Consider the following 89,241-nt stretch of genomic DNA (forward strand, 5'->3'; position numbering starts at 1 on the left):
TACCCTGACCTATGAAGCGGTTAAGCAAACCACCGACTACGGCTTTGGCCAGTCCACCTGTGTGGGCATCGGTGGTGACCCCATTCCGGGTTCCAACTTCATCGATATCCTGGAAATGTTCCAGAACGATCCGCAGACCGAAGCAATCGTTATGATCGGTGAGATCGGTGGCACTGCTGAAGAAGAAGCAGCTGCTTACATCAAGGAAAATGTTACCAAGCCTGTAGTTTCCTACATCGCTGGTGTAACTGCACCTCCCGGCAAGCGTATGGGTCACGCGGGCGCGATTATCTCCGGTGGTAAAGGCACCGCAGACGAGAAATTCGCTGCTCTGGAAGACGCTGGTGTTAAAACCGTACGCTCCCTGGCTCAGATCGGCGACGCTCTGAAGGAAATTACTGGCTGGTAAGTAATTGCCAACTTTTAGTTTTCAAAAAAGCCACCCATTGGGTGGCTTTTTTTATGGCTGTATAAAGTCGGGTCGGATTAGGCAGAGTTGCGCTGGGCTCCCCCAGTAAATAGTTTTACCTATCTTTACATTTTCATGGTGTTTACAGTTTTATCTGTTGTTAAGTTTTCTTTTTTTCGCTGAAAGTTGATTTTCATTCTCTCTTCATTTTTGTACTTCTATCTATAGGTCACGTAAGTCTGCGTTTTGTAAGGCTTTTCTTGTGGTTCCTAGCTCTTTTGGTTGCTTGCTGAAAATATTTAAATATTTTTTATTACAGGAGTCGATTTTGGTTTTGGTGTTTGGAAAAGGTTTTTTGTGATCTCTTCCTTCTTTTTGTTTTCTATTTCTGTCGGGTGAATTTTGACTTGCCGAATTTGGTGCGGCAGTGTTGGTTCTCGTTATGGCAGCGAAAATAACTTTTCAGGAGGTGCGTCAGCATGGGGCTAGCTATAGATAAAAATATTCGAAAAATATCCTATAAGATAGACTTTGGTGGATTTTCTTTGGATAGGAATGAAGAGGTAGGTGGGGTTTGGCCGAATGGTGTGGTGAAATATTATGTGCCCTCCAATTTAGATTCCGGTTATGTTAATTCGGTAAAAAAGGCTATGTCTCATTGGGAAATTTGCATTTATCGAAAGTTCAGATTTGCAGCGATTAAGTTCCTGCAGGTTGGAGCGGCAGGCCGTGGAGTGGTTACAATTAAGGACGACCGCAGTAGTGCGACGGTAGGGTTTACCAATAAAACCGATCAATATTGTGGTGTAGATTGGAAAACTAATAGAGCAGCGATTGCCTCCCTTCCCCATGAAATCGGTCATACACTGGGTTTGGCCCACGAACACATGCGTGCCGACGCCCCTCTGTCAGTGAAGAACACACTGGACTCCCTGCAGCAGCAAACTCGGGTGCAAACCCTCACCAGGTTTTTAACACACAATTCTGCTTTTGATGGAAACTCCATCATGATGTATGACGACCAGGCAAGGGCACTGGGGATTGTAAAAAACACTCGTGAGGGAGGCTGTAAAATATCGGCCAATCAGGTGAATAGTTCTACCTGGAATCCCAGTGCTGGGGATCTTGATATGCTTTCATATCTCTATGATGGCAATCGTCAGACCTTGCCTCATTCTTTTGCTGGCCCCTTGGGATAAGGGGCGGGAGGGGTAACTTTAAAAGGGAGTCAAAGACTCCCTTCAATTTATAAATCTTAAGTGAATTTTTAAGCGAGGTAATCAGCAGCCACGAATTTCGGCAAAGAATTTACTTAAGCAGATACCCGGGAAGTGTATAAACCATATTTATTCCCCTGGTTGCGATTACGGTGGTAAAGTACAAAAGCTGTTAAAACAAGCAGCATCAGTTCTGCAACTGGTCCTGCATACCAGATCCCCACTTCACCAAATATCAACGGTAAAATCAAAATTAATGGCATTACAAAAATATAGGTTTTTGTCACCCCGAGAATAGCTGCACGTTTGGCGTCACCAATGGCCTGGAAAAATGTGCTGATCATCATCAATGGTCCCGCCAAAAAGTAGACAAGCGTCATCATCGGCAGGATACGTGCAACCTCTGCAATAATTTGCGGGTCGCTGACGAACAGGGCTCCCAAAGTGTCTTTTAGTAATAGCACGCCAAGCTGTAATACCAGGCAATAAGAAAAGGCTATTGTCAAAGCTAGATTGATACTGCTGTCGGCACGGGACCAGCTTTTAGCACCGAAGTTACTGCCTACGAGGGTTTGAAATGCCTGGCTTAATCCGAGAAGAGGCAGGAAAATAAAGGTCATGATTCGGGTAGTAATGCCATAGGCCCCCACCGTTGTATCATAGTTGGTACTGCTCCAGGCCTGGATACTGAAAATTACAGCGATAGATGTGAGTGATACACCGATGTAGCTCAAGCTGGATGGTAGGCCTAAAGACAGGTACTCAGGCCAGAAATTCCGTTTAATCGAGAGTCGGATAATTTGCATATCAATCACTGGTTGGCCGTAATGACGGTAGCCTGCAATTATCAGAAGGGCAATTGCCTGTGCCAGGGCGGTGCCATAGGCAGAGCCAGCCACACCCATTTCCAGGTGGGCGATAAAAATATAATTGAAAATAATGTTGAGCATAACCGATGATAGGGAAACCACGGCCATTAGAGATAATCGCCCTTCGCATCGTAAAGTGTCGGAATTCACTGAGCAGATAAATAGCGTCGGTGAAAGAAATATCAATATTGTTAAATAGGTGTACCCCATCTCCGCAAGGTCTACCGAGCCATTGGCAATCAATAATGTTAATTGTTTGCCTCCAGCTAAAAAAAGCAATATTAATAAAATGCAAACAATTAGTGCTAGTGTAATGGCTTGAGAGAAGGCCTTCTTCGCTTTATCTATATCCCTTGCACCAAGTAATCTGGCCTGGACACTCGAATATCCACTGGAAATCAATGAAGAAAGTGCTATCAGAAACATAAACACTGGAAAGGTCAAAGTCACTGCAGCTAGTGCCTCGGCTCCTACATACTCCCCGAGGAAGTAGGCATCCAATAAAGTAAAAGAACCGTTTACCAGCATTATTAGAATAATAGGCGCAGCCGTTTTAAAGAAAACCGGCAGCAAGTCCCCACTAACAAATATATTGTCTTGTTGTTCACTCATAGTAAGTCCGTTTTAAAGTTTGCCGCTGTGCATCTCTGCAATCTCTTCAAATTTACTGAATACTAGCTTTTTGAGGTCACACGGCCATGAGTGGATGGCTTTTTTAAAGCTGATCCTACTGTTCCTATACAGAGCACGACTGGCTTCCTCGAAGCCTGGAGTATCCCCTGCAACTAACAACATGAACTTATCCAGTTCCTGTTGTTTGCGGGTGATCCGCTCTTCAGGAGAAACCTGTTTTTGCGCCTGCTCAACCAGCTTACGAAGTGTGACGGAGGCACCGCCGGGCTGCTGACTCAGCCACTCCCAGTGGCGGGGAAGCAGGGTAATCTCCCTGGGAATAACTCCTAATTTCGGACGTCCGCGCTTGGCCTTGTGAGTTGCGGTATCTACAGCTGATACTGCCAACACCTCCTCCGTGTCCCCATGCCAATCCACTTCAACCCGTTTACAGCTTTGGGCCTCGAAAACAATGGGTTCATGGTTTGCACCCATATTTTTCACTTGGCGAATAACGACCTCCAGTGTCCCTCGGGCGATGATCTGTTGCTGATCGATAGCGATATAGTCGGTGCTCAAAGTTTTGTTCCTTATTTACCCGGATTAAATATTTTTATCCGGGTAAATATAGTTCGTCGGTTAGTTAACCTGCAAGTGTAATTTTCTGCCGAATGGCGATACTCGAAGCGGCATTAGTAAAGGACGAGTTTTTCTGGCTGTGCTTGCCTGCTTTTCCTGCTGGCGCTCGGCGGTTAATAGCTGCTCATTTATGAGTGATATACACGGTCAGCGAGCACTCCTATACTGCCGAAAACCAATTGTTTAGGAGCGAATATGACCAGGGCATTGATTGGGGTGATTGGAGGAAGTGGCCTTTACGATATGCCGGGGCTGACTGAGGTGGAGGAGGTCCATATCGACACTCCCTTTGGCAGGACTTCGGACGCCATTGTCTGCGGTAAGCTCGCAGGTGTGCCAGTAGCTTTCCTAGCCCGTCATGGTCGCAATCATCACCTGATCCCCTCCCAAGTGCCTTATCGGGCAAATATCCATGCCCTGCGCCAGCTCGGCGTGCGCTACATCCTGTCTCTCTCGGCTGTGGGCTCCCTACAGGAAGAGGTACGGCCACTGGATATGTTAATCCCCGATCAGTTCATTGATATGACTCGCCGGCGGCAGAGTACCTTTTTTGGCGATGGTGCGGTTGCCCATGTGTCCATGGCCGATCCAGTATGCTCTGCTGTCGCTGATAGTTTGGCGCGTGCTTTCACGCTGACCCAGGCAGAGCAGCCAATTGAGTTACACCGAGGCGGCAGTTATATCTGTATCGAGGGCCCACAGTTTTCCACCCGTGCCGAGTCCCACTGGTATCGCAGTATGGGGGCGTCGGTTATCGGCATGACCAATATGCCTGAGGCCAAGTTGGCCCGGGAGGCACAAATTGCCTACGCCACGCTGGCTATGGCTACTGACTATGATTGTTGGCACCCTCGTGAGGAGGCGGTAACCGCAGAGGTAGCGATTGCGAATCTTCAGCAAAATGCCACGCGCGCGCAGCAAATTGCGATGGAAACCATACGTATTTTAGGGGCTGAGCAACCGGAGTCCTCCGCTCATACAGCACTGTTGAGCGGTCTGGTGACTCCCCTCGAAGCTATGCCTGAGGAAACACAAGCTGTAATAAAACCACTGCTTGCTCCGACAGAACCAGAGCTTGAAGAAATGGAGCAGTGATATCGATGCGTGAGACCTTACCCCTGCTGGAGCTATCGGATTTCCCCTCCCTGCACCGAGGGGCCATTGAGACCTTGCAGGTCAATATTGGCTACCGTTGTAATCAGCGCTGTTTACACTGCCACGTCAATGCTGGGCCTAATCGAACCGAGATGATGTCAGACGACAATTTGGCGCTGTTATTGGAAGTTCTCACGGTCCGTAAACCCCGTGTGCTGGATGTGACTGGTGGGGCCCCGGAATTGCACTGGGGTTTTCGATCCCTTGTAAGAGGGGCGCGAGAGCGTGGAGTACATGTAATAGATCGCTGTAACCTGACAGTTCTTTTTGAGCCGGGCCAGGAAGATACTGCTGAATTCCTCGCTGAAAACCAGGTTGAGGTCGTTGCCTCCCTGCCGTGTTACTCAATCGATAATGTCGATAAGCAACGAGGTAAAGGGGTATTCGATAAGAGCATTGCGGCGCTACAAAAATTAAATGCATTGGGCTATGGCAAGCCCGGCAGTGGCTTAGAGCTCAACTTGGTCTATAACCCCCAGGGACCCTTTTTACCCCCGGAGCAAAGTGCTTTGGAGGCGGACTACCGAAGAGAGTTGGCGAACCACTTCTCCATTAAATTTAATCATTTGTTCGCTCTCGCCAATATGCCAATCAAGCGTTTTGGTTCCATGTTAGTTTCCAAGGGGCAGTTTCACGATTATATGGCGCTACTTAAAGGCAGTTACAGTGCGGATAATCTCGCTGATGTTATGTGTCGTAGCTTGGTTAGTGTCGATTGGCAGGGAAACCTATTTGATTGCGATTTTAACCAACAACTCAACATGCCTATTCCCGGCCGATTACATTTGCAAGATTTAATCGAGATAGATCTAAAGGGATCGGCAATTTGCGTTGCAGATCACTGTTACGGTTGTACAGCCGGGCAGGGAAGTAGTTGTGGTGGGGCTCTCTAGCTTTCTGTTATGGCGGATGGAACCTGAAAACGATGAGTAAAAAAATCCTGCTGGTAGCCGCCATTGTTGTATTGGTGGTGGCTTTCTACTTGCTTGATCTACACCATTGGTTGAGCCTGGAAAAGTTAAAGGATGGAGCGGAGGACTTTAAACGTTGGCAGATGTCGTCGCCGCTTTTAGTCGGGTTTTTGTTTCTGGTCTTCTATATTTTGGTGACTGGCTTATCACTTCCCGGGGCTGCAATTCTAACTATTGCGGCCGGTGCATTGTTCGGTCTTTTCTGGGGTACTGTAATCGTTTCTTTTGCTTCCAGTATCGGTGCTACCCTGGCCTTTTTAATGGCTCGATATTTATTCCGGGACTATATTCAGGGGCGTTTCTCCGAGCGGCTTCAAGTTGTCAATAAGGGAATTGAGCGGGAGGGGGCATTTTATCTTTTTGCGCTGCGATTGGTGCCGGCTTTCCCCTTTTTCCTAATTAATATCCTGATGGGACTCACCCATATTAAAGCCTGGACTTTCTACTGGGTTAGTCAGCTCGGAATGCTGGCGGGTACGATAGTTTATGTAAATGCCGGCACCCAGTTGATGAGAGTGGAAAATCTCAAGGATATTTTATCTTTGCCACTGTTATTGTCTTTTGTTCTATTGGGTGTGTTTCCCTTAATTGCAAAATATGCGCTCAACTGGCTTAAGCGCAGGCGTCAGGCCGGGTGATCGATTTATGCAGAAACCTAAGAAATTTGATCGTAACTTAATTGTTATTGGTGGTGGTGCGGCGGGCTTGGTCACGGCTTATATCTCTGCAGCGGTTAAAGCAAAAGTTACTCTGATCGAAGCGGGTAAAATGGGTGGTGATTGTCTCAATACCGGCTGTGTACCCAGCAAAGCATTGATTATGTGCGCGCGGCAGGCCCATAGGGCGCGATGTGCAAGTGAGTTTGGCGTTATTCTTCAAGAGCCCGTAATTGATTTTCCCCGGGTTATACAGCATGTCAGAGAATCTATTCAAGCAATCGAACCCAACGACAGTGTTGAGCGCTATACCGAGCTTGGGGTTGAAGTACTACAGGGAACCGCAGAGTTGGTAGACCCCTGGACGGTGAAGACCTGTCTAAACGATGGGGGAGAGCAAATACTGACGGCGAGAGCTATTGTATTGGCTACCGGCGCTGAGCCGAGTGCCCCGCCGTTTCCCGGACTCGATCAAGTGAATTACCTCACAAGCGATACCTTGTGGGATCGCTTTACCCAGCTACAAGCTCCGCCCCGCCGACTGGTGTTATTAGGTGGCGGGGCAATAGGTTGTGAGCTGGCACAAGCATTGGTCCGGCTCGGTTCGCAAGTCGTCTTGGTGGAGAGATCCAACACTATATTACCGGAGCTTGATACGGAAGTATCCGCAGCCGTAACTGAGGCGCTCACCCGCGATGGTGTAGAAATATTAACAGATCATGAAGCCGTTGAATTTGAGGGTAGTCCTGAACGAAACGGTGGAACCTTAATTGTTCAGAATAAGGGCAATAAGGTTAGGTTGGAGTTTGATGAAGTAATTCTGGCGCTGGGTAGACAATCGAAATTGGCAGGTCTTGGGCTTGAAAACTTGGGCTTGCAGGAAAGTGGCAGGCTTCAATTGGATGGATACCTGCGTACAACCTATCCCCATATTCTTGCTGCAGGAGATGTTGCTGGACCTTATCAATTTACCCATATGGCCTCCCTCCAGGCCTGGTATGCGGCGGTGAATGCACTTTTTGGTGATCTCAAAAAATTTGCCGTAGATTATTCATTAGTTCCCAGTGCTGTATTTGTTGATCCTGAGGTGGCGAGTGTTGGCCTTTCTGAGGAGGCCGCTCGTAAACAGAATGTTAATTACGAGATAACCCGCTACGATCTCGAACATTTAGATCGAGCGATTGTCGATGGTGCGCGCCGAGGTTTTGTGAAAGTACTCACGGTGCCGGGGAAAGATAAAATACTCGGTGTTTCCATTGTCGGAGAAAATGCAGCGGAATTAATTGCGGAGTTTATATTGGCGATGAAATATGGGTTGGGATTGAATAAGATTCTCTCAACGATTCATATCTATCCCACTATGAGTGAAGCCAATAAATTTGTCGCGGGCAATTGGAAACGTGCTCACGCACCAGCAGCTATTTTACGTTTCTTAGAGGTTTTTAACCGCTGGAGGCGCAACTAATGCAGTTCAGTGTGATAGTCCCTCTATTAAATGAAAAGGAACAAATAGCCTCTTTACTGGATCACTTGCAGCAATTGAACGTGCAGGAAGATTGTGAGGTTATTGTCGTAGACGGCGGCAGTACCGATGGTAGTGTTGAGATTCTAGAGCAGTCTGATTTGCAGCTGGTCCACGCCACTCGGGGTAGGGCGGTTCAGATGAATGCTGGTGCGTTAATGGCTAAAGGTCAGTGGTTAGTGTTTTTGCATGCCGATAGCCGTCTACCCGCAGATGCCCTCAAGTCCATCACAAACCTCGAAAAGGAGAATGCCCACTGGGGGCGTTTTAATATTCAAATTGTCGGACACAGTTTTTGGTTTCCCTTGATTGCGACTTTGGTTAATTTACGCTCTCGTTTTAGTGGTATTGCTACAGGGGATCAGGCCATTTTTGTGCGCCGTGGTTTGTTCGAAGCTATCGGTGGATTCCCTGCGCAGCCGTTGATGGAAGATATTGAGCTGAGTCGTCGTTTGCGTAGTTATTACTGGCCCTATTGTTCTCGGGAAAAAGTAGAAACCTCAGGGCGTCGCTGGGAAAAGTACGGCGTATTGAGAACTATTTTATTGATGTGGCGATTGCGTTTTGATTACTGGCGGGGCGTATCAGCAGAGAGTTTGGCAAAGCGCTATGAGTAGTTTTCTATTGCCGCCCATGCGTCTTGTAGTGATGGCTAAGGCTCCGTTGCCAGGGTATGCAAAAACTCGGCTAATTCCTACTTTGGGAGAGAAGGGCGCAGCCGCTCTCGCATTACAGTTATTGCAGGATACATTGGCAGAAGCGGTGAAGGCGGATCTAGGTCCTGTCGAGCTGCATGCTGCGCCCAACTCCCGGCATCCTTTCTGGCAGGAGTTCAAATTGCCTCAGGGAGTAAAGCTTTACAGCCAGTCAGAAGGTGATCTCGGTCAGCGCTTGTGGCGGGCTGCGAAAAGTTCTTACGCCGCTGGCCAGGGGTTCTTTTTGATGGGGACAGATTGCCCGGCATTAAATGCAGAAAGACTCCGAGCCGCAGCTGTGGCGCTAGTGCATACAGACTCCGTTATGTACTCCGCAAATGATGGTGGCTACACCCTGTTGGGATTGAAGTATCTGCATTCTCGCTTGTTTGAAGATATATGTTGGAGTACTGAAGTCGTTGCCCAGCAAACCCTGGAGCGATTACAGGAATGTGATATGCAGTGTCAGCAATTGGATGTGCTTGCGGATATTGATGATCCTGAGGATTTGCAGTTTTTACCTGGAGTTCTTTCGAGGCGTCTGGCAGGTTTTCGGGAAGCAGATTAAAAGTAATCGAGAGTAAGGAGTATTTCTAGCTTGAACCAGGAAGTGCTGGCTCTAGGAATATAACTTCCCGCGTGACCTGCCAACGCCCATCTTCATGAACCAAATCGATCGCCAGTTTTAACAGTTGCTCCTGGCCAGCCAAATTGTTTTTTCGCGAGAAGATTACTAAAGCACTGTTTTCATTTGCCACTATGTGGTGAATTTTTTTCCAGTCGTTGAGAGGTAGTTCACCCGCGTCACGCTTGGCTTTAAACATATTGATGAAGGCCGTTTTGTCTGCCACTGTGACCCGGTCCGAAGGGTCTAGTATGAAGACCTGCATTTCCCGGTGGTAGACACTTTCCAGTTCATCTTCTCTGCAGTACACCCCGGCCTGCACGAGGTAGTCAATAAACTGCTCGATCTCTCTTACCGTATCTGGATTATCCATCGCTCAGGCACTCCAACCGGGACCAGATGAATATAGATTAAGGTGGAGATATTTGGGGCTTTCTTCGGCCAGGCTAAGCTGGCCTAGAGGGGGATTAGAGAGCGGGGGCGGCGCTGGCTTCGGAATTCACTGCGCTGTTCTCAGCAAGGATCCCGCCGTTTTCATCATTGGCTGCGGCCAGTCGTTGTTCCTCAATGCGGCTACTCCAGCTCAGAAGGGCTTGATAGTGGCGGATATTCTGTACATAAGTCACCGGTTCCCAGCCTCGGGCATAGCCGTGTTTGGTGGTCTTGTAATACTGACGCTTGGCCAGAAGGGGCAGGTGTTCGCGCACATCGGGCCAAAGATCTGGATTGCCGCCCATTCGTTCTGTCAGTACCCGGGCATCCTCAAGGTGGCCATAGCCTACGTTGTAGGCAGCCAGTGCCATCCAGGTTCTGTCGGGTTCGCGAATGCGATCCGGCAGTTTGTTGCGGATTTGTACGATATAGCGGGCACCACCCTCAATGCTCTCTTCGGGGTTTAGGCGGTTTACACCGAGATCTTTTGCGGTATTCAGGGTGAGCATCATCAGGCCGCGTACACCGGTGCGAGAGCGGGCACGCGGATTCCAATAGGATTCCTGGTAGCTGAGGGCCGCGAGTAAGTGCCAGTCGAGGTCATATTGGTCGGCAACCTTTTGCATGGTGCCGCGCCACTGGGGCAGGCGCTCGCGGCTGCGCTTGGCAAAGGCCTTGGCGCCGCCCACATTTAGGTCGCTGACGTGGCCGAAAAATTCTTCCCGCAACTGGGCAATCATGCCATTGGTATTGGCGCGCAACATAAAGCGGCGTGCACTGCGATAGAGGCTGTCGTCATCACTTTGTGGGAAGGCCCAGGAAACCGGCTGGAACTGGGTGAGGTTGAACGCAACCGCAGTGTTTGGGTAAAGGCCGCGGTGAACTGCATAGGCGTTGGAATCGACAATTGCATAATTGTATTTTCCTTCCTGCACCATCTCTACCAATTCCATGGCGTCCACGTCGGAAACTTCCTCCCAATCCAACTCGGTATAGCGGGCGGAGAGTTTCTTCATTTCTTCTGCGTGAGCGCTGCCCGCGATGACGGCGACCTTTTTTCCTTCGAGATCGCTAGTTTTGCGCGGCCGCTTTTCGCCAACTCGGTAGATAACCTGTTGGCGAATCTCAAAATAGGATGGGGTAAAGCGGACTTGTTCGCGACGCTCTGGAGTTACCGTGAGGCCGGCAGCTGCGAAGTGCGCACCACCCTCCGGGTCGCGCAGCTGATTGAACATTTCGTCCAAATCGTGCACGTCGCGAATTACCAATTTCACCCCCAGCTCCTCAGCAAATGCACGCAGCATGCCGTATTCAAAGCCTGTCGGGTTGCCGGAGGCGTCTTCGTAATAAGTGGTGGGGCCGTTTTGTGACAGGACAACCAATTCACCGGTGGCTTTAACACGCTCGAGTGTATTCGGTGCTTTACTGGCAACCAGCAGGGAGGCGCAGCAGGACAAGGCGATCCCTTTGAACACACGGCGGACGTAGCGCAGCATACGGCTTTTCATCATCATAGGCTGTCCTCTCTAGCTAGTCCGTTGGTTTATTTGCTGTTGTGCCTAAGGCCCTGTATGTCGATTTCGCTCTCAAATACGAGGGCAAAATTTGACGCAGTCCGCCAATTTTACATTATTTGACGACAATCTGCCCAGTTTGTCTTTTGAACACTGTGATCTGCGCGCTTGCAAAGCATTACAGACTTAGGTAGGCGAACCTGACTTTGATACAAAGTTGGTTTATTTACAGTCAAGCTTGCTGGTCTTTTGAACATTCAGGTTACTAATTAGTTCATGTGTACCCAAGTGTTGGGCGGGTGTGTTGGAGTGGCGATGCTTCAGGTACAATTGCGCCTCTCAAATTTCCGGGGCCTTGTGCGAAATCCCATTCGCGCAATCTTTCTCATTTAGACAAGAGGCTATCTCCCGCAATGTTAGTTCTGCGTGGTGCTCCTGCACTGTCGAAATTCCGCCATAAAAACCTGCTCAATCAACTGCGCGCGCTGCAACCGACCATCGACGATCTCTACGCTGAGTTCGTTCACTTTGCAGACAGCGACTCACTGGATAACCAGGAGATGGCCCTGCTGGAGCGATTGCTCCAATACGGCCCAACCGAGGAAAAGCACGAGCCGAAAGGCGAGTTGATCCTGGTAGTGCCGCGTCCGGGCACAATTTCTCCCTGGTCTTCCAAGGCTACTGACATTGCTCATAACACTGGCCTGAACAAAGTTCATCGCCTGGAGCGTGGCATCGCCTACTACGTTACCGGTGTCGAGTTAACCGAAGCTGAACACCTTGTGCTGGCCTCCCGCTTACACGACCGTATGGTTGAAGCGGTATTCACCGATTTTGCTCAAGCTGAGCAATTATTTGTGGAAGAAGCGCCGCGCCCGTTGCGCGGTGTGGATATTCTCGAGGGCGGTCGCGAAGCTCTGGAAGATGCCAATGTCACATTGGGCTTGGCCTTGGCCGAAGATGAGATTGATTACCTGCTCACCAGTTTCCAAGAGCTGGAGCGCAATCCCACAGATGTAGAGCTAATGATGTTTGCCCAGGCAAACTCCGAGCACTGCCGCCACAAGATCTTCAATGCCTCCTGGACCATCGACGGCGAAGAAATGCCGCACTCCCTGTTCGGCATGATTAAGAATACGTACCAGAAGGGTGGTGACAATGTGTTGTCCGCCTATGCGGATAATGCAGCCGTCGTTACTGGTAGCGAAGCGGGGCGTTTCTACCCGGATCCTGACAGCAAGGAATACGGTTTCAGCACTGAAGCCATTCATCTGCTGATGAAAGTGGAAACCCACAATCACCCTACCGCGATTGCTCCTTTCTCCGGTGCTGGTACCGGGGCCGGTGGTGAAATTCGTGATGAAGGTGCAGTTGGCCGTGGCTCCAAACCAAAAGTGGGCCTGACCGGTTTTACGGTTTCCAACTTGCGCATTCCCGGCTGGGAGCAGCCTTGGGAAGCCAACTATGGCAAGCCTGAGCGTATTGTTACCGCTCTGGATATTATGATCGAAGGCCCGATCGGTGGTGCAGCATTTAACAATGAGTTTGGCCGCCCGAATATCTGCGGTTACTTCCGTACCTTTGAAGAAAATTTCGATGGCGAGCGTCGCGGCTATCACAAGCCGATCATGTTGGCTGGTGGTTACGGCAATATCCGCGAAGAGCATGTAGAGAAGCCCGAGTTTTCCCCTGGCGCCAAACTGGTAGTGCTGGGTGGCCCGGCCATGTTGATTGGCCTCGGTGGCGGTGCAGCCTCCAGTATGGCCAGCGGCTCCAGTTCTGAAGATCTGGATTTCGCTTCAGTACAGCGCCAAAACCCGGAAATCGAGCGTCGCTGCCAAGAGGTGATCGACCAGTGCTGGCAGCTGGGTGAGAGCAATCCTATTGCCTTTATCCACGATGTGGGTGCGGGCGGTTTGTCCAATGCTTTCCCCGAGTTGGTGAAAGATGGCGGTACCGGCGGTAATTTTGAACTGCGCAATGTGCCCTGTGATGAGCCGGGTATGAGCCCGCTGGAAATCTGGTGTAACGAATCCCAGGAACGCTATGTATTGGCGGTTATGCCGGAAGACCTGGAGCGCTTCGAGCAAATCTGTGCGCGTGAGCGCGCGCCTTACGCCGTTGTCGGTGAAGCTACCGAAGACAAGCACCTGCTGTTAAATGACAAGCAATTCGAATCCAAGCCAGTAGACCTGCCGATGTCGGTGTTGTTCGGCAAGCCGCCGCGCATGCACCGTGAAGCAGAAACTCGCCAGGTGGAAAGTAAGGCATTTTCCACAGTAGATATCGACCTGAATGAAGCGGCTGAGCGGGTGCTGCGCCTGCCCACAGTTGCTAGCAAGAGCTTCCTGATCACTATCGGTGACCGCACTGTAACCGGTCAGGTTTCCCGCGATCAGATGGTCGGTCCCTGGCAGGTGCCGGTGGCCGATTGCGCGGTAACTACCGTTGCCTATGACAGCTACGCCGGCGAAGCCATGTCTATGGGTGAGCGCACCCCGGTGGCATTGCTGGATGCACCGGCCTCGGGCCGCCTGGCAGTGGGTGAGGCAATTACCAATATCGCCTGTACCCCAGTGAAGCAACTGTCCGATATCAAACTCTCCGCCAACTGGATGTGTGCAGCGGGCCATCCGGGTGAAGAGGAAAAACTTTATCGAACCGTAGAAGCGGTGGGTATGGAGTTGTGTCCTGAATTGGGCATTACCATCCCTGTGGGCAAAGACTCCATGTCTATGCGCACTGCCTGGGAGGAAGAGGGCGAGCAGAAATCGGTTACTGCACCGCTGTCTCTGGTAATTTCTGCCTTTACTCCGGTAACTGATGTCCGCAAGACAGTGACACCGCAGCTGCGCACCGATAAAGGTGAGAGTGAGTTACTGTTTATCGATCTGGGTGCCGGCAAAAATCGCTTGGGCGGCTCCTGTCTGGCGCAGGTCTACAACGAGCTGGGTGACAAGCCCGCAGACCTGGACGATGCCAAGAAGCTGAAAGGTTTCTTCGAGGTGGTACAGCAGGCTCTGAATGAAGACCTGATCATGGCCTACCACGACCGCGCTGACGGCGGTCTGTTTACAACCCTGGCGGAAATGGGCTTTGCCGGCCGCGTGGGTATGGATGTGGAAATCTACGAATTGGGTGAAGACCCGATTGCGGCGCTGTTCAGTGAAGAGCTGGGTGCGGTATTGCAGGTTCCCGCCTGTGAAGCGGATATGCTGGTACAGCGCTTTGCCGCTGTGGGTGTACCCACCCACAAGATCGGTTACCTGAACAATAACGAACATCTGTGCATCACTAATAACGGTGTTGAAATCTTCAAGCGCTCCCGTGCTGAATTGCAGCAGATCTGGTCGGAAACCAGCTACCGTATCCAGTCCCTGCGCGATAACGCCGAGTGTGCCGAGCAGGAATTCGCTGCAATTGCCAAAGAAGATCCGGGCCTGACAGTAAACCTCACTTTCGATATCAACGACGATATCAGCGCACCTTATATCGCTAAAGGTGTTCGCCCGAAAGTTGCTGTACTGCGAGAGCAGGGCGTGAATAGCCAAGTGGAAATGGCGCACTCTTTCCACCGCGCTGGCTTTAACGCTGTCGACGTACATATGAGTGACATCCTGTCTGGCCGTGTAGCCTTGGATGAGTTCAAAGGTTTGGTGGGCTGTGGTGGCTTCTCTTACGGCGATGTACTGGGTGCTGGTGAGGGGTGGGCTAAAACCATCCTGTTTAACGATCGTGCCCGCGATCAGTTTGAGGGCTTCTTCAATCGCAACGATACCTTCGGCTTGGGGGTGTGTAACGGTTGCCAGATGTTCTCAGTGATCAAAGAGCTGATTCCAGGTGCTGATCACTGGCCGCGCTTTGTGCGCAACCTCTCTGAGCAGTATGAAGCGCGCTTCGCCCTGGTAGGCATTGAAGACTCACCTTCCGTGCTGTTTAAAGGTATGGCGGGTACTTATATGCCGGTTGCCGTTGCTCACGGTGAGGGGCGGGTAGAGTTTGCTGACCAGCAGGCGCTGGAGAAGTGTGAAGCTTCCGGCACTATTGCGATGCGCTACCTGAATAACAAAGGGGAAATCACCCAAACTTATCCAGCCAACCCCAACGGCTCGGTAAATGGTATTACCTCCCTGAGTTCTGAGGATGGCCGCGTGACTATTATGATGCCGCATCCTGAGCGTGTTGCTCGGGCTGTTAGCAATAGCTGGCATCCAGATGAGTGGAAAGAAGATTCCGGCTGGATGCGCTTGTTCCGTAACGCGCGGGTGTTTGTCGACTAAGACAAGTCATTCCCTCGGTTTTTGCCTGTCGAGGTACGCGTAAAGATTGTGGTGGCCGTTTCAGGTCACCACAATCTTTAGTAAAAATAGAAATATTTCTGTAATATTTTTCAGCCCTTTCATTTCCTGACGTATTTTTTCCCTTCCTTAAAGTAGAAACTTCAGCTACTGCTATACTTAAACGATTATTCGAAATAACGTTTTTGCTATGGTGCAGTTATCTGTTGTATTTGCAGTTTACTTGCTCATTGCTCCATCCAATGTCTTGCTGGGATTAGAGTTCACATTTAATTCCGCTCGATTCTTTTCAAATTTCATCGTTTTTAACCTTTTCAGAAAAAAGCAGTTTCTGAGGGGGTATTCCTGCCTGGTAAAAGTGATTAAGGAGAAAACTATGGCGTACAGCGAAACTCTGGCTGAAAAAGTGCGCAAATTACTTCAGGGAAATGAAGGCCTCAGTGAAAAGCAGATGTTTGGAGGTCTCGCTTTTATGTTGAATGGCAATATGGCCTGTGGGGTTGTTGGAGAGGAGTTGATGGTCCGGGTTGGGCCTGATGAGTATCAAACTGCGTTGGCCGAACGCTATACCCGGCCTATGGATTACACCGGGCGCCCCTTAAAAGGCATGGTGTATGTGGAAGAAGATGCTGTCGCAGAGGATTTGGATAACTGGGTCAGTCGTGGAGCGGTATTTGCGGGCTCACTTCCTCCAAAATAATCGCTTATATTCACTGAACTTAGCAAATTAGTTTCTTTTTATTGCATGGTGAGTGATTAGCAGTCAGGAGTTGGCGTGAGTTCGCTGTTTTCTACGCGTTGACTTCTGTACGGCCTACACTCAGCGAAATAAATGTGACCCCGGTTCTATTCCCTCTTGGTCCTTGCTGATTTACCGTTCAGTAGTCTGAAAGGATATTGATTATGTATTTTCTCGAATTGAATAACGGTGTAGAGATACCTCAGCTCGGCATGGGAATGGCTGCGATTGGCAGCTGGCAGCAGGATGATGAGTATGTAACAGAAGTTATTTTGAAAGCCATGTCTGTGGGATATCGTCATTTTGACACAGGATCGGTCTATGGAAATGAGCGAGCTCTGGGAAGAGCGATCAAAGAATCCGGCCTAGCGAGGGAAGAGCTTTTTATTACCAGTAAAGTTTGGGATACGGAGCAGGGAACCAATAAAACTCACGATGCATTTGCCCGTAGCCTGGAGCGCTTGCAGCTGGAATACCTAGACCTATATCTGATCCATTGGCCTATGCCGGCCTATACCCGGGAGACCTGGGGTGCAATGGAGGCGCTTTACCAGCAGAAAAAAGTGCGGGCCCTGGGAGTGTCAAATTTTCGTAAATCTGATATTGAACAACTGACGACTTTCTCGGAAGTGCGCCCAGTTTGTAATCAAATTGAACTGCATCCCTACTTCACTCAGCAGCCTTTAGTAGATTATTGCCAGTTCCATAAAATTGCGATTTGCAGCTGGTCTCCTTTGGGGTCGGGATCTACATGGAGCGGTGTCGAGGCTCATGAAAAACCTCTCATAGATCCAGTAATTGTAGATATTGCGAAAAATCACGGGGTGACTTCGGGGCAGGTTATCCTTAAGTGGAATATCCAGCAGCATCGCATAGTTATTCCCAAGGCGGAAAGCCTGGATCACATACGCAATAACTTCTTATTATCTGATTTTAATTTGAGCAATGCGGAGATCCAGGCAATTAATGGATTGAACTGCAATAAAAGGTTGGGCGGTGATCCCGATTATGTTAATCAGAAAAATATAATGGTCAAAGTGCCCGATTAAATTTTTTCCAACAAAGCATAGGTCGCTATAGCGCAGGCGGAAGTAACATTCATTGAGGAATTGATACCCTGCATAGGTATGTGTACCACAGCATCTGCCAGTTCCAGAAGTTCAGGGTTGACCCCATCTTTTTCAGAACCCAATACCAAACATATTTTATTCCCCTTGGAAACGGGGGTATCTTTGAGTTCGACGCTATTTGAGGCAATCTCCAGGCAAATTAATCGATAGCCCTTATTTTTTAAGGTTTGCGCGATATTAACTGCAGATGAGTGATATTCGTAGGGAACGTACTTTTCTGTAGACCGGGAAACTTTCCGAATTTTGGAATTAGGTGGAACCAGGCTTTCACCAGTTAAATAAATTTTCTCTACGCCGAGTGCATCTGCGATACGAAATAGGCCGCCGACATTGCTCGGTGTACCGATATCGGTGGCTAAATAGCATAATGGGTAAGTGTCTGTGCTGGGTTGATGACTACTGTGATCTGTCTGCATTTTTCGGTTTGTTACTATAGGAAGTGGGGGAAGTTACCACTTCCCCAGGAAAGTACTGCGGTATTGATGGGGGAGTTAGTGGCTGCTCTCTGCGATTTCGAGAGCCTCCTCGGCGACTCTTTGCGCAGCGGCCTGGCGATTACGCATCTGCTCTACCAGAGAGGGCTCCCGGTTGGCCTTTTGATTCTGGATATGCACCGCTTGCCTGTATACCTTATCTGACACAATAAACTCTTCCGCTCGCTGGTTGATTTCGCTGTAGCGTGTATTCAGTTCTGAGATCTTCTTGGATAGATGTTCAAGATCCAGGATATCGTCGAAGTAAAGGGCGATCAGCCGCTCGCACTCCCTGGCGATTGCCAGGTATTCGTTGCCTACCTGCCGGTGTCCCTCATAGTTCTTTTTAAAATTGAAGAAAGTTTGCACACCGCCCAATAGCGCGGCCAGCAGGGCCAGCGCCGCACCGCTCCACTTGGTCCAATCAGGCAGCTCTGCATTGATCAGGGAGAAGAAAAGCGAACCGAGGAATAAGTTGACGACGACGATGGGCACCCCGCAAAGCACATGCAAATTGCGCCCCTTCATAGAGGCTCGAAAGTGGCTGTGTTTGCACAGGTGAGCATTCCAGCGGAGCTTCTCCAGGACTTCCACGGTATTGGGTATAGTGCTCATGATTCCTTTCCGCCCTCATTCTACTTCTAGCTATTGTGGGCGATAGTTTGACGGATGCCAGCGAGATGTACAGGGGAGATGACCAGATTCGAAAGTTTGGACTACGGGGGTGGTTCTAGATGTTCCGTTTTAAACCCAAGGAGAAGGTAAGTGTGCACTTACTTTCTCCCGGGGGGGGAATTGCTCTACAGGAATTAGAAGCTGTAAATGATTCCCAGCGCAGTGAAGTTAGCTTTTTCGTCTTCTATTTCAAAGATGGTGTGCTCAAGGCCAATATCCCAAGTGCCAGTAGACCAGGATATCTCTGCACCATAGTAGGGATTACTGCTGCTCTCTTTCTCAGCATCCCAATCTCCAGACCAAGAGACGCTTTCTGACTCCAGGAGTTCTCCACTTGGGGAGTACCAGCTGCCGGAATAGGCGTAACTAGCTGTGCCACCAGAGGTTTTGCGCCATTGGTGGACTCCAAATCTGGCGCTTGCGCTTAGGTGTCTGTGCAATTGTGCCGTAAATACAGTGCCGAGGCTGTACGATTTATACTCGGTTTTAGCGTGGCTAGTAGAAGAAACATCTACGATATATTTATAGCCATCAATGTCATAATCACCCTCATCGTGCAGTTCATATCTAGATTGCTGCTCTGTGCTACCCAGATCAGTCATTCCTGCTTCAATAGCAATATACTTATTGATGCGATAACCAAGAGTAAATCCATAACCAGTAGAGTCTAAGTCTTCCTTGGTCACATAGGCGTTATCGGAGGAGTCGAACTGTGTGAAACCCAGAGAAGCCTTCAGATAGAAAGGCTGTTCTTCGGCGTAAATACTGGAACTGAATAACGCGATAACAGCGGCGATAGCGGTGCGTTTCAAGGGGTACCTCATATACTAACTGGTCGTTTTTTATACTAGCCCTCACTTTAGGATGGCTGAGCATCTATTTAGTGCGGACTAAAAAGCTAAAAATAATGGAATGTCATTATTGTATATTTTTACCTATTTTTCTAAAAGTGTCCGCTGATAGATTTTCTTATTTGATGGGCTCTACTCAATAAGTGGTTACTTGCTTACACTACAACGCGAAGGTTAATACTGCGAGTGAAAATCAAGCAGTTGTGTTTACTCCATGTTGCTCCTAGACGCTTGTAGAATTTCTTCCTCTGAAGTACTGCGCAGACCGTCTACTTTCTTGTATTTTGTATGCCTGCCTGAGATGCGTTAACAGCTGCCTTTACTGGCCTGAATCCAGAATCTCAGGAAATATAAACTTATAAAAATCAACCCTTGAGTAGTTGGGGGCAGGTATGTCAATCGCGCGGCAGCGCTTTATAGTTTTGGGGCCTCTTTTTGCTGTGGCCTTCTATTTCTTTTTATCAGCGTTGGGGATGCAGTATCTACCGGCAGTAACTGCTGCAATTACCTTGTTAACTGTGATCTGGTGGATAACGGAAGCACTTCCAATCCCCGCAACGTCACTGGTGCCTTTTGTCCTCTTGCCTCTATTTGGAGTAGCGGATCATCGGGAGGTGGCAGCTTCCTTGGGAAGTCATGTCATTCTGTTGCTGATGGGGGCCTTTATTTTGTCCAAGGCCCTGGAGAAAAGTGGGGCCCACGAGCGCCTTGCCCTGTATATGTTGCGTATTGTGGGCGTCTCCAGCGGCCGCAGGCTGGTGCTCGGATTTATGCTGGCAGCAGGCTTCCTGAGCATGTGGATTTCCAACACTGCTACCACATTGATGATGCTGCCTATAGCCCTGGCAATTCTCAGTAAGATCGACAACGAGCGCTTAAGTATTGCCCTGATCCTGGGTATTGCCTATGCCGCAAGTCTGGGTGGGGTAGGTACTCCTCTGGGCACGCCGCCCAATGTTATTTTTATGGGAATATACGAGGAAGTAACCGGACGAGAGTTTAGCTTCCTGGGCTGGATGAAAATAGGAGTCCCAGTTGCTTTGGTGACGCTGCCTATAATGGCCCTCTGGCTGACCCGTCATGTGCATCTGAAAAATGATATTGAGCCCCCTCAAGTGGGAGAGTGGAGGCAAGAGGAAAAGCGAACCTTAATGGTTTTCGGTGTGGCAATTCTCCTATGGGTTACTCGCAATGCACCGTTTGGTGGTTGGAGCGAATTGATAGGTATTGATGCTGCCGGTGATGGAACCGTGGCTCTAGCAGCCGTTGTCGCTATGTTTCTAGTGCCCAACGGTAAGGGAGGGCGCTTGCTGGATTGGCAGACGGCAGAGACGATCCCCTGGGGAATGCTATTACTGTTTGCTGGTGGTATAGCGCTAGCAAAAGGTTTCTCCAGTTCCGGACTGAGCGATATGCTCGGCAACGGTCTTTCTTTCCTGACGGCGATGCCACTGTGGTTGTTGTTGGTCATTCTATGCCTTAGTGTGACCTTCTTGACAGAGATAACCAGCAATACAGCTACGGCAACCCTACTTATGCCAATTTTAGCTGTAGCCGCCACTTCAGCGGGTTTTGAGCCCATGGTGCTGATGATACCTGCGGCGATGAGTGCCAGTTGTGCATTTATGTTGCCTGTAGCTACAGCGCCTAATGCGATTGCGTATGGAACCGGTAAAGTACGTATACAGGATATGGTTCGAGAGGGCGCGATACTCAGTGTGACGGCATCGCTGATAATAGCGGGGATGAGTTGGTTGATCCTGGCTGGATAGTGTTTGTCTCCATCATAGCCAGTGTGAGATGTGCATAAGCAGGCGAATGGATAAAAGAAAAATAGATAGGAGAGATAGAGTTCGATGAATAAAACCACAGCAACACTGTTGCTCACCCTTGGTTTAACAGGGTGTGGCGAAGAGAAGAGCAACCAAGCTGTAGAGGAAAAAGCCTTGTTTAGTGAACAAACCTCTGCTCCTGTAGCGAAGAAAGTACCACACAAAATGGTTATGCATGGCCATGAGCGCATCGATAATTACTACTGGATGCGTGACGATGAACGTAAGGCGCCAGATGTTATTGCTCATCTGGAAGCAGAAAATGCTTATACCGATTTGGTAATGCACCACACCGAAGAGTTACAGGAATTACTCTTTGAAGAAATGACTGGCCGTCTGGAGAAAGATAAATCAACGGTCCCCGTTTATTATAATGGTTATTGGTATTACAGCCGCTATCTTCCCGAGAAAGAATACGCGATCCACGCGCGACGTAAAGGCACCCAGGAAGCACCTGAAGAGGTTATGCTGGATGTGAATGTGCTGGCCGAAGGCCACGGCTACTTTAGTGTAGGGCGCCTGGCCGTTTCTCCCAGTAATCAATTGGTAGCATATCCTGAAGATAGCGTTGGGCGCCGTGTTTACACGATTCGCTTCAAGGACTTAAAGACTGGTGAGATGCTGCCAGATAAATTGGAGAATGCTTCACCAGTTGCGGTTTGGGCAAACGATAACCAGACTGTCTTCTATATCAATAAAGACCATCAAACTCTGCTCGGCTATCAAGTGATGCGCCATAAATTGGGCACACCGCAGAGTGAAGATGTTGTTGTTTATGAAGAAATGGATAAGGCTTTCTATACGTGGATTTCCAAATCCCGGGATGGAGAACTGATACGCATTCACCACAGTTCTACAACTAGCAGTGGCCAGTCAATCCTGGACGCAAACACCCCTCTTGCCGATTTTGCTCCCTTATATCCCCGGGAAGAGGATCACGAGTATTCAGCGCTAAAGTTAGGGAATGATTTTTATATCATGACCAACTGGCAAGCTGAAAACTTCCGCCTTATGAAGGTTGCCATGGACGACGCAACAGATAAGTCTAATTGGCAGGAAGTCATACCTCATAGTAGTAAAGTTTTGTTGGAAGATTTCACTTTATTTGATCATCATCTGGCAGTAATAGAACGAAAAGCGGGGCAAACGGGTCTCCGAATTATTAATTTAGAGAATAATAAGGACCTTCAAGTCGGGTTTAATGATCCAGTATACAGGCTGGGCTTGAGTTCAAACCCAAACTTGGACTCAGAGAGTGTTCGAGTATCTTATTCGAGTTTAACGACACCAAATAGTGTTTATGAAGCCAAGTTGGATAGTGGCGATTTGGAATTGCTTAAGCAAGACAAAGTTCTGGGTGGTTTTGACCCAGAGCACTATCAGAGCGAGGGTATCCTGGTAGCGGCACGAGATGGCGTTAAGGTGCCGGTATCTTTGGTTTATCGTAAAGATAAATTTAAGAAAGATGGCTCTAATCCATTACTGCAATATGCCTATGGCTCATACGGTAGTACCGTAGACCCCTGGTTCCGCTCTTCAGTGGTGTCCTTGCTTGACCGAGGTTTTGTATTTGCTATTGCCCATATTCGTGGCGGCCAAAAACTGGGACGTGCCTGGTACGAAGATGGAAAGATGTTCAATAAAAAGAATACTTTCACTGATTTTATCGACGTTACCAAGGCGTTGGGGAAATTAAAATATGGGGCCCCTGATAAGATCTTTGCTTCAGGTGGTAGTGCTGGGGGGCTGTTGATGGGCGCGGTAGTCAATATGGAACCGGGTTTGTACCGGGGTGTTACTGCGGCGGTGCCATTTGTTGATGTGGTAACTACCATGCTGGATGAGTCAATTCCCCTGACTGTTAATGAGTATGACGAGTGGGGCAATCCTAATAATAAGGATAGTTATGAATATATGCTTTCCTATTCTCCCTATGACCAGGTGAAAGCTCAGGATTACCCCAATATGTTGGTAACCACTGGGCTACATGATTCCCAGGTGCAATACTTTGAGCCAATGAAATGGGTGGCAAAGTTACGCGAATTGAAGACCGATGAAAATCAGTTGTTATTCAATACCAATATGGAAGCAGGTCACGGTGGCTCTTCGGGTCGTTTCCGTCGCTATAAGGAGACCGCTTTACAGTATGCATTTTACCTCGATTTACTTGGGTATAAAAATGGAGAGACTGATAAGAAGGTTAAGTAATAAATATGTTATGCTTATTTTAGAGATATAGGTCTGATTATGGGTAGCTAATTATTCTTTATATCTCTACTTAAGTATCATGTAAATAAAGGGGAGCTAGCTCCCCTTTATTTGTTGGGGAAGTTGAAATGTCCTTTTCTTTTTCAGCTTTCTGAAATATTAACTTCTAGAGTCAATTGGCTTTTCGTGTTGTTTGGGCAGGATAAACACGCACCACCTTTTTAGTATTCCGCTAAAACTCCAAATGCTTTGAATTTCTATTTATAGGCGTAGAATGGAGATAGATTTACTGGAAGGTCTGAATTATGCGTGAGTTCGCCGCCATTGAGGCACCTGTGATTGATCGATTTGGAGGGTTAGACGGACTTCAGTCGAAGCTGGTGAAGCCAAAGCCTGCGCAGCTCTTGAGAGAGATACATGACAGTCAGTGGTTGTCATCGGCATCCCGGGCTGTTTTTCAAGCCGGTTTTAGTTGGAAGGTTGTTGAAAAAAAGTGGCCGGATATAGAGAAGATCTTTTATGGCTTTGATGTTTCGTTCTGTCGTTACTTACCGGAGGAGGCATTAGATGACCTAATGCGGCAGGAAGGAATGATCAAGCACTGGACTAAAACTCGCTCCATTCAGAGAAATGCAGACTTCTTTTGGCATTTATCTAATGAGCATGGAAGTTTGGGAGCGTATTTCTCTAGCTGGAATACAGACAACTATATTGAGAATCTTTTGTACTTGCGTAAAGGTGGTGATCGACTCGGCGGTAAGACTGCCCAGGTATTTCTAAGACGAATGGGAGTTGATACTTTGGTTTTTGCAAGTGATACCATTCGAGCCTTAATCCGAGAAGGGGTTGTCGACAAGTCTCCCTCCTCCAAGAAAGACTGGGCTGCACTAAAAGCAGCCATCGAAACTTGGCAGTCTCAGTCAAATCGTAGTTTGAATGAGATTAGCCAGATATTATCACTTTCGGTAGGTTAAACAACTGGGGTATTTAGTTGGTAGAAGTATCTATTTCACTCCTACCAACCTGAATGCTTAATCAAAAGTTAATCGGTTGTAGCTGACGGCACAACCTGAAAATCCACGGACAATGAAGCCTCATACTGAACTTCGTCGAAGGAACTAACCTCTGTTTCTATATATGCTTCTGAAAAGCTATCTTCAAATTTGCTTTTTCGAGTTCTGGAAGCAGTAACGATAACCTCTTCTATTGCTCCAGCTCCCGCTGTCCCATGATAGCCGATATTATTTGTACGGACATTAACTGGTGTTAACTGAATGCTCAGGGTTCTCTCATAGTCAGCTTTTTGTTCCATGATTTTGGCTAGTGCCTTAGATCGGACCTTTTTTGTATATTCAGATACTTCTGAATGCTCAAAAGAAGTACTCACTATTTCTATTTCTTTATTTTCATCGGTTAGCCTTGCGATAGACTGTAAATGTCCCTCTTTGTTAATAGTTATTGCGACCCTATTAATAACTTTATAGCTGGAAGGATTTTTGCCTAGCCAACCAAATTGTGGGGAAGATGAAAATTTTGAATTTTTAATCTTAGCTCGGTCTATGCCAGCCTTTATTAAGCTCTCGGTTAATTGTTCACGCAAAGAACTATTGTTAGCAATGGCGTCTGATAGGAGGGGCTCTTCAGTGGTGACAATAATATTGACTATAGCCTGGTCTGAATAAGCCGTTTCTTTTGCACTGCCGTGGAGAGTCACAACTCTTGATATTGGGTAAATTAGGTCGCGTAAGTCCTGGGGGGAGCCTTTAATCTCTGGGGTTGCCATTGAAAGGCTGGGAATGAGTAGCGAAGCTAAAAGAGCAAGTCTTTTCATATTGACACTTCCAAACTGTGAATAAATGACAATCTATCAGGAAACTAGCTTATTGCCGATCAATAGCACTATATCGGCTTTCCTAGTTTCTATCCAATTGTTGCAGCTGAAACCGTTCGTTGTAGTTGTATATTCGCAAAGTATCGCCCAATTACCATTCATGATGCGACTATTTCTGCTTTGGTATTTTAGTACCGTTTATCGCTGCAAAATTACCACTTATCGGTCTCAGCCAGGTTCTAAAACCAGTTCACAGACAATCGATTGCATCACTTTAAAGTGCGCACTTGGTCATCAATTGAGGATAAAAATTCAATGGATGACGGCAAGCAATAACAAATTATCTTAGTGACATACGAGTTGGCCAGAGCTGATGGGTTTACTGATAAATAAGAAGTTAATAGCGCTTTCTTTGACGGCATTGCTGGCCGCGTGTGGAGGTGGTGGAGGGAGCTCCTCTTCGGATTCGGACAACCCCTCTTCAGATAGTAGCGGTAGTGGTAATAATAGTGGCAGTAGCGGTAGCGGTAGTGGTAGCGATCAGGGTTCGTCCGGCAGCGATGATAATCCGATCTCGGATAATGTGGGCACTACAGTTGTGGTGGGAGACGTAGAGCATACAGATTTAGGCTTCGCCTCATTGACTGCCATTGACGTAACTTTGCCAGAAGGTATGAACAATGCCCGTGAGGTTTACCAGATGGCACACTATATAGCACGAACTGACGGGGAGCAGGATGAAGAGGATATTGATATCCCGATTCGTAGTTATACTGCGACCTGTGCAACAGATACCGATACTCCGAGAATGTTTGTTTCCACTACTTTGTCAGAGGGGGACACTGCTGCGGATACAACTCACGGTTCTATTTATGAGCTACAGTATGATCCGGATACTTCCAGTTTTGAGCCAACAGGTAATGCAACGTTGTTAAATCAGTGTTATGAATCCCACGGTGTGGCTGTAAGCTCTGATTGCTCCACAGTAGCAGTTCTATGCAATACAGATTATCAAGCCAATGAGCGTTATGAGGTTGAAGCTGACCTTGTTGAGCAATACGGTTCAACGTGGATGAAAATGGAAGATAACATTGACACCATTGAATCCCGTATTGCGAATGAAATTGGTCTTCTGGTTGCGACCAATCACGGTAAATATATCGACTTTTTTACTGAACACCCTACGCTGACGTTTGACGATTTCCTTGCCGGTTTGGAGGCAAACTTCCCGGATACTGATTTTGGGGATTCGCCATCCTTTACCACTATTAAAGGGTCCGATATGCAAGAGGAGATGGAGTATATTATTTCCAGTCTTTCCTCTGGCGACTATGACGATTTACTGCAGCACATTCGAGATGCCAGTTACAGCTATAACGAGCAAATTTGGCTGCTAGAGTGGGAAAATCAGCCTTTAAGTGAAGTTCCTGATGCTTACGTAGTAAATAAAATGCACGGTGGAACTCATCTTGGCGCACAAGAGCTGATTTATGTTGAGGATGACAGCCAGGGTCGTAGTAGCTATGGTTTCTCAGTTTCTGCACGGGTATTTGATGGAAATGGGAGTTCTCACTATTCGGCAGGCTTAACGGTTATTGACCGTAATAATTGGTCCCTGGATATGAGCAGCTCAGATAATCGCGGTTGGTATTGGGCCTGCGGCGATGGTCACGTAGTAAACATTCGCTCATTCTATAATCCAAACAATGAGATGTTTGGTGCAATTTGCACCAGTGATTGGAACGACTGGATAGGTAGCACTCATGGGCAACTGGGTACCATTGCAGTGAAAATGGAAACTTCCAGTTCGTCTACAGAAGGGCGCTTTAATCACTTCGTACCATCAACGTCTGCGATGGTATCTAATGGTGGCGGTCATACTGTTGTACCAGTGGATGCCAATACGAACCTTTCTTTGATCGTCTCGCCTAAATATATTGAAGATGCGGATATGGATCGCTTTCTCCAGGATGAAGTCGGTATTGATCCGTCTGGGGAAGGTCCGTTTGATGAAGATTGTGCAGATTACGACACCACAAACTGTTTCCTGTCCTACATGAGTTATAACTATTGGGAAGATGATGATAGTTTCGCCACAATAACAAGACAGGGACTTTATTCTGGTGATGCATTAGACTCCAGCTCTTTAACCCGTATTGGCATCGCCAAGGTCAGCTCTACCGGTAGTATGGAAGGCCAGGGTTTTAATTGGTTGGTTGAGGATGATGATTGCCAAATTAGTGATCCACAACTTATTGATTTAAAAAATGGACGCTACTTGTTTGGGTATGCAAAATTCCAGTGTATTTCTGATAACTTGTCCTATAACCGTATTTATGCCGACAGCGGCTCTAAACGGTTATTAGTACCAAAAGCTTATTATGTAATGGAAGTCGATGCAGATCTAAACGTACTTGAAGGGCCAATCGAGTTACCTAATTATGGATGGGGTGGTTTGGATGAGCCTATGTACTTAGGTGATGGAAAAGTAGCTTGGACTTATATTAAAAACCCCACCTACGATAACTATGTGAGTGGTCAGAAAAATATTTGGCAGGCGATGATTTACCACTCAAATAGCGTTAATTAATTTTTTCTCCTGAACTGTTGTAATGATACTGGGAGATAAATTTGGTAAGGGGGCTCCCCCTTACCGCTCTCCTGCTTTTTTACTGGAATTCATCCTGATTTCTGAAATGTGGCCGCGTATATGGGGAATGAAGAACTTACTTTTTTGCTATCAAAAAAATTGATTCCTTACTAGGCTGCCACTCCTGATCAATAAGAAAACCAACTCGTGTAAGCTTGTCTAAAAGCTCCTGTCTGTCAATTTTGTGGACATAAGGGGCCAGATTTATGCGTTGCATCACTGGGATCAGGAATCGCCAATTGCTTTTCTTAATTAATGCAGTACTTGATACAAATATGCCCCCCGGTTTTAATAAATTGTAAACCCGCGCGATAGCACTATCTATATCCTCCAAAAGATGTAATATATTTAGCCCTAAGATGGCGTTAAAACTATCTGGCTCGAATTTTAGTGAACCTAAGGTGCCTTGTTGAAAACTTATATTTTTAATAGCGGCACTTTTTACTTTTTGCTTGGCAATATCCAGCATCTTCTCGGAAATATCAGTGGCAGTTATACTGTTTACATAGGATGAGTGATGAATGGCGGTGCTACCGGTGCCGCATCCGAATTCCAATACAGACCAGTCTGCCTGAAAATATTCTTGTGTTATAGCCAGTTTTCTCTTGTAACTTTTTAAATCTTTTATAGGGCTTTTGGCATAGCGCGCTGCAGTTTTATCCCAAAACTTTTTTGGCTCTATCATTTTTCCCTTCCCTCCGTAGATGTTCAATGAGTATGCATTCGATCGGCGGATAACCTACTACTAGATGATTATCTTTTGATTTGAAGTGTATGTAGTATATTTCCCGAGTAGTTAGCCTCTAAAAATTATCTCCGTAGAGATGCTCATATATTTATACCTTGTAATTCTTGCTGCATGTTTTAATTTAGTGCCACAATTTTTTATGGGGAGGGTGCGTAACGTGTCACAGGTATATCGATAGAAAAAAGGCTGCGATACTCGTGTGCTACGATAGAGGGTGGTTGAAATTTAAACGATCCAGCCTTTTCTTTACATAAATCATTTCTTCGAAAAGATAGCTTGCTCCAAAATTTTTTTGGAAGTGCTCACTCACCTTTAGTTTCATCAATACTGTGACCTAGAGCGAAGTCGCGGTTCTTAGTTTTTGCGAACTTTGTCACATTCAGCTAAGCCTCCTTCTCTTTATGACTGTGAGGTCATATTGCTTGTCGCCCTAAGATTCTATTTGGCGCTATTAGTCATATTCTTGGCACTTATTAACCGGATACCTTTCGCAAGCCATAAAACAGTCTCGGCAACATAAAAAGACAATTTAAAAAATTGGGACCAAGCCCGAGCAAAAATAAAAGGACATCACAATGACACTTTATCAACGATTGGGTGCGAGCTTCTCTTTACTATTAGCGGGGCTTTTGGGATCAGCCTCTGCAAGTGCGGATAACTGCTACATCCTGGTTCATGGCCATGGTACTGAGGGCCATATCAAGCAGCGTACTAACTCCCAGGGTAATCTTGAGCAGCCGGCTTTAGATTATTGGAGTGAGGCCTACTTCGATGAATACGCGGGTAGTGACTTTATTAAACAATTACGTGTAAATGGTGGCAATTACGGTGTGGTTGGTTACAACTCAACCGATGAGGGCGAGATGCCCTACTGGCATGACGGCACAGCGGGTGAAATCGCCCGGCAGATAATCGCTATTCGCAATGGCGAAGGCGATGATTATGAGCATGAAAACCAGTGTGCTGCCGATGACACTTTCTATGTGATTGCCCACAGTCAGGGCGCCACCCAGATGATGTACCTCGCAGGCAATGCCGTACCGGGGTCCCCTTACTATAACCGTGCTTACAACCAGCTGGATTCCAATACTGTGACCGAAACCTCGAAGGTTTGTACTGGCTCCTGGTTCTGGAAAAGCTGTAAGACGAAAACCGAAACCGTTAATGTCGCAGGCCTGAATGATAGTTACGCGGTTGAAGTGGACTTTGACACTGCTATTAGCGGTATCGCGGCAATCTTTACTACTGGTGGTGCAATCACCGGTACTGAGGGGGTTGATCGACTGTGTAACGGTAGCTGGATCGAAGATTTGATCAACGATTGGTTTATCGGTCGCGAGTGCGCAGCAGTACGTTACCTGCAGACTAATGATGTCTATGCTGTGCGCAACTATGTCGGCACCAACCTGGCTGCACCGGTTTATACCATTGGAGGCTACGCCGGTTTCCCTGGTATTGAGAGTGCTAGCTCTTTGCTGTTGGGCGGTGAAGACGATGGTTACATCAATCTGGCTTCCCAGATGAACTGCTCTGGTTCTGCTAAGCGCAACTTGTGGTCAAACCTGAAGGAATACAAGACCTTTCTGGGTATTGCTTACGGAAGCGCTATCTTCTCCTGCGATAATGACAATAAGGGGACAGCGCGTTCCTATAACCTGGCGAGTATTTATACCGATCATGACGCTCAGCGTAACGGCGGTATTATGGCCCCAGACTACACGGGTATCCCCGATGGCCTGAACTGTGGTGCCGGTAAAAATACGGCTGGTCGTATTGCTGCCTGTACAGAGTAATTGGCTCATCGTTTTAAAAAAGCCCGCTTAAAAGCGGGCTTTTTAGTTTGCGGGAATCACATATTTACTTCTATTAGTTTTTAGCTCTAGTGATCCTCTACCACTTGCAAATTGTTCTCTGCTTTCATACGAGATATTTCGATCTCTTCTGCAAAAATCTCGTGGATGCCGAAACGGTAACTGTCAGTACTATTTGCCGCATGGGTACCGCCTGGAATCGTTGTAAATGCAATGCGCCAGGGAGTGGTCTCTTGTTCTTTCCAGTGCTTATGCCAGGAGAGTGCATCTTTGCGCAGGTTTGGCATGTCTTTGGAGCCACTTGTTACTACCAGAGTCAGATCCTCTCTTGTCGCTTGTACAGGTTCCCTGTAGAAAAATTCCTGTTGTGGTAGGAAGGTGGCATTGCTGGCTATCAATCCTTTAAACAAGTCGGGCTTAGAAAATGCTGTGTAAAGCACAAAATATCCCCCTCGACTTTGACCGAAGAGAACTCGTTGATGAGGGTCTACCGAGTAGCGGCTTTCAACTGTTGGCAAGAGCTCCCGCTCTAGAAAGTTGAGAAACTGTGCTGCACCGCCATACGTAAGTGTGTCACTGTCATCGGGTAGTGAAAAGTCAAAACTGCGATGATTGATCTCGGGTTTAAATGAGCCGTAAGCAATACCTACGATAATCGCCTCGGGGGCGTAATCATCGTAATGCATAAACAGGTGATTAGTAGCCAAAATTGGGAACAGTGAATCCCCATCGAGGAGATAAATGACCGGGTAGGTTGTATCCTCGTTTGGATTATAGCCCTCAGGCAGGCGAGTATAGATATGGTAGGGGCGCCCAATAATCGCTGAATCCAGCTTAAAGTAGTCCCCTTTCAGGGCAGGTAAGAACTCAAGAGGCTGGGAATGACTTTCAGGAGAAGAGTTACTTTGGTGGTTAGCAGGGCAGCCACCTAGCAGTCCGGCTGCTAATAGCGTTGATAGAAAACGAATAAGGGGCTTTTTCATCGAGTCTCCTATACTAACGGTGGGATTCATTGGTTGACTAAGTCTCTTCTTATATTCTCAAGTGGGGTGCTAATGAGCAATATAAAGCTTGCTGCTGGTATCGATTTTCCTGCAATAGAAGTAAAGCGACTTGGTGGAGGTGAGTTGGTACTGGGGAAGCTTGAAGGTAGTTTCCCTTGGCAAATGGTAGTCGTTTACCGAGGTAAGCACTGCCCACTATGTACCAAGTATTTGCGTGTCTTGAGTGTACTACTACCCCGCTATCATGCGGAGGGTATTGACGTGGCTGTTGTCTCTGCCGATACGGAGGAAAAAGCTTCTCAGCATATGGAAGCAATTCAGCCGGGATTTACTGTCGGTTACGGTTTATCAATACCCCAAATGCAGCAGCTTGGGCTCTATATTTCAAAACCCCGCTCCCCTGAAGAAACAGACAGGCCCTTTGCTGAACCGGGTGTTTTTGTCATCAACGAATCTGGAAGGCTGCAAATAGTCGACATTTCCAATGCACCTTTTGCGAGGCCTGACTTGCAAACGCTATTGGTGGGTATCGAGTTTATCCGAAATCCTGATAACCATTACCCAATTAGGGGAACATATTAAGATTTTTTAAATACCCTGCTAATTCAGGGAGCTATATTTTGGATTAAAAGTTTGTAGTAAAGTTAGAGGTCTGGAATTTAAGGGGGTAGGGTAGTGACGAACGCTTTTCTCTCTGAGGTGAATCACTTCAAGCTTAATCCAATTGATAATAGTAAAGTCGTATTAATTGATGGCCCCAACCAAAGAGCTATACCCGTTTATGGTAGAGAGATTGTTGCTCAATACCAATTTCTCGATAAAGTGTTAGTTATCCTACATGATTGGTGGTCTCTGGATCAGGGAGTTAATATCTACCTACTCTCTAGAGGAAGAGTTTTGGATTTTGCTTTGAGTTCGGATATCGACTTATGGGGAGATTTAGATGACGTGAAAGTTATCCAACCGGATACTATTTGCTTTTCTTTTCCGAATGCTTTGCACTGGCGACTGCGCTGCTATAAGCGGGCAAGGCCGGCTTTATATCTTTCTCTTCCTTATAGTTTTTGGTGGCGTCGAAACTTATTTTATTCCTGGTTTTCATTGCAGCGCCTCAAGTGAATAGTATATATAAATATCAGGCGGCGAATCTGTAATTGTATATTACCCAAGTAAGATAACAGGTGTTTACCCTGTTATCTTACTTTTATTCAATAGAGCTGAACTTTCTTTGTCGGATTTTTGAAGCGATAGCTTCAACGTGAATAGCCTATTTAGAAGTTGTTCAGCTCTTCCCGTAGATCGATCTCTAGTTCCTCTGAGCTAGTAATCCATACGCTTTTATCCGGCGCAGGAAACACACCTATTTCAATGTCGTCACCTTTTAAGCCAGAAAGCCACTTCTTTAAAAACTGTGGTAAGGGAATGCTTTTAGGGGTGAGGCCCGTTTCATTCTCAGCATAGGCTTGGGCAAATTCAGCGCTTGGCCATACTGGCAGATATTCAAAGCCACCATCTTCATCGGTGTGTATTTTAAGAAAGCAATTTTGGCTATCGATCAGTATCCAGATCTCCCGCTCTTCTCCGGCTATGCTCAGAAAATACTCGTAGCGATCTTCACAGCTGAGATTAGTTATTTCACTTAAATCTGGGGTGCTCATATATCAATTCATTGTAGCTAGGTAATAGGCGAGTAGGGATAACTGAAGGCCTGCTCATCTAGAGGCATAGCTGTTATACCAATTAATGCGGGGCATTATGCGCGAATACAAGCCGCTATCCAAATGCTTTGCCGAGATGGTCAGCGGCAGGGGGAGAGAAAGAGTTTCTATAGAACTTAAGTCTATGGTTAGAGTGAAGAGGAAACTGGAATGCTCAAAATAAAAAAAACGGGCATTAAGCCCGTTTTCAATACTTCTCTTCCTGTGAGCGACTACTTTCTCCTTTTTAGTAATTCGCTAACCAGGAAGCGCTTACCACTGCAGTGCGCCGCCGGTTTGGTATTCGATAACGCGGGTTTCAAAGAAGTTTTTCTCTTTGCGCAGGTCCATAATTTCAGACATCCACGGGAATGGGTTCTGAGCGCCAGGGAACTGCTCTTTCAGGCCCAGCTGGCTAAGGCGGCGGTTGGCGATAAACTGGAGGTACTCCTCCATCATATTCGCATTCATGCCGAGTACGCCGCGGGGCATAGTGTCGCGGGCATAGGCTACTTCAAGCTCCATACCCTCGAGAATCATCTGGGTGACTTCCTGCTGGAATTCCGCTGTCCACAAGTGTGGGTTTTCCAGCTTAATCTGGTTGATGACGTCGATGCCGAAGTTCAGGTGCATAGACTCGTCGCGCAGGATGTACTGGAACTGCTCGGCAACACCGGTCATTTTGTTGCGGCGACCCATGGACAGAATCTGGCTGAAGCCACAATAGAAGAAGATACCTTCAGTGACAGCGTAGAAGGCGATCAGGTTGCGCAGCAGCTCCTGGTCGGATTCAACGGTGCCGGTTTTGAAGTTGGGATCACCGATGGCCTGGGTGTGGGACAGGCTCCAGGCCGCTTTTTTGGCAACCGCTGGCACTTCGCGGTACATATTGAAGACTTCACCTTCGTCCATACCTAGGGACTCTACACAGTACTGGTAGGCGTGGGTGTGAATGGCTTCTTCAAAAGACTGACGCAGCAGGTACTGGCGGCACTCAGGGTTGGTGATATGGCGGTAGATCGCCAATACCAGGTTGTTAGCAACCAGGGAGTCTGCGGTGGAGAAATAGCCCAGGGAGTACTCCACGATGCGACGCTCGTCCTCGGTCAGACCGTTGGGGTCTTTCCACATGGATACGTCTTTGTTCATGTTGATTTCCTGGGGCATCCAGTGGTTGGCGCAGCCGTCCAGGTATTTTTGCCAGGCCCAGTCGTATTTAAAGGGAACCAACTGATTGAGGTCAGCGCGGCAATTAATAATGCGCTTTTCATCCACCTGAATGCGGGCCGCACCCATTTCCAGTTCTTCCAGGCCGGGAGCCGGGTCCATATTAGCAACTGCGGCACGTGCGGCATCAACGGCAGTGGAGCCGCTTTGGGCCGCAGGCGACGCCGGAGCGGCTGTGTAGGAAGCGCTGGGCTCCTGCACGGATTTTGCCTGGGCCTCCGGCGTCGGTCGCGGTTCGGTTGCTTTTTCAGGTTGTTGGGGCTTGGTGTCGATGTCGTCCCAGCTCAGCATAGTTGGCCCTTTTGATCGGTCTCACTATCGAAAGTTCGATAAAAAAATTCTTAAATCTTCCTGGTGTATTACCCACTAATTGTGTGCAACCAGGGATGACATACCGGTGATATTTTTTACCGGTAATAATTCATTACAGGCTCGTATTTTTAACTCGCCTGGGCACAGAAAATCCTGTGCCAGATCAATTTTTGCTGCGCTTTTGTGCATTTATTTGCACTGAATTTTCGCTGGCAATTGCACTGGGTTTTCTCGGGAAAATAAGCCGCAGCCGATCCCCGGTCCCTATGGTATTACCCACTATTAAAATAATGGGTGGACCGGGGTCGCTGCGCATGGTCATGCCCGCACTTGCGGTTACGACGCTCTCCCCCGAGAGTCAGTGCAGCCCCTATAAAAAGGGGCTTAAATTTTACTGGCAGGCCTCGCAATCCGGGTCGTCCAGTGAGCAGGCCTGAGGCACTGCGGCCGGTGCGGGTGCAGCTTGCTCGGCAGGTGCTGCCGCAGCCATTCCGTTGCTACCGCCGTGTGCACTTACCGCGTTCAGGGTGCCGCTATTTACCGTAGATTTCTCTGTGGTAGTGGCAGCCAGTGCGCGCAGGTAGTAAGTGGTTTTCAGGCCGCGGAACCAAGCCATGCGATAGGTCAGGTCCAGCTTCTTGCCGTCGGCGCCGGCAATATACAGGTTCAGGGACTGGGCCTGGTCGATCCACTTCTGGCGACGGCTGGCAGCGTCCACGATCCAGCGCGGCTCCACTTCAAACGCGGTGCGGTATTTTGCTTTCAGGTCTTCCGGTACGCGATCGATTTTCTGTACAGAACCTTCATAGTATTTCAGGTCGTTAACCATGACCTGATCCCACAGGCCGCGATCTTTCAGATCGTGTACCAGGTAGGGGTTTACTACGGTGAATTCGCCGGACAGGTTCGATTTCACATACAGGTTTTGGTAGGTCGGTTCGATCGACTGGGAAACTCCGGTGATATTGGCAATGGTCGCAGTAGGAGCGATCGCCATCACGTTGGAGTTGCGCATACCTTGGGCTTTTACTTTCTCGCGCAGGCCGTCCCAGTCCAGAGTGGAGCTGGTGTCCTGTTCGATAAACTGCTGGCCGCGCTGCTCGGCCAGGATCTGGATGGAATCCAGTGGCAGAACACCTTTGCTCCACAGGGAGCCTTCGTAGGTCTGGTACTTGCCGCGCTCGGCAGCCAGGTCGCTGGAAGCGGAGATGGCTTCGAAGCTGATCGCTTCCATGGTGTTGTCGGCAAAGGCGACGGCTTCGTCGCTGGCGTAGGCGATGCCGGCCTTGTACAGCGCGTCCTGGAAGCCCATCAGGCCCATGCCCACAGGGCGGTGACGCATGTTGGACTGACGTGCACTTTCAACTGCGTAGTAGTTGATGTCGATAACATTATCGAGCATACGCACCGCAGTTTTTACGGTATTGGCCAGCTTGGTGCGGTCGAGTTCACCGTTCTCACCAATGTGTTGAGCCAGGTTGACGGAGCCCAGGTTACACACGGCGATTTCGTCGTCGGCCTTGGTGTTGAGAGTGATCTCGGTGCACAGGTTGGAGCTGTGAACCACACCGGCGTGTTGCTGAGGGCTGCGCAGGTTGCAGCTGTCTTTAAAGGTGATCCAGGGGTGGCCAGTTTCGAACAGCATGCCCAGCATCTTGCGCCACAGGTCTAGTGCGCGGATCTTCTTGAACAGACGCAGCTTGCCTTCGGCAGCCAGTTGCTCGTAGTGGTTGTAGCGCTCTTCGAATGCGGTGCCGAACAGGTCGTGCAGGTCCGGGCAATCGGCGGGGGAGAACAGGGTCCACTCTTTGTCTTCGAACACGCGCTTCATAAACAGGTCGGGGACCCAATTGGCGGTGTTCATATCGTGGGTGCGTCGGCGGTCGTCACCAGTATTTTTGCGCAGCTCGAGGAATTCCTCGATATCTAGGTGCCAGGTTTCCAGGTAGGCACAGACAGCGCCTTTGCGCTTACCGCCCTGGTTGACGGCCACTGCGGTGTCATTGGCCACTTTCAGGAAGGGCACAACACCTTGGGACTTGCCGTTGGTGCCTTTGATATAGGAACCCAGGGAGCGCACCGGTGTCCAGTCATTGCCGAGACCGCCTGCCCACTTGGACAGCATGGCGTTATCGCGGATCGCGCCGTAAATGCCGTGCAGGTCGTCTGGTACCGTGGTCAGGTAGCAGGAGGACAGCTGCGGGCGCAGGGTGCCGGCGTTGAACAGGGTCGGGGTGGAACTCATGTAGTCGAAAGAGCTCAACAGGTTGTAGAACTCTACCGCGCGCTCGTTTTTGTTCTCTTCATTAATGCTGAGGCCCATGGCGACACGCATAAAGAAGATCTGCGGCAGCTCGAAACGAATATCGTCGCTGTGCAGGAAGTAGCGGTCGTACAGAGTTTGCAGGCCCAGATAAGTGAACTGGTGATCGCGCTCGCCTTTTAGAGCTTCGCCGAGTTTTTCCAGGTCGAAGGTGGCCAGCGCAGGGTCCAGCAGGTCCAGCTCGATACCCTTTTTCACGTAAGTGGGCAGGGTAGAGGCGTACAGCTTTTCCATCTCGTGCTGGGTGGCGCGCTCGGCAACACCGAGGAAGCGCAGAGCTTCGGAGCGCAGCTTGTCCAGCAGCAGGCTGGCGGTAGCGAAGGTGTAATTGGGCTCCTGCTCAACCAAGGTGCGCGCAGTGATTACCAGCGCGGTATTGATATCGTTTTCGGAAACACCGTCGTACAGGTTTTTCAGGGCTTCGTTAAGAATTGCCGCGCTGTCGACATCTTTCAGGCCTTCACAGGCTTCTTTGACAACGGTGCGCAGGCGCTCCATATCCAGAGGTGCAAGGCCGCCATCGTCCTGCTTTACACGGATGCTGGGGTGGGCATCGACGGCTTGCTCGGCAATTTGAGCGGTTTTTTCTTTCTCTGCGCGCAGGCGGGCGTGTTCTTCGCGGTAGAGTACGTAGTCGCGGGCAACCTTTTGTTCACCGGCGCGCATCAGGGCCAGTTCTACCTGGTCCTGGATCTCTTCAATGTGGATAGTGCCGCCAGAGGGCATGCGGCGTTTGAAAGTGGCACTGATCTGGCTGACCAGTTCTTCAACTTGCTCGTGGACACGGCTGGAAGCAGCGGCGGTGCCGCCTTCAACAGCGAGGAAGGCTTTAGTGACGGCGACGGCAATTTTGCTGTCGTCGTAGGGTACAACGGTGCCATTGCGCTTGATTACGCGGATCTGGCCCGGTGCAGTAGCGGCCAGAGTCGTGCCGCCAGTCGCCTGGTCGCTGGAGGTGCCTGATTTTTCCGCAGGCACGGCTTGAGAGCGCCCTGTCTCTGTGTGCATGTAAATCTCCGAAAGGTTTGTTCTGTTGTCTGTCCGCGTGCGTTCAAAAGAACGGCGGCCACATGACTGTGTGGCATGGCGGAGCGTGTCCTTCGCTTTGCCAGTGTTTATCCACAGCTGTGGACACTGGAAACAGGCGGCTTGTCACCGGCTATCTGAAAAGGTTTGCCAGCTGCTGCCTGTGGCGGAAATTCCATTCCGCCCGCTTACCTCTGATTCTGCTTTGAAAAAAGCAGCGCCTGACGCCCACCGCCAAAAAGTGTGGTGGTGCGCCGGAATTTGCCCCACATAATGGGGGTGCTCTTAAGCCTCTACCCCAATATATAGGGGGTCGGCCTCGAGTGCGCTACAAGATAATGCGGTAGGCGGGTCAGTTCAAGGCGAATAACTATGTAGTTGTTTGTGGATAAATTGTGGGTAGAGGTGCTGAGTCAGTAGCCACTTTCGCGGCAGAGCCCGCCAGCCCTGGGCTGCAAAGGAGTGGGTGCCGGGAAAGAACGCTGGGTACAGTGTCTTACAATTTTTTTTAATAGCTAGAGCGCTGTAAATTAACAACGGCAATAACCATTTGCAGATGGCTGCTCTTTGAGCAAAGTGGTACTCAATTGCTCAATTTACTGACGCTTATTTAATTCTGACATCTTGGCTGGCTGTAAATTAGTCGTTGGCGCCGATTGCTAAATTTAGCGATCTCTTGGATTTTTTGTCGCCAATCGCATCTTTTATACGTTGTCGGGAGGAGAGGCGCAGGGGAGTGAGTACTGGTAGCAGGGTACAACCGCAGGAGTGGCTGTACCCTTTTAGGGTTTATCGACTGTGGTCTTGGAGGAATTCCATCAGGGCTTTTTGCGCGTGAAGGCGGTTTTCAGCCTCATCCCATACCACCGAGATGTTGCCATCCTCTAAAAGTTCGGCGCTCACCTCCTCTCCACGGTGGGCGGGCAAGCAGTGCATAAAGATGGCATCGCTATTGGCGTGGCTCATCAGCTCGTGGTCCACGAGGAAGTTCTCAAAGGCTTTCAGGCGGATCTGTTGTTCAGTTTCCTGTCCCATGGAAGCCCACACATCGGTGGCCACCCAATCGGCCCCTTTAACAGCCTCCACCGGGTCGTGTACTACGGTGACCCGATCACTTGCCGAAGCGAGGATATTGGCGTTGGGTTCGTAGCCGGGCGGGCAGGCTATGCGAAGCTCAAAATTGCACAGGCGGGCAGCATTAATATAGGAGTGGCACATATTGTTGCCATCGCCGACCCAGGCGACCACCTTGCCCTCAGGGCTGCCGCGGTGCTCCACAAAGGTTTGGATATCTGCGAGTAGCTGGCAGGGATGGTAGCTGTCGGAGAGGGCATTAATCACCGGTACCTTTGAATATTCTGAGAAGCGCTCCAGTACCTGGTGGCCAAAGGTGCGAATCATCACCATATCCACCATGCTGGAAATTACTCGGGCGCTGTCTTCAACGGGCTCCCCGCGGCCTAACTGAGTATCGCGGGGAGATAGGAAGAGGGCGCTGCCTCCCATCTGTGCCATACCGGCCTCAAATGAAACGCGGGTACGAGTAGAGGATTTTTCAAAAATCATCCCCAGCACTTTGCCGCGAAAAAGGTCAGTATTTATTCCTTGAGTGCGCAGTGTTTTGAGTTCGATCGCGCGCTCAATAATTTGCTTGAGCTCTTCCGAAGACAAGTCTGTCAGGGTGAGAAAATGTCTGATCGCCATAAGCTGTTCTCCTTTTTTTGCATCAGACTGCTTGCAGTGCAAACTGGTGAATCAGTGAGCTGACATCGTTTGCCAATTGATGGCACTCGTCGTCGCTGAGTGTGAGTGGGGGGAGCAGGCGCACTACATTGCCGGCGGTAACATTTATCAGCAATCCGCGCTCGCGGGCTATGTCCACCAGTTTGGCACAGGGCTGCTGCAATTCTATTCCGATCATCAGCCCCAAGCCCCGCACCTCTTTGACCTGGTCGCAATCGGATAACTGCTGTTTGAGTTGGTGCTGCAGGCGTTGCCCCAATGCCTCGGCGCGCTCTAACAGCCATTCACTTTCCAGCGTATCGATCACTGCCAGTGCGGCACTGCAGGCTAGAGGGTTGCCTCCAAAAGTGGAGCCGTGGGTGCCCGCAGAAAATAATTGTGCGGCAACTCCCCTGGCCAGGCAGGCTCCGATGGGGACACCGTTACCCAGTCCTTTGGCAGTGGTCACCACGTCGGGCAATATGTCCGCATGCTGGTAGGCAAACATTTTGCCGCTGCGGCCGTTTCCGGTTTGCACTTCATCCAGCATCAGGAGCCAGTTATGTTGATCGCAGATTTCGCGCAATTGCCCCAGGTAGTTGGAAGTGGGCACGCGTACACCGCCCTCTCCCTGAACCGGCTCAACCAGCACTGCGACAATATCGTTGCGCTCACCTGCGAGCTTTTCGATGGCTGCGGTATCGTTAAACGGCACACGTAAAAAACCCTCGGGCAGAGGGCCGAAGCCCTCTTGGATTTTTTCATTGCCGGTTGCTGTCAGGGTAGCCAAGGTGCGGCCGTGGAAAGCGCTTTCCATTACCAGGATTTGAGGGGTTTCAATGTTGCGGCTATTGCCTAGCCGCCGCGCTAATTTAATCGCTGCTTCATTGGCCTCAGCTCCAGAGTTGGAGAAAAACACATTGTCCATACCGGATAGCTGTACCAGCTTGTCTGCCAGTTTCTCCTGTGCAGGGATATTGTAGAGATTGGATACGTGTAACAAGGTCCGAATCTGCTCGTGCAGGGCCAGGGTTACTTTGGGGTGGCAGTGGCCAAGGCCGCAGACGGCGATTCCAGAGATTGCATCCAGGTATCGTTGGCCCTGATCATCCCATACATAATTGCCTTCACCCCGCACCAGTGTGAGGGTTCGATCGCCATAGTTTTGCATGAGTGTCGGGGTGGCCACCGGGGCATCTCCTTAAATATTGACTATTTGGACTATCTGTTTCCCGCAGAAAATTCTGTTTAAGCTTTCTAATCTGCACTTTATATTGATTGGGGCAATGGTAACACAACCTTTATAAGCTGTGTGCTATCTGGCTGGCTGAATTTTCAACATGGTATCCGGTGTTGCAGATCTGCGGTTTTTGCTTTCATCGAGGGGATGGTGTACTTATTGCCGGCCCCACTGGGGTACAATGGATGCCGGCGCGCTATACCAGATGATGGTATGGTGCCTGTAAACTTACTTTTTGCTTCGACCACCTGAGGTTTTTCACGCTTATGGATACACTGGAGAACATCAAGCAGCAGATCGCTGATAACACCATTCTGCTTTATATGAAAGGTAGCCCTAATGCCCCCCAGTGCGGCTTTTCCATGCGGGCCTCCCAGGCGATGATGGCTTGCGGTAAGCGCTTTGCCTACGTTGATATTCTGGCTAACCCGGACATCCGCGCTGAGCTGCCTAAGTATGCGAACTGGCCGACCTTCCCCCAGCTGTGGGTTAAGGGCGAGCTGATCGGTGGCTGTGACATCATTATGGAAATGCATGAGAACGGTGAGCTGAAAACCTTGATTGATGAGGCATCAGCGGAGAGCGAAGGCGAGGATTAATTTCCGCTTTTGCTCCAATATGTCTGCTGCTATAGATGGTAGGCATACTGTAGAAACAAAAAAACCGTAGCGGAAGCTGCGGTTTTTTTATGCCTGTGAGAGGACTTAAACTACTTGCCAGAGTGGCCGGCTGCAGTTTCCATTTGAGTTTGCAGGTAGTTTTGAATGCCAACTTTGTCGATCAGCTCCAGCTGGGTTTCCAGCCAATCTACATGCTCTTCCTCAGACTCGAGGATTTTCTCCAGCAATTCACGACTGCCGTAATCCCGAACGGACTCGCAATAGGCGATGGCTTCACGCAAGTCGGGAATGGCCTTGGATTCAATTTTCAGGTCGCACTTGAGCATCTCTTCGGTATTTTCGCCGATCAGAAGTTTGCCCAGGTGCTGCAGGTTGGGAATACCTTCGAGGAAAAGAATGCGCTCGATCAGCCAATCGGCGTGCTTCATTTCATCAATGGATTCGTGATATTCCTGTTTGCCCAGCTCTTTTAAACCCCAATTGTCGTACATGCGGGCGTGTAGGAAATACTGGTTAATAGCTACCAGTTCATTACCCAGTACTTTATTTAAATGCTCAATTACCTTGGGGTCGCCTTTCATAGCCTGTGCTCCTGAAGCCCTGCCAACTCAATAAGGTTTGCAGAGAGTTCCTATTTGTTAGTCGCTAGAGATTAGTTGATATTTTTAGTTACTAAAGTTTATTAGTCACTAAAGTCTGCGGCTGCCTGATTTACCTAATTTTATTTTAGGATTTCAGCTGCAATCGGGGCCGAGTTTGCGTTGCGATTTGCGGCAAGTCAAGAAAAAGTTTTTCTTGCGGAATGCAGGAAAAACAAGGGTTTTAACGCAAATTTAGCCGAAAATAGCAACGAAAATAATTATCATTTAGGTTGTGTGAGCAATACAACAATAAGTCATTTATTTCGAATATTAACCCTTGTTATTGGTGGGTTGTGCATTTTAGTTGAGGTTAATGTTTTCATGTTTGGTATTAATAATGCTTCTTATTTATATATACGGGTGAAGCGCTTGCAGTTATAAGTTGAGCCAAAACCTTTTCTAGTATTCGAATGGCGCTTGAATAATTAATTTTTTCTAAATTAAATGATCCCACCTTTTGATAGTTTGCCATCTGACCGACTCATTGAATGGTTACCTGGAATATAAAAGCGATTGAGTTGATATTTTGTCGATGGACTAATGCCCTGAATTGATGTTGACCACTGTCGAATATCACGTGGATTACGAAGGGGTTAACAAAGCGGTGTCTGAATAAATCCGTAATATTTTCGGGCTCCTGAAGTCAGCAGATTTTAGGTGCCTCGCTGCGAGTGCCTTGTCTAACAGGGCCGACCCTACAGGCTTTCATAGCGATTTACGCTCTGTGCTGTAAAAACCAAAAATATCACGGAGTTGTTTAGAGGCTTTCTAAAACAGATTTTCTCAATATCCAACTTTTCCGATCCAAGGGGTATTGCAGTGAGGCCGGAGGGGTCAGTAAATCGGAGGGCTAGAGTTTGGCGAGCATTTAAAGCCGGGAGACGCGTTTGCAGGTTGAGATTTATAGCTGCCCAAGGTTGGCCGATATGTGTTCAGGTTGAGAGCGGAGATAAAGACAGTGGAGGCACGCTAGTTCGACTTGGATGGGAGTCTTATACAGGTTTTTAAGGTTTTACGAAGAGCTGGAGGGCTGGGTAGATAAAAGTGGTAGAGGCCACCAGAGGAGGGTGGCCATATTGGACGGTCAGCTGGAGGAGTAGAAGAGGCCGTTGTTGGCAGAGGACACCATCCCACCGCTCATGGTCTCGTCGATGATCTCCTTGGTCTGCTCGGCACAGCGTCCACATTGAGAAGAAACGCCCAGCTGGCGTCTCAACGCCTTCACCGAAGTGGAGCCATCATAGATCGCCTCTTTAATCTGGCGGTCAGTTATGCCCTTACAAATACATACATACATGGCGGTGGCTCTGTTCAACTCTTACTCAATAGTAGTCAGGTAGGAATCCTATTGCAATTGAGAATGAGTGTCAATAAGATTCCGGAATGGTCGCATTTTACCCTCTTTGTTTGCTATTTGTACATTTTTGCGGGTAGGTCATCCTATTTTGGGTGTTAGTTCACGCATAGCCGTTCTGCTATCAGCCTGATTTAAAAAATTTATGGGCCTGAAATAAGTGGGTGTGTATCATAGCGGCCCACTATTAATTCCCATTCGATTTATAGCTGTTGCTCATAAATTGAACACTCTACGTATCATCAACAACCCATCATTGGATTGAGGAGGTTTTCATGGCAGTTCTGGTAGGCAAGCCGGCTCCGGATTTCACCGCTGCAGCGGTATTGGGTAACGGCGAGATCGTCGATACTTTTAACCTGAAAGAAGCAATCAAAGGTAAGAAGGCTGTAGTTTTCTTCTACCCGCTGGACTTCACCTTCGTATGTCCTTCTGAGCTGATCGCTTTCGACCACCGTTTCGCTGAGTTTGAAAAGCGCGGTGTTGAGGTAATCGGTGTATCCATCGATTCCCAGTTCTCTCACAACGCATGGCGTAATACCTCCGTCAACGACGGTGGTATCGGCCCGGTTAAGTACACTCTGGTTGCAGACGTTAAGCACGAAATCTGCCAGGCGTACGACGTAGAAGCTGACGCTGGTGTTGCTTTCCGCGGTTCCTTCCTGATCGACGAAGAAGGCACTGTACGTCACCAAGTAGTTAACGATCTGCCGCTGGGCCGTAACGTTGACGAAATGCTGCGCATGGTTGACGCTCTGGCGTTCCACCAGGAGCACGGTGAAGTTTGCCCCGCCGGCTGGCAGGAAGGCGACAAAGGTATGAACGCTTCTCCGGAAGGCGTAGCGGCTTACCTGAGCGAGAACGCTGAGAAGCTGTAAGACGCTTTTTGCGCTGGGGTCTCCGGGCCCCAAAAGAAGAACCGCCGCAAGGCGGTTTTTTTGTTTGTACAAGCCTTGTTGCGCTGATCTGCGCTGATTGGCATGGCCGTCCCCGCGCTCGAGAAAAGTGCAGACTAGAATTCAGCGGTCAGTCCTGCGTGGCGCCTAAATAGAGTTTTTGCCCGCTGGCTGCTAGTCTTATCTGCAACTACCGGATTGCTTTGGCGGCTCGATTTGCTTATGAGACCTGCAATTCTTTCAAATATCGTCTACGTCATGCGCGCCTCTATGGCACGTTTTTTCCTCTTCCTGGTGATTCTGGGGAGTCTGTCCCTGCCTGCGCAAGCGGCTGATATAGACGACAGGGCCAAACAGTTTGGCCGATACTTCAAACAGATGATGGCGGGTAAATCTATACCCGGCGGCGCCTATGTCATCGTGGATGGCAACCGGGTGGTCGCGATGGACACCTATGGCGTCAGGGTCCGGGGTAAATCCGGCAAGGTGGATCAGGACACGGTGTTCCGTCTGGCCTCGGTATCCAAGACCTTCGCCGCCAGTATGGCCACTATGTTGGAGCATGAAGATCGCTTCAAATGGGATGACAAGGTGGTCAACTATGTGCCGGACCTGAGCTTTAAGACGCCCTCGCTGTCTCGCCAGCTTCAGGTGGAGCACTTGCTCAGCCATTCCTCGGGCCTGACCCCCAACGCCTACGACAACTACCTTGAGGACAACAAGCCTCTCAGCAAGATATTGCCTAAGTTTGCCAATATCGATCCGCGCTGCACGCCGGGAAAATGCTACGGCTACCAGAATGTGTTGTTCAGCCTGATTGAGGATGTGATTTTTGAGGCGACCGGGGTTTCCTTTGCAAGCCAGCTGAAAAAGCGAATTTTTGTCCCGCTGAAAATGCAGAACGCATCGGTCGGCTGGGAGAGCTTTATGGCCTCCGACAACCGTGCGGCACCCCATATCCAGACAGGCAGTGGCTGGCGCCCGGTAAAAGTGGAGAAGGAATACTACTTTGCTGCACCGGCGGCGGGAGTGAATGCCAGTATCTCCGATATGGCCCAGTGGCTGAAAGCCCAGATGGGCTACTACCCGAAGGTACTGTCACCGGAAGTGATCGCCGATATGACCACTGAGCGAGTCGCTACCCAGCGTCATATGCGCCATCGTATCTGGAGAGATTACCTGTCTCATGCGGGCTACGGCTTGGGCTGGCGCCTCTACACCATCGGTGATGACCGCATTATTTATCACGGCGGTTGGGTTGCGGGCTTCCGCGCGGCGGTGGCCTACTCGGAAAAGTTGAAAGTGGGTATTGCCATCCTGATGAATGCGGAGTCCCGAGTGATCTCAGATCTCACAGCCAATTTCGTGATCGATATTACTGGCAAAGGCAATCTCGCTACCGCTCAAACCAGTGGAGATCGCTGATCTCCACTGGTAAGTGATTGTCCCTCCCCCCTTGAAACCTGCTGGCTGATCCCAATATTTGCTCCCTGTTCCGATTGACGTTTACGGGGAGACCGAATAGATGACCGTTGAGGCCCAAAAAGAGAGCCATGGATTCCAGACGGAAGCCAAGCAGCTACTGCACCTGATGATCCACTCGCTCTACTCCAATAAGGAGATTTTCCTGCGCGAGCTGGTATCCAACGCTTCTGATGCCGCCGACAAGCTGCGTTTTGAATCGCTGTCCAAGCCCGAATTACTTGGCGAAGATGCAGACCTGCGTATTCGTATCGAGTTTGACAAGGAAGAGGGCACACTCACCATTACCGATAATGGTATTGGTATGAGCCGCGATGAAGTTATCGAAAACCTCGGTACTATCGCCCGCTCCGGCACCTCTGCATTTATGCAGCAGCTGACCGGAGACCAGAAAAAAGATGCGCACCTGATCGGCCAGTTCGGTGTGGGCTTTTACTCCGCCTTTATCGTCGCTGACAAAGTGGACGTATTCACTCGTCGCGCCGGTTTGAATTCCGACCAGGGTGTGCACTGGGAGTGTCACGGTGAAGCGGAATACTCCGTAGAGACCGTTGAGTGGCCTCAGCGCGGTACCCGGGTGGTTCTGCACCTGAAAGAAGAAGCGAAAGAGTTTGCCGATAACTGGCGCCTGCGTTCCATCATTAAAAAGTACTCCGATCACATCGCCATTCCGGTGGAAATGCTGAAAGAGGAAATGCCGGCGGCGGAAGAGGGCGAAGAGCCGAAAGAAGAAAAGGCGCCTGAGTTTGAAGCAGTAAACGCTGCCCAGGCCCTGTGGACTCGTCCCCGCTCCGATGTGAAATCTGAGGAGTACAAGGAGTTCTACAAGCATATCTCCCACGATTTCGACGATCCCTTAACCTGGAGCCACAACCGCGTAGAGGGTAAACAGGATTACACCAGCCTGCTTTACATCCCTGCGCGCGCACCGTTTGATCTGTACCAGCGCGATGCCGCTCGCGGCCTCAAGCTGTATGTGCAGCGCACTTTTATCATGGACGATGCGGAGCAGTTCCTGCCGCTGTACTTGCGTTTCGTGAAAGGTGTTCTGGACTCTAACGATCTGCCGCTGAACGTATCCCGTGAAATCCTGCAAAAAGATCGCAATACTGATGCGATCAAGAGCGCGCTGACCAAGCGTGTTCTGGATATGCTGGATAAATTGGCGAAGAAAGATGGCGATGAATACCAGAAGTTCTGGGATCTGTTCGGCAATGTATTGAAGGAAGGTCCGGCTGAAGATTTCTCCAACAAAGAGAAAATTGCCAAGCTGCTGCGCTTCGCCAGCACCCATACCGATACCGAGAAGCAGGATCAATCCCTGGAAGACTATGTGGGTCGCATGAAGGATGGCCAAAAGGCGATCTACTACGTGTGTGCCGACAACTTCGCTACGGCCAAGTCCAGCCCCTACCTGGAAGTATTCCGCAAGAAGGGTATCGAAGTGCTGCTGCTCACCGATCAGGTGGACGAGTGGTTCGTGGGCCATATGAACGAGTTCGACGGCAAGCAGTTCCAAGACGTGGCCAAAGGTGCGCTGGATCTGGGTGAAGCCGAGAGCGATGAGGACAAGGCTGAGCGCGAAAAAGTTGAGCAGGAGTCCGGTGCCCTGGTTGAGCGGGTACAGGAAGTTCTGGAAGGTCGCGTTGACTCCGTACGCGCAACCACTCGCCTGGTGGACTCCCCAGCGTGTCTGGTGGTGAGCGAACAGGATATGGGCCCGCAAATGCGCCGCATCCTGGAACAGGCCGGCCAGGCCCTGCCAGATGCCAAGCCGATCTTTGAAATCAATCCGTCCCACCCACTGGTAAAGCGTCTGGACCAGGAGGCGGATGAAGATCGTTTTGCGGACCTCACCAATATCCTGATGGACCAAGCTAATCTGGCTGCCGGTAACCAGTTGGCAGATCCGGCGGATTATGTGCGCCGTTTGAACACGCTGCTGCTGGAAATGCACGGCTAAGTCAGCGCTATTGATTGGTGCTAAGCGATGGCCAGCGGAGTTGTTTTAGACTTTGCTGGTCCCAGAAGCGGCCCCTGCCTGATCGAACGGTGTTTTATCGGTTGGTCAAGGCAGAGGGCCGTTTTTGCTATTTACTGTGCCGTTTCGCACAATTGGCAGAAGTTTAAAACAAATTGACCCCATTGGGCTCAGCGGGTCATGCCTCTATAATCCGCAAGTCTTATAAGAAGCTTTATCGGTGTGACAATGCAAAAAGAAACTTCCAACCCCCTCGCTATTGCCGTATTGGGCGGCGGCAGTTTCGGAACCGCGATTGCTAACATTGTGGCGGGCAACGGCCACGACACCCGCCAGTGGATGCGCAATGCGGAGACGGCGGCTGAGTGTCGCGACACTCGAGAAAACCATAAATACCTGCCCGGCGTGCCGCTGCACCCGGAATTACAACTTACCAGCGACCTGGAGCAAGCGGTCGATGGTTGCAGTATCGTTTTTGTTGCGATACCCAGTAAGTCCTTTCGCGAGGTGGTAAAAAAAGTAGCCCCGTTGTTGGCGCCGGGCACCATGCTGATCTCCACCACTAAGGGAATCGAGCATGACAACTTCCACTTAATGAGCGATATCCTGCGCGAGGAAACCACCGACATGCGTGTCGGGGTCTTGAGCGGACCAAATTTTGCAAAAGAAATTGTTGCGGGGCACTACACTGCAACGGTGGTGGCCAGTGAAGACGAGGCACTTTGTAAAGCGATTCAATCGGCACTGCACTCGGAGACTTTCCGGGTTTATTCCAGTAGCGATGTGTTTGGAGTAGAGCTTGCCGGTGCGCTAAAAAATATCTACGCGATCATCACTGGTATGGCTGCGGCGCTGGAGCGCGGGCAAAATACCATCAGTTTATTGATCACCCGCTCTCTGGCAGAAATGATGCGTTTTGCCGAAGCGATGGGTGCTGATCCCATGACGTTTATTGGTCTTGCCGGTGTTGGCGACTTGATTTTGACCTGTTCCTCAGACCTCAGCCGAAATTACCGGGTGGGGTATATGGTCGGTAAAGGCAAGCCGCTCGATCAGGCTGTCGCAGAAATCGGTCAGGTGGCCGAAGGTGTGAATACGGTTCGTCTGATTAAACAGAAAGCTGACGAAATGGGTGTCTACATGCCCTTGGTTTCCGCGATTCACGCCATATTATTTGAACAGCGGCCGATTCCTGAGGTAATTCGCAATTTGATGTCGGGCGCACAAACTTTTGATGTGGCCTACTCGGCCAAGCCTTAAATGGAAGCCTCATATGAAAAATGACGATCTAAAGCGCAATCTTACTTCCGGCAACCAGTGGGTGCGCCTTATCTATATGGTGCTGTTTGCAGTGTGCCTTCAGGTTGCCGCGTGGTTACTGATGGCGGTAGTGATACTGCAATTCCTGTTTTCGATTATCAGCGGGAAATCCAACGATAATCTGCGTCGCTTTGGCGATCAGCTCGCCTCCTATGTTTACCAGGCGATCCAGTTCCTGATCTACAACTCCGACGAAAAACCTTTCCCGTTTGCCGAGTGGCCTGAATCTGAAGTAGAGGATTTGTCCGGTTACGAGGGCGCCGAAGATGTTTCTGCAGAAGTGGTTTCTACGGAAGTAAAGCGTGAAAAGGAAAAGGCTGAAGACGAAGCCGAGGATGCCATTATCCTGGGTAGCTCCGAGCCTGAGAGCAGCGAAAAGCCCGAGCTGGTTGAGGAAAGTGCCGACGACGCCGACAAACCTGTCGACAAGAACTGATCGCTTTTCCTATCGCTAATTTATCCGGTGCCTTATCCGTGGGCACCGGATAAATATCCGCTGCCCTCCCTACGAATATTCCCGCAGATATCAACAAAGTCACAACCTACCCTTGAGGAAGCCCCATGCAGCTGTTTATTTTGCGTCACGGTAAAGCCGAGCCCATGCTCGCCAATGATGCAGAGAGAGCCCTGACAGAGCGCGGGCGCAGGCAGGTTGCACAGGTTTGTAAAAAGCGCGCCGAGGAACTGGCGGCGGTAAAGGCAATTTGGGCCAGCCCATTTGTACGCACCCAGGAAACCGCTGAGATTGCTGCTGCTCAACTGGGATTGCCCGTTATTACCGAACCGCTGCTGATCGGCAATACCCACCCACAGCAACTGCTCGACCATTTGCAAACCCAGGATACCTTTCCGCTTCTGCTGGTTAGCCACCAGCCTTTGGTGGGCAGCCTGCTCAATGGCCTCTGTGGCAGCGTTAATGAACACCCGATGGGCACTTCCAGCCTCGCCTGTGTCAGTGCGGATGTATGGGCTAATGGCTGCGCTGACCTGGAGTGGTTGCAGCACGCAGAGTAATTTTTCCGGTCGTGTCTGCCAGTAAATCCCTATTGCGCTGATCACAACTGTCATTGCGGATGTTGTTGGTGGGCCGCACCATTTCACCACCTGTTTTAGTCACTATCCGGTGGATATCACTTTGGCGATAAATCAAATCACTCCCCGTGAAATCACCCTTGAGTTTGATCACAAGTCGATTGCTGCACGTCAGTGGGGCGACCCGGAGGGAGAGCCGGTAATTGCTCTTCACGGCTGGTTGGATAACTGTGCCACCTTCAGTCGGCTGGCTCCCCTGCTGAGCGGAATTAACCTGGTAGCGATAGATATGCCGGGCCACGGACGCAGCTATCACCGCTCACTCGATGCCAACTACAACATCTGGGAAGAGGCGGAAGATATTTTGGGGGCGGTGCACGCGCTCGGCTGGCGCAAGTTCTCCATTGTGGCGCACTCCCGAGGTGCTATCGCTGGGGTGATAACCGCTGGTGCTTTTCCCGATCGGGTAAAGCGCCTGGCACTGATCGATGGCCTGGTACCTCCCTCCACCGAAGATGAAAAAGCTCCGGAGAACCTGGCCAAGGCCATTGCCCAGAGAGCCCGTTACGGCACGCGCAAGCTGCGGGTTTACGGTACCTTCGAAGAGGCGGTCGAAGCGCGCAAAAATGGCATGTTTCCGCTAACTGAGTGGGCTGCGCAGGTATTGACCGAGCGGGGCACCCGGGAAGTGGAGGGTGGCTATATGTGGAGTAATGACCCCCGGCTGATGGCGGCTTCCACGGCCAAGCTCAATGAGCCACAGATTAAAGCTTACTTATCCCGATTGAAGATGCCGGTGCAGCTGGTTCTCGCTGAAGACGGTATTGCAGATATGCTCAAGCGCCTGCGCCCTGTACTGCAAGAGTTTCCGGGTATTGAGGCGCGTGAAATTCCAGGAAGCCACCACTTACACCTGGAGGAGAGTGGTGCCCGGGCGATTGCAGAGTGGTTTGGGCCTTTCTTGCGCGGTGAAACCGCTTAGAAGGGAACCCGTTTGGAATAGCAGCTGGCATCCATCTCCCGCACCTCTACCGAGACTGCGGGAACTCCCTCGGCAAATTGGCACAGGCTGTTAAAAACAGCCGAGCTCAATGCCTCCCTTTCCCGCGTAGAGCGCCCTTCAAGCAAGCGGATCTCTGCGTGGATAAAGCTGTTGCCATTGTCCCCAGCAATAAACTGATCGTAGGACTTGGCGCGAGTCTTGATATTGTGGGAGGCGAACAAACCGGAACGGTGCATCGCCTCCTGAGCCGAGCTGACCAGTGCAGCGACAGAAATCTTCTCTTCCAGATTTTTCGCATACTCTATGATCAGGTGAGGCATAGCGGTCACTCCTCGGTCAAAGCGGCCCTGGCGGCCGCTGGGTACCTGTGGCGTTTACTGGCGCAGCAGGGAGAGGAACTCGTTGCGGGTGGCCTGGTTGCTGCGGAAAGTACCGAGCATAGCCGAAGTCTTCATCACAGAGTTCTGTTTTTCCACACCGCGCATCATCATGCACATGTGCTTGGCTTCGATGATCACGCCGACACCGGCAGCACCGGTAACGTTTTGCAGGGTCTCGGCGATCTCTACGGTCAGCTGCTCCTGGATCTGCAGGCGGCGCGCAAACATATCCACAATGCGTGCTACCTTGGACAGGCCAACGACCTTGCCATTGGGAATATAGGCTACGTGGGCGCGGCCGATAAACGGCAGCAGGTGGTGCTCACACAGGGAGTAGAGTTCGATATCCTTAACCAGCACCATTTCGCTGCAGTCGGACGGGAAGAGCGCGTCGTTGACTACATCTTCCACGGTCTGTTTATAGCCGCGTGTCAGGTATTCCATGGCTTTGGCGGCGCGCTCCGGGGTGTCTTTGAGCCCAGGGCGTTGCGGATCTTCGCCGATTGCTTCAATAATTCGCGCGTAATGTTCGTTCATGCTGCTCTTTCCAACATCTCAGCCCGAAGGGCGGGTGCGCTACCCTAAGCGTTTGTAACCCGAGAGTAAAGATCCACGCGGCCCCAGGGGCCTGTTAGCTGTTATTTGACGACCACTGACGAAGGCTATTTTGTTAGCAGGGCGGAGCGAAGTTGGGCGGAAAAATAGCTTAGGGCCTTTAGGTAGCCGCTGTAAAATGGCCACTTAACCTTACTCGTCGCTTATTTGGTGTGAGCAAACTACACTCCCCGGGCATTGATTGGCCCCTCTGCAGCAACAACAGAGGACACCCGCTAGTGACAGTGGGCCCCGACGAGATACAAAGCACTTAAGGATAGATTGATGATAGAAAGGCGTGAAACAAGCCTCCACGAACTGACCACGGTTTTGGACTATATCCGCTGGGGGACCAGCCGATTCAATGAGGCCGACCTCTACTACGGCCATGGCACCGACAACGCCTGGGACGAGGCCGTTTTACTGGTAACCCACGCCTTGCATCTCCCGCCTTACAGTAAGCCAGAGATACTCCAGGCCCGTTTGACCATGGAGGAGCGCCGCGACGTACTCACTATCCTGGAGCGGCGCTTTAGCGAGCGGGTACCGGCGGCGTACCTGACCAAGGAAGCGCACTTCTGCGATATGACATTTTATGTGGACGAGCGGGTACTGGTACCCCGTTCACCGATTGGCGAGATGATTCGCCACAACTTCCAGCCTTGGCTCAATGTTGAGCCCCTGGCGATTCTGGACCTCTGTTGTGGTAGCGGCTGTATCGGTATCGCCTGCGCCGAGGCCTTCCCGGAAGCGCGTGTCGATGTGAGCGATATTTCCGAGGACGCGATCGAAGTTGCACAGATCAATATCAATCGTCACGAGTTGAATGAACGCGTGCGCGCAGTGCAGTCGGACCTATTTTCTGGCCTGCACGGTATGAGTTACGAGTTGATCGTGTGCAACCCGCCCTATGTCGATGCCCGCGATCTGGCCGAAATGCCCAAGGAATACCACGCTGAGCCGGATATAGCCCTGGGCTCTGGCGATGACGGTCTCGATTTTACCCGTCGCTTGCTGCGCGAGGCTGCCAACCACTTACAGCCCGATGGCCTGCTGATCTGCGAAGTGGGTAATAGCTGGGAAGCCCTGGAAAAAGCCTTCCCGGAGGTGCCGTTTATGTGGCCCGAGTTTGAGGATGGTGGCCACGGTGTTTTTGCCATCAGCCGGGAAGAACTACTCGCCTATCAACCCTACTTCGAAAAGGAATAATTCCTTTTGCCTCCCCGGCAATCTCGGTTGCCGGGTTATGGGTACAAGCCCGGTTCTGCGGACACTTGTGCTTTTTGCCCCAGTCTGCGCACTGGGGCGGGCAGATCATTTATAATGCGCGCCCCTATTATGGGCCATCTTGTTTTACCACCTACTAGCTGGAAAAGTCGTCTATGTCGGGCAATACCTTTGGCAAGTTGTTTTGTGTCACCACCTTTGGCGAAAGCCACGGCCCCGCGCTCGGCTGTATCGTCGATGGATGCCCGCCGGGTCTGGAGATTAGTGAAGAAGAAATTCAGCGAGAGCTGGACCGCCGCAAGCCGGGCACTTCCCGCTATACCACCCAGCGCCGCGAACCCGACCAGGTAAAAATCCTTTCCGGTGTTTTCGAGGGAAAAACCACCGGCACGCCCATTGGGCTGTTGATTGAAAATACCGACCAGCGCTCCAAGGACTACAGCAATATCGCTGAACAGGTAAGGCCAGCCCATGCCGATTTCACCTATTGGCAAAAATACGGCATCCGCGACTACCGTGGGGGTGGCCGATCCTCCGCCCGTGAAACTGCCATGCGGGTTGCCGCCGGGGCCATCGCCAAAAAATGGCTGAAACAAAAATACGGCATTGAAGTGCGCGGTTATCTCTCGCAATTGGGCCCGATTAAAGTACAAAAACTGGATTGGGATCAGGTAGAACAAAACCCCTTCTTTTGCCCGGATGCCGATCGGGTCCCCGACATGGAGACCTATATGCAGGAGCTGATCAAAGAGGGGAACTCCATCGGTGCGCGTATCTCAGTACACGCCAGCGGCGTCCCAGCCGGACTGGGTGAACCTATTTTTGATCGCCTGGATGCAGATCTGGCCCACGGCTTAATGAGTATTAACGCGGTAAAAGGCGTGGAAATTGGAGCTGGCTTTGACAGCGTGGAGCAGAAGGGCACTGAGCACCGAGATGAAATCACTCCAGAAGAGGGGTTCCTGTCGAATAATGCTGGGGGTGTCTTGGGTGGTATTTCCAGTGGCCAGGACGTCATTGCCCATATCGCCCTGAAGCCGACTTCCAGTTTGCGCATTCCCGGCCGCAGCGTTGACCGCTCCGGCAATCCCATTGAAGTCGTTACCAAAGGCCGCCACGACCCCTGTGTTGGTATTCGAGCAACGCCTATCGCCGAAGCCATGATGGCCCTGGTTCTGATCGATCACGCACTGCGCCACCGCGCGCAAAACGGAGATGTAACACCGGGATAATTCGATCGGCTTTTTTCTATTGGATACCGGCGAAAGCCCGGTATCCAATCTCTTCGCTACTAAGATGCAGCCAATAAGCCAAGCCCCTGGGCTTCCCCCACCTTGCTCCCAACAAAATAGTTAGCTCCAGCCTCCTCAATTTTATTAATGTTGCGCAGTCGGTCTGAAGGGCTTAAAACGCCTTTATTTCCCCGATTTACGACATGGGTATAAATTTCAGTAGTACTAACATCCGAATGCCCTAGCAGTTCCTGAATCGTGCGCAGGTCATAACCCGCTTCGAGCAAGTGAGTCGCAAAGCTATGGCGAAATGCATGGCAACGAGCCGGTTTGTTGACTCCCGCTAGCTTGACAGCTATACGAACCTGGCGCGCTAAAGTTGACGCGTGCATATGGTGCCTTCTGTTTTCACCGGAGCGAGGACATTGGCCGATGGTGCTGGAAGGGAAAAGGTATTGCCAAGCCAGTTGTCGGCTTGCACTTGGATACTTTCGTTCCAAAGCGTTAGGTAAATAAACCGAACCAAAACCAGCCAAAAGATCTTGTTGGTGTAATAGGGAAACAGACTCCACCTGCCTATGTAGCTGCACAATTAACCCATTAGGTAATATCGTAGTGCGATCCTTATCCCCCTTACCACCTCGAACAAAAATATTATTGCTGTCGAAGTCTATATCCTTTATACGCAAAGAAAGCAGTTCGGCGCTGCGAAGGCCGCTACCGTACATTAGCTCAACCTGTAATCTGTAGGTGCCTTCAAGGTGATCCAAAATTGCTGATATTTCTCTACGGCTATAAACCACGGGCAAGTACTTTTGTTGTTTTGCCAGTTTAAAGTCCAGAGCCTGAATATCCCTACCTAAGAATCTCTTGTACAGATATATCAAAGCGTTCAGAGCTATTCGCTGTGTATTTGCTGAGCAAAGGCCCTGAACTGCAAGGTGAGAGAGAAACGTCTCAATCTCAACAGCTCCCATATCGTTAGGGTGCTTCTTTTTATTGAAATGAATGAAGCGTTTAATCCAATGGGTGTAAGTTTGCTCTGTTCGGTACGATAGTCCCTGCTTTCGAATATGAAATCGCAGATTGTCCATAAATCGTTCAGGCTTACCTGGGATTTTGTGGCGAATGTCGTCCATGATATTGCCCTTAGACTGTTTTTATATACAGTATTTGCTCTTTTGTCCTGCTGTCAATATCAGAATTCAAGAGAAGCTTCTCCTATTTCTGGAGGTGACGATCTATCTCTTTGATTTTTATAGGGTTGGTAATGTTATAAAGAGCAGAAAAAGCAGGTAGATATATAGCGCCTGCTATATATCTACCTGTTGAGAAATATGCCAAAGTTCTTAACTTTTTGATATTATTGGGTTTTTTAGGTTATCTTGAAAGAAGTGAGTAGAATTATATAGAAGGGTGATATAAAGACGCTTCTTTTGAATTAACTGTTATGAGTATTGAGATTTAAAGCATGGAGACAGTCACTTGCTATAGGCCAACCGGCGAAAAAGAGTTAGAACTGGTTAAGGAATCAGGCTATAAGAAATGGCCACCTCGTTTGCCAGAACAGCCAATTTTTTATCCGGTTACAAATGAAGAGTATGCCATTGCCTTAACACAGTGGAATATCACCGATTTCGGTGCAGGTTACGTAACCAAATTTGAGGTAGTTAAGTCCTTCATGGAAAAATACCCCATAAAATGCGTGGGTGCTAAGTCACATACCGAATGGTGGGTGCCGGCTGAAGATCTGGAAGATCTTAATAAAAATATTGTTGGGAAAATCGAGGTGATAGGTGAGTACCGAAGCTCATAACAAGTCAATTAACTACGCGCCTTCGGCGCCCGACAGCTTACACGCCGCTTCGCTATGTTTCAGCTGCGGGTTATTGAGGCGTTATTGGTCACTCGCTCCAGTTTTGCGGGGGTTCAATAAAGGATAGCAGGTAATTATTAGTTTGCTGTATAAAAAAACAGTATTGGCGGGAAAGCCCATAGTCAACGGTTCGACCTTCATGTAAGCTTCGAAGCTTCAGCGACGCTCGCATAACGAAGTTAATGCGGACGGCGCAGCCGCTTCGAAGCAAGGCCGCGAACCTAGTGCTGCTAGTTTCTCTCTCCGAATCGTGGTAGAAAACAAAAGAAAGATATTTGTAGTGAATTTGTACACAGTGCCACGAGCAACAAATAACAACCCGATTATGCGGAAACCTAAAAGTTGTCATTCCCTTTGCTTGCGCAAAGGCACTGCCAACTTTCTTAACGGTTCCGCATATCTATTTTCGTTAAGCACCAAGAATTTACGGATCAATAATGAAGCCTAATGAAGCCTAATGAAGCCTAATGAAAGATGGGAAAGAATTCGATCTAAAGGATCGTTTCATTTTGCTTTAACTAGAGGTGTGCTTGGGGGCGGTTGTTTTCTATTTGTTAACGGATTTCTATCGAGGCAGATAATCAATAATCAATCCATTCTCACTATGGATACATTATGGTCATTAATAGGTAGTTTGGCTTTTGGGTATCTTTTGGCTGGTGTAATCTGGTCTATTAATGAGTCAAGGTACAATGGCCCCAGAGCTTAACAAGCGGCTGCATTTCGTTCCGGCCTGCGGCCTCCACCGGACTCGCTTCGCTCGCCGATGAGCCGGGCGTTATTGGTCACTCGCTCCAGTTTTGCGGGGGTTCAATAAAGGATAGCAGGTAATTATTAGTTTGCTGTATAAAAAAACAGTATTGGCGGGAAAGCCCATAGTCAACGGTTCGACCTTCATGTAAGCTTCGAAGCTTCAGCGACGCTCGCATAACGAAGTTAATGCGGACGGCGCAGCCGCTTCGAAGCAAGGCCGCGAACCTAGTGCTGCTAGTTTCTCTCTCCGAATCGTGGTAGAAAACAAAAGAAAGATATTTGTAGTGAATTTGTACACAGTGCCACGAGCAACAAATAACAACCCGATTATGCGGAAACCTAAAAGTTGTCATTCCCTTTGCTTGCGCAAAGGCACTGCCAACTTTCTTAACGGTTCCGCATATCTATTTTCGTTATGTTCTGTTTAGTGAGTATAAAAAATGAAAAAATGGATTATATTTATGGCGTGGGCGACTCTAGCCTCTATCGCTCTCGGAATAGCGTTTTTAGGTGGTAGTTATGCATACACTCACTTTCAAGAATTTATTAGTTTATACAAGCACGCCACTGAATCTTCTCCAGGCATGAAAAGGGAATTTCCATTTTTTCTTCTTGAATACTTGGCGTATATTTTGATCTCAGCGTGGTGCGTATATATTTCAAGCCTGATAGCCAAGCTGGCCCACACCAGAGCTATTGAGTCAGTAACCAAGAAGACATGACAAGACGCTGCACCAAGAATGGCGGGCAGAGTGCAGGTAGGTAGTGCTGATCGCGCCAGCCATAACTAGGCTAGGCAGGATCGCCCATCCCCTTCGGGGCTGGGCTGGACGACCTACGCTCCGCTCCGGCCGCCCCTGCTAGCAGCGTTAAATGCTCACAAGAACTATGAAACACGAACTTTGGATAGAAGATGAAAATTCGCAGACCTTTTGCCTAGCTGGCCCCCTTGGTGACAGTGCACGCAATTTGCTAGAGCCCGGAGCAAAACTTACATGGATATGTGAGGCTTCATCATATTTCGAAGCAATGACAAAGTACTATGCGTACATGGGATGGGGAGAGTACAAAAGTGACTATCCCGAAGAAGATAAAAAAACATATTCCGAGTTAGGCTGGGAGTAATATGCATTTAACAAGCAAAGGCAGCATCGCCCTGCGGGCTGGACGCGCTAACGCGCGCCGCTGCTTTGGGCGTTCAGGCCGTAGAAAAACTCTTAGAAGGTAGCTTTTTTGTTAAAATGGAGGTCTTGATGTCGAGATTATCCATATGCCCAATTTCAAACGTTACGATTACAACCAAGATGCAATGGTCGTCATCAATTTCGAAGAACAACTACAACCTGAAACCTTTGAGTTTACACTTCATCATTTGATTGATGACCATATCGACCTCTCTGTCTTCCATAAAAAATATCAAAATGATAGCGGCGGACGAACAGCTTATGATCCAGCTATCCTCCTGAAAATCATATTGTTTGCTTACTCAAAAGGCATTACCTCAAGCCGTGAAATTCAATGGCAATGTGAGAAAAATATCCTCTTCAAAGCACTGTCATGCGATACCGTTCCGCATTTTACTAGTATTGCAAGTTTTGTAAGCAGTTATCCTGATGCGATTGAGTCGGTGTTTGAGCAAGTGTTACTGGTCTGCGATCAGCAGGGGCTGCTTGGCAACGAACTTTTTGCAATAGATGGGTGCAAGATGCCATCCAATGCCAGCAAAGAACATTCGGGGACTTTTAAAGAGCTAGAACAGAAGCAGGAAAAAATTCGCAAGAAGATCAAACATTGCCTCAAAGAGCATAAGAGGCTTGATGGCAGGAAACCTAAAGAAAAAGAACGAAAGCAAGCAGTAGCTAAAGCGGCTGATACTCTGCAGAAACACTTTGATAAAATTGATCAGTTCTTAAAGAATCACTCTCCCAGAATGGGGCAAGGTAAAAACCCTAAAGAGGTAAAAAGTAATATCACGGACAATGAATCAGCCAAGATGACTACCAGCAAGGGAACCATCCAGGGCTATAACGGTGTTGCCGCAGTTGATAGGAAGCATCAGATAGTCGTTGAAGCACAGGCCTTTGGTGAGGGGCAAGAACATCATACACTGAAGCCTATTCTCGATGGCATCAGTTGCCATTATCAGCATATAGGAATAGATGAAGACATCTTGGCCAAACAGGTCATCATTACTGCTGATACTGGGTTCTCTAACGACGCTAACTACAGCTACCTGCGAGAGAACGGCATCAATGCCTACATACCTGACAATAAATTCCGTTCGCGTGATAAAGCTTTTGCTAAGCAAAAAACCAAGCATGGCAAGCGCAAACAAAAAGGTGGGGCTAATGTCCAGCAGACTATCCCTGCTAGTGAATTTACATTCAACAAGAAAAAGAAAACCTGCATCTGTCCAGCAGAAAAAACCATGCTCTTGTTAAAAGAAGAGCATGTCAGTGAAGGTAAGAAAAAACTAATGTTCGAAGGGCGCCTTACTGACTGCAGGAAATGCAGCCTTAAAAATCAGTGCATGCGAAATCCAGATTCTGCCGACTCTCGAAAAGGACATGGAAGGCAAGTATCCCTAACTTGGACAAACGGACGGACAGCCACTGACTGGATGAAAAAGCGGGTTGATAGTATCGAAGGCAAGACCATTTATGGGCATCGAATGTCTGTTGTTGAGCCTGTGTTTGGGAACATCGGTACCAACAAGCGATTAAATCGCTTCTCGCTACGAGGAAAAAGTAAGGTTCAGGGACAATGGCGGATGTTCTGCTTGGTACATAACATTGAAAAGTTGATGAGATATGGCAGTATTCACTGATTGAGGATGAATTAAGGGCGTCAAGACGCCTAAATTTAATACAATGAAAGAAATTTGGTGGTATAGCTAAATTTAGCCCGAAATTTTAATTAGAGGAGCCTGAGGATTGGCAGCTTTTTCTAAAACTGTTTTTCTACAGCCTCGTTATTGGTCACTCGCTCCAGTTTTGCGGGGGTTCAATAAAGGATAGCAGGTAATTATTAGTTTGCTGTATAAAAAAACAGTATTGGCGGGAAAGCCCATAGTCAACGGTTCGACCTTCATGTAAGCTTCGAAGCTTCAGCGACGCTCGCATAACGAAGTTAATGCGGACGGCGCAGCCGCTTCGAAGCAAGGCCGCGAACCTAGTGCTGCTAGTTTCTCTCTCCGAATCGTGGTAGAAAACAAAAGAAAGATATTTGTAGTGAATTTGTACACAGTGCCACGAGCAACAAATAACAACCCGATTATGCGGAAACCTAAAAGTTGTCATTCCCTTTGCTTGCGCAAAGGCACTGCCAACTTTCTTAACGGTTCCGCATATCTATTTTCGTTAGCAATAATAAGTAATTTGGAGTTTTTATGAATGTGTCAATGGGAAAAACCAAGTGGCAAAAGTTCGAAAATTATGCCCTTTTAATTATCTTGGTGCTGGTAGGCTTGGGTTATGCTGCTTCAAAAATACCATCTTTGTTCTCCCCTGATGAGCGGCAAGTTGCTGTATCCGGTTACATTGCGAATGCACAACAGAAGGGTATTTCTTGTAGTTATTCGGGCTTTGTATTTGATCGTAAATCTGAAGTAGAGAGAACATTTCTTACTTGCAACCCCAATAGTGTTATTCCTGGCGAAGTAAACTCCAAAGAAGAATTGTTTAGTTCAATTGGTGAGCATGTGATAACTCCAGCTATTGAGTATCTCCCAAAAAATGAAATGGGCTTTGTTATCGCTATTACACAAATTGATCAAAACATGGTCGTTTGTACTAATGTCGAGCGTCAGAAAATCACGCAACAGTGGTTGGACTCTTATGACAATTACTGCATGCCTGGATAAAATTGCTAACAAGGCGTTGCAGTGGACTCCCAAAGCTATGCACCTTTTTTGTGTAATTCGCTGCGCTCACATTATACACAAGGCGGTGCGCCGCTTTGGTCGCCCCTGAACGCGGCGTTCAGGCTGTAGAAAAACTAATTTATGTCTTTGTTTTCTTAGGTGTGATCAAATATTGACGGCTAATGGTGATTTTACGTGAATTCTGATCTAGCTTTAACTGATGAACAGGCTATTTTTCACGTAGAAGCACAGTACGAAAAGAGGGATGAATTTTCTACACTCTCGTTATATTTAGTTTCAAGTAATGGAGTTTTTAAAAATGAAAAAAATATTGTTCGTATCAGTAGTTGGAATGGTTCTTACCGCATGTGTGAATGTTCAAGCAGTTAAGAGCCTATCCGTGGAGGATGCTCGAAATAGTGATCCTATCAATGGCGCAACAGCAGGATGTTCAAGTTTTGGTGTATCCAAGGACTGTAACATCATTAGTGGCGCTACTAGAGTTGTATCCATTGAAGGTAGCAAGATGCGTATCGCTGGAAGTGAGGATGGAAGAACTGTAATGATCATGCATGATTCTGACGAGTGCGGCATAACAGAAACTGACTGCCAGACTAAGGTAAATAATCGTAACTATGCGGCTATAAAAAAATACTATTCAAGTATTGGTGTTTCAATATCATCAGTTAGGGCAATTGCTGCAGCAGACTTTATTGGAGGTTATTCGCTGACTCTAGATAATGATGGCTACTCAGTCCTTGAGAAATTGTGAGTAAAATATATTAAAGCAATTAACTATGCTGCGGCCGCAAGCGGCCTCCGCTGGATGCGCTAACACGCGCCGGTTATTGCGACGTTATGAGCCTCTCAAAGTATGAGTGTTTTTAGAGTAATTTTTATAGCTTTATTAATGGCGTCTTGTACAAGCCCCGAGAATTACCGAGGGGGTTTTGACTGGATTTTACACGCCAATCCAGAGAGCGAGGCTATCTCTGCAGCTGATAATGGTGATTTACGGCTGATTGGCCTTACGGGCATGCTTCTAAACGAAGTTCCTCTCATTGATAAGAGCTGCGAATACGGCAACAATGTTAGGTATTTAAAGATTGACGACGTAATAGATAGCTTCGCAGAAAGAAAGTATCAAGTAATTGCGCCAGTTTATGCAGAAGCATATAACTATCATCTCATCACCTATCTTAGGAAAAAGGGTATTGATATATGCAGCTCATAACAAGGTACTCAAACACCGTTTCGGCCGAAAAACAGCCTCCACTAGACGCGCGAAAGGCGCGCGCCGTTATGCGTTGAAGTAGTCTTAGAATGAAAGTTCTCCTGCAATTTATACTTTTAATCCTAATTTCTTCTTGTGCAACTCAAGAAAACATGGAGCACACAAGAGATGTAGCCTGCAGCGAGAAACGAAAAGAGCAGGAGAGCACCTGGCATCAAATACATAGAGTAAGGTGCTACCTCCATTTTGGTAGAGTAGCTGAAGCTAAACAGCAATTAGAGGCAGCAAAAGTCCAGAGGAAGAGCAAGACTCTTACCTAACTGTTCTTAATGTCTATCAGGAATCTATATATTCAGGAAAATATAAAAAGTTTCAAGGAGATAACAAGTTAATTGACGGAGATTTCTGGTTAATCCAAAAAAGTAAAGAATACTATCCCAGAGATGCGCTAGAAAAGAAGATTGAGGGATATGTATTAGTTGAATTTACGATTGGAATAAATGGCGAAGTTAAAGATGCCATAGTTATCGAATCTAAACCAGCTGGTATTTTTGATAGAACTGCTTTGTTTTCCGTTTCTAATGACAAGTATTTACCACGAGTAATTGATGGCAAAGCCTATGAGGTAACTGGCGTTAGAAGTAGAGTAAACTTTGGAATTCCGGAAGAGTCGGTGAATTAAGTTCACATAACAAAGCAATGCAGTCGACGTTTTACTTTGTGTACTTCTTGCACGGTCGCTGCGCTCCCATTTTTGAGCAAAAAACACACAAAATAAGCCGCATCTGATTGCGGCGTTAAATGTAAGACTTACCCACGTTTAGTAGACACCCTGTATAGTTAGGTTTAGGCCTAACACGGAGGTGTATCATGGGTAAGAAAAGAACTCAGGCGTATACGGAGGAGTTCCGTAGAGAAGCAGTTAAGAGAGCGGAAAAGCCTGGAGCAACAACGGCTTCTGTGGCGCGAGAGCTAGGCGTCAGCGTGTAGCAAAATTGTATCTGGCAAGTTTATTTTAAGAGGCTATTTGATGTGTAATTCAATGGCATGGATCATATTGAATATTCGAAGTGATAAATAGCTGAGGTTTACTAATAAAAAGGACGTATTTAACGTTCGCTAAGAGGTAACGTTACCTTGATAAAGTCCTCTATCCTATATGATTCACGAAGAGAGTACAACGGTATACCTGATACACTCGGTATATCAGTTATTATACTACTTAGAGTTTAAAGATTTTCAATGGATAAAATTTTCACTTTGGTATGCCTGGAAGGGCCTTTGTGGATTTATTGACTTTTTATTATCACAATGAATGATAAGCTCTGATGGTCAGCATAAAAGATAAGATATATGCTACCGTCGGTAGCATCTTTAGTTAGATTAAGTATGGAAATATTGAGTCATGGAAGTAGACATAGTTACATTTATTTCTTCATTGGGGGTTTCTTCTTTTACTGCTGTCTGGCTAACAAAATTACTTGTTTCTCATCGGCTTAAAAAAGATTTGCAAGTCCATAGGGTTAAGCTTGAAAAATCACTTGATGCATTTAAAGGTGAGCAAGATGGTCAGGTTAGGAAAGATGTTGAACTATATTTAAAACAGCATGACGCAGATATTAAGTATAATTTTGAGGCCAGGGCTCGTCTTTATCACGCTATTGGGCCATTAAAATTTCAGCTTTTGTTGGCTGCTCGAGACTTTAAAGTCAGGGTATCAGAGATGCCAAGAAATCCATATAGTATTAATTTGGGTGGGCACTATGGTAAAAGTACCATATATCGTTTGGCTAGACTTCTCTGTCTTGCAGAGCTTATAGAAAGCAAGGTCGCGTATGCTGATTTCGCTGTAGATGATTCATCGATTAAGTTACTAGAATTTAAGAAAGCTTTGTTTGTTATGCTGTCTGGCTCAAAAGTTATTTGCCATCACCCTAAGGCTAATTGGAAAACACAAAAAGAACATATATTTTTTGATGTACTGTCGAATATTGGTAATGCTCTAGTTGTTCACGAAGGTCAGTCAATAATGCGATGTATGTCTTTTTCAGAATTTTCTGACGAGCTTGTGAATGTTGATTTTGTGAATAAACTTTCGCCCCTTGTTGATGTCATGTCTGGGTTTTGTCTCAAGGATACACCAATTCTTTGGGTTAGATTATCTTGTATTGCCGTACTGTGTAACAAATTAATCGATGAAATTGGCCGGCCAGTTGGGTTTAAATATACTTCTATTGATTTGGTTTCTCTTTTAAAAAACAGTGATGATAAATATATTCATTGTAAAGCTGATAAGTATGTAAGATTATGTCGTGAAACAATGAGTGAGGGACTTTAGTTGGGTTCATGATAGTAGGCTCATGTATGATGTTTTCTAAATATGATATGAGTGTTATTTAACATTAGGTTCTGCCTATGCTGCCAGATAAAATCTACTTAATTGATAAATCCAAGGAGCTTGTGGAAGCTTGGAGTCCAGTATTTGAAGATATTGAAATTGTAGGCGTTTTCGAGGGTGATTTTTTTCCAAGCCAGTTGACGCAATGGTTAGCCCTGCTAATAGCTTCGGAATTATGGATGGTGGGTTGGATTTGCTAATTAGGGATAGGCTCGGTTTTCAAGTAGAGGATCGGGTGCAAGCACGGATCAAATCCGACTTTCATGGTGAATTCCCGATAGGATCAGCTGTATTAGTACCTACCTCTCATGAAAATTGGCCATATTTAATATCAGCTCCAACTATGCGAGTGCCGGAAGATGTTTCCAATACGCTAAATGCATATTACGTTTTTCGAGCAATCTTAAACTCTGTGCAGCCATTTAACAGATCAAACTCCCCGGAGAGAATTAACTCGATTCTATGTGGGAACAGGTATAGGTAACTTATCGGCTAGGCGTTGTACAGGCCATATGCGAGCAGCCTATAACTCCTTATCCAAGCCTTCAAGAATACCCAGTTATACAGAAATACATACAACACATAGAGGGCTGCAATTAGCTTACTAGTGCATAGCAAGTATCTTTATAGAAAGTGAGTGAAAAATAGTCAGGAAAGCCTTAAGCTGCATTGAGTTGAGAAGTACATCTTCTTTTAGCAGATTAAGGCGTTAAGCATAAGTACCAGTACTAAGGGGATACTCTATGGCGTTTGATTACGGCTCGATTGATTTGGGCCTGAAGAACCCTTTTAAGAAAGAAGGCCGGGTTACCGCAATTAGGGGGGGAGTTCAGTTTCTTGTTGCCCTAATCTTGCTGTTTATCGCTGCTGGCCAAGTGAAGTCGGACCCCGTAAGTGGTTGGGTGCTTGTCGTAGTGGGGGCAATTCTACTGGTCGGCGGTATCAGGGCTCTATCAGGCGGCATTTTGGCCTTATTGCGCTTCTTTGTTGGTCGAAATCATCCCGTATCATTAGCTTTTAACCATTCTAAATCTGAAACGAGTACGGCATCAGAAGAGAAAAATGAAGTGGCTTATACCGCTTCCGGCTTAGAAGAGATGTTAGTTGGCCGGAAGAATCCAACCTTTCTAGAGCCTAAGGGCTTCTTGGCTCGGGTATTACACAGTATCTTCCCTAAATTGCTTTATATGCCATACCCCATTCGAAATATGGCTCAGGCACAGTTTGGCGCATGGGTAAGTACATTAACTGTCTTGCTCTCATATGTCATTGTCGCTTTTATTTGTCTCAGTGGTTTTGCTGGTGATATGGGAGAAAAGCTATTCCCGATGTACTCTGCCATCGCTTTACTTTATACATTGATTGTATGGCACTCTGCGAGTAAAGGTATTTCACGGGAAGCCCAGAAAAGTGTAGCGAGCCTTACGGGGGGAAGTATTGCAAAAACGATATTATTCTCGATTGTGGTGCCCCTGTTACTGGGATTGGGGTTAAGTTTAGGCGTTGAGGCTTTTAAGGGGGAAGGTACTACTTCCCTAGATGAAATAATCAGTGTGTCCGGTGTATTGACTGAGGCTTTACCGAGCTTTAGCCCGTTCTTGTATATTCTTGGGGTTATATTTGTAGGCGCTGCTTGTAGTTTTGCTGTTGTCTATATGCTGCGCTTTAGAAGCGAAATAGCAAACCCAGTCACTGAGGTTTCTGAATTAAGGGATAACTGGCAGGAATCGGTTCACCCGAAGGAAATCTTTATAAACTTGGATAACCTTGTGATGGCAAATCGTCGTTATAAGGAAGTGCCCAATCGTATTTACAGAGAGCTTGATCCAAAACTTGAAGAGCAAGTGGATGGTAAAGGTTCATTCAATGGGGAAATGATCCAGGAAGTACAACCTACGGTTCGTCCTGTTGATTTGGGTGAAAAATTCAGGCTGATTCGCGATATTAGTCTTTTCGCAGGTAATGCGCTTTATATCGTTGTTACTGCGCTAGCTATTTGGCTGGCATACTCTTTGATTGATGTTATTCACTTCTTTCAGCCGGAATCTCTTACAGCCATTAAACAGAAGTTTGGCGCCTTAGACGAGGAAGTTGGCCGCTTAGCTCTGCTAGAACAGTATATTTCAGCAGGCGGCGCTCTCTGTATGGCGCTAATTCACCTGCTATTGATAGGATTTATTCTTAATACATTTGCTCGTTTGTTAGTCAATGCGGCACATATCTTCTTTGCTGAGATGCAGTTTGAGTCACTATTGGTGTATTTTAAATGTGAAGGGACATTCACTGAATCTAAGATCTCAACGGGCACTGGAATACATGACAGTACTCGTTCTGAAAATGTACTAGTTAGAAGTTCGATCACGCCTTGGGTGATAGTAACCAGGGTTGTCTCAAGTACATTTGCTGCATCTGGCATGAGAAACTTGGAGTATCCAAGGCATATACTTGAAATGCATAAGTCTGAACGCGACTTATCTGAAATCAGGGATGACGTAATTAGTTTCTTGAAAGATAGAGAGTCTATTGCCTCCATTACAAGCAGCAGAGACTTGGAAAACACTTCGAATATTCATGCTATTAATCAGCAAAGTCGTGCTCTGCCAATGACAGAACAGGGACAATTAGCTCAAGATGAAAATGCGGCTGGTTATTTGAGGCAAGAAGATAAGGACACGGTTGAGTAGGATTTACAGCCTCTTCTTGGGTTCTTCTGTCACTTACTTTGAGGCAAAGTGATAAAAAAAGCTGGCAAGGTTCGGAGTCTCTGGACCAGAAAGAGAATTCCTGGTACCCCTTGCCAGCTGAGGGTACTAGGCTAGCAAATTACGTATTTTTAGTAATACTGAGCCCCTAAGATTGACCGTATTTGCTGGTAGAATTACAGAAAAGTACTGTTTTATCTTTATTGTTAGGTACACAAGACCACTTTTGTTGATATTTAACAAGCTAGGTTATTATTCTGGAAGCAACTCTAGCACTGTGTGAGACTCTTCTTTTGTGACTTTCAGGTTATAAAATTTGCTCAGACAGAGGACGGTATCTTCTATATGATTCAGGTCATAAACTCCACTAACAAGTAGTCTACTAGTGTTCTGGTCTCTCGTCACAAGTGGGGTATTTGTAAAGCGATTTAGCGATATTAGGAGTTCTGTTAATCTGATGTTATCAGCCTTTGTAAATCCACTTCCCCAATCCTTATAGCTGGAAACCTCAAAATCTTTGATTGCACCGGTGTTGTGCTCAGTTACTTTGAGCATCTCCCCTTTCTTTATTTCGGCGCGATTTTTATTTTGTTTTATCGGGCTGACAGTGATATTCCCTTCGAGAACAGTGACTTCTGTTACTCCATATCGCTGGTCAATATTGAAAGTGGCTTTATGTGTACGGATCAATGCTTGTCGTGATTCTACTATAAATGGCCAGGTTACCTCTTTACAAATACTTATTTGGGCCTCCCCATTTAATAGACGTATGCGTCTGCGTGTCTCTGAATAATTGACGAGTACTTTAGTTGTGGCGCTCAACTTTATATGGCTGCCATCGGGGAGGGTTTGTTTAGATATTTCCTTGGGAGCTGTTTGGTAACGGCATTTAAATGGCTCCCGTGTCTTTAAATCTTCCATACTTTTCCCCTCGGCTTGGCTCGAAAGCAGAATTGGTCCTTATAACTGGGACCTTAGTTCGCTTTATATATTTTATGGTTAGCGCCTGACTTTTTATTATTCCACCTAATTGGAGAATTAATAGGGCATGCTTGTCTCCGATACTGGCTCTTATCTTGCGACGCTTTCTTTTCTTTTTTAAGGGGGATTTGTTGTGATTTTGTTAAATGGTAAAGATATTTCGCTGTGGTTTTTCCGTACTACGATAAATTTTATCTGTTTGGAGGTAGGTTATCTTGGCCTGAACCGGGGATTGTTGCTGTTTTGTGAAAAAACAGGGGGCTTATTAGGGGGCCTGGGTTACTTTGTGATAGGCGATTCAGAGAGTTTCCACGGGGACACTTACTATTTCGATGTAAAAGAGCTTTAGACGCCATCAGGGACTAAAGTTGGAGACGTATGAGTTTGGTACATGTGTGATATTTGGCATAAAGATTGCTCCTTTTATCTTGTGGGTAGAAGTTCATATTGTGGGAATCGTAAAGGAATTGTTCATCAAGGGAGCTGAAAATGTCGTCACTCTATTTTTCATCGCATGCCATGCCACTTAGAGTCCCAAGTTACTGCTGCTTTGAACTTGGGTCCTGTTCGGACATAGAGTATGAAAGTTATAAGATAGCCTTGTTTAAAAAAGGGATTGCGCTTATCCATCTCAAATTTTCTGATGATTCTGCTGAAGTGATGGAGGATATTGTCAATACCATTGGGTTGGTGCATGAGCATGATTCTATGGGGCGAACGGTTTGGGATGTGAGAATTGGTGGTGAGACAGGCGATGAGGCATTGGCTATATCTCATAGTGATAGAGAATTCTTTTTGCACAATGACGGTGCTTTTGAATCGGAGATGCCTGGCTACTTTGGTCTCTTCGTTGTGCACGCTGATATGCATGGAGGCGGAGAAAATATTCTTGTCTGTGCCGACAGGATAATCGAGAGCCTCTCCGATAAAACTTTCCAGGTACTTTCAAGTAGTAAGTTTAAACTGCGTGTTCCTGAAGAGTTTCGCAAGTCGTCTGAGTTTATAGAGGCATCTTTAATTGATGAGAGCCATGGTTTCAGATACAGGTATGATATTATCGAGCGTGAGTATTGCTCTTCAGATGAGCTTGATGCTTTACGTGAGCTGGAGTTAAAAATATCGTTGCCACATAATATGTTTAAGGTTAGGTTGAATAATAATCAGATATTGTTATTGGATAATCGACGATACCTTCACGCAAGAACAGGAATTAAAGATAGGAAAAGGCACCTTAAACGAATACGTTTTGATATGCCTGCTATATCGAGGGTTGCTTAACGGGTGGTCATAGAGATAGTTATAGTTGGGTTGTTGCTTATTTTGGTAGCAGGTATGGCTCACGGAGCATTGGGATTTGGTTTCCCAATGCTTGCGACGCCTATTCTGGCACTTGCTTATGATTTGAAAACGGCAGTGGTGTTAACCATTTTGCCGTCGCTTTTGGTAATTATATCCAGTCTTTATAAGTGTCGAGATTATAGGATTAATTTTCCCAAATATAGTTTAGTAATATTGTTGGTGTCTCTTGGAAGCTTTACCGGAACATGGCTGTTAACCTGGGCAAATCCGGATATTCTCAAGTTGTTACTGGCAGTATCAATCTTGATTTACCTGTTTTCCAATCGTTTAAGGGGTTATCTGTCCAAATTCTCCAGTCTGCCAGTATTTTTTCCTATCATTATGGGCGGCTTGGCTGGGGTGATTGGTGGTGCGACTAATGCGATTGCACCTCTACTGATGATTTACTTATTGGAAGTTGCCAGATCATCAAAGGAAGTAATCCTTATTTCCAATATTTGTTTCTTGATGGGCAAGCTGATACAGCTTTCTGTGCTTTCAGTATACTTGAGTTTTGATGATTTGGAGTTGATGTCGCTATCTGCAATTACCGTATTTGCATATTTTGGACTAATTATCGGATTTAAGCTTCAATCGAGGATTGATGAAGAGCGATATCGATCGATTATTCGATATGCCTTATCAATTTTTATGTGTGTACTGACCTATCAGGGAATTTTTAATTTGGTATTTCCTGATGGTGCGATTGTTTAGGTTCTCTGTTTGAGGTCTCACTGACTGTGACAACCAAATGCCCTAAGCTAGCTCTACTGAATAGCTCTGCTGTTGCAGGCTAATCATCTTTTCAAATGGTTGCAGAAGCTTGGAATACTCATTTTTATCTTCAAGTTGAGCCATAGCCAAGGCAATACTTTCAATGGTAGACAGACCATCCGCAACGGTGGTTTTCCGAATAGCATAGTTGGATTTCAAGTCCCCACTGAGATTGACTCTTGGAAGCTGTTGTAGTTTGGGGTTCAGGTGAAGAATCTTTTTAGATTTTTTCCAAGTCGCATCAATAACAATTAGCTGTTCAATCTTTTCCAGCTGATTCTGGTGGCTAGGGGTATTGTTCCCTTCAGCTAATTGGGGTGTTTGGGGTAGCCATGATAGTGACGGATAGAGTAGAGCGCTGGGTGTATCGAGTAGCCTTTCCAGCTGTTGATTAGGAAGAGTTTCAGAAATAAGCATTTCACTGTTATTTAAACACAGGTTCGCCATACGCCCGGTATTGAACGGGTGCTTCTCTTCTTGTGGGTGCTGTATGATCACCACTTTTATGGTATTAGCCAAGCTCACCAACGCACTGCAGTAGCAGACATTGGGCGGGCGCAGGCAGGTGCTACAGGTCTCTCTGGGCATTTTTCTACTTCAGGGGTACAGGGGCAGGTTTATGGCGAAAACGCAGCCTTCTAATAGTGTTCAGTGGCTGGCAGATATAGAGATTCCGCTAGCGAACAAATTTTATCGCATGTATGGATTTCGTGGCAAAGCCAAACGCCATGAGGACTGCGGGATAGTACGCGGTGAACGGGGGGAGGTGATTGCCTGCGGTTATTTGCGGCGCTATGAGAACTTTAAGCTCCTGGCCGGAGTTGCTGTTGCACCAAATCATCAAGGGCAGGGTGTTGCAAGGCAGCTGTTGACGCTCCTTGCTGAACGTTTTGATAGTAATACCTATACATTTCCCTACGACCACCTGGAGCCTTTTTACTCCTCTTTGGGGTTTGAGAGGGTTGAAGTGAATGAGTTAAGTGGCCCTGTTGGGGATTTATTCCGTAGTTACGTAAAGCAGGGGCGCTCGATTCTGGCGATGGTCTACCGTTAGCGTTAGCCTTGGGAAGGTTATTATTTTCAGGTTGGCTTTGAATTAGAAAGAATTACTGTGCAACGTTGTGTAGCACCTCTAGCTTTGGAATTTTAGTTCCTTCGGGGACAAATTATAGGTAGGGCAGCACTGTAAAAGTGCTGCCCGAGTTGCTACTACCAGCTGCTATTAGTAAGTGCTAATCTCCCAAATGGAGTAGCCGTACACGGTATTGCGTTCGGTGCAGTCAATCTTCAGGTAACGGTAGTTTCCCTCTACGGTGATTGCGTCGGTGCGTTCACCAGTTCCCATTCCGGAAAATGACTCAACAGTTGTCCAGTTGCTGCCATCGGAACTGCCGAGCAGAGTGTAGGCAGCCGCATTGGCAGTTTCCCAGTCGATATTGAGGGTGCCAATGGACTGTACAGAGCCGAGATCATAAGTCAGGCTGACATTGTCCACACCGTGGGCACTCTCCCAGCGGGTGCTACTGTCTCCGTCGATTGCCAGTTCAGCACTTTGCAGTTCAGAGGTTGCAGAGATACTTGAAGCTTGGCTGTCGCCACCAGTTAAGCCCAGTTCCCAGATGGAGTACCCATAGCTTGTGCTGCGCTCAGTGAAGTACAGGCGCACATATCGATAGCTTCCACTCAGGGAGTGCTCATCGGTTCTCTCTCCGGCGCTACCACCACTAAAGTTGGCCAGTGTGGTCCAGGAAATAGTGTCGTTACTGCCTTGGACCGCATAGGTCGCAGCGTTGGCTGTTTCCCAGTCGATTGTCAGGGTGTTCAGAGCTTCTGCCTCACCCAGGTCCAGTAGTACCCATACTGAGTCACCGCCATGGGCGCTTTCCCAGCGGGTGCTGCTGTTATCATCAACTGCATTTGCGATGGGCTGGATTTCGTTGCTGGCGGTGACGGTAGCCTGTGCAATCAGGTCCTGGCTGCCAGCTTCACCGCTATCGCCAGAGCCTTCGCCGTCGTCCTCGTCGCCTCCACTATCGGAATCGTCACCGGAGTCATCGTTGCCGCCAGTACCGCCAGAGAAGTAGATATTGTCGATCTCGATATCGCTAATTTCTCCATCTACGCCTAGAAGCTCGAATAGTTGAACCACGTTAGACATGTCTACTTCGTCACTGAAGTCGCTTACGGGGATAGAGATCTGGTGCCACTGGCCATCCCGTGCGAAACCGTAGGGATCGGCGCCATTGGCAAAGTCAATCCACTTTTGTTCTACATCGTCAATGCTGCCGCTCTTCATGCCGATCTTAAAGGTCGTGGTAGAGCTGCTTTTCAAAGCAAAATTGAGCGTGGCGGTATCGTTGTCGAAGGCTGACATGTCGTAGTAATAGTCAGCAGTGAAAGCCATACCAAACCAGCCAGCACCTGCGGAGGTGTAGGACAGGGATTCAGAGCCTTCGTAGGGGGAAGGAGAAGTCTCGATCAGGGTTTCGCCCCAGATATACAGATTGCCATCAGTGCCCAGTTCGAAACTGGAGTCGGCCTCGGTGTTTTCACTGTATAGAGAGAAGGTGCCGCTTGGTGTGGTTTTTTCAACGCTCTCACTAAAGTAAATATCGTCAATGGACAGGGTGAAGGCTTCTGACGGCCCATCGCCGCGTACCATAAATGCCTGGCTAATGGTGTTGTAGTCCACCCCAAATTTGCTCAGGGGGATACTCACCTCGTGCCATTGCCCATCGCGCTCCAGGCCAAAAGTATCGCCATCTACGCTCAGGTCCACCCAGGACTCACCACCGCTGGTACTGTTAATACCGATGCCGATAGTCTCTTCGCTAGTGGTTTTCATGCGGAAGTTCAGGTGACCATTTTGATAGTTCATCAAATTCAGGTCGTAGTGCATCCATACACCCATGCCATACCATTCGCCGGTATCGATTTGGAACTCCAGGGCATCACTCTCGTCGACGCTGGATTGGCTTTCCATATTGTTCCAGACGTAGAGCTCGATATCAGTTCCAAACGTCAGGGATTCGGAAATATCGCTGCTGTCCCCGAACACGCCCAAATTGCCGCTTTTTGCGGTATCGGCAGCCAGTGAGAGCTCGGTGCTGTAGCTGCTGTCATCGTTGTCGTAGATACGTACGTAGTCAACATACATCTTGGCGGGCATTGGGGCAGTGATCTCGCTGTTGTCATAGATCTGCGGGAAGATGCCACCAACTGCCAGGTTGAGAATTAAAAAGTTATGCTGGCGAAATTCATCGAATGCGGAATCACTGGTATCCGTCAAAGCTGCGATTTGGTTGGATTCGTCATCCACCCACATAACGATGCTATCGGGCGTCCAGGTCATACCGAAGATATGGTAATCCTCGGTGAGGTCGGAGCTGGAACCGAAGTCCTCAACCAGGTTTTGCGATACACCATAATCTGCTTGCCCGGTGTAGTCGTCGGACTCGTGCCACCAGTGGAAGGCTCCGGAAATTTCAGAATTTACGACGCCGGCTTCTAGCGCCTCGGCCATACCCGCTTCAAGAATATCCAGTTCGCCACAGGCTGGCCAGCCGGCTTGACCGTAGTCGCTGCCCAGTTGCCAGAATGCTGGCCATAGTCCCGCATCCAAATCCGGCAATTTAATTCGAGCTTCAATGGTTCCGTATTTGTAGGACAGACGCCCGAGAGACTTTAGGCGAGCAGAAGTAAAACTGCCGTCACTTTCCTGTACGGCCTGAATAATCAGGTTGCCGTCTTCGACATAAGCGTTGTCGCTGTCATCGGTATAATTTTGTAATTCGTTGTTACCCCAGCCGGAGTTGCCAACATCGTAGCTCCAGACGGAGGTGTCGATAGTGTCTCCGTCAAAATTATCTTCCCAGACCAAAGTTTTTGCATTGGCTATTGAGGACACAAAGGTGCCGACAATAGCTGCGGCTATCGCTGATTTTTTAATAATCATAATTTTCTTTCGTTGTTAATTATTTATAAGAATAAAACGCCTGATAGGAATGGTGTGACTCAGTCAAATGTTACTTGTGGATTTAATGAATGCAGATTACTTAAATTGTAATTGCCTAAAATTCACGCGGAAAACAGGTGCTGGTCACGGGCAAAGCCTAGCAAAACGATTGTTCCACAGGAAAGCGAATCCGGCCCCCTTATCGCAGTTGTAGTCCTGCTTATCGCATACACTTGAAAAATTATTTTCTTGTAATTTTTTTACAAGAAAATAAATTCCTTTTTGTGTTTTTGTTTGCAAGTGTTTTGTGCGGGAATTCTGTTTTTGGTCTTTCTGTGTTGGGCAAAAGTGCAAGCAAATTTAATCTGGATTTATTGTTGTTGCGCTTTCCCTCACACAGGATCATATCTGTAAAGATAATATCTGACGGCAGACAGGGCGGGTTTTGATGCTGGTGAAAAAATTGGGTGGCGTAAAAAAGAAAAGGGCGCTGCTATTTAGCGGCGCCCTTGTATTTTTAATGTCTACGGGGTCCCTGTGCGCATCGTGCAGGTGGGGTGCAGTTTCCATGGCGATGCTTGTGCCTTTTATGATGAGGGTGGCACTTGTGAGAGTGAGGACGGCAGTTGCCATTGCTATCGCTGTCTGAGCTTCCGCCAGAGAAATAGATATCGTCAATCTCAATATCGCTGATATCTCCATCGACGCCCAGTAGTTCAAATAACTGAATAACATTTGACATATCTACCTCGCTACTGAAATCAGTAACGGGGATTGATATCTGATGCCACTCGCCATCCCGCGCGAATTCATAAGGATCGGAGCCGCTGGCAAATTCAATCCACTGCTGGCCAATATCGCTGACGCTACCGCTCTTCATGCCAATCTTAAAGGTGGTTTCTGAGCTGGTTTTCAGGGCGAAATTCAGCGTTGCAGTATCATTATCGAAAGCGGATAGATCGTAGTAGCTGTCGGCAGTAAATGCCATTCCAAACCAGCCGGCCCCGGAGGAGTAATAGGAGAGGGATTCTTCACCTTCAAATGGGGTTTGAGTGGCCTCCAGCAGGGTATCGCCCCAAATATACAGGTTGCCATCAGTTCCCAGTGTGAAAGTTGAATTGGCCTCTGTAGTTTCGGTGTAGAGAGAAAAGACATCGGTCGGGGCTGTTTTTTCCACACTTTCGCTAAAGTAGATGTCGTCAATGGACAGAACAAAATCTTCAGAGGCGGCATCACCTCGAATCATAAATGCCTGACTGATAGTGTTGAAGTCCACTCCCAGTTTGCTCAGGGGGATACTGACCTGATGCCATTCGCCATCGCGCTCCAGGCCGTAGGTACCATCACCATCAACCAGATCTACCCAGGCATCTCCGCCACCAGTACTGGAAATACCAATGCCGATAGTCTGGCTGCTGGTGGTTTTCATTTTGAAATTGAGATGACCGTTTTCGTAGTTCATTAGGTTTAGGTCATAGTGCATCCAGAAACCCATACCGAACCATTCACCAGCGGTAATATCAAACTCCAGGGCTTCATCACCCTCGGCAGCTTCGGCGCTGACAGTAGCTGACATGCTGTTTTGGTTCCAGACATACAGCTCGGTATCGGTGCCAAGCTGCAAGGATTCGGAGAGGTTGCTGCCCTCGGAAAATACGCCGATATCACCCGTTTTGGCGGTGTCTTCAGCCAGGGAGATTTCTGTGCTGTAGCTGCTGTCGTCGTTATCGTAGATGCGAACATAGTCTACATACATTTTGGCGGGCATCGGTGCGGTGATTTCACTGTTAGCGTAAATCTCTGGGAAGACGCCACCTACCGCTAAGTTCAGGATCAGGAAGTGGTGTTGACGGAACTCGTCAAATGCGGGGTCTTCACTGCCGATGCTAATAATTTCATTGGCTTCGTCGTCGACCCACATGACGATGCTATCCGGTGTCCAGGTCATACCGAAAATATGGTAGTCCTCAGTGAGGTCAGTGCTGGAGCCGAAGTCATCAATAAGGTTTTTCGATTGGCCGTAGTCTGCCTGGCCGGTGTAATCATCGGATTCATGCCACCAATGGAAAGCGCCGGAAACTTCTGAGTTGACCGTGCCGGCACTGAGAGCGTCGGCCATACCCGCCTCGAGAATATCCAGTTCGCCGCAAGCGGGCCAGCCCACTTGGCCGTAGTCGCCACCCAGCTGCCAGAAGGCAGGCCACAATCCGGCATCCAGGTCAGGTAATTTAATGCGGGCTTCAATGGTGCCATATTTATAAGTCATACGACCCAGGGATTTCAGGCGGGCGGAAGTAAAAGTGCCGTCGTCGTTTTGCAGTGCTTGAATAATAAGGTTGCCATCTTCAACATAGGCATTGGCGCTATCATCGGTGTAGGTTTGCAGCTCATTGTTACCCCAGCCTGAGTTGCCCACATCGTAAGTCCAAACGGACTTATCAATACTGTCGCCGTCGAAATTATCTTCCCAGACCAAAGTTTTTGAATTGGCAAGTGAGGACACACAAGCGCCTACAATAGCAGCCGCGATCGCTGATTTTTTTAAATTCATGATTTTGTCTTTCTTTAATTATCTATGGGGGTGCCAACTTCATTGTATTTTTATAATGGCGGTGATCTGCCACGATGATTAATGCTTGTTGGGCTTGGGGATTTATCTGCTTTTTTATTGTGATATTTATATATTCAGTACAGCAGTAACAGACTAACAAAAAGCCGATTGTTGCATAGGGAAAGCCCGGGCCCTTTATCGTGAGACTGGTCCAACTTATCGCATATACAAAATTTTTCTGCTTTAAAATTAGAATCGTCCAGTGTGTATTAATGTGTTTTTACATTGTTTACGTTTTTATTTTTAAATTTGTTGTTGCTTATTGGATTGCCCGCTTGAAATTATTTGCTGATTTAAGACCCTTTTTAAAATTTAAATTCTAATTTGAAGGTGGGCCGGCGGCGGAAATTAGAATTGGTAATTTGGCTCCCATAGGTAGTTTTATTTTCTAGAGTGCTGGCGGCGCTTGCGAGCGCTTCGACAGCGTGAGGTTTATCTTTTGGTGTCGGCGCCGGTGTGCAGCCGGCGTGGATTGAGTTTTTAAAGGGGTTGCGGCTTCACCACTGAGGGGCGGTTGTATATTCGGTATGGGGCAGCTTACTTAAAATGGAATTTGTAAGCTTGCTGCAGGTCGGCACCCAGAATAAGAGCCCACTCTGTGCTGTAATATTTGGTTGTGGCCCAGGAGCGGTTGAATAGGATGAAACGGTGGAATACAGAGAGATAACTGAGCTTGCCAGAGAGTTGGGCGGGGAGCTGGAAAAGAGAGATTGGCGTGTGACGTCGGCAGAATCTTGCACCGGTGGTGCGATTGCGGCGGCTATTACCTCTGTTGCGGGTGCTTCGAGTTGGTTTGATGGATCGATCGTGAGCTATGCGAATCGCATCAAGAACGGTGTTCTGGGTGTCGACAGCAATGATCTCAAGCAGTTTGGAGCAGTGAGTGAGCCGGTCGCCCGGCAGATGGCCTGTGGGGTTCTGGCGATGATGGATGCCAATCTCGCCGTTGCGGTCAGTGGTATCGCAGGGCCTGATGGTGGCACTGCCGAGAAGCCGGTAGGTACAGTTTGGATCGCCTGGGCCCATGCGGAGGGGCAAGAGCCAGTGCAGATTGATGCGAAGTGTTTTCTGTTCAGTGGTAACCGGGCAGAGGTGCAATCGCAGACGGTCGTTGAGGCGCTGAAGGGAATGTTAAAGGTTGTCCGTGAGCACCCGGTTTGAACCTGTCCGCCGGGTCAATCTTTGTTCGTTTGCCCCAGCTTCAGGCTTCTTTTTGAGGCGTGGCTCGCTCAGCCTGAAGCTGGTACTCAGTATGAGGAATTACTGGTTGCCTATACAGTAATCCTTCGTTAAGCTTGCCACCACTCAATTCAGCTCAGAAATACGGGAATGGTCATGGATTCCAATAAAGACAAGGCACTAAAAGCGGCGCTATCTCAGATTGAACGTCAGTTCGGTAAAGGCACTGTGATGCGTATGGGAGACAAGGAGCGCGAGCGTATTCCTGCGATCTCCACCGGCTCCCTCGGCTTGGATGTGGCCCTGGGTATAGGCGGCTTGCCGCGTGGCCGTATCGTTGAAATCTATGGACCAGAATCCTCCGGTAAAACCACTCTCACCTTGCAGGTGATTGCCGAGGCCCAGCGCAATGGTGGTACTTGTGCTTTCGTGGATGCTGAGCACGCCCTCGACCCTATCTATGCTGAAAAACTGGGTGTCAACGTCGATGAGTTGATCGTATCCCAGCCGGATACCGGTGAGCAGGCTCTGGAAGTTGCCGATATGCTAGTGCGCTCCGGTGCCGTTGATGTGCTGGTAGTTGACTCCGTTGCGGCCCTGACCCCGCGCGCTGAGATCGAAGGTGAGATGGGTGATTCCCACGTGGGCTTGCAGGCTCGTTTGATGTCCCAGGCTCTGCGTAAGCTCACTGGTAATATCAAGAACACCAACACCCTGGCGATCTTTATCAACCAGATCCGCATGAAGATCGGTGTTATGTTCGGCAGCCCTGAAACCACCACTGGTGGTAATGCCCTCAAGTTCTACTCTTCTGTGCGCTTGGATATCCGTCGTATCGGTTCCGTTAAGGATGGCGATGAGGTGGTGGGTAACGAAACCCGAGTGAAAGTGGTTAAGAACAAGGTAGCTCCTCCGTTTAAGCAGACCGAGTTCCAGATCATGTATGGCGAAGGCATTAACATGATTGGTGAAATCGTCGATTACGGCGTGAAGATGGGGCTGGTGGATAAAGCTGGGGCTTGGTACAGCTACAAGGGCGACAAGATTGGCCAGGGCAAGGCGAACGCTACCAAGTTCCTGCGCGATAACCCCGACATTCGCAACGAGATTGAAGGTCAGCTGCGTGCGCAGCTGCTCGGTGATTTAGTGCCTGCGACCCCTGAAGAGGCTGCGGAATTACCGGAAGAGTAAATGCCGTACTCAAAAGCGGATTTTTCCGTTGATCCAGCTCAAGCGCTTTTCAGCGCGGCGCTTGAGCTGTTGACCCGCCGCGAGCACTCCCGCCATGAATTGAGGCAAAAGCTCGCGGCAAAATTCCCCAGCGCCGATTTCGACACGCTTTTTGAGCGCCTACACGAACTCAACTATCAATCCGATCAACGCTTTGCCGAAGTTTTTGCCCGCTCCCGTGTCCAGCGCGGTCAGGGGCCGATGCGTATTCGCCAGGAGCTACAGCAGCGCGGCGTGTGCGGTGAACTAATTGCCCAGGCACTGGATCAGTTGGAAGTGGATTGGTTTGAGTTGGCTGCGGAAATGCTTCAGAGAAAATACCGGGCCCCTATGAGCGCAGAGCTTCCACGGGATCAGTGGATGAAGGAGCGAGCGCGGCGCCAGCGATATCTGGCTTACCGGGGCTTCCCCACAGATGCGATTAGCTGGGCGCTGGACGGCAATTAATCGGGCTTATACTCTGACTACTGCCTGAATGACTGGTCGATAGGTTTCGGCCATTTTTCAGGTACAGAAAGAGACTAAAAGAATAAGCGCGAGAACCCTATGATCCTGTCTATTGACCAGGGCACCACTGGTACCACAGCTTTTATCTTCGATAGTAAGGGCCACCTGATTGGTCGCAGTTACTCGGAAATTCCCAATCGTTATCCCCAGCCTGGCTGGGTTGAGCAGGATGCGGAAGAGCTTTGGTCGGTAACTCTCCGGGTCTGTGCCGCAGCACTCCAGCGCGCTGGTGTTCGCGCGTCGGATATCACCGCAGTGGGAATTACTAACCAGCGCGAGACCACGATCGTCTGGGATAGGTATACCGGTGAGCCGGTTTTTCCTGCGATTGTGTGGCAGTGCCGGCGCTCGGCAGAGGTATGCCGGGAGCTGGGGGAACTCGGCAGGTCTGATTGGTTGCGAGAGCGCAGTGGCCTATTGCTGGATGCTTACTTTTCCGCAAGTAAGTTGACTTGGCTGTTCCGCCGTAACCCGGATTTACTAACCCGAGCTCAAAATGGCGACCTGTGTTTCGGCACCGTAGATAGCTGGTTGATCTGGAAAATGAGCGGTGGCAAAGCCCATCTCACCGATCACACCAATGCCAGTCGTACCCTCCTGTACAACATAAAAGATAAAGCCTGGGATAGTGAGCTGCTGGATTTTTTCCAGTGCCCTGAATCCATTCTTCCCAGAATTCTACCGTCGGCTGGCCACTTTACCGATACAGACCCCCACGCTTTTCTCGGCACATCGGCTCCGATTTGTGGTGTTGCCGGGGATCAGCAGGCAGCACTGTTTGGCCAGGGTTGTACCGAGCCCGGTAGTATAAAAAACACCTACGGAACTGGCTGCTTTATGCTGGCTTTTGCCGGCGAGGATCGCCCGGAGCTACCCCAGGGGTTGCTGGCTACAGTGGCCTGTAATGCCCAGGGTAATCCGGCCTATGCCGTAGAGGGTTCAGTTTTCACAGCGGGCTCCGCTATACAGTGGCTGCGGGACGAGATGGGAATGATCCAGCAGGCGGTGGATACCGAAATCATCGCCCAGAGTATTCCTCATACCCGCGGCGTTTATCTTGTGCCTGCATTTAGTGGACTGGGTGCGCCGCACTGGGACCCATCGGCACGGGGGACTATTTGCGGCTTGAGTCGGGGGGCTGGTCGAGCTGAGGTGGTGCGTGCCACTTTGGAATCTATAGCTTACCAGAGTGATGAGCTGGCTCGTTTGATGGAGCAGGCCTTGGGCTTGCCGATTACCCATATGCGTGTGGATGGGGGTGCTTGCGCGAATAATTTCCTGATGCAATTCCAGGCGGACATATCCTCTTTGCGTGTTGAACGGCCCCAGCAGATTGAATCGACGGCTATTGGTGCTGCGTTGCTGGCTGGTATTGGCAGTGGAACCTGGCGACCAAGGGAGTTACCAGAGTGTTTGCAGGAAATTGAACGGGACTTTATGCCGGCAATGACTCAGGCGGAGAGGGAGCAGTTGTTGGCTGGTTGGCGGAGGGCGGTAAAAGCCTGTAAAGCTTTTTAGGCTGGACCGCCTATCCTCTTAGCGTAATAACCTAAGGGAGGGGTAGAGATGTCACATATCGATATGCTGGAGGAAACTGTAGCAACTTTGGTCGATGGTCAAAGAGGCATCTTGGCTGCCGATGAGAGTGGCGGCACTATTGCCAAGCGCTTTGCCACGATTGGAGTGGATTCCACCGAGAAAAACCGGCGTGACTACCGTGCTGCGCTGCTGTCCTGTAAGGGGTTGGGTGAATGTATCAGTGGCGTTATTTTGTTCGAGGAAACCCTGGGGCAAAAAGATGTTGAGGGTCGGCCCTTGCCGGAAGTGGCAGCGTCACAGGGGATAGTGCCGGGCATTAAGGTGGATAAGGGCAAGGGCCCTCTGCCTGGAGCGCCTGGGGATATGATCACCTACGGGCTGGATGGGTTGTCTGAGCGCTTGCAGCAATATAAAAAGCAAGGAGCTCGCTTCGCCAAGTGGCGTGAAGTCTATCCTATAGGCCATCACAACCCCACGCGCCTGGGGCTTACCGCAAATGCTGAGATGTTGGCCCGCTATGCAGCGGTATGCCAGGCCGAAGGGGTGGTTCCTATTGTCGAGCCAGAGGTTCTGATGGACGGTGAGCACGATATAGAGCGCAGTGCGGCAGTAAATGAGCGGGTTTGGCACTCTGTGTTCCACGCACTCCACCAGCACGGGGTAATACTGGAGCTGATGTTGCTCAAGCCCAGTATGGTAACCCCTGGTGCGGAGGCGGAAACGGCTGACCCTGAGCAGGTGGCCGAATATACCCTGCGCAGCTTGCGGCGAACGGTCCCCGCAGCAGTGCCGGGAATTAACTTTCTTTCCGGGGGGCAGGGACCAGAAGAGGCCACGGCCAATCTCAATGCAATGAATCAGCAAGGTGGTGGCCCCTGGCAGTTGAGCTTTTCCTATGGGCGCGCACTACAAGAGCCAGCACTCGCTGCTTGGCAGGGGCGCCCGGAGAATGTTGAAGCAGCCCAGGAAGCGCTACTTAAACGGTCCCGCATGAATCATTTGGCCATGCTGGGCAGGTACCGCGAAACCCTGGAATAGCGATTAGCTAGCAAAATAATAATCAATAAGGAGATTGCAATGGAGTTTGTCACCAGGGGAGTGACGCTGTATTACCGGCGCTGGTGGGTAGAAGAAGCCGTGGGTGTAGTAGTTATATCCCACGGGTTGGGAGAGCACAGTGGGCGTTACGGTGAGCTGGCGGAGGACCTCAATCGAGCAGGGTACAGTGTTTATGCCCTAGACCATTATGGCCACGGATTGTCGGATGGGAAGCGTGGGGATATTGAGGATTTTGCACTTTATAGTGAGGATCTAAATGAATTTATCTCCTTGGTAAAAAGTGGAAACTCCGGACTTGGGATGCATCTTCTTGGCCACAGTATGGGAGCTGTTATCGCCTGTGGCTGTGCTATTCGATATAAATCTGTCGACAGTTTAAATCTTTCCGCACCGGGTTTTCGCGGTAAAAGTGAGCCAAAAGGCCTTTTGTTATGGCTCGCGCTATTTTTGGCTCGCTGGCTTCCGGGGTTGGCTCTTTCCAGCCAGATAAATAGTCAGTGGATATCTCGTAGTCCGGATGTGGTCAAGCGGTATGTCAGTGATGAACTCGTGCATCACAGTATCTCTCTGCGCTGGTTTAAGACTTTTTTGCAGGAGCGGGAGTTTTTATCTGGCCGGTTGGATGGGATATCCATGCCTTGCCTTCTGTTATTGCCGGAATCAGACCATATTGTCGATGTGGAACTCAGCCGCAAGTGGTTTGGACAGGTAGGGTCAAAAAACAAGCAGTTGCACTGTTTCTCAAGGTCTTACCACGAGGTATTTAATGAAATAGAGGAGGGGCGTTTGGCCCGGGAGCTGCTACTTAGCCATCTCAATTCTGTTTCAGTAGAGACTGCTTCTGTCATATAAGGGTAAAAAAGCGCAAAGCTAACAGGTGGCGCAGCAGAAGCTATGGCGAATACCGTGTAAAAGCGTATGAAGCATTGTATGATACGCGGTCATTTTTGCCCCTCGGAAGTATTACCGAGGGAAAATAGTGGGGTGGAACATGGATAAAAAGTTGCTGAGCCTGTTGGTATGTCCGGTGAGTAAAGCGCCGCTTGAATACCGGGAGGACACACAGGAGCTGGTTTGCAAGGCCAGTGGTCTAGCCTATCCGGTGCGAGACGGTATACCGGTAATGCTGGAATCTGAAGCGCGGCAGCTGACAGCCGAGGAAAAGCTGGAAAAGTAAACCAATGGGTGAACCCAGCGTTTTCAGTCAAATTATCTCGGGAGATATCCCTGCTGAGATGATCTACGAGGACGACCAATGTGTCGTTATTGAGGATCGCGCGCCACAAGCGCCGACCCATCTCCTCATTATCCCACGCAAACCCCTAGTGAATTTATCCGCGGCTCAGGCTGAGGATAAATCCCTGCTCGGCCACCTTATGTGGCTGGCGGCAGAATTGGGGCGCAAGCTGGGGCTCGAGGGCTATCGACTGGTAGTTAATAACGGTCGAAGCGCAGGTCAAACCGTATTTCACCTGCATGTTCACCTGCTTGCCCAAAAAAGAATGCCCGAACAAGGGCTGGCACAGTAGTGGAACAGAAGTGACACCGTGTCACTGACGCCAATCAAATAAAACTCAACTAACGAAGTGGAATTACGCCGGATGAAAAGCGCACAGATTCGCGACGCCTTTCTGAATTATTTTGCTGAGCAGGGTCATGCCATTGTGCCCTCCAGTTCCCTGGTTCCGGGCAATGACCCGACGCTGTTATTCACCAATGCCGGCATGGTGCAGTTTAAGGACACCTTCCTGGGGCAGGAAAAGCGTTCCTACAATCGCGCCACCAGTTCACAGCGCTGTGTGCGTGCAGGAGGCAAGCATAACGACCTTGAAAATGTCGGTTACACCGCACGGCACCACACGTTTTTTGAAATGCTCGGTAACTTTAGCTTCGGCGACTACTTCAAGCGCGAAGCGATTCGCTTTGCCTGGGAGTTCCTGACCAAAGTATTGAATTTGCCAGAGGAGCGTCTTTGGGTAACCGTACATATCAGCGATGATGAAGCCGCTGATATTTGGCTGAAGGAAATGGGAGTGAGTGCCGAGCGCTTCTCCCGTCTCGACGAGGATAACTTCTGGCAGATGGGTGACACTGGTCCCTGCGGTCCAAGTTCTGAGATTTTCTACGATCACGGTGCCGATGTGCCCGGCGGCCCTCCCGGTTCCGATAATGACGACCTTGATCGCTATATCGAGATCTGGAACCTGGTATTTATGCAGTATGAGCGCACCGCTGATGGTGAACTACACCCACTGCCCAAGCCCTCAGTGGATACCGGCATGGGGCTGGAGCGTATTGCCGCCGTAATGCAGGGAGTACACTCCAATTATGAAATTGACTTGTTCCAAGCGCTGCTGAAAGCGGCGGGAGAAGTGGTTGGCTGCAGCGACCTGGAAGAGAAATCCCTGCGAGTGATCGCCGACCATATCCGCTCTTGTTCATTCTTGATTGCCGACGGCGTAATGCCTTCCAACGAAGGCCGTGGATTTGTACTTCGTCGCATTATTCGCCGCGCAGTGCGCCATGGCCACAAGCTTGGGCACAAAGACATCTTCTTCTACAAGCTGGTAGAAGCGCTCGCCGAGCAGATGGGTGACGCATACCCGGAGCTGCGTGAAAAGCAGCAGGTGATTGAGAATGCGTTGCGCAAAGAGGAAGAGCAGTTTGCGAAGACTCTGGATAAGGGAATGGCGCTGCTAGAGGATGCCCTGGCTTCCCTCGAAGGCAGTGAGATCCCCGGTGAGTTGGTATTTACTCTGCATGATACTTACGGCTTCCCGACAGACCTAACCCAGGATATTGCCCGTGAGCGCGGTCTATCCCTGGATATGGATGGATATGAAGCTGCTATGGAAGCCCAGCGCCAGAGAGCTCGCGCTGCCGGTAAATTTAAACAGGACTATACCGATGTCCTCGAACTGGAAGGGGCTACAGAGTTTCTCGGTTACAACGCGACCGAGGCAGCAGGCAAAGTATTGGCCATCGTAAAAGGTGGTGAGCAGGTTGAGCGCCTGGAAGACGGTGAAGAGGGTGCAATTGTTCTAGATCGGACCCCCTTCTACGCAGAGTCCGGTGGTCAAGTAGGTGATAGTGGCTATTTGAGTTCCACTGATGCCCGCTTTGAAGTGCGCGATTGCACCAAGCAGAGCGCGCACCATTTGCATACTGGTAAGGTGTTGAACGGGGGCATCGCTGTGGGCGAAACCCTTGAGGCAGTCGTATCTGCAGATGTTCGTCAATCCACCGCCCTGAATCACTCTGCAACCCATCTATTACATGCCGCCTTGCGCAAAGTGCTGGGCGAGCATGTTACCCAGAAGGGTTCCCTGGTGGACTCGGAGCGCCTGCGCTTTGACTTCTCCCACCCCGAAGCCGTAACGGCAAAGCAGTTACACGCGATTGAATCCCTGGTTAATAGTCAAATTCGCGCAAATACTCCAGTTGAAACTCACGAAACCGATATTGAGTCTGCAAAAGCGATGGGCGCTATGGCGCTATTCGGCGAAAAGTACGGCGATACTGTGCGTGTACTTTCCATGGGCAAAACCGATGACAAGGCTTTTTCCGTTGAGTTGTGTGGCGGTACTCACGTGAAGCGCACCGGTGATATCGGTTTGATTCGCATTGTTGGGGAAAGCGGTATTGCTTCCGGTCAGCGCCGAATCGAAGCGGTTACTGGTGCTCACGCAATGTCTCTGTTCGATCAGGCACAGCAGCGTCTGGAGCATGTAGCGACTCTGCTTAAGGCGCGTCCGGACTCCTTGGCTGACAAAGTTGAACAGTTGCTGCTTAACAATCGAAAACTGGAAAAAGAGATTGCCCAGTTAAAAACCAAGTTGGCCAGCGGTGCTGGCGGAGACCTTTCCACTCAGGCTATTGAATTGGCGGGCTTTAAGTTGCTGGCAACCTCTATTGACGGAGCTGACCCCAAATCACTGAGAGATCTGGCGGATCAGATGAAGAACAAGCTGGGCAGCGGCGTGGTGTTGCTGGCGGCCCCGGGCGATGAAAAGGTGGCTTTGGTTGCCGCAGTTACCCAAGACCTGACAGATCGGCTTTCTGCGGGTGACCTTATGCGCTTTGCTGCCGGGAAGCTGGGCGGCAAGGGTGGCGGTCGAAAAGATATGGCCCAAGGTGGTGGAACCGATGTGTCCGCGCTCCCCAATATGCTGAAAGAAGTGCCAAATTGGATAGAGCAATCCTTAAACTAGTTAAGTTTTGTCAAATTAGTGGTCTGAATTCGTAGTTGAGTTGATTTCGCAGAGGTTTGGTGATTAAGTGCGCGCCTGCACGAGTTGGGCAGGAAGCGTACTTATTGTGGAGCTAAGGAAACACAGTAAGTTATGAGTTTGTTCGTGCAGAAGTATGGCGGGACTTCAGTTGGCTCAATTGAGCGAATTGAAGCTGTGGCCGATAAAGTCGCCGCGTTTCGCGCTCAGGGACATGACATGGTTGTCGTATTGTCTGCCATGAGTGGTGAAACAAATCGCCTGATTGATCTCGCTTATCAAATCCAGGAAAAACCAGACCCCAGAGAATTGGATGTTCTGGTTTCCACAGGAGAGCAGGTCACAATTGCCCTTTTGAGCATGGCTCTGAAGAAGCGTGGTTATGACGCCTGTTCCTACACGGGTGGGCAGGTAAAAATTCTTACGGATAATGCTCATACCAAAGCGCGCATTCAAAGTATCGATGTGGAGCGAATGCGCACCGATCTCGATGAAGGCAAAGTCATCGTTGTGGCTGGTTTTCAGGGAGTGGATGACGACGGCAATATCACCACACTGGGGCGCGGCGGGTCTGACACGACGGGTGTGGCGTTAGCTGCGGCGTTAGATGCTACCGAGTGCCAGATTTATACCGACGTGGACGGGGTCTATACCACTGACCCTCGAGTGGTCGACAGTGCACGCAGACTCGATCGAATCACATTTGAAGAAATGTTGGAAATGGCCAGTCTTGGCTCCAAGGTTCTGCAGATCCGCGCCGTAGAGTTCGCCGGTAAATACAAGGTTCCCCTGCGCGTACTCTCAACTTTTGAAGAGGGTAACGGAACCCTGATTAGCCTGGATGAGGAAGATAACGATATGGAACAGCCAGTTGTATCCGGTATCGCGTTTAATCGCGATGAAGCAAAACTGACAATTCGTGGAGTGCCGGATACCCCTGGGGTTGCATGCCGAATCCTGGCACCGGTCGGCGCTGAAAATATCGAAGTCGACGTTATTGTTCAAAACATCAGTGCTGTCGATGGCACGACTGATTTCACCTTCACTGTTCACCGCAATGATTTAGGTAAGGCTCGTGATGTTTTAGAGCGAGTTTCTGCGGAACTTGGTGCGCGAGAGGTGATCACAGACGACAAGATCGCCAAGGTTTCTATTGTTGGCGTAGGTATGCGTTCACATGCAAATGTGGCAAGTCGTATGTTTAGTGCCCTGGGTGAAGACAATATCAATATCCAAATGATCACTACTTCTGAAATTAAGATCTCAGTGATTATTGACGAGCGTTATTTAGAGTTGGCTGTTCGGGCGCTGCATAGCGAATTTGAGCTTTCAGACAAAGAAAGGTAACGAGATTTTATAGCCGGCCTGCAGGCGGAAAAAACAACCAATTACAATTCAGTGGCTCGACGTAGCATGCAACCTGTTGAGATTTTGTTCGACTGGTCAATACTGAAGAGTGTGAAGGTTAGTTTTTAGCCTTTTGTGCACCGCCATCCGGTTATGATGACCAAGTAAGAGCAGTTCCAGGGGAACGCCGGCTGCTCTTTATCACAGGATGATCAAGGAGAAGTAGGTAATGTTGATTTTAACCCGCCGAATTGGCGAAACGCTGATGGTTGGCGACAATGTCACGGTTACCGTGCTGGGGGTGAAAGGCAATCAGGTGCGTATTGGTGTCAATGCCCCTAAAGAAGTTGCCGTGCACCGTGAAGAAATTTATCAGCGTATCCAGCGCGAGAAGCAATCCTCCGAGGAGGGTGGCAACGAGTAGTGAAACAGTTCCCTAAAAAAGGCCGGCTTTCCGGCCTTTTTTATTTTGTGCTGTAGATATTTTCACCGGTGACTTTGGCGGAAAAGTCTTTTTTTTGAACGTCTTGCCCATTTCCTGTTCGAGAAGACAAAAAAGTGCAAAAAGTTATTGATTCCCCATTGCTTTTTGCCGAGCCGTTGGTATTATGCCGCCCACTTTCAGCGAGCAACCAAACAGGTTCAGCGACGCGAAAGACCTCCTCGGAGGTGGCCTGAAAGCGGAGCTTCCGCTGCGGCTTAAAAGGAGAGATGGCCGAGTGGCTGAAGGCGCGCCCCTGCTAAGGGCGTATGGGTTAACACTCATCGAGGGTTCGAATCCCTCTCTCTCCG

79 protein-coding genes and 1 tRNA gene (2 of these 80 only partly in view) are annotated in these 89,241 nt (G+C 48.7%); 56 read left to right on the forward strand and 24 right to left on the reverse strand.

Going from position 1 to position 89,241, the window contains the following annotated elements; all coding sequences use genetic code 11:
- Both sucD and ACJJI5_RS07140 read left to right on the forward strand, forming a co-directional pair.
- Positions 1-409, forward strand: partial view of a succinate--CoA ligase subunit alpha gene (gene sucD, locus ACJJI5_RS07135; RefSeq protein ID WP_108734154.1) — the 3' portion only. It extends 464 nt beyond the left edge of the window; 409 of the gene's 873 nt are visible here — the last part of the coding sequence; the start codon falls outside the window, past its left edge; its stop codon occupies positions 407-409.
- 479 nt (positions 410-888) lie between these two features.
- Positions 889-1,608 (forward strand): M12 family metallopeptidase, encoded by a 720-nt coding sequence (locus tag ACJJI5_RS07140; RefSeq protein WP_413662985.1) that lies wholly within the window; start codon positions 889-891, stop codon positions 1,606-1,608.
- 113 nt (positions 1,609-1,721) lie between these two features.
- On the opposite strand, the gene ACJJI5_RS07145 is transcribed toward ACJJI5_RS07140, so the two are convergent.
- Together ACJJI5_RS07145 and ACJJI5_RS07150 are read right to left on the reverse strand one after the other, a co-directional pair.
- On the reverse strand, positions 1,722-3,107 hold the full coding sequence (locus tag ACJJI5_RS07145; RefSeq protein WP_445355869.1) for an MATE family efflux transporter: 1,386 nt from the start codon (positions 3,105-3,107) through the stop codon (positions 1,722-1,724).
- Between the two features lie 12 nt (positions 3,108-3,119).
- Positions 3,120-3,686 (reverse strand): DUF2239 family protein, encoded by a 567-nt coding sequence (locus ACJJI5_RS07150; RefSeq protein WP_445355870.1) that lies wholly within the window; start codon positions 3,684-3,686, stop codon positions 3,120-3,122.
- 255 nt (positions 3,687-3,941) lie between these two features.
- Between ACJJI5_RS07150 and mtnP the strand changes: the two genes are divergently transcribed.
- From mtnP to ACJJI5_RS07180, 6 genes are read left to right on the forward strand one after another with little or no spacing between them, the layout of a single operon-like run.
- Positions 3,942-4,841, forward strand: coding sequence for an S-methyl-5'-thioadenosine phosphorylase (gene mtnP, locus ACJJI5_RS07155; RefSeq protein ID WP_445355871.1), 900 nt, complete (start codon positions 3,942-3,944; stop codon positions 4,839-4,841).
- Positions 4,842-4,846: 5 nt separating this feature from the next.
- Positions 4,847-5,794 carry an arsenosugar biosynthesis radical SAM (seleno)protein ArsS gene (gene arsS, locus ACJJI5_RS07160; RefSeq protein WP_445355872.1) on the forward strand — a complete coding sequence of 316 codons (948 nt, stop codon included), beginning with the start codon at positions 4,847-4,849 and terminating at the stop codon, positions 5,792-5,794.
- A 32-nt stretch (positions 5,795-5,826) separates the two neighbouring features.
- Positions 5,827-6,510 carry a TVP38/TMEM64 family protein gene (locus ACJJI5_RS07165; RefSeq protein ID WP_413662980.1) on the forward strand — a complete coding sequence of 228 codons (684 nt, stop codon included), beginning with the start codon at positions 5,827-5,829 and terminating at the stop codon, positions 6,508-6,510.
- A gap of 7 nt (positions 6,511-6,517) precedes the next feature.
- Positions 6,518-7,993, forward strand: a complete 1,476-nt coding sequence (locus tag ACJJI5_RS07170) for a dihydrolipoyl dehydrogenase family protein (protein WP_445355873.1) — start codon at positions 6,518-6,520, stop codon at positions 7,991-7,993.
- Complete coding sequence (locus ACJJI5_RS07175) at positions 7,993-8,667, forward strand: TIGR04283 family arsenosugar biosynthesis glycosyltransferase (RefSeq protein ID WP_413662978.1); 675 nt, start codon at positions 7,993-7,995, stop codon at positions 8,665-8,667. Before ACJJI5_RS07170 ends, ACJJI5_RS07175 begins: the two co-directional genes overlap by 1 nt.
- Positions 8,660-9,313 carry a TIGR04282 family arsenosugar biosynthesis glycosyltransferase gene (locus ACJJI5_RS07180; RefSeq protein WP_413662977.1) on the forward strand — a complete coding sequence of 218 codons (654 nt, stop codon included), beginning with the start codon at positions 8,660-8,662 and terminating at the stop codon, positions 9,311-9,313. Before ACJJI5_RS07175 ends, ACJJI5_RS07180 begins: the two co-directional genes overlap by 8 nt.
- A 25-nt stretch (positions 9,314-9,338) precedes the next feature.
- Here ACJJI5_RS07180 and ACJJI5_RS07185 read toward each other — a convergent pair whose 3' ends face one another.
- Together ACJJI5_RS07185 and mltF are read right to left on the reverse strand one after the other, a co-directional pair.
- A complete protein-coding gene (locus ACJJI5_RS07185; protein WP_413662976.1) occupies positions 9,339-9,743 on the reverse strand; it encodes a hypothetical protein in 405 nt (134 codons plus the stop codon).
- 94 nt (positions 9,744-9,837) lie between these two features.
- Positions 9,838-11,316: a membrane-bound lytic murein transglycosylase MltF gene (gene mltF / locus ACJJI5_RS07190; RefSeq protein WP_445355874.1), complete on the reverse strand. Its 1,479-nt coding sequence runs from the start codon at positions 11,314-11,316 to the stop codon at positions 9,838-9,840.
- A 413-nt stretch (positions 11,317-11,729) separates the two neighbouring features.
- Here mltF and purL point away from each other — a divergent pair, with 413 nt between their 5' ends.
- The 3 genes from purL to ACJJI5_RS07205 all read left to right on the forward strand — a co-directional run bounded on the left by purL (position 11,730) and on the right by ACJJI5_RS07205 (position 17,402).
- Positions 11,730-15,596, forward strand: a complete 3,867-nt coding sequence (gene purL / locus ACJJI5_RS07195) for a phosphoribosylformylglycinamidine synthase (RefSeq protein ID WP_445355875.1) — start codon at positions 11,730-11,732, stop codon at positions 15,594-15,596.
- A gap of 394 nt (positions 15,597-15,990) precedes the next feature.
- Positions 15,991-16,314 (forward strand): TfoX/Sxy family protein, encoded by a 324-nt coding sequence (locus ACJJI5_RS07200; RefSeq protein WP_282933807.1) that lies wholly within the window; start codon positions 15,991-15,993, stop codon positions 16,312-16,314.
- Positions 16,315-16,517: 203 nt separating this feature from the next.
- Entirely contained in the window at positions 16,518-17,402 is an 885-nt protein-coding gene (locus tag ACJJI5_RS07205) for an aldo/keto reductase (protein WP_445355876.1), read from the forward strand.
- Here the strand turns inward: ACJJI5_RS07205 and ACJJI5_RS07210 are convergent.
- From ACJJI5_RS07210 to ACJJI5_RS07220, 3 genes are all read right to left on the reverse strand, one after another.
- Positions 17,399-17,899, reverse strand: coding sequence for a TrmH family RNA methyltransferase (locus ACJJI5_RS07210; protein WP_282933805.1), 501 nt, complete (start codon positions 17,897-17,899; stop codon positions 17,399-17,401). The genes ACJJI5_RS07205 and ACJJI5_RS07210 overlap by 4 nt on opposite strands.
- A 75-nt stretch (positions 17,900-17,974) precedes the next feature.
- Entirely contained in the window at positions 17,975-18,571 is a 597-nt protein-coding gene (locus ACJJI5_RS07215; protein WP_413662971.1) for an SLATT domain-containing protein, read from the reverse strand.
- 194 nt (positions 18,572-18,765) lie between these two features.
- Entirely contained in the window at positions 18,766-19,443 is a 678-nt protein-coding gene (locus ACJJI5_RS07220; RefSeq protein WP_445355877.1) for an outer membrane beta-barrel protein, read from the reverse strand.
- A gap of 431 nt (positions 19,444-19,874) precedes the next feature.
- Here ACJJI5_RS07220 and ACJJI5_RS07225 point away from each other — a divergent pair, with 431 nt between their 5' ends.
- The 3 genes from ACJJI5_RS07225 to ACJJI5_RS07235 all read left to right on the forward strand — a co-directional run bounded on the left by ACJJI5_RS07225 (position 19,875) and on the right by ACJJI5_RS07235 (position 24,496).
- Positions 19,875-21,254, forward strand: coding sequence for an SLC13 family permease (locus ACJJI5_RS07225; protein WP_413662969.1), 1,380 nt, complete (start codon positions 19,875-19,877; stop codon positions 21,252-21,254).
- 84 nt (positions 21,255-21,338) lie between these two features.
- Positions 21,339-23,522 carry a S9 family peptidase gene (locus ACJJI5_RS07230; protein ID WP_445355878.1) on the forward strand — a complete coding sequence of 728 codons (2,184 nt, stop codon included), beginning with the start codon at positions 21,339-21,341 and terminating at the stop codon, positions 23,520-23,522.
- 305 nt (positions 23,523-23,827) lie between these two features.
- Positions 23,828-24,496: a DNA-3-methyladenine glycosylase I gene (locus tag ACJJI5_RS07235; protein ID WP_444907540.1), complete on the forward strand. Its 669-nt coding sequence runs from the start codon at positions 23,828-23,830 to the stop codon at positions 24,494-24,496.
- 68 nt (positions 24,497-24,564) lie between these two features.
- Here ACJJI5_RS07235 and ACJJI5_RS07240 read toward each other — a convergent pair whose 3' ends face one another.
- Complete coding sequence (locus tag ACJJI5_RS07240; protein WP_444907541.1) at positions 24,565-25,353, reverse strand: SIMPL domain-containing protein; 789 nt, start codon at positions 25,351-25,353, stop codon at positions 24,565-24,567.
- A gap of 373 nt (positions 25,354-25,726) precedes the next feature.
- Between ACJJI5_RS07240 and ACJJI5_RS07245 the strand changes: the two genes are divergently transcribed.
- The gene (locus tag ACJJI5_RS07245) at positions 25,727-27,943 is read left to right on the forward strand and encodes a hypothetical protein (protein ID WP_445355879.1); all 2,217 of its coding nucleotides are present in this window, start codon (positions 25,727-25,729) and stop codon (positions 27,941-27,943) included.
- A gap of 136 nt (positions 27,944-28,079) precedes the next feature.
- On the opposite strand, the gene ACJJI5_RS07250 is transcribed toward ACJJI5_RS07245, so the two are convergent.
- A complete protein-coding gene (locus ACJJI5_RS07250) occupies positions 28,080-28,688 on the reverse strand; it encodes a class I SAM-dependent methyltransferase (RefSeq protein WP_445355880.1) in 609 nt (202 codons plus the stop codon).
- Between the two features lie 638 nt (positions 28,689-29,326).
- On the opposite strand from ACJJI5_RS07250, the gene ACJJI5_RS07255 reads away from it, so the two are divergent.
- Positions 29,327-30,544 (forward strand): hypothetical protein, encoded by a 1,218-nt coding sequence (locus ACJJI5_RS07255; RefSeq protein ID WP_445355881.1) that lies wholly within the window; start codon positions 29,327-29,329, stop codon positions 30,542-30,544.
- 86 nt (positions 30,545-30,630) lie between these two features.
- Here ACJJI5_RS07255 and ACJJI5_RS07260 read toward each other — a convergent pair whose 3' ends face one another.
- A complete protein-coding gene (locus tag ACJJI5_RS07260) occupies positions 30,631-31,545 on the reverse strand; it encodes an alpha/beta hydrolase (protein WP_445355882.1) in 915 nt (304 codons plus the stop codon).
- 72 nt (positions 31,546-31,617) lie between these two features.
- On the opposite strand from ACJJI5_RS07260, the gene ACJJI5_RS07265 reads away from it, so the two are divergent.
- A complete protein-coding gene (locus ACJJI5_RS07265) occupies positions 31,618-32,148 on the forward strand; it encodes a redoxin domain-containing protein (protein WP_444907546.1) in 531 nt (176 codons plus the stop codon).
- 93 nt (positions 32,149-32,241) lie between these two features.
- Positions 32,242-32,685: a hypothetical protein gene (locus tag ACJJI5_RS07270; protein WP_444896442.1), complete on the forward strand. Its 444-nt coding sequence runs from the start codon at positions 32,242-32,244 to the stop codon at positions 32,683-32,685.
- Positions 32,686-32,837: 152 nt separating this feature from the next.
- Here the strand turns inward: ACJJI5_RS07270 and ACJJI5_RS07275 are convergent, their stop codons facing one another.
- The 5 genes from ACJJI5_RS07275 to ACJJI5_RS07295 all read right to left on the reverse strand — a co-directional run bounded on the left by ACJJI5_RS07275 (position 32,838) and on the right by ACJJI5_RS07295 (position 41,062).
- Complete coding sequence (locus ACJJI5_RS07275; protein WP_444914449.1) at positions 32,838-33,224, reverse strand: DUF2750 domain-containing protein; 387 nt, start codon at positions 33,222-33,224, stop codon at positions 32,838-32,840.
- A 312-nt stretch (positions 33,225-33,536) separates the two neighbouring features.
- The gene (locus tag ACJJI5_RS07280) at positions 33,537-34,781 is read right to left on the reverse strand and encodes a ribonucleotide-diphosphate reductase subunit beta (RefSeq protein WP_108734126.1); all 1,245 of its coding nucleotides are present in this window, start codon (positions 34,779-34,781) and stop codon (positions 33,537-33,539) included.
- A gap of 412 nt (positions 34,782-35,193) precedes the next feature.
- Positions 35,194-38,133, reverse strand: a complete 2,940-nt coding sequence (locus ACJJI5_RS07285; protein WP_445355883.1) for a ribonucleoside-diphosphate reductase subunit alpha — start codon at positions 38,131-38,133, stop codon at positions 35,194-35,196.
- Between the two features lie 807 nt (positions 38,134-38,940).
- A complete protein-coding gene (gene argF / locus ACJJI5_RS07290) occupies positions 38,941-39,855 on the reverse strand; it encodes an ornithine carbamoyltransferase (RefSeq protein WP_282933786.1) in 915 nt (304 codons plus the stop codon).
- Between the two features lie 22 nt (positions 39,856-39,877).
- Entirely contained in the window at positions 39,878-41,062 is a 1,185-nt protein-coding gene (locus tag ACJJI5_RS07295) for an acetylornithine transaminase (protein ID WP_445355884.1), read from the reverse strand.
- A 317-nt stretch (positions 41,063-41,379) separates the two neighbouring features.
- Here ACJJI5_RS07295 and grxD point away from each other — a divergent pair, with 317 nt between their 5' ends.
- Positions 41,380-41,712: a Grx4 family monothiol glutaredoxin gene (grxD, locus tag ACJJI5_RS07300; protein WP_282933784.1), complete on the forward strand. Its 333-nt coding sequence runs from the start codon at positions 41,380-41,382 to the stop codon at positions 41,710-41,712.
- A 110-nt stretch (positions 41,713-41,822) separates the two neighbouring features.
- Here grxD and bfr read toward each other — a convergent pair whose 3' ends face one another.
- Both bfr and ACJJI5_RS07310 read right to left on the reverse strand, forming a co-directional pair.
- Entirely contained in the window at positions 41,823-42,314 is a 492-nt protein-coding gene (gene bfr / locus ACJJI5_RS07305; RefSeq protein WP_020412720.1) for a bacterioferritin, read from the reverse strand.
- Between the two features lie 1,144 nt (positions 42,315-43,458).
- Positions 43,459-43,689 carry a bacterioferritin-associated ferredoxin gene (locus ACJJI5_RS07310; RefSeq protein ID WP_445355885.1) on the reverse strand — a complete coding sequence of 77 codons (231 nt, stop codon included), beginning with the start codon at positions 43,687-43,689 and terminating at the stop codon, positions 43,459-43,461.
- A gap of 314 nt (positions 43,690-44,003) precedes the next feature.
- Between ACJJI5_RS07310 and ACJJI5_RS07315 the strand changes: the two genes are divergently transcribed.
- From ACJJI5_RS07315 to ACJJI5_RS07345, 7 genes are all read left to right on the forward strand, one after another.
- Complete coding sequence (locus ACJJI5_RS07315) at positions 44,004-44,606, forward strand: peroxiredoxin (protein WP_444896448.1); 603 nt, start codon at positions 44,004-44,006, stop codon at positions 44,604-44,606.
- 240 nt (positions 44,607-44,846) lie between these two features.
- Positions 44,847-46,049 (forward strand): serine hydrolase domain-containing protein, encoded by a 1,203-nt coding sequence (locus ACJJI5_RS07320; RefSeq protein WP_413662955.1) that lies wholly within the window; start codon positions 44,847-44,849, stop codon positions 46,047-46,049.
- Positions 46,050-46,149: 100 nt separating this feature from the next.
- Positions 46,150-48,069: a molecular chaperone HtpG gene (gene htpG, locus ACJJI5_RS07325; RefSeq protein WP_445355886.1), complete on the forward strand. Its 1,920-nt coding sequence runs from the start codon at positions 46,150-46,152 to the stop codon at positions 48,067-48,069.
- Positions 48,070-48,315: 246 nt separating this feature from the next.
- Positions 48,316-49,347: an NAD(P)H-dependent glycerol-3-phosphate dehydrogenase gene (locus tag ACJJI5_RS07330; RefSeq protein WP_413662953.1), complete on the forward strand. Its 1,032-nt coding sequence runs from the start codon at positions 48,316-48,318 to the stop codon at positions 49,345-49,347.
- Between the two features lie 13 nt (positions 49,348-49,360).
- Positions 49,361-49,843 carry a DUF4389 domain-containing protein gene (locus ACJJI5_RS07335; RefSeq protein ID WP_413662952.1) on the forward strand — a complete coding sequence of 161 codons (483 nt, stop codon included), beginning with the start codon at positions 49,361-49,363 and terminating at the stop codon, positions 49,841-49,843.
- Positions 49,844-49,968: 125 nt separating this feature from the next.
- Positions 49,969-50,421 (forward strand): phosphohistidine phosphatase SixA, encoded by a 453-nt coding sequence (sixA, locus tag ACJJI5_RS07340; RefSeq protein ID WP_413662951.1) that lies wholly within the window; start codon positions 49,969-49,971, stop codon positions 50,419-50,421.
- 121 nt (positions 50,422-50,542) lie between these two features.
- Positions 50,543-51,421, forward strand: coding sequence for an alpha/beta fold hydrolase (locus ACJJI5_RS07345; protein WP_413662950.1), 879 nt, complete (start codon positions 50,543-50,545; stop codon positions 51,419-51,421).
- On the opposite strand, the gene ACJJI5_RS07350 is transcribed toward ACJJI5_RS07345, so the two are convergent.
- Both ACJJI5_RS07350 and folE read right to left on the reverse strand, forming a co-directional pair.
- The gene (locus tag ACJJI5_RS07350) at positions 51,418-51,762 is read right to left on the reverse strand and encodes a 5-carboxymethyl-2-hydroxymuconate Delta-isomerase (RefSeq protein WP_282933776.1); all 345 of its coding nucleotides are present in this window, start codon (positions 51,760-51,762) and stop codon (positions 51,418-51,420) included. The genes ACJJI5_RS07345 and ACJJI5_RS07350 overlap by 4 nt on opposite strands.
- Before the next feature lie 54 nt (positions 51,763-51,816).
- Positions 51,817-52,359, reverse strand: coding sequence for a GTP cyclohydrolase I FolE (gene folE / locus ACJJI5_RS07355; RefSeq protein ID WP_282933775.1), 543 nt, complete (start codon positions 52,357-52,359; stop codon positions 51,817-51,819).
- 342 nt (positions 52,360-52,701) lie between these two features.
- Between folE and prmB the strand changes: the two genes are divergently transcribed.
- Together prmB and aroC are read left to right on the forward strand one after the other, a co-directional pair.
- Positions 52,702-53,625: a 50S ribosomal protein L3 N(5)-glutamine methyltransferase gene (gene prmB, locus ACJJI5_RS07360; RefSeq protein ID WP_444907556.1), complete on the forward strand. Its 924-nt coding sequence runs from the start codon at positions 52,702-52,704 to the stop codon at positions 53,623-53,625.
- A gap of 173 nt (positions 53,626-53,798) precedes the next feature.
- Entirely contained in the window at positions 53,799-54,875 is a 1,077-nt protein-coding gene (gene aroC / locus ACJJI5_RS07365) for a chorismate synthase (RefSeq protein WP_444917914.1), read from the forward strand.
- Positions 54,876-54,934: 59 nt separating this feature from the next.
- Here aroC and ACJJI5_RS07370 read toward each other — a convergent pair whose 3' ends face one another.
- Positions 54,935-56,014: an integron integrase gene (locus ACJJI5_RS07370; RefSeq protein ID WP_445355887.1), complete on the reverse strand. Its 1,080-nt coding sequence runs from the start codon at positions 56,012-56,014 to the stop codon at positions 54,935-54,937.
- Between the two features lie 332 nt (positions 56,015-56,346).
- Here ACJJI5_RS07370 and ACJJI5_RS07375 point away from each other — a divergent pair, with 332 nt between their 5' ends.
- The 12 genes from ACJJI5_RS07375 to ACJJI5_RS07430 all read left to right on the forward strand — a co-directional run bounded on the left by ACJJI5_RS07375 (position 56,347) and on the right by ACJJI5_RS07430 (position 67,682).
- Positions 56,347-56,691 (forward strand): hypothetical protein, encoded by a 345-nt coding sequence (locus ACJJI5_RS07375; protein ID WP_020411209.1) that lies wholly within the window; start codon positions 56,347-56,349, stop codon positions 56,689-56,691.
- A 1,253-nt stretch (positions 56,692-57,944) separates the two neighbouring features.
- On the forward strand, positions 57,945-58,226 hold the full coding sequence (locus ACJJI5_RS07380) for a hypothetical protein (RefSeq protein WP_444933911.1): 282 nt from the start codon (positions 57,945-57,947) through the stop codon (positions 58,224-58,226).
- Between the two features lie 548 nt (positions 58,227-58,774).
- Positions 58,775-60,331, forward strand: a complete 1,557-nt coding sequence (locus ACJJI5_RS07385) for a transposase (protein WP_445354760.1) — start codon at positions 58,775-58,777, stop codon at positions 60,329-60,331.
- A 561-nt stretch (positions 60,332-60,892) separates the two neighbouring features.
- Positions 60,893-61,366 (forward strand): hypothetical protein, encoded by a 474-nt coding sequence (locus tag ACJJI5_RS07390; protein ID WP_445355888.1) that lies wholly within the window; start codon positions 60,893-60,895, stop codon positions 61,364-61,366.
- 319 nt (positions 61,367-61,685) lie between these two features.
- Positions 61,686-62,138 (forward strand): hypothetical protein, encoded by a 453-nt coding sequence (locus tag ACJJI5_RS07395; protein ID WP_445355889.1) that lies wholly within the window; start codon positions 61,686-61,688, stop codon positions 62,136-62,138.
- Between the two features lie 102 nt (positions 62,139-62,240).
- Entirely contained in the window at positions 62,241-62,600 is a 360-nt protein-coding gene (locus ACJJI5_RS07400) for a hypothetical protein (protein ID WP_445355890.1), read from the forward strand.
- Between the two features lie 412 nt (positions 62,601-63,012).
- A complete protein-coding gene (locus ACJJI5_RS07405) occupies positions 63,013-63,282 on the forward strand; it encodes an energy transducer TonB (RefSeq protein WP_445356306.1) in 270 nt (89 codons plus the stop codon).
- A gap of 188 nt (positions 63,283-63,470) precedes the next feature.
- Entirely contained in the window at positions 63,471-63,590 is a 120-nt protein-coding gene (locus ACJJI5_RS07410) for a transposase (RefSeq protein WP_445355891.1), read from the forward strand.
- Positions 63,591-64,005: 415 nt separating this feature from the next.
- Positions 64,006-64,938, forward strand: a complete 933-nt coding sequence (locus ACJJI5_RS07415; RefSeq protein ID WP_445355892.1) for a hypothetical protein — start codon at positions 64,006-64,008, stop codon at positions 64,936-64,938.
- A 77-nt stretch (positions 64,939-65,015) separates the two neighbouring features.
- Positions 65,016-65,198 carry a hypothetical protein gene (locus ACJJI5_RS07420; RefSeq protein ID WP_445355893.1) on the forward strand — a complete coding sequence of 61 codons (183 nt, stop codon included), beginning with the start codon at positions 65,016-65,018 and terminating at the stop codon, positions 65,196-65,198.
- On the forward strand, positions 65,174-65,482 hold the full coding sequence (locus tag ACJJI5_RS07425) for a macro domain-containing protein (RefSeq protein ID WP_445355894.1): 309 nt from the start codon (positions 65,174-65,176) through the stop codon (positions 65,480-65,482). Before ACJJI5_RS07420 ends, ACJJI5_RS07425 begins: the two co-directional genes overlap by 25 nt.
- Positions 65,483-65,741: 259 nt before the next feature.
- Positions 65,742-67,682, forward strand: a complete 1,941-nt coding sequence (locus tag ACJJI5_RS07430; protein WP_445355895.1) for a hypothetical protein — start codon at positions 65,742-65,744, stop codon at positions 67,680-67,682.
- Positions 67,683-67,952: 270 nt separating this feature from the next.
- On the opposite strand, the gene ACJJI5_RS07435 is transcribed toward ACJJI5_RS07430, so the two are convergent.
- Complete coding sequence (locus ACJJI5_RS07435; protein ID WP_444958382.1) at positions 67,953-68,621, reverse strand: FecR family protein; 669 nt, start codon at positions 68,619-68,621, stop codon at positions 67,953-67,955.
- Positions 68,622-68,814: 193 nt separating this feature from the next.
- Between ACJJI5_RS07435 and ACJJI5_RS07440 the strand changes: the two genes are divergently transcribed.
- The 3 genes from ACJJI5_RS07440 (at position 68,815) to ACJJI5_RS07450 (ending at position 70,733) form a co-directional block, all read left to right on the forward strand.
- Positions 68,815-69,030 carry a hypothetical protein gene (locus tag ACJJI5_RS07440; RefSeq protein WP_445355896.1) on the forward strand — a complete coding sequence of 72 codons (216 nt, stop codon included), beginning with the start codon at positions 68,815-68,817 and terminating at the stop codon, positions 69,028-69,030.
- Positions 69,031-69,170: 140 nt separating this feature from the next.
- Positions 69,171-69,959, forward strand: a complete 789-nt coding sequence (locus ACJJI5_RS07445) for a TauD/TfdA family dioxygenase (protein ID WP_445355897.1) — start codon at positions 69,171-69,173, stop codon at positions 69,957-69,959.
- 3 nt (positions 69,960-69,962) lie between these two features.
- Complete coding sequence (locus tag ACJJI5_RS07450) at positions 69,963-70,733, forward strand: TSUP family transporter (protein WP_445355898.1); 771 nt, start codon at positions 69,963-69,965, stop codon at positions 70,731-70,733.
- Positions 70,734-70,775: 42 nt separating this feature from the next.
- Here ACJJI5_RS07450 and ACJJI5_RS07455 read toward each other — a convergent pair whose 3' ends face one another.
- The gene (locus ACJJI5_RS07455) at positions 70,776-71,381 is read right to left on the reverse strand and encodes a tRNA-uridine aminocarboxypropyltransferase (protein WP_445355899.1); all 606 of its coding nucleotides are present in this window, start codon (positions 71,379-71,381) and stop codon (positions 70,776-70,778) included.
- A 31-nt stretch (positions 71,382-71,412) separates the two neighbouring features.
- On the opposite strand from ACJJI5_RS07455, the gene ACJJI5_RS07460 reads away from it, so the two are divergent.
- Positions 71,413-71,847, forward strand: a complete 435-nt coding sequence (locus tag ACJJI5_RS07460; protein ID WP_445355900.1) for a GNAT family N-acetyltransferase — start codon at positions 71,413-71,415, stop codon at positions 71,845-71,847.
- Positions 71,848-72,015: 168 nt separating this feature from the next.
- Here ACJJI5_RS07460 and ACJJI5_RS07465 read toward each other — a convergent pair whose 3' ends face one another.
- Together ACJJI5_RS07465 and ACJJI5_RS07470 are read right to left on the reverse strand one after the other, a co-directional pair.
- Positions 72,016-74,748 carry a discoidin domain-containing protein gene (locus ACJJI5_RS07465; protein WP_445355901.1) on the reverse strand — a complete coding sequence of 911 codons (2,733 nt, stop codon included), beginning with the start codon at positions 74,746-74,748 and terminating at the stop codon, positions 72,016-72,018.
- A 517-nt stretch (positions 74,749-75,265) separates the two neighbouring features.
- Positions 75,266-77,299 (reverse strand): glycoside hydrolase family 16 protein, encoded by a 2,034-nt coding sequence (locus ACJJI5_RS07470; protein ID WP_445355902.1) that lies wholly within the window; start codon positions 77,297-77,299, stop codon positions 75,266-75,268.
- 708 nt (positions 77,300-78,007) lie between these two features.
- On the opposite strand from ACJJI5_RS07470, the gene ACJJI5_RS07475 reads away from it, so the two are divergent.
- The 12 genes from ACJJI5_RS07475 to ACJJI5_RS07530 form a co-directional block, all read left to right on the forward strand.
- Positions 78,008-78,520 carry a CinA family protein gene (locus tag ACJJI5_RS07475; protein WP_445355903.1) on the forward strand — a complete coding sequence of 171 codons (513 nt, stop codon included), beginning with the start codon at positions 78,008-78,010 and terminating at the stop codon, positions 78,518-78,520.
- Positions 78,521-78,694: 174 nt separating this feature from the next.
- Complete coding sequence (gene recA, locus ACJJI5_RS07480; RefSeq protein ID WP_108735301.1) at positions 78,695-79,729, forward strand: recombinase RecA; 1,035 nt, start codon at positions 78,695-78,697, stop codon at positions 79,727-79,729.
- Positions 79,730-80,215, forward strand: coding sequence for a regulatory protein RecX (locus ACJJI5_RS07485; RefSeq protein WP_445355904.1), 486 nt, complete (start codon positions 79,730-79,732; stop codon positions 80,213-80,215).
- A 99-nt stretch (positions 80,216-80,314) separates the two neighbouring features.
- The gene (glpK, locus tag ACJJI5_RS07490; RefSeq protein WP_445355905.1) at positions 80,315-81,793 is read left to right on the forward strand and encodes a glycerol kinase GlpK; all 1,479 of its coding nucleotides are present in this window, start codon (positions 80,315-80,317) and stop codon (positions 81,791-81,793) included.
- A 48-nt stretch (positions 81,794-81,841) separates the two neighbouring features.
- On the forward strand, positions 81,842-82,852 hold the full coding sequence (locus ACJJI5_RS07495; protein ID WP_445355906.1) for a class I fructose-bisphosphate aldolase: 1,011 nt from the start codon (positions 81,842-81,844) through the stop codon (positions 82,850-82,852).
- Between the two features lie 39 nt (positions 82,853-82,891).
- On the forward strand, positions 82,892-83,725 hold the full coding sequence (locus ACJJI5_RS07500) for an alpha/beta hydrolase (protein ID WP_445355907.1): 834 nt from the start codon (positions 82,892-82,894) through the stop codon (positions 83,723-83,725).
- Positions 83,726-83,864: 139 nt separating this feature from the next.
- A complete protein-coding gene (locus ACJJI5_RS07505; RefSeq protein WP_108734085.1) occupies positions 83,865-84,050 on the forward strand; it encodes a Trm112 family protein in 186 nt (61 codons plus the stop codon).
- A 4-nt stretch (positions 84,051-84,054) separates the two neighbouring features.
- On the forward strand, positions 84,055-84,402 hold the full coding sequence (locus tag ACJJI5_RS07510; protein ID WP_413662882.1) for a histidine triad nucleotide-binding protein: 348 nt from the start codon (positions 84,055-84,057) through the stop codon (positions 84,400-84,402).
- 72 nt (positions 84,403-84,474) lie between these two features.
- Positions 84,475-87,084, forward strand: coding sequence for an alanine--tRNA ligase (gene alaS / locus ACJJI5_RS07515; RefSeq protein WP_445355908.1), 2,610 nt, complete (start codon positions 84,475-84,477; stop codon positions 87,082-87,084).
- A gap of 132 nt (positions 87,085-87,216) precedes the next feature.
- Positions 87,217-88,449 (forward strand): aspartate kinase, encoded by a 1,233-nt coding sequence (locus tag ACJJI5_RS07520; RefSeq protein WP_413662880.1) that lies wholly within the window; start codon positions 87,217-87,219, stop codon positions 88,447-88,449.
- A 229-nt stretch (positions 88,450-88,678) separates the two neighbouring features.
- Positions 88,679-88,873 (forward strand): carbon storage regulator CsrA, encoded by a 195-nt coding sequence (gene csrA, locus ACJJI5_RS07525; protein ID WP_091391203.1) that lies wholly within the window; start codon positions 88,679-88,681, stop codon positions 88,871-88,873.
- A gap of 281 nt (positions 88,874-89,154) precedes the next feature.
- A tRNA-Ser gene (locus tag ACJJI5_RS07530) sits at positions 89,155-89,241 on the forward strand (it continues 3 nt past the right edge of the window).

This window comes from Microbulbifer maximicatervae (SeqCode) (genome assembly GCF_052467955.1).

Excerpts from the sequence above, each read along its gene's own strand:
- ACJJI5_RS07390 (WP_445355888.1), top strand. The coding sequence starts at position 60,893 with ATGAATGTGTCAATGGGAAAAACCAAGTGGCAAAAGTTCGAAAATTAT.
- ACJJI5_RS07400 (WP_445355890.1), top strand. The coding sequence starts at position 62,241 with ATGAGTGTTTTTAGAGTAATTTTTATAGCTTTATTAATGGCGTCTTGT.
- ACJJI5_RS07250 (WP_445355880.1), bottom strand. The coding sequence starts at position 28,688 with ATGATAGAGCCAAAAAAGTTTTGGGATAAAACTGCAGCGCGCTATGCC.
- ACJJI5_RS07175 (WP_413662978.1), top strand. The coding sequence starts at position 7,993 with ATGCAGTTCAGTGTGATAGTCCCTCTATTAAATGAAAAGGAACAAATA.
- ACJJI5_RS07260 (WP_445355882.1), bottom strand. The coding sequence starts at position 31,545 with ATGAAAAAGCCCCTTATTCGTTTTCTATCAACGCTATTAGCAGCCGGA.
- ACJJI5_RS07410 (WP_445355891.1), top strand. The coding sequence starts at position 63,471 with ATGGGTAAGAAAAGAACTCAGGCGTATACGGAGGAGTTCCGTAGAGAA.
- ACJJI5_RS07395 (WP_445355889.1), top strand. The coding sequence starts at position 61,686 with ATGAAAAAAATATTGTTCGTATCAGTAGTTGGAATGGTTCTTACCGCA.
- ACJJI5_RS07380 (WP_444933911.1), top strand. The coding sequence starts at position 57,945 with ATGAAAAAATGGATTATATTTATGGCGTGGGCGACTCTAGCCTCTATC.
- ACJJI5_RS07505 (WP_108734085.1), top strand. The coding sequence starts at position 83,865 with ATGGATAAAAAGTTGCTGAGCCTGTTGGTATGTCCGGTGAGTAAAGCG.
- ACJJI5_RS07230 (WP_445355878.1), top strand. The coding sequence starts at position 21,339 with ATGAATAAAACCACAGCAACACTGTTGCTCACCCTTGGTTTAACAGGG.
- ACJJI5_RS07375 (WP_020411209.1), top strand. The coding sequence starts at position 56,347 with ATGGAGACAGTCACTTGCTATAGGCCAACCGGCGAAAAAGAGTTAGAA.
- sixA (WP_413662951.1), top strand. The coding sequence starts at position 49,969 with ATGCAGCTGTTTATTTTGCGTCACGGTAAAGCCGAGCCCATGCTCGCC.
- grxD (WP_282933784.1), top strand. The coding sequence starts at position 41,380 with ATGGATACACTGGAGAACATCAAGCAGCAGATCGCTGATAACACCATT.
- ACJJI5_RS07415 (WP_445355892.1), top strand. The coding sequence starts at position 64,006 with ATGGAAGTAGACATAGTTACATTTATTTCTTCATTGGGGGTTTCTTCT.
- mltF (WP_445355874.1), bottom strand. The coding sequence starts at position 11,316 with ATGATGATGAAAAGCCGTATGCTGCGCTACGTCCGCCGTGTGTTCAAA.
- folE (WP_282933775.1), bottom strand. The coding sequence starts at position 52,359 with ATGAACGAACATTACGCGCGAATTATTGAAGCAATCGGCGAAGATCCG.
- ACJJI5_RS07465 (WP_445355901.1), bottom strand. The coding sequence starts at position 74,748 with ATGATTATTAAAAAATCAGCGATAGCCGCAGCTATTGTCGGCACCTTT.
- ACJJI5_RS07520 (WP_413662880.1), top strand. The coding sequence starts at position 87,217 with ATGAGTTTGTTCGTGCAGAAGTATGGCGGGACTTCAGTTGGCTCAATT.
- ACJJI5_RS07470 (WP_445355902.1), bottom strand. The coding sequence starts at position 77,299 with ATGAATTTAAAAAAATCAGCGATCGCGGCTGCTATTGTAGGCGCTTGT.
- arsS (WP_445355872.1), top strand. The coding sequence starts at position 4,847 with ATGCGTGAGACCTTACCCCTGCTGGAGCTATCGGATTTCCCCTCCCTG.
- prmB (WP_444907556.1), top strand. The coding sequence starts at position 52,702 with ATGATAGAAAGGCGTGAAACAAGCCTCCACGAACTGACCACGGTTTTG.
- ACJJI5_RS07200 (WP_282933807.1), top strand. The coding sequence starts at position 15,991 with ATGGCGTACAGCGAAACTCTGGCTGAAAAAGTGCGCAAATTACTTCAG.
- ACJJI5_RS07145 (WP_445355869.1), bottom strand. The coding sequence starts at position 3,107 with ATGAGTGAACAACAAGACAATATATTTGTTAGTGGGGACTTGCTGCCG.
- ACJJI5_RS07235 (WP_444907540.1), top strand. The coding sequence starts at position 23,828 with ATGCGTGAGTTCGCCGCCATTGAGGCACCTGTGATTGATCGATTTGGA.
- alaS (WP_445355908.1), top strand. The coding sequence starts at position 84,475 with ATGAAAAGCGCACAGATTCGCGACGCCTTTCTGAATTATTTTGCTGAG.
- aroC (WP_444917914.1), top strand. The coding sequence starts at position 53,799 with ATGTCGGGCAATACCTTTGGCAAGTTGTTTTGTGTCACCACCTTTGGC.
- bfr (WP_020412720.1), bottom strand. The coding sequence starts at position 42,314 with ATGAAAGGCGACCCCAAGGTAATTGAGCATTTAAATAAAGTACTGGGT.
- ACJJI5_RS07350 (WP_282933776.1), bottom strand. The coding sequence starts at position 51,762 with ATGCCTCACCTGATCATAGAGTATGCGAAAAATCTGGAAGAGAAGATT.
- ACJJI5_RS07330 (WP_413662953.1), top strand. The coding sequence starts at position 48,316 with ATGCAAAAAGAAACTTCCAACCCCCTCGCTATTGCCGTATTGGGCGGC.
- ACJJI5_RS07140 (WP_413662985.1), top strand. The coding sequence starts at position 889 with ATGGGGCTAGCTATAGATAAAAATATTCGAAAAATATCCTATAAGATA.
- csrA (WP_091391203.1), top strand. The coding sequence starts at position 88,679 with ATGTTGATTTTAACCCGCCGAATTGGCGAAACGCTGATGGTTGGCGAC.
- mtnP (WP_445355871.1), top strand. The coding sequence starts at position 3,942 with ATGACCAGGGCATTGATTGGGGTGATTGGAGGAAGTGGCCTTTACGAT.
- ACJJI5_RS07455 (WP_445355899.1), bottom strand. The coding sequence starts at position 71,381 with ATGCCCAGAGAGACCTGTAGCACCTGCCTGCGCCCGCCCAATGTCTGC.
- ACJJI5_RS07165 (WP_413662980.1), top strand. The coding sequence starts at position 5,827 with ATGAGTAAAAAAATCCTGCTGGTAGCCGCCATTGTTGTATTGGTGGTG.
- recA (WP_108735301.1), top strand. The coding sequence starts at position 78,695 with ATGGATTCCAATAAAGACAAGGCACTAAAAGCGGCGCTATCTCAGATT.
- ACJJI5_RS07185 (WP_413662976.1), bottom strand. The coding sequence starts at position 9,743 with ATGGATAATCCAGATACGGTAAGAGAGATCGAGCAGTTTATTGACTAC.
- ACJJI5_RS07205 (WP_445355876.1), top strand. The coding sequence starts at position 16,518 with ATGTATTTTCTCGAATTGAATAACGGTGTAGAGATACCTCAGCTCGGC.
- ACJJI5_RS07510 (WP_413662882.1), top strand. The coding sequence starts at position 84,055 with ATGGGTGAACCCAGCGTTTTCAGTCAAATTATCTCGGGAGATATCCCT.
- ACJJI5_RS07320 (WP_413662955.1), top strand. The coding sequence starts at position 44,847 with ATGAGACCTGCAATTCTTTCAAATATCGTCTACGTCATGCGCGCCTCT.
- ACJJI5_RS07285 (WP_445355883.1), bottom strand. The coding sequence starts at position 38,133 with ATGCACACAGAGACAGGGCGCTCTCAAGCCGTGCCTGCGGAAAAATCA.
- ACJJI5_RS07500 (WP_445355907.1), top strand. The coding sequence starts at position 82,892 with ATGGAGTTTGTCACCAGGGGAGTGACGCTGTATTACCGGCGCTGGTGG.
- ACJJI5_RS07435 (WP_444958382.1), bottom strand. The coding sequence starts at position 68,621 with ATGGAAGATTTAAAGACACGGGAGCCATTTAAATGCCGTTACCAAACA.
- ACJJI5_RS07215 (WP_413662971.1), bottom strand. The coding sequence starts at position 18,571 with ATGAGCACTATACCCAATACCGTGGAAGTCCTGGAGAAGCTCCGCTGG.
- ACJJI5_RS07265 (WP_444907546.1), top strand. The coding sequence starts at position 31,618 with ATGAGCAATATAAAGCTTGCTGCTGGTATCGATTTTCCTGCAATAGAA.
- ACJJI5_RS07315 (WP_444896448.1), top strand. The coding sequence starts at position 44,004 with ATGGCAGTTCTGGTAGGCAAGCCGGCTCCGGATTTCACCGCTGCAGCG.
- ACJJI5_RS07280 (WP_108734126.1), bottom strand. The coding sequence starts at position 34,781 with ATGCTGAGCTGGGACGACATCGACACCAAGCCCCAACAACCTGAAAAA.
- ACJJI5_RS07225 (WP_413662969.1), top strand. The coding sequence starts at position 19,875 with ATGTCAATCGCGCGGCAGCGCTTTATAGTTTTGGGGCCTCTTTTTGCT.
- ACJJI5_RS07210 (WP_282933805.1), bottom strand. The coding sequence starts at position 17,899 with ATGCAGACAGATCACAGTAGTCATCAACCCAGCACAGACACTTACCCA.
- ACJJI5_RS07495 (WP_445355906.1), top strand. The coding sequence starts at position 81,842 with ATGTCACATATCGATATGCTGGAGGAAACTGTAGCAACTTTGGTCGAT.
- purL (WP_445355875.1), top strand. The coding sequence starts at position 11,730 with ATGTTAGTTCTGCGTGGTGCTCCTGCACTGTCGAAATTCCGCCATAAA.
- ACJJI5_RS07460 (WP_445355900.1), top strand. The coding sequence starts at position 71,413 with ATGGCGAAAACGCAGCCTTCTAATAGTGTTCAGTGGCTGGCAGATATA.
- ACJJI5_RS07445 (WP_445355897.1), top strand. The coding sequence starts at position 69,171 with ATGTCGTCACTCTATTTTTCATCGCATGCCATGCCACTTAGAGTCCCA.
- ACJJI5_RS07370 (WP_445355887.1), bottom strand. The coding sequence starts at position 56,014 with ATGGACGACATTCGCCACAAAATCCCAGGTAAGCCTGAACGATTTATG.
- argF (WP_282933786.1), bottom strand. The coding sequence starts at position 39,855 with ATGGCGATCAGACATTTTCTCACCCTGACAGACTTGTCTTCGGAAGAG.
- ACJJI5_RS07485 (WP_445355904.1), top strand. The coding sequence starts at position 79,730 with ATGCCGTACTCAAAAGCGGATTTTTCCGTTGATCCAGCTCAAGCGCTT.
- ACJJI5_RS07180 (WP_413662977.1), top strand. The coding sequence starts at position 8,660 with ATGAGTAGTTTTCTATTGCCGCCCATGCGTCTTGTAGTGATGGCTAAG.
- htpG (WP_445355886.1), top strand. The coding sequence starts at position 46,150 with ATGACCGTTGAGGCCCAAAAAGAGAGCCATGGATTCCAGACGGAAGCC.
- ACJJI5_RS07245 (WP_445355879.1), top strand. The coding sequence starts at position 25,727 with ATGGGTTTACTGATAAATAAGAAGTTAATAGCGCTTTCTTTGACGGCA.
- ACJJI5_RS07425 (WP_445355894.1), top strand. The coding sequence starts at position 65,174 with ATGGATGGTGGGTTGGATTTGCTAATTAGGGATAGGCTCGGTTTTCAA.
- ACJJI5_RS07430 (WP_445355895.1), top strand. The coding sequence starts at position 65,742 with ATGGCGTTTGATTACGGCTCGATTGATTTGGGCCTGAAGAACCCTTTT.
- ACJJI5_RS07335 (WP_413662952.1), top strand. The coding sequence starts at position 49,361 with ATGAAAAATGACGATCTAAAGCGCAATCTTACTTCCGGCAACCAGTGG.
- ACJJI5_RS07420 (WP_445355893.1), top strand. The coding sequence starts at position 65,016 with ATGCTGCCAGATAAAATCTACTTAATTGATAAATCCAAGGAGCTTGTG.
- ACJJI5_RS07255 (WP_445355881.1), top strand. The coding sequence starts at position 29,327 with ATGACACTTTATCAACGATTGGGTGCGAGCTTCTCTTTACTATTAGCG.
- ACJJI5_RS07275 (WP_444914449.1), bottom strand. The coding sequence starts at position 33,224 with ATGAGCACCCCAGATTTAAGTGAAATAACTAATCTCAGCTGTGAAGAT.
- ACJJI5_RS07385 (WP_445354760.1), top strand. The coding sequence starts at position 58,775 with ATGCCCAATTTCAAACGTTACGATTACAACCAAGATGCAATGGTCGTC.
- ACJJI5_RS07240 (WP_444907541.1), bottom strand. The coding sequence starts at position 25,353 with ATGAAAAGACTTGCTCTTTTAGCTTCGCTACTCATTCCCAGCCTTTCA.
- glpK (WP_445355905.1), top strand. The coding sequence starts at position 80,315 with ATGATCCTGTCTATTGACCAGGGCACCACTGGTACCACAGCTTTTATC.
- ACJJI5_RS07170 (WP_445355873.1), top strand. The coding sequence starts at position 6,518 with ATGCAGAAACCTAAGAAATTTGATCGTAACTTAATTGTTATTGGTGGT.